The sequence below is a fragment of the Paraburkholderia sp. BR10872 genome (assembly GCF_040965835.1).
Lineage (GTDB): Bacteria > Pseudomonadota > Gammaproteobacteria > Burkholderiales > Burkholderiaceae > Paraburkholderia > Paraburkholderia nodosa_A.
Window position 1 is genome coordinate 1 of the sequence record NZ_JBFRCN010000031.1, and the last position, 100,250, is coordinate 100,250.

The following is a 100,250-nucleotide window of genomic DNA, read 5'->3' on the forward strand; positions in this document are numbered from 1 at the left end:
GCCGAACAAGGTTGTTCTGGTTGCCTGCATGAGAAAGCTGCTGACTATCCTCAACGCCATCGCAAAAACAGGAAAGCCGTGGGATGAATCCATCCACACGGCTTGACAGGTAAGACAGTTGCTCATTACCGCCTCGCGAGGAGGCGGTTCTTTGCGCCGGCAAGCAGGCAGAAGCGTGTCGCTCAGATGGGCTGATCGGTCGACGGCTTCTCCCACAGGTTCACGCCGCCTTCGGTCGCATAGCGGTCGATCTCCGCGAGTTCTTCCTTCGAGAACTCGAGGTTCTTCAACGCCGCGACGTTCTCGCGCACCTGCTCCGCGCGGCTCGCGCCGATCAGCGCCGAGGTCACGCGGCCGCCGCGCAGCGTCCAGGCGATCGCCATCTGCGCGAGGCTCTGGCCGCGGCGCAGCGCGAGGTCGTTGAGCTTGCGCACGTGCTCGATGTTCTGCTCGCTCAGGTGCTCGCTCTTGAGCGAACCGCCGCCCGGACGGTTCACGCGCGCGTCTTCGGGCACACCGTTCAGGTACTTGTTCGTGAGCACGCCCTGCGCGAGCGGCGTGAACGCGATGCTGCCCGTACCCAGGTCCTCGAGCGTGTCGAGCAGTTCTTCCTCGACCCAGCGGTTGAGCATGTTGTACGACGGCTGGTGAATGAGCAGCGGCACCTTGTATTCGGCGAGCAGTCGCGCCATTTCGCGCGTCTTCGCGGGCGAATACGACGAGATGCCGACATAGAGCGCCTTGCCCTGCTGCACGGCCGTTGCCAGCGCGCCCGCCGTCTCTTCGAGCGGCGTTTCCACGTCGAAGCGGTGCGAATAGAAGATGTCGACGTAGTCGAGGCCCATGCGCTGCAGGCTCTGATCGAGGCTCGCGAGCACGTACTTGCGCGAGCCGCCGCCCTGGCCGTACGGGCCCGGCCACATGTCCCAACCCGCCTTCGACGAGATCAGCAGTTCGTCGCGGTAAGGACGGAAATCGTCCTTGAAAATGCGGCCGAAGTTGGTTTCGGCACTGCCGTACGGCGGCCCGTAGTTGTTCGCGAGGTCGAAGTGCGTGATGCCGAGATCGAACGCGGTGCGCAGAATGTCGCGCTGGGTCGAGATCGGCGTGGTGTCGCCGAAGTTGTGCCACAGACCGAGCGACAGCGCGGGCAGCTTGAGCCCCGACTTGCCGCAAAAGCGGTACTGCATGTCCGAATAGCGTTCTGAGGCTGCTTCGTAAGCCATGATCTGAATCCTCGGCGAAAACGGGAAGTGAGCGAAGGGATGGGCGCGACGTGCCGTGGGGCGCGACGCTCGCGTGAGGCAGCTATGTTAGCCAATCCGCCCAAGCCGTGCAGATGCCCACTATGCGGGAAAGGCGATGGAGAGCGCGTGTCAGCCCGGTGGAAAAACCGCACCCTGGACGCGCCGCGGCCGCTCACCTACACTGCGGCGTCCATCCTTTGCGAGAGGTTGTCCATGGCCAAAGCGATTTCGATCGCGCTCATCGCCTGTGGCGTCGTCCTGTTGTACTTCGGCGGCCAGTCGCTCCATTCGTTCGCGAACGACATGTCGCGCCTCTTTACCGGCGCGCCCACCAACCGCACGATCCTCCTGATTGGGGGCGGCATCGCCGCGACGCTCGCGGGCATCACCGGGCTCGCGATGTCGGGGCGTCGGCGCTAACGAAGAGCACGGCTGCGTCGCCTCAGAACCTCACCTCGGGCTTCGACGCCGAGCGCGTGCCCGGCAGCGGCACGTTGCTCGCGCCGTGATAGGTGTACACGAGCGAAAACTTCACCTGATCGCTCTGGTTCTGGCCCGCCGAATGCAGCGTGTTGCAGTGGAAGAAGACCACATCGCCGGCGGCGAGCGTCGGGGCGATGGCGCGATCGATCCACGCCTTGTTCTCCGGCAGGTCGGCGCGGAAGAATTTCGCGGTGTCGAACCTGTCCGAAGTGAACGGCGCGTCGTGCGAGCCCGGCACGAACCACAGGCCGCCGTTTTCCATCTTCTCCGGCCCGAGCGCAAGCCAGACCGACACGAGGTCGTCGCGCTCGAACGACCAGTAGCGCACGTCGCGGTGCCAGCCCGTCAGGCTGCCGTAGTGCGGGTGCTTCGTCATCATGCAGTTGTGATGCGCACGCGAGAGGACCGGCTCCTCGCCGAAATACAGCTCCATCCACCCCGCGATTTCCGGCGACGTGGCCCACTCGCGATACAGCGCGTGGCGCGAGTAGGCGTCGAGCAGGCGCCGCACCGTGTGGCCGCCGGGCGCGGCCTTCGATTCGGGCGCGCCGGGATAGCGCAAATCGGCTTCGAATTCGAGCGGCGCCGCAGCCGCCTGCAACTGCTCCTGCGCAACCCGCTTGATCGCCTCGCAGCGCTCGGGCGAAACGAGCCCTGGCACGACCACGAAGCCGCGCTCGCGCAGCGCCTGCACCTGTTCTTTCTTTGAATGGACTGACATGGGACTTCCGTTATGCGATCTCGATGCGAGCAAGGGCCGCAGCCTGCGTTCGTCGCTTCGTCAAACGATAAGGCTGAGGCGTCGGCGCGCGCCGACTCATCGATTGTAAAGCGTGCCGGCACGGCGGGAAGGACCACGCGCTCACACGAAGTGGCTCCATGCGCGCCTCGGATCGAGCCGCACGCGAATGGCGCACGCGCACCGCGATGAAGACAAAGGGCGGGATCGTGTGCATCAAAGACGCGCAGGGCCGGGTATTAACCGACTTTTTGCGGTCACGATTCGCGTGTAGCCTGTCGCGATGTTGTTCGACTTCGCCGAATTCTCATCGCACGGACGGATCGCCGTGAACGCCTTGCCACACAAGGTGCTCCAACAGAAGAATCCGTCGCGTCGCGTCCTACGCCGCGCCATGCGGCCCGTCTCCCGTCCACCGACATCGTGACGCCCTGAAAGACAGGCACGTTTGCTGCTCGATGCAAAGCGTCGCGCAAGGCGCACCTCGAACCCGATTGCTCAACCGCCATGCATACCCTCTTCGATACTCAACGCATGACCCACGCCGCCCACACTGCCCTGAAAGCGGCACGCCCAGCCCGCCGTCACCTCGTGCGCGCACTGCGACACCACGCCGCCCGCACCCGCGCGCTCACGCAACAAGTGCGCGAAGCGAAGCCCGTCGACGGCATGCGCACCTGGTTCCACTCGTTCTTCGCCGTGCTGCGCATGCGCTCGGGCTCGCGTCACTTCTCGCTGCGCACGCTGCTGTATCGTCCGAATGCACCGCTGCGCACGCTCGCCGCGCCTTCCACGGTTCATGTGGCGCGCAGCACGCGCAAGCCGCGCCGGATGGCCGCGAGCAGCGAAGGCTGGTTCGGCTTCGCGATGCGCTGAGTCCGCGCGCGAGCCACGCCGCGCGATCCGCAGAAAACAAAAACCCCGCACGGGCTTGCGCCCTGCGGGGTTTTTCTTCGCTTTCTTCACTTGAGCCGGCGCGAGGCCGGCTTATGCGAATGCTTACGCGACGGCTGCGCTCACCGGCTCCGTGCCGGCGGCTTCGGCCAGAGTCAGCGCCTTGTCGGTCGCTTCCCACGAGAATTCCGGCTCTTCACGGCCGAAGTGGCCATAAGCGGCGGTCTTTTCGTAGATCGGGCGCAGCAGGTCGAGCATCTGGATGATGCCCTTCGGACGCAGGTCGAAGTGTTCGCGCACGAGCTTCGTGATCGTCGCGTCCGAAACCTTGCCGGTGCCGAACGTGTTGACCATGACCGAGGTCGGCTCGGCCACGCCGATGGCGTACGACACCTGAATCAGGCAGCGCGACGCGAGGCCGGCGGCCACGATGTTCTTCGCGACATAACGGCCGGCGTAGGCTGCCGAGCGGTCCACCTTCGACGGATCCTTGCCCGAGAATGCACCGCCGCCGTGCGGGGCTGCGCCGCCGTACGTATCGACGATGATCTTGCGGCCCGTGAGACCGCAATCGCCCTGCGGGCCGCCGATCACGAAGCGACCGGTCGGGTTCACGAGGAACTTGATGTCGCCCTTGATGAGGTCGGCCGGCAGCACCGGCTTGATGACTTCCTCGATCACGGCTTCGCGCAGCGTGCCGAGGTCGATGTCCGGCGAGTGCTGGGTGGAGAGCACGACGGTGTCGATGGCGTGCGGCCGGCCGTCGACGTAGCGGATCGTGACCTGCGACTTCGCGTCCGGTCGCAGCCACGGCAGACGGCCGTCGCGGCGCAGGTTCGACTGGCGCTCGACCAGACGGTGCGACAGGTGGATCGGCAGCGGCATCAGCTCGGGCGTTTCGTCGCACGCATAGCCGAACATCAGGCCCTGGTCGCCGGCGCCCTGGTCGAGGTTGTTGTCGTGCGCGCGGTCCACGCCCTGGGCGATGTCCGGCGACTGCTTGTCGTAAGCGACGAGCACCGCGCAGCCGCGGTAGTCGATGCCGTAGTCGGTGTTGTCGTAGCCGATGCGCTTGATGGTGTCGCGCGCGACCTGGATGTAGTCGACGTTGGCCGTCGTGGTGATTTCACCGGCCAGCACGACGAGACCCGTGTTGCACAGCGTTTCCGCTGCAACGCGCGAATACTTGTCTTGCGTGAGGATGGCGTCGAGGATCGCGTCCGAGATCTGGTCGGCGACCTTGTCCGGATGGCCTTCGGAGACGGATTCGGAGGTGAAGAAATAGTCGTTTGCCACGTGTCTAGCTCCTTGTAGCTGGTGACGGTTGAGTTCACGTAGCCAGCTTCGGGAGCTTTGAAGCGGCGACGCTTTAGCGGAATTGCTGCCCGGTTGCCATGATTCGCGTTCGATTACGCGCAGTTCACAGCCCACCGGCTTCGCCCCGCAAGTTGTCTATTAACTCGGCGAAGCCCTTATTATAGCGACTTCCTTAAATTGTCGCAGAGTCTCTCCCGCGTGCCGCTCATCGCCCCCTTCACAGTTCGCAAGCCCTGCAGCGGAGTTGCCGCATGATAGGCAAACTCGGCTCCCGTTTCGCCATCGGCCTGCTCAAGCTGTTCGCGATCCTGCCCTATGGCTTCGTCGCGCGTCTAGGCGACGGCCTCGGCTGGCTGCTCTACAAGATCCCGAGCCGGCGCAAGCGCGTCGTTCATACGAATCTGCGCCTGTGCTTCCCCGAATGGAGCGACGAAAAGCGCGAGGAAGTGGCGGGGCTGCACTTTCGCCACGCCATTCGCAGCTACATGGAGCGCAGCGTGCAATGGTTCGCCTCGGCGAAGAAGCTCGAAAAGATCGTCGAACTCGACAGCGAGATCGATCTCACCGATCCGAACCTGCCGCCGACGCTCTTTCTCGGCCTGCATTTTGTGGGCATCGAGGCGGGCTCCATGTTTCTGAACTATTCGCTGCACCGGCCGTGCGGCTCGCTCTACCAGCCGTTCTCGAACCCGGAATTCGAAGCCGCGGCCAAGGCGGGACGCAGCCGGTTCGGCGCGGAAATGGTGAGCCGCGCGGACAGCGCGCGCGCCGTGCTGCGCTGGCTGCGCGACAAGAAGCCCGTGATGCTCGGCGCCGACATGGACTACGGCATGCGCAATTCCACGTTCGTGCCCTTCTTCGGTGTGCCGGCGTGCACGCTGACTGCGGTGGGACGTCTGGCGAAGGTGGGTCATGCGCAGGTCGTACCGTTCATCGGCGAGGTGTTGCCCAATTACAAGGGTTATCGGCTGAAAGTGTTCAAACCTTGGGAAAATTATCCAACCGGCGACGACGATCTCGACGCGCGCCGCATGAACGCTTTCCTCGAAGAACAGATTCCGCACATTCCCGAGCAGTACTACTGGGTCCACAAGCGCTTCAAGACGCGGCCGCCAGGCGAGCCGAGCGTCTATCACTGAGCGTTGCGCACACGACCCGGGCCCGGGTTTTCGCCCGGGCCTCGCTTACAATACCGGCATGAAACTCAAATTCACCAAGATGCACGGCGCGGGCAACGACTTCGTCGTGCTCGACGGCTACAGCCAGGACCTCGCGCTCACGCCCGAGCGTGTGCGCGCGCTTGCCGATCGCCATTTCGGCATCGGCGCGGACCAGTTGCTGCTGGTCGAGAAGCCGACCGTGGAAGGCGTCGACTTCCGCTATCGCATCTTCAATTGCGACGGCGGCGAGGTGGAGCACTGCGGCAACGGCGCGCGCTGCTTCGTGAAATTTGTGCGCGACCGCAAGCTCACCGATTCGAATCGCGTGCGCGTGCAGGTGCAGAAGGGCACGATCACGCTCGTCGTGCAGGAAAACGGTGAAGTCGTCGTCGACATGGACCGCCCGGAGTTCGAGCCGGCGCACGTGCCGTTCAACGCGAACGGCCTGGAAGGCCGCCGCGAAGGCAACGACACGCTCTGGCCGCTCGACGTGAACGGCGCCCGGCGCTGGGTGTCGGTCGTCTCGATGGGCAATCCGCACGCGGTGCAGGTCGTCGACGACGTCGAGGCGTACCCGGTGAAAGCCGAAGGCGCGGTCATCGAAACGCATGCGCGCTTCCCGAACAAGGTGAATGCCGGTTTCATGCAGATCGTTTCGCGCCACGAAGTGAAGCTGCGCGTATTCGAGCGCGGCGCCGGCGAAACGCTCGCGTGCGGCACGGGCGCGTGCGCGGCCGTGGCGGCGGGCATTCGCCGCGGGCTGCTCGACACGCCCGTGAAGGTGCATACCCACGGCGGCCTGCTGACCATCGCCTGGGACGGCGCGCGCGACGAATCCGCCGCGCTCACCATGGCAGGCCCGGCCGCCACGGTGTTCGAAGGCGAGATCGAGCTGGCCGACTGACACGCAACATCGGCCTCGTACGGCGCGCGCAACGAGAGAACGTCGCGCCGCACGACTACTCGAAAACAATCAACCGCATGACAGACTGCGCGCCGCCGTGCGCGCCTCACAACTACAACGCGTCCACAACATGAACGATCGTGAAGTTGCCGACTATCTGCTCGCCCACCCCGATTTTTTCGTTGAGCACGCCGAACTGCTCGCGACGATCAAGCTAGGCAATCCGCACGGCAAGGCTGCCGTCTCGCTGCAGGAGCGCCAGATGGAAATGCTGCGCGAGAAGAACAAGCATCTCGAGCGGCGTCTTTCTGAGCTGCTGCGCTACGGCCACGAGAACGATTCGATCGCCGCGAAGTTCAACCGTTGGACCACGCGCATGATCGCCGAGCGCGACCCGTACGCGCTGCCGCGCTCGATCACGCAGAACCTGCGCGACGTGTTCGACATGCCGCAAGCCGCGCTGCGCGTCTGGGACGTTGCCGAGTCCTACAGCCAGGCCGATTTCGCGCGCCATACCGGCGAGGAAGTGCGTATCTTCGCGAACAGTCTCGACACGCCGTATTGCGGCGCGAACACCGGCTTCGAGGCCGCGCAATGGCTCGACTCGAGTGAAGGCGCCGCCGAATCGGTCGCGATCATCGCGCTGCGCGCCCCCGCTGTGGCCTCGAACGACGCGCCAGGGGGCGAAGCCTTCGGCCTGCTGGTGATGGGCTCGCCCGACCCGCGCCGCTTCCATGAAGGCATGGCCACCGACTTTCTCACGCAGATCGGTGCACTGGCGAGCGCGGCGCTCTCGCGCCTGCTGCCGCACTGACGCACACCGAAACCGCCCAACGTGAACCCAACCGATCCGATCGCCGACTATCTCGCGATGCTCGAACACGAGCGGCGGCTCTCGGAGCACACGCTGCGCGGCTACGCGCATGAACTCGACGAGCTGAAGAAGCTCGCGAGCGACAAGCCGCTCGAAACGGTCACCGCCGCGCAAGTGCGCGGCGCGGTGGCGCGCGCGCACGCGGGCGGCCTCTCGGCGCGCTCGATCGCGCACCGGCTGTCGGCCTGGCGCGCCTTCTATCGCTGGCTCGCGGGGCGCATCGAAATGGACGCGAATCCCGTGGCCGCCGTGCGTGCGCCCAAGCGCGCCAAAACGCTGCCGAAGGCGCTTTCCGTCGACGACGCCGCGCATCTCATGGAAGCGCCTGCCGTCGCCGGCACAGAGGAAGGCGGCCCCGAGGCGTTGCGCGACCGCGCGATGCTCGAGCTGTTCTACTCGTCGGGGCTGCGGCTCGCCGAACTCGTGGGACTCGACGTGCGTTACGTCAAGCGTGACGGCTACGAATCGGCGGGCTGGCTCAAGCGCGACGCCGCCGAAGTCGAGGTCTTGGGCAAGGGCAACCGTCACCGCATGGTGCCGGTCGGGCGCAAGGCGCTCGACGCGCTCGACGCCTGGCTCGCCGCCCGCAGCGCCTTCGTGAAGCACGACGACGCCCCGCTTTTTCTCTCCGTGCGCGGCAACCGCATGGCGCCCGGCGTGGTGCGCGAGCGCGTGAAGCGCGCCGCCATCGCGGCGGGCATTCCCGCGAACGTGCACCCGCACGTGCTGCGGCACTCGTTCGCCACCCACCTGCTGCAGTCGAGCGGCGACCTGCGCGCCGTGCAGGAACTGCTCGGCCACGCGAGCATCTCGGCCACGCAGGTCTACACGTCGCTCGACTTTCAGCATCTCGCGAAGGTCTACGACACCGCGCATCCACGCGCCAAGAAGCGCGATTGATACGCCACGGCGCTCGTGCAACGCTGCGCGACACGAGTGCCGTTACCCAGCATCGAAGCCATCATGAATATCGTCACCCTCAAGCCGTCCAAAGAAAAATCCCTGCTGCGCCGCCATCCGTGGGTCTATGCGAACGCGATCGACCGCGTGGAAGGCAAGCCCGCGCCAGGCGCGACCGTGATCGTGCGCTCGGCCGACGGCCGCTTCCTCGGGCGCGCCGCCTACAGCCCGCATTCGCAGATTCGCGCACGCGTGTGGAGCTTCGACGAAAACGAGCCCATCGACCACGCGTTCTTCAAGCGACGCGTGCAGCGCGCCGTGGCCGACCGCCGCGCGATGGTGAGCGGCACGGGCGCGGTGCGCCTGATCTTCGGCGAGGCCGACGGCCTGCCTGGCCTGATCGTCGATTACTACATCGAAGACGGCGGTGATGTTGCACAAAGCGGCCGCGGCCAGCTCGTGTGCCAGTTCATGGCGGCGGGCGTCGAGGCGTGGAAGGAGGCGATCGTCGCCGCGCTCACGTCGGCCACGGGCTGCCCGAACGTCTACGAGCGCTCGGACGTGTCGATCCGCGAGAAGGAAGGGCTCGAACAGATCACCGGCCTGCTCGCAGGCGACGAACCGCCGGCCACGATCATCACGAGCGAGAACGGCGTGCGCTATCACGTGGACGTGCGCAACGGGCACAAGACCGGCTTCTACGTGGATCAGCGCGACAACCGCGCGCTCGTGCAGACGTACGCGCGCGAGCGCGAGGTGCTCAACTGCTTCTGCTACACCGGCGGCTTCTCGCTCGCGGCCATGAAGGGCGGTGCGAAACGGGTGGTGTCGATCGATTCCTCGGGCGAAGCACTCGCCACCGCGCAGAAAAACGTCGAGGCGAACGGCTTCGACGCCGCGCGCGCCGCCTGGCTCGACGCCGATGCCTTCAAGACGCTGCGCCGCCTCTACGACGATGGCGAGCGCTTCGATCTCGTGGTGCTCGATCCGCCGAAGTTCGCGGCCTCGCGCGAACACGTGGACCGCGCCGCGCGCGCCTACAAGGACATCAACCTCACGGGTTTCAAGCTGCTGCGTCCGGGCGGTCTGCTGTTCACGTACTCGTGCTCGGGTGCGATCGATTCGGCGCTGTTCCAGAAGATCGTGGCGGGCGCCGCCGCCGACGCCAGGGTGGACGCGCGTATCCTCAAGCGCCTTGGCGCCGGTGTGGATCATCCGCTGCTCACGGCATTTCCGGAAGGCGAATATCTGAAAGGCCTGCTGTTGCAAATCGCCTGAGACGGCCTTACTTGAGGCTTTTCGGCGCCGCGCCGGAACGCCTTTCGGGCCGCCTGTTCGCGCCCCGATTGGGTCTCACGCCCGGCCGCCGCATGCGGGCGCGGCGCAGATATGTTTCAATAGGAAGTTATGTTGTAACACTCGAAGGCAGCGACAGCACGAAGCGGCGCGCCTGAACGTACCCCTCGAACACCTACCAGGCAGACAGCATGGCAACCAGCATGATTCCCGTCACCATCCTGACCGGCTTTCTCGGCAGCGGTAAAACCACGCTGCTCAAGCGCATCCTGAACGAGAAGCACGGCATGAAGATCGCCGTGATCGAGAACGAGTTCGGCGAAGAGAACATCGACAACGAAATCCTCGTGCAGGACAGCACCGAGCAGATCATCCAGATGAGCAACGGCTGCATCTGCTGCACGATTCGCGGCGACCTCGCGCGCGTGCTCGGCGATCTCGCGCAGCAAAAGCGCGACGGCAAGCTGGACTTCGACCGCGTGGTGATCGAAACCACCGGCCTCGCCAATCCGGGCCCGGTCGCGCAGACGTTCTTCATGGATAACGAGATCGCCGACGAATTCCTGCTCGACGCGATCATCACGCTCGTGGACGCCAAGCACGGCAACCATCAGCTCGACGAGCACGAAGTGGTGCAGCGCCAGGTCGGTTTCGCCGACCGCCTCTTCATCACGAAGGCCGACCTCGTCGACGAGAATGAACTCGCCGATCTGCGCCATCGCGTGCTGCACATGAATCCGAAGGCGCAGATCCGCCAGGTCAATTTCGGCGAGGCCGACATCAAGGAAGTGTTCGACCTGCGCGGCTTCAACCTGAACGCGAAGCTCGAAATCGACCCCGACTTCCTCGCCGAAGACGATCACGCTCATGCGCATCACGATCATGACCATGACCACGCGCATGACCACGATCACGCTGATTGCGACCACGATCACGGCCAGTGCGACCACGAAGGCCACGATCACGCCCACCACCATCACGCACACCACGACGACAAGATCAAGTCGTTCGTCTACCGCAGCGACCGTCCGTTCGATCCGAACCGCCTGGAAGACTTCCTCGGCGGCATTCTGCAGATCTACGGCGAGCGCCTGTTGCGCTACAAGGGCGTGCTCTACATGAAGGGCGTGGACCGCAAGGTGGTGTTCCAGGGCGTGCACCAGATGATGGGCAGCGACCTGGCCGCCAAGTGGCTGCCGATCGAGAAGAAGGGCAGCAAGATGGTGTTCATCGGCATCGAACTGCCGCAGGACCTCATCACCGACGGGCTCGACGCCTGCCTCGCCTGAGCGGCTCCCCCGCTTTTCCCGATACGCCCGGCCCGCTGCCGGGCGTTTTCGTCTGGAGTTTGCACTGCGACGCAGCGCCGGCGCCAGGTTTGCGGCCGGCGCAAAGCATTCCTTCCGGTTCTGTGCGTCAAATAACGTACCCGACCATCGCTTTTTCACGATTGGCGCGTTATATTTTCTGGATATCGGCCGGTGCGTAAACGGCCTGGCGACAGGCGGGTCACAGCAGGGATTTCCCGCTTGCGGCGCGAGTTTGCGGTTCGGTTACAATACGGCCCCACTGGAAGAGAGGTGCCCCGGAATTCCCGAGGGACGCCCCGCCGGCAGCGCATCGCGTCGCAGCGCGCAGTCGGTACGATATATGCCTCACAAGCATCTGATGACCGGTTTCCAGAGGAGTTCGGCCCCGCAGCGGCGCTTCGGGCGTCACGACAGTTCATCGTCCGTGCCCGCCAGCGCGCATATAACGGCGCGGTAACTGCGCCTGGCAAAGTGGTAAAGGTTGGTAACGGCCACCGCGGCCACTGCGGGCAACACAAAAGTGCAGGCAAGATGTGCCAGTTTTGCCTCACTCATTGAAGAAGCAAGCCAGATGACGACGAAACGACTCTTGACCGAAGCCGAAATCCTGAAGATGAGCGACAAGGATTACATGAACGAGGATCAGCTCGCCTTCTTCAAGAACCGGCTCGAACAGCTGCAGGCGGAAATCCTCCGCAATGCGGGCCAGACCACCGAGAATCTGCGCGAAACCGTGATCGTTCCCGATCCGGCCGACCGCGCGACGATCGAAGAAGAGCATGCGCTCGAGCTGCGTACGCGCGACCGCGAACGCAAGCTGCTCAAGAAGGTGCAGCAATCGCTCGCGCGCATCGATTCTGGCGACTACGGCTGGTGTGAAGAAACGGGCGAGCCGATCGGCATCCCGCGTCTGCTCGCGCGCCCGACCGCCACGCTCTCGCTCGAAGCCCAAGAGCGACGCGAACTGCGCCAGAAGCTGTTCGGCGATTGAGCTTTATTCTGGCCGCGAAGCCCTGCTTGCGCGGCTAGCGACTTGCCTTCCCTGTCGAAGCGCACGGAGCCCCGTGCGCTTTTTTCTTTTGCGCGTGGCCGCGGCGCCACCGAGCCGCCGTGCCGTTTTCTGCGCCCGCGGCCCTTGATATGCCCATCGCCGCCCTAAACTCCAGGTGATATGCGCTCGCGGCGCGCGAGAAGCGCGCGCGACGCACCCGAATTCAGGGCGGCCGCGCCCGCAGCGTGCACGGCGCGCGAGCACCGCGGCGCCCACCCGAAAGCGGCGGCACACCACCTTCGCATCCAACCCGGCATCAACGGTAAAAAGGAACGCACATGGAGCAATTTCACGGCACGACGATCGTATCCGTGCGGCGCGGCGACAAGGTCGCGCTCGGCGGCGACGGCCAGGTCACCCTCGGCAACATCGTCATGAAGGGTGGCGCGAAGAAGGTCCGGCGCATTTACGGCGGCAAGGTCATGGTCGGCTTCGCCGGCGGCACCGCCGACGCGTTCTCGCTGCTCGACCGCTTCGAAGCCAAGCTCGAAAAGCATCAGGGCAACCTCACGCGCGCCGCCGTCGAACTCGCCAAGGACTGGCGCACCGACCGCATGCTGCGCCGCCTCGAAGCCATGCTGATCGCCGCCGACGCGACCACCACGCTCGTGATCACCGGCAACGGCGACGTGCTCGATCCCGAAGAAGGCATCTGCGCGATCGGTTCGGGCGGCGCGTATGCGCAGGCCGCGGCTCGCGCGCTCATGGAGAACACCGAACTCTCGCCGCGCGAGATCGTCGAAAAATCGCTCGAGATCGCGGGCGACATGTGTATCTACACGAATCACAACCGCGTGATCGAAACCATCGAATAACTCGCCAACCGACCGTACCGACGAGAAGGAATCAGGATGAGCACCATGACCCCCGCCGAGATCGTCTCGGAACTCGACAAGCACATCATCGGCCAGGCGAACGCGAAGAAGGCCGTGGCCGTCGCGCTGCGCAACCGCTGGCGCCGCCAGCAGGTCGCCGAGCCGCTGCGCCAGGAAATCACGCCGAAGAACATCCTTATGATCGGGCCGACGGGTGTCGGCAAGACCGAAATCGCGCGTCGTCTCGCGAAGCTCGCGGATGCGCCGTTCATCAAGATCGAAGCGACCAAGTTCACCGAAGTGGGCTACGTGGGCCGCGACGTGGATAGCATCGTGCGCGACCTCATCGAAATCTCGGTGAAGCAGACGCGCGAAACGGAAATGCGCAAGGTGCGCAGCAAGGCCACGGATCAGGCCGAAGACCGCATTCTCGACATCCTGCTGCCGACGGCACGCCCGGTAGGTTTCGGTTCGTCCGATGCGGCGAGCCACGCCGAAAGCGGCGACAACACGACACGCCAGACCTTCCGCAAGCGCCTGCGCGAAGGCCAGCTCGACGACAAGGAAATCGAGCTGGACGTCGAGCAGCCGCAAGTGGGCATGGACATCATGGGCCCGCCGGGCATGGAAGACATGACCGAGCAGATCCGCTCGATGTTCGCCAATCTCGGCGGCGGCAAGAAAACGCGCCGCAAAGTGAAGGTCAAGGAAGCGCTCAAGCTGCTGACCGACGAGGAAGCCGGCAAGATGCTCAACGACGAAGAGGTCAAGCAAAAGGCCGTGCAGAACGTCGAGCAGAACGGCATCGTGTTCCTCGACGAAATCGACAAGATCGCCTCGCGCAACAACGAAGGCAGCGGTGGCGAAGTTTCGCGTCAGGGCGTGCAGCGCGATCTGCTGCCGCTCGTGGAAGGCACGACCATCAACACGAAATACGGGATGGTGAAGACCGATCACGTTCTGTTCATCGCGAGCGGCGCGTTCCATCTTTCGAAGCCGAGCGATCTGATTCCCGAACTGCAGGGCCGTTTCCCGATTCGTGTGGAACTCGACTCGCTCTCCGTGAAGGACTTCGAAGCGATTCTGGTCGCGACCGACGCGAGCCTCGTGAAGCAGTATCAGGCGCTGCTTGCCACCGAGGACGTGCAGCTCGATTTCGCCGAAGACGGGATTCGCCGCCTCGCGGAAATCGCCTTCTCCGTGAACGAGAAGACCGAGAACATCGGCGCGCGCCGTCTGTACACGGTGATCGAGAAGCTGCTGGAAGATGTCTCGTTCGCGGCCGGCAATCACGCGGGCAAGAGCGTGACCATCGACGCCGCCTACGTCGACCGCGCGCTCGGCGAAGTGGCGCAGGACGAAGACCTGTCGCGTTACGTGCTCTAAACGTTACGCATGACGCATGAAAAAGGGACCCCGTGGGGTCCCTTTTCTTTTACCGCTCCGGACTGTGCTTACTGGCGCACCGGGCGCTTCGCGAGCTTGCGCTGCAGCGTGCGGCGGTGCATGTTGAGCGCGCGCGCCGTGGCCGAAATGTTGCCGTTGTGCTCGGCCAGCACGCGCTGGATGTGCTCCCATTCGAGGCGCGCGACCGAGAGCGGCGCCGGGTGCTCGATGGCCTCTTCGGCCTGCACGGCGCTCGCATCGCTTTGGAGTGCCGAGAGAATCATCTCGACGTTGGCGGGCTTGGCCAGATAGTTGTCCGCGCCGTCCTTCACGGCCTGCACCGCTGTGGCGATGCTTGCGTAGCCCGTGAGCACGAGCATGCGTGCGTCCGGCTGCAGTTCGCGCAGCGGCGCGATGAGCGACAGGCCCGAGTCGTTGCCGAGATGCAGGTCCACGGTGATCTGCGAGAACTTCTGCTGATTGGCGAAGCGAATCGCCTCTTCCGCATTGTGTGCCTGCTTCACCTCGAAGCCGCGCCGCGTGAGGCCGCGCGTGAGGATGTCGGAGAACACTTCGTCGTCGTCGATGACCAGAAAACTCATATCGCTCATGCCTGATTCTCCGTGTTGTTACGCGGCGTCGGACCGGGTCGGCCCCTCGCCTGATCCAATCTCCGAACCCGCGGGCGCTGCGCCTTCGCGCGCCGCCGCGGGGTTCGCCTGACCCGCCTTGACCTGCTTCGCCGGCAAGCGCAGCACCGCACGGGTGCCGCGTGGACGGCGCGTGCGCGTGCCGCTGCCGGTTACGGCGCCGGTCGACGTCTCGTCATCCGCGCCGCTCACTTCGCCCGACGCGCTGCCGGGCGGCGTGACGTCGTTGAGTTCGATCGAGCCGCCAAGCCGCGCCGCCGACGAAAACGCCAGATACAGCCCGACGCCGTGACCGCCCTGGGTGCTGTCCACGGGCGCGGCGCCCAGCGAGGCGCGCAGCGAGGACGGAATGCCGGGCCCGGCATCGCAAACTTCGAAATCGATGTAGCCGGCCCGCGCGGCCGCATAGGCGCGCAGCGTCACGAAATCGCGGCTGGCGCGCGCGGCGTTGTCGAGCAGGATGGTGAGGATCTGGCCCACGGCGACGGTGTCGTCGAGGGCGAAGTCGTTCAGTCCATTGTCGAGGAGTTCGAACTTCACGTGCGGATGGCGCAGGCGCCATTGCTCGACGAACGGCCCGAGCCATTCGCTCACGAGCTGGCGCGCGCCGGTGGATGAGGCGCGGCTTCTGAGTCGTGCGAGCGCCGAGGTGCAAAGCGAGATCTGCTTGTCGAGCAGTTCGAGGTCGGGGGCATACGGTTCGAGGCCCTTGTCCGTGCGCGCGACGTCGCGCAGCTCCTCGGTGAGCATGGCGATGGTCGAGAGCGGCGTGCCGATCTCGTGCGCCACGGTGGCGGCCTGCACGCCCAGCGCCACGGCACGCTCGTCGCGCAACAGGCGCTGCTGCGCGTCGCCGAGCGCGGTGTCGCGCTGGCGCAGCGCACGCGACATGCGCGCGACGAACCACACGATCAGGCAGACGCTCACCATGAAGTTCACCCACATGCCCGCACGATAGTAGTCGAACAGGTTGGCGGGATTGTCGAGATTGAGCGGAACGTTATCGAAGCCGAGCAGCACGTAACAGGCCACTGCGAAGGCCGCGAGCCAGGCGGTGAGATACCACGGCAACACGGCGGCCGCGATGGCGAGCGAGGGCAGGTACAGCGAGACGAACGGATTGGTCGTACCGCCGGAGAGAAAGAGCAGCGCGGAAAGCGCGCCGAGATCGACCCAGAGCTGGCCGAACAGTTCGAGATTCGACTCGGGACGATCCTGCGTGACGCGCAGCCAGGTCACGCCGTTGAACGCCACTTCCATGGCGATCACGAACAGCATGGCGGGCAACGGCAACTGCACGCCGATGAAGAGTTGCACGAACGCGATCGTGCAGAGCTGGCCGATGATGGCGAGACTGCGCAGCCAGAACAGATGGCTGAGATTGACGCGAGCACTGACGGTTATGCGATGCATGCTGTCAGTTTACCGGTTAAGACTTATCTGATTCATCATCTTGAAAGGGTTTGCTTCAATCCATGTCATCCGCCGACCACTTTTGCTTCGGCGCTTTCTGACAAGCAAGACGGAACAATGCAAGCCTCGCCCCCTGACGTACTCCACGCTGTGCGCAATCTCTTTCTCGATTTCATCGACGCTGCCACCGCCAGTGGGACCGACGAGGCGACCGATGCGTCCGCACACGAATTGCTGGCCGCCACGCGCGCCGAGCTGCGCGGCCTGGACGACGACACGCTCGTCCTCATCGCCGCTCGCGCACAGGATAGCGCGCTGGCGCAAGAAGCCATACGCCTGAGCGCCGCGCTTGCCCGGCTCGCACCGGAGCGGGCCGCCGCGTGGTTCGCAGCGGGCCTCGCGCTGCAGTTTGCAAACCGTCACGCCGAAGCGGTAGAACCTTACCGCCACGCGCTGGGAATCGCGCGTACGTTTCCAAATCTGCGCAACAATCTTGCAACAGCTTTGATGCAGATCAATTTTGGAGACCGCGAGATTCTGCAGCTGCTCGAAGAAACGGTCGCCGAAGAGCCCGACAACGTCAACGCCTGGATCAACCTGGCGCGCGTGTTGCCAACCGATACCGACGCGGCGCGATCACTCCACGCCAGCCGCCGCGCGCTCGAACTCGCGCCGCAAAGCCCACTCGCTCTGAACAACCATGCGATGGCCTGCAAGGAAACGCAGCAGTGGGACGAGGTCGAACGCGCCGCGCGCGCCGCCTGCCAGTATGCGCCCAACGACGCATCGCTACGTTCGAACCTGTCGATGATCCAGCTTCTGCGCGGCAACTATGCCGAAGGCTGGCCCGGACACGAGCTGCGCTGGCAGGGCTCCAGTGAACTGGCCATGGGCCGCCCGGTGTTCCCGAAGCCCGAGTGGCGAGGCGAGCCGCTCGCGGGCCGCACATTGCTGGTGTGGGGCGAACAGGGCATGGGCGACCTGCTGCAATTCTGCCGCTACGTGCCCATGCTCGCGGCACGCGTGCATCGCGAAGGCGGCCGGCTCGTCTGGAATACGTTTCCGCAGATGGGCGCGCTGCTCGCGCGTAGCCTGGGCCGCCATTGCGACCTGTACTGCGCGGGCGGCCCCGTCGAAAACCTGCCGCCCTACGATTGCGAAGTCTCGCTGTTGAGCCTGCCGCTGATATTCGGTACTGAAGAAGCGACTGTCCCGGGCCCCACCGGTTATCTCAAGGCCGATCCCGAGGCGGCGGCGCGCTGGCGCGAGCGCCTGGCGGTCGAACAGCGTCTGAAGGTCGGGGTCGCGTGGACGGGCAGCCTCACGCACAAGCGCAATCCGTTTCGTCGCGTCGGACTCGAGCGGTATGCCCGGCATTTCGGCGGCATCGAGGGCGTGGCGTTCTATTCGCTGCAGCCCGGCGCACAGCAGGACATCGCCGCGGCGCACGAAGCGGGCTTCGAGGTGACCGACTTCAGCGCCCAGTGGAAGACCTTCGACGACACCGCCGCGTTCGTCGACGCGCTCGACCTGGTGATTTCCGTGTGCACGTCGAGCGCACACCTTGCGGGCGCGCTCGGCAAGCGCGCCTGGGTGCTGCTGGACGTGAATCCGCATTGGGTCTGGCTGCTGGATCGACGCGAAAGTCCGTGGTATCCGAATACCCGGCTGTACCGTCAGCAGGCGTTCAGACAGTGGGAACCGGTGCTCGACGAAGTGAGCGCCGATCTCGCGGCGCTCGCGCACGCTGCGCAACGCAGCACGCCCTTCACGGCATAGCGCTCCTGCCCTTCGGTGCGTCGCTCGCTGCCGGCGCCGCCGCCGCCGCGAGACATTGGGGGCAGAGGCAGCGCCCGCGCGGGTCCAGCTCGCTCGCGGGCAAGGCGGGCAGCGACTTGCACCAGCAATCGAAGGGTTCGGTGTTCCTGCCGCAATCGAAGCTGTTGCCGCAGCGGGGGCAGCGGGCGCTTTTCATGCCGGTGGCGGGCACGGCGGAGGCGGTCATGGCGCGCACTCCTCTCGAAGCCATGGGTTGGCGACAGGAAGATGATGCCACAGCCCGCGCGCACGTCTTGCACCTCGCTTTTCACGCCCGCCTTTCCCAGCCGATTTCGCCCCGTTTTGCGGCGCGCCGATGCGCTCGCGCCCGTGTTGCGCATGTGCCTCGCGAAGCGTCCGGTGCCCGTCGTTTTCCCCGCCGTTTTCCCTGCTGCACCGCGCCAGTCCTGTACAATCCGCCCTGTTTCGACCGTTTTGCGGCCGCGTTCTTCGTCCGCGGATCTTCGTCCGCGAGTTTCGTCTGTTTTTCGTCCAAGTCTCCGCCGCCATGTCCGAGCCCATCGACCTTTCGCAGATCGCCCCCACCCTGAAAGCCGAAATTCTGGCCGAAGCGCTGCCTTACATTCGCCAGTATCACGGCAAGACCGTCGTCATCAAGTACGGCGGCAACGCCATGACCGAAGAGCGGCTCAAGCAGGGCTTCGCGCGCGACGTCATCCTGCTCAAGCTCGTGGGCATCAATCCGGTCATCGTGCACGGCGGCGGCCCGCAAATCGATACGGCGCTCAAGAAGATCGGCAAGCAAGGCACGTTCATCCAGGGCATGCGCGTGACCGACGAAGAAACCATGGAAGTCGTCGAGTGGGTGCTCGGCGGCGAGGTGCAGCAGGACATCGTCACGCTGATCAACCACTTCGGCGGCCACGCGGTCGGCCTGACCGGCAAGGACGGCGGCCTGATCCACGCGCGCAAGCTGATGATGCCGGACCGCGACAAACCCGGTCAGTACATCGACATCGGCCAGGTGGGCGAAGTCGAGGCCATCAACCCGGCGGTCGTGAAGGCGCTCCAGGACGACGCGTTCATTCCGGTGATCTCGCCGATCGGCTTCGGCGAAGACGGCCTCTCGTACAACATCAACGCGGACCTCGTGGCGGGCAAGCTCGCCGTCGTGCTCAACGCCGAAAAGCTCGTGATGATGACGAACATCCCGGGCGTGATGGACAAGGCGGGCAATCTGCTCACCGACCTCTCGGCGCGCGAGATCGACGCGCTCTTCGAAGACGGCACGATCTCGGGCGGCATGCTGCCGAAGATCTCGTCGGCGCTCGACGCAGCCAAGAGCGGCGTGCGCTCGGTGCACATCATCGACGGCCGCATCGAGCACTCCGTGCTGCTGGAAATCCTGACCGAACAGCCGTTCGGCACGATGATCCGCTCGCACTAAGCGCCTTCCTCCCAGCGGCGGCGCCGTGCCGCCGCCGCGTCTCACGTCCGCGATGACCGACTCCAGCCTTCATGCCAGGCGTGCCCGGCGCCGGCCGCGCCGCGTCGCCCGCAAAGTGGGCACTCCCGTCTGGCTCTTCGACCTCGACAACACGCTGCACAATGCGTCGCGCGCAATCTTCCCGGCCATCAACGCCGGCATGACGCAGTACATCATCGACGCGCTCGGCGTGAGCCGCGACGAAGCCAATCACCTGCGCACGAGCTACACGCGCCGCTACGGCGCGACGCTGCTCGGCCTCACGCGCCATCATCCGATCGACCCGCACGACTTTCTCAAGGTCGTGCACACCTTCGACGACCTGCACGGCATGCTGCACGCCGAGCGCGGCCTCGCCCGCACGCTCGCCGCGCTGCCCGGGCGCAAGATCGTGCTCACCAACGGCCCCGAGGACTACGCGCACGCGGTGCTCGCGGCGCTCGGCATCGAGGGGCTGTTCGAGCGCGTGATCGCCATCGAAGGCATGCGCTCGCGCAGCTACTGGCGCGCCAAGCCCGATTGCGCGATGCTGCGCGGCACGCTGCGCCGGGCCGGCGTGGCGCTCGCCGATGCGATCCTGATCGAAGACACGCGCAGCCATCTCAAGCGTTACCGGCGCCTCGGCATCCGCACCGTCTGGATCACCGGGCATTTGCCGGCGCATCTGCCGGGCACCGGCAGACCGCACTATGTCGATCGTCGCATTCGTTCGCTAAAATCCCTGAAACCAGGCCTGCAGTCGGGACGCTCGAAGTAAAACGGGGGAGCGCCAACCCAGAGGCCAACGCCAGGGACGATATCCATGCAGCCGACACAAACGCGTGAAGCAGTCGAAGCAGCAGATTCGCCGGGCGCGGCCCGCCGCGCCCCCCGCCCGAAACCGGGCGAACGCCGTATCCACATTCTCCAGACGCTCGCCACCATGCTCGAGGCGCCGCGCGGCGAGAAGATCACCACCGCGGCGCTGGCCGCGCGCCTGGGCGTTTCCGAGGCCGCGCTGTATCGCCATTTCGCGAGCAAGGCCCAGATGTACGAGGGCCTCATCGATTTCATCGAGCAGACGCTCTTCGGGCTCATCAACCAGATCGTCGAAAAAGAGCCGAGCGGCGTCCTGCAGGCGCGTGCGATCGCCCTCATGCTCGTGAACTTTTCCACACGCAACGCCGGCATGACCCGCGTACTGACCTGCGAAGCCCTCGTGGGCGAACATGAGCGCCTCGCCGAGCGCGTGAACCAGATGCTCGATCGCGTCGAGGCGTCGCTGCGCCAGTGTCTGCGCGTCGACCTCGCCCAGGAGGCCGAGCGCAAGGCAATTTCGGGGTCTGACCATGTCAACGCGAAGCCGGCCGCCAAGGGATACGATCCAACGGTCCGGGCGAATCTGGTCGTGCGCTATGTGATTGGTTGCTGGCATCGCTACGCGCAAAGCGGCTTCACGCGTTCACCGAGCGAGCACGCCGACGAGCAGATCCGCATCATTCTTCAATAGCGCGGCCGCGGCAGCGTTGTTCCGTGGCGGCTGCTCGCGTCGCTAACAGGAAGGAGAACCGTCGCATGAACCGTCCCGTTCCTCCCCTCGGCCTGCCGCCCATCCTGATGGGCCTCTCCGCCCACTGGGGCTGGCTCATTGCGCGAGGCATTGCCGCCATCGTGTTCGGCGTGCTCGCCTTCTCGCTGCCCGGCCTCACCGTGCTCACGCTCGCCATCGTCTGGGGCGCCTACGCCCTCGTCGACGGCGCATTCGCGCTCATCTACGGCGCGCGCGGCGGCGGCACGCGGCGCTGGACCTACATCGTCATCGGCCTGATCGGCGTGATCGCGGGCCTCGTGGCGTTCTTCTGGCCCGGCGAGACCGCCATCGTTCTCGTCATGATCATCGGCGTCTGGGCGTTCTTCACGGGCATTTTCGAGATCGTCTACGCGATCCAGTACCGGCACGCCATCGCGCATCCGTGGGCGGTCGGGATTTCGGGGCTGCTCTCGGCCACGGTGGGCTTTTTCTTCGCGATGTTCCCAGGTGCTGGCGCGCTCTCGCTGATCTGGGTGATCGCCGCCTATGCGGTCCTCTACGGCCTCCTGATGATCATCGCGGCCTTGCAGCTGCGGCGCTGGCGCAACGCGAATCCGTCCGCGCCCGGCAAGTGATAAGACTTCGCGGCCTCGCGCGGTGCGCGGGCACGTGAAGGGACGGTGCAAAAGCGCCGGGGCGGCAGCGCGCCGCCCGGGCCGCCTTTCCCGTGCGCCGCGTCGCTTTGCACTTTTTCCGATATACTCTGCGTTCCTTTTGCAATACCCACGCGCCGATTTGCTGACTCGATTGCGGGCGCGTGAACTCTCAAGGCCTGGGCCCGGGAGTTCGATATAAATGCGGCTAAAGAGGTCGTCAGCTGCGCCAACCCTTTCGCACTCCGCGCCCGCCGACACCGTTTAGCCGCCCGAAAAACCAAGGCGGAACGAATGGAATCGATCGGCATCGTCGCTCCTCAAACACTGCATTTCGACGAGCCTCTGCAACTGCAGAACGGCACGGCGCTGGCCGGGTACGACCTCGTGGTCGAAACCTACGGCACGCTCAACGCCGCGCGCAGCAACGCGGTGCTCGTCTGTCACGCGCTCAATGCGTCGCACCACGTGGCGGGTGTCTACGCGGACGACCCCAAAAACGTGGGCTGGTGGGACAACATGGTGGGCCCGGGCAAGCCGCTCGACACCAACCGCTTCTTCGTGATCGGCGTGAACAATCTCGGCTCGTGCTTCGGCTCGACCGGCCCCATGAGCCTCGACGCGGCCACCGGCCAGCCCTATGGCGCGAAGTTTCCGGTCGTGACCGTCGAGGACTGGGTGGACGCCCAGGCGCGCGTGGCCGATCGCTTCGGCATCGAGAAGTTCGCCGCGGTGATGGGCGGCAGCCTTGGCGGCATGCAAGCGCTTGCATGGAGCCTGCGCTATCCGGATCGTCTCGGCCACTGCATCGTGGTCGCCTCCACGCCCAAGCTCTCGGCGCAGAACATCGCGTTCAACGAAGTCGCGCGCTCGGCCATCCTCTCGGACCCCGACTTCCATGGCGGCGACTACTACGCCCACCACGTGAAGCCGCGCCGCGGCCTGCGCGTGGCGCGCATGATCGGCCACATCACCTATCTGTCCGACGACGACATGGCCGAGAAATTCGGCCGGGCGCTGCGCCGCGCGGAAGGCGCGGAGAACGCCTACAACTTCAACTTCGACGTGGAATTCGAAGTGGAGTCATACCTGCGCTATCAAGGCGACAAGTTCGCCGACTACTTCGACGCCAACACCTACCTGCTGATCACGCGCGCGCTCGATTACTTCGATCCCGCGAAGGCGTATGACGGCGACCTCACGCGCGCGCTCGCGCACACGAAGGCGAAATACCTCGTGGCGAGCTTTGCGACCGACTGGCGTTTCGCGCCCGCACGCTCGCGCGAACTCGTGAAGGCGCTGCTCGATCACAAGCGCCAGGTGACCTACGCGGAAATCGACGCGCCGCATGGCCACGACGCCTTCCTGCTCGACGACGCGCGCTATCACAATGTGGTGCGCGCTTACTACGAACGTATTGCTGCTGAGGTGGGCGCATGAATCAGAGCGCTTTCGACAGTCTTTCCGCCCGTCCCGACTTTCGCACCATCGCGCGCTGGATCGAACCGCGCGCGAAGGTGCTCGACCTCGGCTGCGGCGACGGCTCGCTGCTCTCGCTGCTCACCGAGGAACTGGAGTGCACGGGCTACGGCATCGAGATCAACGACGCGGGCGTGCTCGCTTCGGTGAAGAACGGCATCAACGTGATCCAGCAGAATCTGGAAGACGGCCTGCGCCTGTTCGAGGACGCGAGCTTCGACTTCGCGATCCTCTCGCAAACGCTGCAGACCATTCACCAAACGGCCGCCATCCTGCGCGAGACGGCGCGCGTGGGCAAGGAGTGCATCGTCTCGTTCCCGAACTTCGGCTACTGGCCGCACCGGCTTTCGGTCATGCGCGGACGCATGCCGGTTTCGAAGTCGCTGCCCTACCAGTGGCATAACACGCCGAACGTGCGTGTTCTCACGGTGAAGGACTTCGAGGCGCTCGCGCCCGAGGTGGGCATCGAAATTCTCGACCGCGCCGTGCTCCATGGGGGTCAGACCGTTCGTTGGGGTGTGAACTGGCGTGGTAGTCTTGCGGTCTATCGCGTGAGAAAAAAATGACGCCGTGCGCGGCGTCGCGTGTTTTTCTGCCCGACCAGTTCACCTGGAACCGCACCCAACACCGCCGCCGCTAACGACGACATGCAGAATCCGCCCCACGAGGCACCCGCTCTTACCGCTCACGAATCCCACCCCGGCTGGCGTGCGTATCTGAATACGCACATGCTGATCTGCGTGTTCCTCGGCTTTACCTCCGGGCTGCCGCTCTTCACGCTCGTCTATCTGGTGCAGGCGTGGCTGCGCTCGGAGGGCGTCAATCTCAAGGAGATCGGCCTCTTCGCGCTGATCCAGTTCCCCTACACCTGGAAGTTCGTCTGGGCGCCGCTCATGGACCGCTACGTGCCGCGTCTGCCCGGCTGGCGCCCGGGGCGGCGGCGCGGCTGGATGCTCGTCACGCAGATTCTCGTGGCGCTCGCCATCGGCACGCTCGGCTACGTTTCGCCGAAAGATTCGATCTGGACGGTTGCCGCGCTCACCGCGCTGGTGGCGTTCTTCGGCGCGAGCCAGGACATCTCCATCGACGCCTACCGGCGCGAACTGCTCACTGATACGCAGCAGGGCCTCGGCAACGCCGTGCACGTGAATGCCTACAAGATCGCGGCACTCGTGCCGGGCTCGCTCGCGCTGATCCTCTCCGATCATCTGCCGTGGAGCACCGTATTCGTCGTGACGGCGGCGTTCCTGATTCCCGGCATGATCATGACGCTCGTCGTGAAAGAGCCCGAAGTGCACGGCGCGCCGCCGAAGAACCTGCGCGAAGCGATCGTGCAGCCGTTCGCCGAATTCGTGCGCCGCGACGGTCTCGCCGCGGCACTCTTTGTGCTCGCGTTTATCTTCCTCTACAAACTCGGCGATACGATGGCGACGACCCTGTCCACATCGTTCTTCCTCGACATCGGCTATTCGCGCACGGAGATCGGCGTGATCGCCAAGATGACGGCGTTCGGCGCGAGCCTCGCGGGCGGCATTATCGGCGGCGTGGCGCTCGTGAAGATCGGCATTGGGCGCGGGCTGTGGATCTTCGGCTTCCTGCAAATGATTTCCACTCTGGGTTTCGCATGGCTCGCGCAGCTCGGCGCAGGCTCGCCCTCGCTCGCCGCCATCTACGATGCCGTGCTCGCCGTGAGCCACGCGGTTTCGTGGGCCGCAGGTCTCTTCGGCGCAACCGTGCAGTTCACGCTCGATCCGCGCGCCGTTGCGCTCGCGCTCGTGTACGGCTTCGAGACCTTCGCAACGGGACTCACGCTCGCTGCGTTCACTGCCTATATTGCAAGCACGACCGATCCGCGTTACACCGCCACGCAGTTCGCACTCTTCACGAGCCTCGCCTCCGTGCCGCGCACGCTGGCCTCCGCCGCGAGCGGCTACGTGGTGGCGAAGATCGGCTGGTTCGACTATTTCATCGTCTGCACGGTGCTCGCGGTACCGGGTATGCTCCTGCTCATTCGTATTGCCCCGTGGAGAGTCCGGTCGTGAGCACGCATGAGACCGTCGCGCAAAGCCCGCGTGCGCTGCAGCGCAGCGGCGCGCGCGCGCGTGCGCTCGTGCTGGCGCTCGCCACCGCCTGGCCGGCGCTTGGCGCATGGAATGCGTGGGCTGCCGAGAACCCCGCCGCGACGAACGCCCCCGCCGCCGTGCCAGGCAATCCTGCACTGCCGCCAGCCGGCAATGGCGCGACCAACCCGGCGAATAACACGAACGGCGCAGCAAACATCGGCGCAAACGCGAGCGCTACGCCGGGCAGCGTCGCCCCCGGCGCGCCGAACACGGGCCGCGTGGTGCGCTTTGGCAACGCCGCCGTGTACCGCAACCTGATTCCCTCGCCGATGCTCGAAGCGCAGGCCACTGCCGAGTTCAACGAGATCGTGCGCGGCGCGGCCCATTCGAACCGCCTCTATGCCGAAAGCGATCCGCACGTGCAGCGCGTGCGGGCGTTCGTCGACCGGCTCGCGCCTTACTCGCTGAAGTGGGGCGATCGCGTCAAGAACTGGAAGTGGGAAGTGGCGGTGATCCGCTCGAACGACATCCGCATGTACGCGCTGCCGGGCGGCAAGATCGTCGTGTATGGCGGCCTGCTCGATCGCGTGAAGCTCAACGACAACGAGTTCGGCATGCTGCTTGGCCACGAGATCGCGCATGCAGTGCGCGAGCACGTGCGCGAGCGCCTGGGCGAACAACAGGCCGCGCAGATCGAATCGGGCTCTGTGCCGCAGCTATTCGGGCTCGCGGACCTCGGCGTGTTTCCGCTCGGTATCGGCTCGCAACTCGTGGAAATGCACTACGGCCGCGCCGACGAAACCGAAGCCGACGTGATCGGCAGCGATATCGCCTCGCGCGCGGGATTCGATCCGCGCGCGGCGCTCACGCTGTGGGACAAGCTCGCGGTGGCGACGCGCGCCGACCGCGACCAGGGATTCATCTACGTGCATCCGTACACGCCGGCGCGACGCGCCGATATCGCCAAGCGCCTCGCCGACATGATGCCGCTCTACGCAAAGGCCATGGGCAAGCCGCTCGCCGAGTTGCCCGACTACGAGGGCATCCCGGCCGTGCAAAAGCGCAAGGTGGTCTCGGCGCCCTGAAAGCGGTTTCACAGCGCGCCGCGGTGAGCGTCAGCTCTTGACCTTGTGGTCGTAGTCGATGGTCAGCGGCGCGTGGTCGCTGAACTTGATGTCCTTGAAGATCGAGGTCTTTTTCGCCTTGTGCGCAATGCCGGGCGTCGCGATCTGATAGTCGATACGCCACCCCACGTTCTTCGTATACGCCTGGCCGCGGTTGCTCCACCACGTGTATTGCTCGGGGCGCGGGTCGAGCGTGCGGAACACGTCCACGTAGCCCACGTCGTCGAAGAGGCTCGTGAGCCATGCGCGCTCTTCGGGCAGGCAGCCGGAGTTCTTCTGGTTGCCCTTCCAGTTCTTGATGTCGATTTCCTTGTGGACGATGTTCACGTCGCCGCACAGGATCACTTCGCGCTCACGCTTGAGTTCCGCGAGATGCGGCATGAATTCGTCCATGAAGCGGTACTTCGCGGCCTGCCGTTCGTCGCCGCTCGAGCCCGAAGGCACGTACACGGAGATCACCGAAAGCTTGCCGAAGCGCGTTTCCACATAGCGCCCTTCCGGGTCGAACTCCTCGCTGCCAAAGCCGATGATCACCTCGTCGGGCTCGTGGCGCGAATAGACGCCCGCGCCGCTATAGCCCTTCTTGACCGCATGCTGGAAGTAGCCCGTGAAGTCGTGCGGGGCGAGGAATTCCGGGGTCATGTCGTCCTGCGAGCACTTGATTTCCTGCACGCAGAGCACGTCGGCCTTCTGTTCGCCGAACCATTCGAAAAAGCCTTTCTTCGCCGCCGAGCGGATGCCGTTCAGATTCGCGGTGATCACACGCAACATGTCTTCTTTCCTCTTGATTGTGCGTTGCCTCGCACGGCGCGCCGAAGCGGAACTGCACCGCGCCGCGCGAGGGAATACGGTCGGTCTCAGTCGATCCTGAGACCCTTGAGTTCGGCCTTGGCCGGCGGAAATTCGAGTTTCAGACTGTCCATCAGGCGCAGCAGCAGTTCGGCCACCATGAGGTTGCGATGCGACTTCGAGTTCGCGGGAATCACGTACCACGGCGCGTATTCCGTGGAGGTAGCCGCGAGCGCGTCGTGGTACGCTGCCTGATAGGCGTCCCAATGCCTGCGCGCTTCGAGATCGGAGACGTCGAATTTCCAGTGCTTGGTGGGGTCGTCGATGCGCGCCTGGATGCGACTGCGCTGCTCGTCCTTCGAGATGTGCAGCATGCACTTGATGATCGACGTGCCGCTCTCGGCGAGCAGCGCCTCGAAATGGCGAATCTGCCGGTAGCGGCGCTCGCACTCGGCCGAATCGATCTGGCCAATCACGCGCGGCACGAGCACGTCTTCGTAGTGGCTGCGGTTGAAGATCGCCAGCTCGCCGGCCGCGGGCACTTGCAGGTGCACGCGCCAGAGAAAGTCGCGCGCGGCTTCGATGGGCGTCGGCGCGCGAAACGGCACGATGCGCAGGCCGAGCGGATCGACCTCGTGAAACACGCCGCGGATCGTGCCGTCCTTGCCGCTCGTGTCCATGCCCTGCAACACGAGCAGCACGCGCTGATGGCGCTGCGAATGCAGACGCTCCTGCAATATGTCGAGCTGGTTGCCGATCTCGGCGAGCCGGTCGCGGTCACCGTCCTTGCTGCCGGTCGAGAACGGTTTCGCGGCGGGGTCGAGCGCGCTGAGCGAGAACGTCTCCGTCTTCTTGTCGCTGAAGTACGGCACGCGGTAATTGTCGAGACTCGGGATGTGGGACATGCGTTGTTCTCCTCTCTCTCGTGAATATGACGGCGCCAGCACTGCTGCCCGCCTGAAGCGGCAAGGCGGCGCCGCGCTGCTACGCACGACGCCGCCTCGCTAGCATGCCCGAATCAGGGCAGCACGCTACTCAAACCCGCCCAAACTCAGCCCAGCTTCTTCTTCAGCAGCTCGTTGACCTGCTGCGGGTTCGCCTTGCCCTTGGTGGCCTTCATCGCCTGGCCGATCAGCGCGTTGAACGCCTTTTCCTTGCCGGCGCGGAATTCTTCCACCGACTTCTGGTTCGCGGCGAGCACCTCGTCGATGATCGCTTCGAGCGCGCCGGTGTCCGAGATCTGCTTGAGGCCCTTCGCTTCGATGATGCGATCGGCAGCGGCTTCGTCGGCAGCCTTCTCGTCCCACATCGCCAGGAACACTTCCTTGGCGATCTTGTTCGAGATCGTGCCGTCGGCGATGCGCGCGAGCAGCACGGCGAACTGCGCGGCCGAGACCGGCGAAGCGGCGATGTCGAGGCCTTCGCGGTTGAGCTGCGACGAGACTTCGCCCATCAGCCAGTTGGCGGCGGTCTTGGCTTGCGCCGCGCCCGCCTTCGCCACCACGGCTTCGAAGTAAGCCGCCATTGCCTTGCTCGACGTGAGCACGTTCGCGTCATACGGCGTCACGCCGTACTGCTCGACAAAGCGCGTTTGCATCGTCGCGGGCAGCTCGGGCAGCTCGCCCTTCACGCGCTCGACCCACGCGGCATCGATCACGAGCGGCATGAGGTCGGGGTCGGGGAAATAGCGGTAATCGTGCGCGTCTTCCTTGCTGCGCATCGAACGCGTCTCGCGCTTGTCGGGGTCGTAGAGGCGCGTTTCCTGCACCACCGTGCCGCCGTCTTCGATCAGCTCGATCTGGCGGCGCACTTCGTACTGGATCGCCTCTTCGAGGAAGCGGAACGAGTTCAGGTTCTTGATCTCGGCGCGCGTGCCGAACTCCTTCTGGCCGACCGGACGCACGGAGACGTTCGCGTCGCAGCGGAACGAGCCTTCCTGCATGTTGCCGTCGCAAATGCCGAGCCACACGACGAGCGTGTGCAGCGACTTCGCGTACGCAACCGCTTCGGCGGCACTGCGCATTTCGGGTTCCGTGACGATTTCGAGCAGCGGCGTGCCGGCGCGGTTCAGGTCGATGCCCGTCATGCCCGCGAAGTCTTCGTGCAGCGACTTGCCCGCGTCTTCTTCGAGGTGCGCGCGCGTCAGGTTGACGGTCTTCTCGTAGGCTTCCTTGCCGGCCTTTTCGTTGGCCGGGACCTGGATCGTGATCTGCCCGCCCTGCACGACCGGAATCTCGTACTGGCTGATCTGATAGCCCTTGGGCAGGTCCGGATAGAAGTAGTTCTTGCGCGCGAAAATGCTGCGCGGCGCAATCGTCGCGTTGATCGCGAGGCCGAACTGGATCGCGCGCTCCACGGCGCCGCGGTTCATCACCGGCAGCACGCCCGGCAGCGCGAGATCGACGGGGCAGGCCTGCGAGTTGGGCGCGGCGCCGAACTGCGTCGATGCGCCCGAGAAGATCTTCGACGCCGTCGACAATTGCGCGTGCGTCTCCAGACCGATCACCACTTCCCACTGTGTTGCCATGTTCATACCCCTGCCGGCGCCTTGCGATGCCAGTCGGTCGCGCGCTGGAAGGCGTCGGCGACCTGCAGCATGCGGGCCTCGTTGAAATAGTTGCCGACGATCTGCAGACCGACGGGTCGCTGCGCGTTCGCACCCGCGCCGAAGCCGCACGGCACGCTCATGCCGGGCAGGCCCGCGAGGCTCGTGGAAAGCGTGTAGATGTCCGCGAGGTACATCTGCAGCGGATCGTCGCCCTTGGCGCCCAGGTCCCATGCCACGCTCGGCGCGACCGGTCCCATGATGACGTCGCACTGTTTGAACGCTTCCTGGAAGTCTTGCGCAATGATGCGGCGAATCTTCTGCGCCTGCAGGTAGTACGCATCGTAGTAGCCGTGCGAGAGCACGTAGGTGCCCACCAGAATGCGGCGCTTCACCTCGGGGCCGAAGCCCTCGGCACGCGACTTCTTGTACATGTCGAGCAGATCGCGGTATTCGGCGGCGCGGTGGCCGAAGCGCACGCCGTCGAAGCGCGAGAGGTTCGACGAGGCTTCCGCCGGGGCGATCACGTAGTACACGGGAATCGACAGCTCGGTTTTCGGCAGCGTGACTTCCACGAGCGTGGCGCCGAGCGATTCGTACGTCTTCAGCGCGGCGTCGATGGCGGCGCGCACGTCGTCGGCGAGACCCGCGCCGAAGTATTCCTTCGGCAGGCCGATGCGCAGGCCCGCGAGCGGCTTGTCGGCGCTGGCGTCCTGGCTCCAAGTCTGGCCGACGAAGCGCGTGTAGTCCTCGTGCTCGTGCGTGAGGCTCGTCGAGTCGCGCTCGTCGAAGCCGCCCATGGCGTTCAGAAGCAGCGCGCAATCGCCGGCGCTGTGCGCGAACGGGCCGCCCTGGTCGAGCGACGAGGCGAACGCGATCATGCCGTAGCGCGAGACGCGGCCGTAGGTGGGCTTGATGCCCGTCACGCCCGTGAACGACGCCGGCTGGCGAATCGAGCCGCCGGTGTCGGTGCCGGTCGCGGCGGGCGCGAGGCGCGCGGCGACGGCCGCGGCGGAACCGCCCGACGAGCCGCCCGGCACGGCCTTCGTGTCCCACGGGTTCTTCACGGCGCCGAAATGCGAGTTCTCGTTGGACGAGCCCATCGCGAATTCGTCCATGTTGGTCTTGCCGAGGCAGACCATACCCGCGCGTTCGAGCCGCTCGACCACGGTCGCGTCGAACGGGCTCACGTAGTTTGCAAGCATCTTCGAGCCGGCGGTCGAGCGCCAGCCGCGCGTGACGAACACGTCCTTGTGCGCGAGCGGAATGCCCGCGAGCGGGCCCGCGTGGCCCGAGTGCAGGAGCGCGTCGGCGGCCTTCGCCTGGGCGAGCGTCAATTCGGGATTGACGTCGAGGAAGGCGTTCAGGTCTTGATGCGCTTCAATCCGGCCCAGAAAGTGCTGGGCCAGCTCGACTGCGGAGCACTCCTTCGCAGCCAGCGCGGCGCGCAGTTCGGTCAAGCTTTTGTCATGCATTGCGTGATTCCTGGAAGAACGTCACGGCGTGGTCGAAATCCGATCGTTGCGCCGTCCGGGAGCCGCTCGACCGACGTTGGCAAACGTGTGGGCCGCTACCCGGAAAACCCCGGAAAATTCGGGAGTCCGTGCCGTTTCGAACTGTTCCGACGACTCGAAAGATTTCGAAATGGCGAAAAAATGCTGCGCGCTTACTCAATCACGCGCGGTACGAGGTAAAGTCCGTCCTGCACCGCGGGCGCGGGACGCTGCAGCGCTTCGCGGTCCACGATTTCGGTCACGGCGTCCTCGCGCAGACGCAACGCGACGTCCTCGATCTGCTCGATCGGGTGGGCGAGCGGGGCGATGCCGGTCGTGTCCACGGCCTGCATCTGCTCGACGAGGCCGAAGAAGCCGTTCAGGCGTTCGAGCGTATTGCCGGCTTCGGCGTCGGCCAGTTCGAGGCGCGCAAGATGCGCGATGCGCTTCACATCGTTCAGGGTCAGGGCCATGCGGTCACCGGAAAAAGGGGCTGCGGCAGTGCGGAAATCGGTGCTGCAACAGCGGTTTATCGCGCCGGATCCGGCTCGGGAGGAAAGCTTCGATGAGGTCAAAAACTGCCTTCCGGATCCTGCAAAACAGGCAAAATTATAAGGTATCATTACGCGTTCGACCCAAACCCGGACCGCCTTGCATCCGCCTTTCAGGTCTGTACGCAACTCAATGCGGCCAGACAAGATCAAACGGGCGGCGCAGCCAGGCTGCCTCCGGTAACTATCCCCGCAGTCTCAGGCCCCTCGTGGCGCCCCTTGCGACGCCCTCCGCCGTGATTTCGGAGTGCTCTCGTGGTGGAGCATATCGCCCTGAGGCTGTGAATTTTTCCGCTGCCGCCCTCGCCCACCAAGCTGGAAGGACGGCCACAAGCGAGACAGGATTTTTGAATGTTCGGTTTTCTGCGTAGCTACTTCTCCAACGACCTGGCGATCGACCTCGGCACCGCCAACACCCTGATCTACATGCGCGGCAAGGGCATCGTCCTCGACGAACCCTCGGTCGTCTCCATTCGCCAGGAAGGCGGCCCGAACGGCAAGAAAACGATTCAGGCAGTCGGCAAGGAAGCCAAGCAGATGCTCGGCAAGGTCCCGGGCAACATCGAAGCCATCCGCCCGATGAAGGACGGCGTGATCGCCGACTTCACCGTCACCGAGCAGATGATCAAGCAGTTCATCAAGACGGCGCACGAGTCGCGCATGTTCTCGCCGTCGCCGCGCATCATCATCTGCGTGCCGTGCGGTTCGACCCAGGTCGAGCGCCGCGCGATCAAGGAAGCCGCGCACGGCGCGGGCGCCTCGCAGGTGTACCTCATCGAAGAGCCGATGGCCGCCGCGATCGGCGCGGGCCTGCCGGTTTCGGAAGCCACGGGCTCGATGGTCGTCGACATCGGCGGCGGCACGACCGAAGTGGGCGTGATCTCGCTCGGCGGCATCGTCTACAAGGGCTCGGTGCGCGTGGGCGGCGACAAGTTCGACGAAGCGATCGTCAACTACATCCGCCGCAACTACGGCATGCTGATCGGCGAACAAACCGCCGAAGCCATCAAGAAGGAAATCGGTTCGGCCTTCCCGGGTTCCGAAGTCAAGGAAATGGAAGTGAAGGGCCGCAACCTGTCGGAAGGCATTCCGCGCAGCTTCACCATTTCGAGCAACGAAATTCTCGAAGCGCTCACCGACCCGCTGAACCAGATCGTCTCGTCGGTGAAGATCGCGCTCGAACAAACGCCGCCGGAACTGGGCGCCGACATCGCCGAACGCGGCATGATGCTCACGGGCGGCGGCGCGCTGCTGCGCGACCTGGACCGCCTGCTCGCCGAAGAAACCGGTCTGCCGGTGCTCGTGGCCGAAGACCCGCTCACCTGCGTGGTGCGCGGCTCGGGCATGGCGCTCGAGCGCATGGACAAGCTTGGCAGCATCTTCTCGTACGAGTAAGCGCGCCGCGCACCGCTGCGCTCGCCCGCGGCGCGGTTTCGGCGTCGTCGCGCCACTGATGGCGTGGCGGCGCGCGCGCCGTTACGGCGCCCGCAACGGGACGTCCTGCGGGGCGCCGAAGATTCACACTTCGTTGTGCCCTCCGTTACACCCTCTGTTTCACCGAACCGCACACGCCCCCGGCGCCGACCATGGAATACAGTCCGCCGCCCCTCTTTAAACAGGGCCCATCGGCACTCGCACGGCTGATTTTCTTCGTCGTGCTGTCGCTCGCGCTCCTCGTCTCCGACGCGCGTTTCAAGACGCTCGAGATCGTGCGCGGCGTGCTCGGCGCGGGTCTCTACCCGCTGCAACGCGCGGCCCTCGTGCCGCGTGACTTCTTTATGGGCGCCGCCGATCTGGCCGTGACGAGTTCCACGCTGCGCACCGAAAACACCCAGCTGCACGTGCGCAATCTCCAGCTTTCGCAGCAGGCCAACGCGGCCGCTTCGCTCGCCGCCGAAAACGCGCACCTGCGCGCGCTTTTGCAGCTCTCGCAGCGCATCGGCGCACAAACCACGCCTGCAGAGATCCAGTACGACACGCGCGACCCGTTCACGCAAAAGGTCGTGATCGGCGGCGGCTCGCAGCAGGGCGTGCAGAACGGCTCACCGGTATTGAGCGAAGACGGCGTGATCGGCCAGGTCACACGCGTGTTCCCCATGCAGTCCGAAGTCACGCTCGTCACCGACAAGGACCAGGCCGTGCCGGTCGAAGTCGTGCGCACGGGCCTGCGCAGTGTGATCTACGGCACGGCGAAGGGCGACCTGCTCGATCTGCGCTTCGTGCCGATCAGCGCCGATCTGCAAGTGGGCGACGAACTCGTGACGAGCGGACTCGACGGCATCTATCCGCAAGGGCTGCCGGTCGCGAAGGTATTGCGCGTCGACAAGCAGGCCGATACCGCGTTCGCACGCGTGGTCTGCCTGCCGCTCGCCGCCGTTCGTGGGGCGCGCCAGGTGCTCGTGCTGCACTATGTGCCGCAGGTGCCGCCCAACCCGATCGCCGCCGAGGAAGCCGCAGCGGCCGCCGAGGCGAAGGACGCGAAGAAGAAGGCCGCCAAGGCCGCGGACAAAAAAGCTGACAAAAAGGCCGATGACGCGAAGGCGAAGCCCGCCGCCGCCGCATCGGGCGCGGCCCCGGCGCAGCAGGCCAAGCCGGCAGCGAACGCCACAGCAGCAGACACGAAGCCGGCGGAGAAAAAGCGGCCCAGGGAAAGCCTGCGCGAAGAGGCAGCGAAGGCCGTCGAGAAAGGGGGCCATTGATGCCGCGTCCGCAATACATTCTGCAGCCGGTCAATCCGTACTTCATCGTTTTCAGCCTCGCGGCGGCGTTCCTGCTGAACCTGCTGCCCTGGGGCAAGCTGCCCGGCGTGCCCGACTTCGTCGCGCTCGTGCTGCTGTTCTGGAACATTCACCAGCCGCGCAAAGTCGGCATGGGCGTCGCGTTCTTCCTCGGGCTCCTCATGGACGTCCACAACGCGAATCTGCTCGGCGAGCACGCGCTCGCGTACACGCTGCTTTCCTATGGCGCGATCACCATTCACCGCCGCGTGCTGTGGATGTCGATCGGCCTGCAGATGTTCGCCGTCACGCCCATGCTGGTCGGCGCGCAGGTCGTGCCGTTCGTGATCCGCCTGCTGATGGGCGCATCGTTTCCTGGCTGGGGTTACCTCATCAGCGGCTTCATCGAGGCGATCCTCTGGCCGATCGCGAGCGTGCTGCTGCTCCTGCCGCAGCGCCGCCCCGTCGATCCCGACGACACCCGGCCCATTTGAGCGGCACGCCGCCCGCCGCTGGAAGACTCGCTTGACTACCTCTTACGCACCCCGGCCCGCCGTTCCTCGCGATTGGAACCGCGGCGCCTGGGTCTGACAGCATGACCGAATTCAAGGACACCCAGCAGCAGCTCACGAAGTTCCGCCTGCGCGTCGCGGCGGCGGGGCTGTTCGTGTTCGTCTGCTTCGGGCTGATCGCGTTCCGCTTCCTCTATCTGCAGGTCTGGAACCACAGCAAGTATTCGCTGCAGGCCGACGAAAACCGCATTTCCGTCGCGCCGATCGTGCCGAACCGCGGCATCATCACCGACCGCAACGGCGTCGTGCTCGCGAAGAACTACTCGGCGTACACGCTCGAAATCACACCCTCGAAGCTCGCCGACACGCTCGACAACACGATCGACGAGCTCTCGACCGTGATTCCGATCGATGCGCGCGACCGCCGCCGCTTCAAGAAGCTGCTCGAAGACTCGAAGAACTTCGAGAGCCTGCCGATCCGCACGCGCCTCACCGACGACGAAGTCGCGCGCTTCACCGCCCAGCGTTTCCGCTTCCCCGGCGTGGAAGTGCGCGCGCGCCTGTTCCGCCAATATCCGCTCGGGCCCACGGCCGCGCACGTGATCGGCTATATCGGCCGGATTTCGCAGCGCGACCAGGAGCGCATCGACGACCTCTCCGACAAGAACGACAGCGATCCCGAGCACTACGATCCGCGTCTGGACGCGAACAACTACAACGGCACCGACTACATCGGCAAAATCGGCGTCGAGCAAAGCTACGAAACCGAGCTGCACGGCCTGACCGGCTTCGAGGAAGTGGAAGTGACGGCGGGCGGGCGCCCCGTGCGCACGCTCTCGCGCACCCAGGCCACGCCCGGCAACAACCTCGTGCTGTCGATCGACATCGGTCTGCAGCAGGTGGCCGAGCAGGCCTTCGCGGGCAAGCGCGGCGCGCTTGTGGCCATCGAGCCGTCCACGGGCGACATTCTCGCGTTCGTCTCGGCACCGAGCTTCGACCCGAACTCGTTCGTAGACGGCATCGACCAGCAGACCTGGGACGAGCTCAACAACTCGCCCGATCACCCGCTCCTGAACCGTCCGCTGCACGGCACCTACCCGCCGGGCTCGACCTACAAGCCGTTCATGGCGCTCGCCGCGCTCACGCTGCACAAGCGCACGCCGCAGTGGGGCTTTTCCGACCCCGGCTACTACATGTTCGGCGGCCACCGCTTCAACAACGACGTGCGCTCGGGCCAGGGCTGGATCGACATGAACCGCGCGATCATGGTGTCGAACGACACCTACTTCTTCATGCTCGCGCACGACCTGGGCGTGGACAACATCGCCAACTTCATGAAGCCGCTCGGCTTCGGCCAGCTCACCGGCATCGACATCGCGGGCGAGGCGCGCGGCATCCTGCCCTCCACCGAATGGAAGCGCAAGGCGTACCGCAAGCCCGAGCAGCAGCGCTGGTACGAGGGCGAGACGATCAGCCTCGGGATCGGCCAGGGCTACAACTCGTTCACGATCCTGCAACTCGCGCATGCCACGGCCACGCTCGCCGACAACGGCATTCTGATGAAGCCCCACCTCGTGAAGGAGATCGAGAATCCGATCACGAAGCAGGAGCGCCTCACGGTGCCGAGCGAAAGCGGGCGCCTGAACGTGAGCCAGACCGATATCGACGTGGTCAAGCGCGGCATGGAAAACGTGACGATGAATCCGTCGGGCACGGCCTACCAGGTGTTCCGCAACGCGCCGTACACCTCGGCGGGCAAGACCGGCACGGCGCAGGTCTTCTCGCTGCAGGGCGGCAAGTACAAGGCGCATGCGCTCGCCGAAAATCTGCGCGACCACGCGCTCTTCATCACGTTCGCGCCAGCCGAGAAGCCGCAGATCGCCGTCGCGCTGATCGTCGAAAACGGCGGCTGGGGCGCACAGGCCGCAGGTCCGATCGCCCGCCGCGTGCTCGATTACTGGCTCGTCGACCGGCTCAAGCCCGGCGTCGAGCAGGCGGCCGTGAGCGCGGCGGCTTCGGCCACGGAGGACGCGTCCGCGCCCGTGATCGGCGCGCCGCCTGAGGCGGCATCGGCGGCTTCAGCAGCCACGGGGGCCTCGGGCGTTGCCCCGGCCACACCGGCCACACCGGCCGCACAGCCGGTGCGGGTCGCAGCCGGCTTCACGCCGCTGCCGATTCCCGGCGCGGCATCTGCGGCTGCGGCTGCTTCGGCTGCTGCTGCGGCGGCTTCGGAAGCCTCGGGCGCGGCCGCTGCTGCGCCTGCCTCCGCTGCGCCTGCGGCCCCCGGCGCGGCGGCGCGGGCTACGCCCGCAAGCAGCGCCGCCGGCAAGACTCGCCAGCCACGCCAGAACGTTAGCCCCGATGCGCCCGCCACAACCGACGCCGTGAACGGCGGCACCGGCGGCACGAACGGCACGGCGGACACGGGTGCCGCCCGCCCCGCGCCCGCCTCCGTGCCCCGCCACTTCGGCCCTGGCCCCCATCGCCCGCACCGCCCCGCCAGCGCGAGCGACGCGGCTACGCTCGCACCGCCGCCCAAGCCCGCAACGGGCGGCATCGACGAGTAAGGAACCACCATGCCTTTCCTTCAGTTCGACAAGATCGACAAGCGCGCGGTGCTCGACACGCTGCGCAAGATGTTCCTCGGCTTCGACCGACCGCTCGCGCTCACCGTGTTCCTGCTGCTGTGCGTGGGCATCGTCACGCTGTACAGCGCGAGCCTCGACGTGCCGGGCCGCGTGGAAGACCAGCTGCGCAACATCATGCTCACCTTCGTGCTGATGTGGGCGCTCGCCAATGTGCCGCCCAACACGCTCATGCGCTTCGCGGTGCCGATCTATACCTTCGGCATCGCGCTGCTCATCGCCGTGGCGCTATTCGGCCTCACGCGCAAGGGCGCAAAGCGCTGGATCAACGTCGGCGTCGTGATTCAGCCCTCGGAAATCCTCAAGATCGCCACGCCGCTCATGCTCGCCTGGTACTACCAGCGCCGCGAAGGCGTGATGCGCTGGTACGACTTCGTCGTCGGCTTCGTGATTCTGCTCGTGCCGGTGGGGCTCATCGCCAAGCAGCCGGACCTGGGCACCGCGGTGCTCGTGTTCGCGTCGGGCCTCTTCGTCATCTATTTCGCGGGGCTCTCGTTCAAGCTGATCGTGCCGGTGCTGATCGCAGGCGTGATCGCGGTGGCCTCGATCGCGGCGTTCCAGGACAAGATCTGCCAGCCGCAGGTGAACTGGCCGCTCATGCACGACTACCAGAAGCACCGCATCTGCACGCTGCTCGACCCGACCTCCGATCCGCTCGGCAAGGGCTTCCACACCATCCAGGCCGTGATCGCGATCGGCTCGGGCGGCCCGCTCGGCAAGGGCTGGTTGAAGGGCACACAGTCGCACCTGGAGTTCATTCCCGAAAAGCACACCGACTTCATCTTCGCGGTGTTCTCCGAAGAGTTCGGCCTCGCGGGCGGCCTCGTGCTGCTCACGCTCTATATGTGTCTGATCGCGCGCGGGCTCTATATCGCCGCGAACGGCTCGACGCTCTTTGGGCGATTACTGGCCGGCTCGCTCACGATGGCGTTCTTTACCTATGCGTTCGTCAACATCGGCATGGTGAGCGGCATCCTGCCCGTGGTGGGCGTGCCGCTGCCGTTCATGAGTTATGGCGGCACGGCACTCACCACGCTCGGCGTGGCGATCGGGCTCATCATGAGCGTGGGACGCCAGAAGCGGTTGATGCAGAGTTGAAGGCGCGGCGGGCAGCTATGCCCGCCCGATCGCAGAGATCGAAGCAACCAAAAAAAACGCGCCGACATTGAACGGCGCGTTTTCGTTTCGCGGTCGCTTGCTGGCGCTTACTGGGTGGGCGCCGACTTCATCAGCTGCGCGCTCAACTGCTGGTACTTCAAACGCGCCACGGGATCGCCCTGCGCCGCCGCGGCGGCATAGTACGCGCGCGCGACGTTGAGGTTCTTCGGCACGCCGTCGCCGCCGCGCTCGTAGAACGAGCCGGTCACGTATTGCGCGGTCATGTCGCCGCCCTCGGCGGCCTTCTTGTACCAGTAGAACGCCTGCTTGTTGTCGCGCGTGGTGCCGCGCCCGTCGAGGTACTGGTTCGCGAGCGCCAGCTCCGCCTGCACGTGACCCTGCTTCGCCGCCTTGAGAAACCACTGGTGCGCCTGCACGGGATCGCGCTCGACGAAGTCGCCGTCGTCGTACATCTTGCCGTACACGTACTGCGCGTGCGACATGTTCGCGTCCGCCGCCTTGCGCAGCCACTTGCGGCCCTCGCCCACGTCGGCGGCCCCGCCTTCGCCGTTCACGAGCATCATCGCGTAGTTGAACTCCGCCAGCCGGTTGCCGCGCTCGGCCGCCGCCAGGAACTCGGCGCGCGCCGCGCTGAGGTTGCCCGCGTTGTAGTCGGCAACGGCGTTGGCCGTTTGCGGATCGGACTCCGCGCCCGCGGTGGCGCTCGCGGCGTCGGCGGCTGCCGTCACTCCGCTCACACCGAGCGCAGCAGCCGCGAGACAGCCGATGGCGAGCGCGCGCGCACGCCCGAAAAGCGCTTTCGGACGCTTCATGATCTCGCCTCCTGCAGCGCCTGGCGTGTCGCGCGCACGAGCCATATCACGTCGGCGGCCAGGGCGATGAAGCTGAAACCCATCTCGCGATACTGCCTGGCGGCGGCCGCATCCATGGCGAAGATGCCTGCCGCGACGCCCGCCTCGCGCGCGGCCGCGACGATGCGCTGCACGGCGGCGACGACGTCCGGATGCTTCGAGTCGCCGAGATGGCCGAGGCTCGCGGCCAGATCGGCGGGACCCACGAACAGGCAGTCGACGCCCGGCACCTTCGCGATCTTCTCGACTTCGGCCAGTGCCGCCGCCGACTCGATCTGCACGATCGTCGCGATCTGCGCGTTCGCGCCCTGAAGGTAATCGCGCCGCATGCCGTAGGCCGCCGCGCGCACCACGCCCGCCACGCCGCGCTGGCCGCCGGGCGTGCGCGCGTCGGGGTACTGCGTGAGGCTCACAGCGCGTGCGGCCTCTTCAGCCGAGGCCACGTTGGGGAACATCACCGTGCGCGCGCCCGCGTCGAGCACATGCTTCACGAGCCACGGCTCGCTGTCCGGCAGACGCACCACGGGCTCGGTGGGCAGATGCGCGGCCGCGATGGCGCGCAGTTGCGCGATGGTGTCGGCGCTGTCGTTGGGCGTGTGCTCCATGTCGATCAACAGCCAGTCGAAGCCGGCGTGCGCGAGCGCCTCGGCGGCGGTCTCGCTGCCCATCGAAAGCCATAAGCCGAATAGCGCGTCCGCCTCCTTGAGGCGTTCCTTGAGGGGATTGGTGAAGGTGCTCATCGCCGTGCTCCCGGCGAGGCCGCGGGGCGCACGCGCCAGGCGCGGGCGGTGTCGCCCGGCAGCGCGGCAGCCGGCAGGTCTCGCTCCGTTATGTGTTTGTCGGGCCGCGCGCGGGGATGCGCAGGCCTTGCGGCAATGATCATACCGCGACAAAAACCTGGCGGTCGGCACGGAAAACCCGCCTTGCGCGGGTCGTCGGAGCGAGGGTGAAGCGGCGGGTGAAACGACTGAGGCGGGGTCCTGCTCGCGTCAGTCGCGCGTGACTTCGGCCCAGCAGTTCGGCGTCTCGTACAGGCGCAGCTTGTGCAGGCGCAGATTCACGCCATAGTGCGCGTCGTACACGTTCGCGAGAATGTCGAATGCGATGGCCGCGAGGTTTTCCACGGTCGGAATGCGGTCGATCACGACTGTCTTGTGGCCCGGCAGCGTTTCGAGGAAGCCGCGCACCTGCGTATCGCCCGCGAAGACGAGGAACGCGTGATCCCACAGATCGACGAGATGCTGGTTCGCGAGCGACTTCACGTCGGCGAAGTCCATCACCATGCCGCGGTCGGGCGCGCCCTCGGTTTCGACGAGGTCGCCTTCCAGCGTGATTTCGAGCACGTAGCGATGGCCGTGCAGATTACGGCACTGGCTGCGGTGGTCGGGAATGCGGTGGCCCGCGTCGAATTCGAGTTTTCGGGTGATCGTCAGCACGGCGCTTCTTCAGGTAAATTCGCGTGAATCAGGGAATGTTCAGGTATTTGTGGGTCTGCATCGACAGGCGCCACTGCGGATGGCGCTTGCACCAGTCGATGGCGAGCTTCGTGTTCAGGTCGCGCGACGGGCCGTCCATGGGCTGCACGAGAAAATACTCGAAATCGAGCTTCGCGTACTCTGCCAGGCGCTGGTTTTCCTGCGGCACGACAACCTTCAACTCGTTGCCCTTCGTGACGACGAGCGGCGCGTCGGCCTTCGGGCTCACGCAGATCCAGTCGATCGTTTCCAGCACCGGCAGCGAGCCGTTCGTTTCGATCGCGATCTCGAAACCGGCGGCGTGCAGCGCGTCGACGAACGGCTGGTCGATCTGCAGCATCGGCTCGCCGCCCGTGCAGACCACGAAGCGGTTGCCCTCGCCTTCGGGCCACAGCGAGGCGATCTGCGCGACGAGTTCTTCCGGCGTGCGGAATTTGCCGCCGTTCTCGCCATCGGTGCCGACAAAGTCGGTGTCGCAGAAGCGGCAAACGGCCCGCTCGCGATCTTCCTCGCGGCCCGACCAGAGATTGCAGCCGGCGAACCGGCAGAACACGGCCGGACGCCCGGCGTTCGCGCCCTCGCCCTGCAATGTGTAGAAAATTTCCTTTACCGCGTAAGTCATCGTGCAGCCTGGTTCTGGCTCATGCGCGCAAGGCGCGTGCAAAGCCGGTTGGTCTCGGGCGCGAAATCATCGTGTCGGCGGGGGGGGCGCGCCGCCCGTGCGCGGCCCTGGCCGTATTCATTCACCGCGAAAGTGACGCGCGCGGCCCGAGGCTAACACTCAGGCCGGGGCTTCCGTCACGTTCTCGCCGGCGAGATACGCTTCATACCCGCGCTTGCGCAACTTGCACGCCGGGCACTCGCCGCAGCCGAACCCCCACGCGTGAAGCTCCGCGCGCTCGCCCAGGTAGCAGGTGTGCGTTTCCACGCGGACCATATCCACCAGCGCTTCGCCGCCCAGCTTTTCGGCGAGGCGCCATGTATCGGCCTTGTCGAGCCACATGAGCGGCGTTTCCAGCACGAAGCGCGTGTCCATGCCGAGATTGAGCACGACCTGCAGCGCCTTCATCGTGTCGTCGCGGCAGTCGGGATAGCCCGAGAAGTCGGTTTCGCACATCCCGCCCACGAGCACCGTGAGCCCGCGACGATAAGCGATCGCCGCGGCGATCTGCATGAACATCAGGTTGCGGCCAGGCACGAAGGTGTTCGGCAAGCCGCTCGCGGCGGTTTCGATCTCGATCTCGCGCGTCATGGCCGTGTCGCTGATCGAGCCGAGCACCGAGAGGTCGATCATGTGATCGTCGCCGAGACGCTCGCCCCACTCGGGGAACGTGCTGGCGATCGCCGCGCGAAAACCCTCGCGGCATTCCAGTTCGACGCGATGACGCTGGCCGTAATCGAAGCCGAGCGTTTCGACGCTCTGGTAGCGGTCGAGCGCCCATGCGAGGCACGTGGCCGAATCCTGGCCGCCGGAAAACAGGACGAGCGCGCCTTTGGCTTCTGTTCGAGTCACCGTGAAACTCCGTGTATGAGGTTCCGCGCGAATGCTTTCGTTGCTGGCGCTTTGCTGGTTTCCTTGCCCGCTTTTGTCGCCTGGCGCCCGGCGGGCCGGCAGGGACAACCCCCGCGCCGGCTCATGCAGTATAGGCCGGGGCCCTTCTACGGGCATCGGCGCACCCTTATACCCCGGATACCGTCGATGTCTGGAGCTCAAGCCGCAGGACAACGCGCACAACGAAAAAGCCCCAGGAATCGAACGATCTCCTGGGGCTGCATTCTGGTGGCCTGGGACGGAATCGAACCATCGACACGCGGATTTTCAATCCGCTGCTCTACCAACTGAGCTACCGGGCCAACGAAGAAAGAAGATTATAGCGGTGAAATCAGCGCTTGCCAAGTGGCTTTCGCAAAATTGACGCGCCTGTCCGCGCCGCTCACTTGCACGCGTTCATTCGCCCTTGCTCTTGCCGAGGTCCACGCCGAGCTGCTTGAGCTTGCGATACAGGTGCGTACGCTCAAGCCCCGTTTTTTCGGCCACGCGCGTCATGCTGCCGTTCTCGCGCGCGAGGTGGTACTCGAAGTAGGCACGCTCGAACGCGTCGCGCGCATCGCGCAGCGGGATATCGAACGAGATCGATGCCGTTTGCGTGGCCGCCGCCTGCATGCCATGCACGCCGTCGGCGCCCAGTACCGGCAGCGCCGCCGCGGATGCCACGACCGCGGGTCCACCCGCCGCCGTCTTCCCCGCTGCCGCCGCTGTGGCCGGCGCGACCGGCGCGGCCGTGCCGCGCGCGAGCCCCTGCTCGACCGCCTTCAACAGCTTTTGCAGCGCGATCGGTTTTTCGAGGAAGTTGAGCGCGCCGATCTTCGTCGCCTCGACGGCGGTGTCGATGGTCGCGTGCCCCGACATCATGATGACCGGCATGGTGAGATGGCCCTGCGCGGCCCATTCCTTGAGCAGCGTCACGCCATCGGTGTCCGGCATCCAGATATCGAGCAGCACGAGATCCGGCACGTGGCGCTGCCGGAAGTCGCGCGCCTGCTGCGCATCTTCCGCGAGCTCCACGACGTGTCCTTCGTCGCTGAGGATCTCCGAGAGCAATTCCCGGATGCCCATTTCATCGTCTACCACCAGGATGGTTGCCATTTACGCTGCCCTTGTCTGCACTGTTGCTTTTGATCCTTGCTCCGCTTCGGCACGCGCCTGCCCCTCCCCGGATCGGCCGGGTCCGGGCGTGGCGGCATCGTCTGCCAACTGGAGAAAGAGAATCGAGATCTGCGCGCCTTCGATCACATCGCCCGCTCTCATTCGATTGCGGATGTCGATGCGCGCGCCGTGCTCGTCGACGATCTTCTTGACCATCGCAAGCCCGAGTCCTGTTCCTTTGGCCTTGGTCGTCACATAGGGTTCGAACGCACGCGTGAGAATGCGCGCCGGGAAACCCGGGCCGTTGTCCGATACCGTGAGACGAACCGCCACGCGCGTGCGTCCTTGCGCGTCGGGGTCTCCGTATTCTACGGCGCGGGTCTCGAGCGTCACGCGAGGATTCTGCGTGTCGGCCACCGCGTCCTGCGCGTTTTGCAGCAGGTTGTGGATCACCTGACGCAATTGTGTCGCGTCGCCGCGTATCACGGGCAATTCGGAGAGCTCGACCTTGATCGCGCTCTTGCCTTCTTCCGCGCCGTAGAGCGTGAGCACTTCGCTCACGAGTTCATTGAGCTGCAGGTTCGCGAGCACCGCCGGCGGCGTGCGCGCGTAATCACGGAAGTCGTCGACCATCTGCTTCATCGCCGCGACCTGATTGACGATGGTGGTCGCGCCGCGCCTGAGCACTTCGGCGTCGGTGGGCGCGAGCTTGTCGGTGAGCTTCATCTGCAGGCGTTCGGCCGAGAGCTGGATCGGCGTGAGCGGATTCTTGATCTCGTGCGCGAGACGCCGCGCGACTTCGCCCCACGCCACCGAGCGCTGCGCCGAGATCACGTCGGAGATGTCGTCGAACACCACGACGTAGCCCGAGGTCTGCATGTCGCCCGCGTCGCGGCCCGTGTCGGATACGAGGCGCGCGCCGCGCACGAGCAGCGTGAGCGGATCGGTCTCGCCCGGAATCGGCACGGAGAACTGCTGCTGCCAATGGCCGCGCTCTTGATCGCCATCGCCGCGCGAAGCTTCCTGGTCGGCGAAGGCCTTGCGCACCATCGCGCCGAACTCCGTGAGCGCGCCGATGTGATCGAGCGCGACGCCGAGCTGCGTCTGGAACGGCTGACGGAAAATGCGCTCCGCGCCGGGGTTCGCCGTCGTGAGGCGGAACTGCCGGTCGAACACGAACACGCCCGCCGTGAGGTTCGCGAGAATGCTCTCGAGGTACGCCTTCGAATGCTCGAGCGCGACGCGGTTCTTCTCCACGGCCTGGCGCGCTTCGGAAAGCTGGCGCGTCATCGCGTTGAACGACTGCGTGAGGAAGCCCAGCTCGTCGCGCGACTTGATTTCGCGCTTGGGCGTGTAGTCGCCCTCGGTCACTTCCTTCGTGCCCTGCGCGAGCAGGAAGAGCGGCCTCGCGAGCTGGTTGCCGAGGGCGAGCGCGAGCATCATCGCGACGAAAGTGGCGAGGAAAAGCGCGAGCGTGAGCGTGCCGATATACATCTTGCGCAGGCCCGTGCGGCCGAGCGCCTTCTCCTGGTACTCGCGATACGCGCGCTGCACCGCGTCGGCGTTGCGCGCGAGCGCGGCCGGCACCGGCTGCTCGAGCTGCAGGAAACGCTCGACCGGCTGCAGATCCGTTGTGTTCGCATCGGGAATGCGGGTGACCACCCGCAATCGAAGCGCGCCCTTCGAGCCAAGCTGATGCGGGTCGCCGTCCACTTCGCCTTCGATCGCCGCATAGCCGCGCCCGCGCGCCTGATCGATCATGAGCGCCGTGGGCATGTCGGCGGGCATGAGCGACGAGAAGTTGCTCGACGCCTGCGCCACCACGTGCATGTCGGGCGCCGCGCCCGACATGCTGCGCACCGGCTCGACGATCATCGCGTCCTGCACGCCGAACTGGTCGCGCGCGCGCAGCAGCGTGAGCGTCGTGCCTGCCGAATCGCCGTTCGCGATCTGCTCCGCCATCAGACGGCCCTTGGTTTGCAGGTCGGAGAGCGAGGCGTCGAGCATGCCGCGGCCGAGATTCAGGCCGGCGGTGAGCGCGGTTTCCACGTTCACGTCGAACCACGACTCGATCGAGCGCGAGACGAACTGATAGGAAACGATATAGATGATGCCGCCCGGCACCACGCCCACGAGCGCGAAGAAGAACGCGAGCTTTGCGAGCAGCCGCGTGCCGAACTTGCCGCGCCTCAAGCGCACGACGATCACGATCATGAGCGCCGTGACCACCGACAGGAAGATCAGCGCGACGACGATATTGGCCGCGTAGAGCCAGCCGTAGTAGCGGTCGAAGAACTCGGTGTTCGCGCTCGCCGCGGCGAGCAGGACGAGCAGCAGCGTCGCGGTGAACGCGACGGTGGAGACGAGCAGCTTGACGACGACGCTGCTGAAGCTGGTGGCGCGGCGTACTTTATTTAGCACGTTCGGTCACCGTGAAGTTGAAGCGCTTCCAGTCGGAAGCGAGGTTCCAGTCGCGGTTGTTCACGGCGTCGATCTGGAACGGCTTGGGCATCAGCGCGACGTCGAGCTGCATGCGCACCGAGGCCGTGTACGTTTCGCCGGCGTGCACGTCGTTGCGATCGATCACGTGCCACGAGGTGACGTGCTTGATGACCGCGAGCGCTTCTGCGAGCGTCGAGAAGCCGAGCTGCAGACCGCCGCTCGAGACGCGGTACTCGCGCGTGAGCGGCTGGAACGACAGGCGAATGCTTTGCGAAACGCTCACCGGCTGTTCGTCGAACCAGTACCAGCGCGCGCGCGTGAGCTCGAAGTCGGTGGTGAAGTAGAGCGGAATGCCCTTGTTGACCGCGTCTTCCAGGCTGCTGTTGAGGTCGAAGTCGAAACGGGCGTCGAGGCTCCAGCCGTTGCTGTCGGCCTGGAGCGACGCGCGCTGCACCGAGATCGAGTCGGCGCGCGCCGGCGCGGCGGCCACGAAGCCGACGACGGCAAGCACCAGCCAGATCAGGGCCGCGAACCGCAGCGGGAAGAAGCGTTTGATGGTCACCGTTTCTGAAAGCGCGCGTAGAAGAATCCGTCGTGATCTGCGGTGCGATCGGGAACGGGAAAGACCGTCGTCGTCACTTCGGCCTTTGCAGCAGCATCGTGCCGCGCTTCGCCGGCTGCGCCGTCTTCTGGCCCCCGGGCCGGCGCGCCGAATGCCTCGGGCAGCAGTTGCCCCGGGGCGTCCAATCGTACCGCATCCGCATGGGTGCTTTCAAACCAGCGCGCCTGCGCCTCGCCTTCCTCGGGGAAGATCGAACAGGTCACGTACAGCAGTTCGCCGCCCGGCTTCACGAGCGGCCACAGCGCATCGACGATGCGGCGCTGCTCGGCGGCAAGCGCCGGGATGTCGCTCTCGCGGCGCAGCCAGCGAATGTCCGGATGACGGCGCACGATGCCCGAGGCCGAGCATGGCACGTCGGCGAGGATGCGATCGAAGCCTTCGCCGTCATGCCACGCGGCAGGATTGCCCGCGTCGCCGACCACGATCGATGCGCGCCGCATGGGGTGCGCGGGATCGTCTTGCGCGAAACCGAGGCGCGCGAAGTTTTCGCCGATGCGCGCAGCGCGCGTGGCGTCGCTTTCGAGCGCAACCAGATCGATGTCGGCAAGCTCGAGCAGATGGCCGCTCTTGCCGCCGGGCGCCGCGCACGCGTCGAGCACACGCATGCCGTCACGCACGCCGAGGATTTGTGCGGCCACTTGCGCGCCGGCGTCCTGCACGGACACGTCGCCCGCGAGGAACCCGGGGATGCGATCCACCGGCAACGCGGCGGCCAGACGCACGGCGTGTTCGCCGATCTGCGTGGCGGCGATGTTTTCGGCGGCGAGCCGCTGGACGTAATCGGCGGCGCTCGTGCGGCGCGCATTCACGCGCAGCGTGAGCGGGCCTTGCGTGTTGCCCGCGGCGAGAATCGCCTGCCACTGCGTGGGCCACGCGGCGCGGACCGCGTCGATCCACCAGCGCGGATAGTTCCAGTGGGCGGTTTCATCGGCCTGGGCGGCGGCAAGCGCGGTGTCGCGCTCGCGCAAAAATCCGCGCAGTACCGCATTGACGAGCCCCTTCGCGAAGGCGATCTCGCGGCGCGCGCCCCCGGCGCGCACGACCTGATCGACGACCGTAAACGGCGTGTAGGCGGCGCTCGCCTCGTCCTCGGCGAGCAACGCCAGCGCGCAGGCGAGCAGGTTCGCGACGAGCGGCGGCGGCGCCTTGCTCACGCGCTGCCGGATCAGCCAGTCGACCGTGCCGAGCCGCCGCATGGTGCGATAGGCGATGTCCTGCACAGCGCCGCGAGCCTGCGGCGCGACGTCGGCGGGCAAGGCGGCGAAGGCGCTCGCGAGCGCGGCGGGCAAGGCGGCGAAGGCGCTCGCGAGCGCGGCGGGCAAGGCCGAACCGGCGCGCACCGCGCCGACCGCATGAGCGGCCTGGTCGAGCGCAAAGCCCAGCGAATCGGGGGCCAGGTGCACGGCGTGGCTGCGCGCCGGCGCCGCGCCCTGCTGGCGCGCGGGCGATGCGGAACTCTTTTTGCCTTGAGACGGCTTGCCGGGTCGCCGGGATGGGCTGGATGTCATGAAGAAACCGGATGCGGGCCGCTGTGAGTCGCGGCGTCAGTAATGCACAAGCGAGCCATTGTAGCGTGGCGAGCGCGCAACACTGCGAGCCGGCGCGATTCCCGTTGACGGCACCGCGCCAGCGCGCGGATAGCAAGGCAAGCGCAGGGATACATATTGGCGGATACCGACTAACCGCTCGCCTCATGATGGCGACAGAAAACGCCCCTCCTCCCTGCGACGTAGCGGCCATCATGAAACGACTCGGGAAGAAACAAGACTTCGCGTTCCTCGCCTTCGTTGCTCTCTTTTCTGTGTACCAGCAGGGACGGGGAAAGCTGTTCTCGCCTTTCTGGGACTACAAGGTGTACGCGTACGCGCTCGATCAATTCAAGCGCGGCGCGAATCCGTATATTCCGCACGGATTCCCCTTCATCTATCCGCCCATCTTCCTGAATCTGTTCTCGCGCGTGCCGTTTCACTGGCTCTATCTGGCATTCGTTGTCGCGTCGCTGATCTATCTGGCCTACAGCATCAGGCATGCGGATTTCATCGTCGCTGGCGCGCTTGGGTTTCTGACCGGCGGCGCGGGCGTGGGAGGCATCCTCACGGGCAATTTTGCGATCTTCGGCCACCTGCTGATCATTGCGCTTTTTTATGCGGCTTCGGCTTCGCACGACAGCCGTGGCGCGACGGCAAAGTATTGCGCGCTGGCTTTTTTCATCGCCCTGTTTGCCTCCATCAAGATCTATTTCCTGACCTACGCCGTCGTGTTCTTTTTTATCCCCAAAGGCATGCGCTATTTCATCGCCGTGCCCTTGTGCGTTGCGCTGGCAACCATCGCGCAGCTCGCGCTGGAACCGCGCCTGTGGACCGACTTCGAAACCCTGCTGCGCTGGCAGATGCTCGCCCAGAACGATTCCGGACTCGTGCTGTTCGGGATACTCGAACAACACGTGCGTGCGCTGTCGACCCTGGACGACGTACTGCTCTACGAGCTGGTGGTCGTGGCGCTATTCATGTACGCGGTCAATCCATTGCGCGGGCGGCGGCTCATGGTTGCTGAAAACGCAAGCGTGCCTGGCAGGCTGTTCTATGCGCTCGCGTTCTGTCTCGCGCTGAATCCGAGAATGAAGGAATACGACATCGCGCCGTTTTTTGCGTGCTGCTACGTTTCGCTCTTCCAGAGCAGCAAAGAAGACAACCGGATGGATCGCGTGTTTTTCTACGCCGTACCGTTGGCGTTCATCGCCGCGTGGATCGTCGTCAAGTTCGGGCACGTCTACTACGCGCTCGACGTGTCCTGGTTCATCGGCGTTTATTTCGTATTCTTCGTGGTGTCGCTGCGTCAACGGGCGTTGCGGGTTTCGGCGCGAGCGGGCGCCCGACATATGGACGGCGACGCCGCGGCGACGGGCTGAATAAAAAACGCCTCCGAGGAGGCGTTTTTTTCGTCACCGGCTACCGGTCGTCGCTTTAGCGTTGGCCACCTGCAGCCATTTCCATCAAGCGGCGGATGCGCTCTTCCGTGGACGGGTGCGTGCTGAAGAGGTTCTGCAACCCGCCGCCCGACAGCGGATTCATGATCATCATCTGCGCCGTGGCCGGATGCTCTTCGGCCGCCGGGAACGGAATGCCCTGCGCGTAGCGGTGGATCTTGTCGAGCGCCGAAGCGAGCGCCTGCGGATCGCCGGAAATCTCGGCGCCGCCGCGGTCCGCCTCGAATTCGCGCGCACGCGAAATCGCCATCTGGATCAGCGCGCCCGCGATCGGTGCGAGCAGCGCCACGGCGATGCTCGCGATGGGGTTCGCGGGACGGCCGTTCTCGTCGCGGCCGCCGAAGATCATCGCGAAGTTGGCGAGCGCCGAGATCGCGCCGGCCATGGTGGCCGAGATGGTCGAGATCAGAATGTCGCGGTGCTTCACGTGCGCCAGCTCGTGCGCCATGACGCCGCGCATTTCACGTTCGGACAGCACGCGCAGGATGCCCGTGGTCGCCGCGACCGCTGCGTGCTCGGGATTGCGGCCGGTGGCGAAGGCGTTGGGCGCATCTTCGTTGATGAGGTAGACGCGCGGCATCGGCAGGCCCGCCCGCGTGGACAAATCGCGGACCATGCGATAGAACTGCGGCGCCGTGGTCTCGTCGACCTCCTGCGCGTTGTACATGCGCAGGACCATCTTGTCCGAATACCAGTACGAGAAGAAGTTCATGGCGAGCGCGAAGAACAGCGCCAGCACCATCCCGCGATGCCCGCCGATCAGCCCGCCAATCACGATGAAAAGGGCCGTAATCGCGGCCATCAACATCGCGGTTTTGACCCAGTTGAACATGTGCTGTGCTCCTTCACCCACCAGGGGATCAAATCGATCGTTGAACGCCCGCCGCCAGCCGGTCAGCTAGCTTTGAGCGAGCGCATTGTAAGCGATTTGTTATATATGGGCAGATGCGAAAAATTCAATCTCATCGCGTGGCGGTCGCGAGCTTCAGGCCCAGCCCGACAAACGCCGAGCCGACCGTGCGATCGAGCCACTTCTTGACGCCCGGCTTGCCCGAGAAGCGCTGCGTGACGCTGCCCGCCACCCACGCGACGAAGCTGTTCCAGACCGTGCTCATCAGCATGAACACGGCGCCGAGTGTGAGGAAAGCGAGGGCCTTGTGCTCCGTCCCCGTGGTCACGAACTGCGGGAAAAACGAAACGAAGAACAGCACCACCTTCGGGTTGAGCACGTTGGTGCAGAAACCCGAAACGAACAGTTGGCGGAGCGGGCGCGGGGCGGCGGCAGGGGCCGTGGCCTGCGGGGCGCCTTCGGCGGGCCTGGCTTCGTGCTTCGTGAGAACGAGGCGCACGCCGAGATACACGAGATAGATCGCGCCCACGATCTTGATGACCGTGAACGCCGTGGCCGACGCCGCGAGCAGCGCGGTCAGACCGAACGCGCAGGCGAGCGTGTGCACACAGCAGCCCGCCGAGATACCCAGTGCGGAAACGAGCCCCGCACCGCGGCCCTGCGCGACGCTGCGGCCGACGATATAGGCCGTGTCGGGCCCCGGCGTCACGTTCAGGAGAAATACGGCGACGAGAAAGAAACCGAAATGGGTAATGCCGAGCATGCCAACCTCAAAATCGAAAAACGCGCTTCAAACGCCATTGATTCTAGCGCGCCGGGAGCCGCGCAGCACTTGGCCTGGCGGCGCGTTTTCAGGCGCTGGCGCGAGCCCGGGTTCAGGCCGCCGGGGTCTCCGGCAGCTGGAACCGCTGCCCCGCCGCCAGCGGCATACCGGCCAGGAATTCGCGCGCGGGCAGCCGCTTGCCGCCCGGCTTTTGCAGTTGCGTGAGGCGCAGCGCGCCCTCGCCGCAGGCCACCACCACGCCCGCCGGGCTGACTTCGAGAATCTCACCCGGCTCGCCGGCGGCGGTCGACGTACGCTCGACCGGCTCGGCGGCCCACAGCTTGAGCTGCGCGCCGTCCAGCGTGGCCGCGCCGCCCGGGAACGGGTCGAACGCGCGAATCTGCCGCGCGAGCGCCACCGCCGGCCGGCGCCAGTCGAGCGCGGCTTCCTGCTTGCCGATCTTCTCGGCGTAAGTCGCGCCTTCGGCCGGCTGCGGCGTGGCGGGCAGCGCACCGTCGCGCTCGAGCGCGGCGAGCCCGTCCACGATCAGCTGCGCGCCGAGTTGCGCCAGGCGGTCGTGCAGCGTCGCTGTGGTGTCGCCCGGCGCGATCGGCGTGCGCACCTCGGAGATCATCGGGCCGGTGTCGAGCCCCGCGTCCATCTGCATGAGCGTGATGCCGGTTTCGGTGTCGCCAGCTTCGATCGCGCGATGAATCGGCGCCGCACCGCGCCAGCGCGGCAGGATGGACCCATGAATGTTGATGCAGCCGCGCGGCGGGATATCCAGCACTTCCTGCGGCAGCAACAGCCCGTAGGCTGCGACCACCATCACGTCGTGCGGCGTGGCGCGCAGCAGGTCCAGCGCCGCGGCGGCTTCCTGCGGATACTTGCCGGTCCGGCGCAGCGACGGCGGCTGGGCGACGGCCATGCCGTGCTCCTGCGCATAGCGCTTGACCGGGCTTGCCTGGAGTTTCATGCCGCGGCCTGCCGGGCGGTCCGGCTGGGTCAGGACGAGCGGCACGGCAAAGCCCGCTTCGTGAATCGCCGCGAGCGCCGCGGCGGCGAATTCCGGCGTGCCGGCGAAGATGACGCGAAGGGTGTGGCTCATGGGCGCTCGGTGCGTGGCGGCGGGTTGATGAAGAAAGAGACGGTCAGATCGCGATTACATCGCGCGTTCGAGCTTCTTCATCTTGCTGCGGATGCGCGTCTGCTTGAGCGACGACAGGTATTCGACGAACACCTTGCCCATCAGGTGATCCATTTCGTGCTGGATGCACACGGCGAGCAGCCCTTCGCAGTCCACCTCGTAGGTCTCGCCCTTTTCGTTCATCGCGCGCACGCGCACCTTTTCCGCGCGCTCGACTTCATCGTAGATGCCCGGCACGGAAAGACAGCCTTCCTCGTGCACTTCGCGCTCGTCGCTCGACCAGATGATTTCCGGGTTGATGAACACGCGCAGTTCGTCGTGCGCGTCGGACACGTCGATCACCACGACGCGCTCATGCACGTCGACCTGGGTGGCCGCGAGACCGACGCCCGGCGCGGCGTACATGGTTTCGGCCATGTCGGCGACCAGTTTGCGGATGCGGTCGTTGACCGCCTCGACCGGCTTTGCGACCTTGTGCAGACGCTTGTCCGGGTAATGAAGAATGTTCAGTAGAGCCATGATTTGACGGGTTTCTCGTTGGGCGCCTGAAAGAGCCTGGCACAGGGAACGATGCGCGGCCTGGCCATTCGGCCAGCTTGCGGGTCCCAGGCCGGATAGGGAGGATATCTCCTCATATTCGGACGAAAGGGCCGCAATTCAACGTTGAACGCGCGTGTCGCCCGTGCGGACGCGCTGCGCGCGAAGGCGTGCGCGCAATGCCACGGGTAAGGACGCCACGGTGTATTTCGGATGGTGAAAATTTTATCACGAGGTGCGGCAAACCGTCCGCGCCCGGGGAACGCAATGCCGACGACCTTGCCGCTGTCTGCCGAAGAACTGGCCGCCTGGCTGCGCCTCGCCCTCGCGCGCGGCCTGAGGCCCGCTGCGCTGCGTGCGCTGCTCGGCGCGTTCGGCCTGCCCCAACACGTGCTGGCCCAGCCGTTCGCCGCACTCGCCGCGGTGGCGGGTGCGCAAGCCGCCCATGCCGCCCTGGCCGAGCCCCGGCCGGACTTCGCGGCACGACTCGATGCCCTGCAGGCGTGGCGCGCGGCGCCCGGCAACGCGCTCATCACGCTTGCCGACCCGGCCTATCCGGGCCGCCTGCTCGACATGCCCGATCCACCGCCGCTGCTCTACGCAAAGGGCCGGCTCGAGTTGCTGCACGCACGCGCGGTGGCCATCGTGGGCAGCCGCAACGCCACGCCGCAGGCCGTCGAGGACGCCGCGCGTTTCGCACGCACTCTCGCCGCGTCGGGTCTCACCGTCGTGTCGGGGCTCGCGCTCGGCGTGGACGGCGCCGCCCATCGCGGCGCACTCCACGAGCAGGGCGGCACCGTCGCCGTGACCGGCACCGGCGCGGATCTCGTCTATCCGCCGGCCCATCATCCGCTCGCCGTGGAGATCGCCGCACACGGCGCGCTCGTCTCCGAATGGCCGCTCGGCACCCCGGCGCGCTCCGCGAACTTTCCGCAGCGCAACCGCGTGATTGCCGCGCTCGTCGAAGGCGTGGTGGTGGTCGAGGCCGCACAACGTTCCGGTTCGCTCATCACGGCACGGCTCGCCAACGAAATGGGACGCGACGTTTTCGCGCTGCCCGGCTCGATTCACGCGCCGCTCACGCGCGGCTGCCACGGGCTCATCAAGCAGGGGGCGCAGCTGGTCGAATCGCCCGAAGAGGTACTCGATGCGCTCGATGTCGGGCAACCCTCGAGTGCAGGCCGCACGCCTGTGTCGCCGCGGGAACAGCGCCGCGAGAAGATCTCCGTTCCGTTCGATCGCATACCGCGCGACGACGCAAACGAGACGCCACAGCTGGCGCTCGAATTCCCCCGTCCCGAGCCGCCGCCTGCGCATCGCGCTGAAGCACGAAAATCGCCCGCCAGCCTTGGCGCTGAAGCCCGGCGCCTCCTCGAAGCGCTCGGTCACGCGCCCGCCACGGTTGAAATCCTCGCGCAGCGCACCGACATGGCCGAAGCGGTGCTGCAAGGCACGCTGCTGCAACTCGAGCTCGCGGGACACCTCGACGCCCTGCCCGGCGGCTGGTTCGTGCGGGCCTCGCGCGGCTGATGCCGCGGATTGGGGGAGCATCACCGCTCCCGCGTCGCCGTGATACATTCGCGCCAAATACCCCGCTCTATATATAAGAGAACGCAAGGAACGACCATGCCCGCGCTAGACCTCGACACCGACGCCGACCAGATCGCCGAGCGCGTCAGCAATCAGGACACGCTGTTCGTCGCGTGCCTGTGCGCGCAATGGTGCGGGACGTGCCGCGACTACCGTGCCACGTTCGACCGCATCGCCGAGGCGCATCCCGATGTCTGCTTTGCGTACATCGACATCGAAACCCATGCCGACCGCTTCGACGATCTCGATGTCGAGAACTTCCCGACCATCCTGATCGAGGACGGTCACGCCACGCGCTTTTTCGGCACGGTCCTGCCGCACGCCGCCGTAGTCGAGCGCATGCTTTCGGACCTCACGGCGCTACCGGGCGTGTCCGACGCGCCCAAGCTGCGCCCCGTCCTGAGCGCGGTTTGAGCGCACCCAGCATCTGACCCCGATCAGGCACACTGCTTGCCGCGCGGCCTGGCGCCCCCTTATGATTGGGCGCCCTGGCGGGTGCGCGGGTGTCGTCATGAGATGACGCAAAAATCGACGCCGACGCGCCATGTGCTATAAAGCGGTCGAGAACGGCCCCCCGAGCGGGGCAGCAACGCCGGGCATCGCGCCCAAGCGCCCATTCAGGCGGCATCGGCCCCGGGGGCGCCAACCGGAACACCCACAAGCAACCAGTCATGTCCAAAGCTCTGATCATCGCCGAGAAGCCGTCCGTCGCGAACGACATCGCGCGCGCGCTGGGCGGTTTTACCAAGCATGACGAGTACTACGAGAGCGACGACTACGTACTCTCGTCGGCAGTCGGCCATCTGCTGGAAATCGCAGCGCCGGAAGAATACGAGGTCAAGCGCGGCAAGTGGAGCTTCGCTCACCTGCCCGTGATCCCGCCGCACTTCGACCTGAACCCGATCGCCAAGAGCGAATCGCGGCTCAAGGTGCTCAACAAGCTGATGAAGCGCAAGGACGTCACGCAACTCATCAACGCCTGCGACGCGGGGCGCGAGGGCGAGCTGATCTTCCGCCTGATCGCGCAGCACGCGAAGGCGAAGCAGCCGGTCCAGCGCCTGTGGCTTCAGTCGATGACGCCGCAGGCGATCCGCGACGGCTTCGCGAACCTGCGCAGCGACCACGACATGCAGCCGCTCGCCGACGCCGCCCGCTGCCGCTCGGAAGCCGACTGGCTCGTCGGCATCAACGGCACGCGCGCGATGACCGCCTTCAACAGCAAGGGCGGCGGCTTCTTCCTCACGACGGTTGGGCGCGTTCAGACGCCGACCTTGTCGATCGTCGTCGAACGCGAAGAGAAAATCCGCCGCTTCATCCCGCGCGACTATTGGGAAGTGCGTGCGGAGTTCGTCTGCGCGAGCGGCTTCTATGAAGGCCGCTGGTACGACCCGAAATTCAAGAGGGACGAGTTCGATCCGGAAAAGCGCGATTCGCGCCTCTGGAGCCTGCCGGCCGCCGAGACCATCGTTGCGGCCTGCCATGGCCGCGAAGGCACGGTCAGCGAGGAATCGAAGCCGTCCACCCAGCTCTCGCCCGCGCTCTTCGACCTGACGAGCCTGCAGCGTGAAGCGAACGGCCGCTTTGGCTTTTCTGCCAAGAACACGCTCGGCCTCGCTCAGGCGCTGTACGAAAAGCACAAGGTGCTCACCTACCCGCGTACCGACTCGCGCGCGCTGCCCGAGGATTACATGGGCACGGTGAAAGAGACGCTCGAGATGCTCAAGGAGAGCAACAACTACCTGCCGCACGCCAAGCAGGTGCTCGACAAGGGCTGGGTGAAGCCGAACAAGCGCATCTTCGACAACTCGAAGATCAGCGACCACTTCGCCATCATCCCCACGCTGCAGGCGCCGAAGTCGCTCTCGGAGCCCGAGCAGAAGCTGTACGACCTCGTCGTGAAGCGCTTCCTCGCCGTGTTCTTCCCGGCGGCGGAATATCGCGTCACCACGCGTATCACCGAAGTCGCAGGGCATCACTTCAAGACCGAAGGCAAGGTGCTGGTCGAGCCGGGCTGGCTGCAGGTCTATGGCCGCGACGCGGGCGGCGACGACGCCAATCTCGTGCCGGTGAAGAAGGACGAGAAGGTCAAGACCGACAAGATCGCGGCGCACCAACTCGTGACCAAGCCGCCTGCGCGCTACAACGAAGCGACGCTGCTCTCGGCCATGGAAGGCGCGGGCAAGCTCGTGGACGACGAAGAGCTGCGCGAGGCCATGGCCGCCAAGGGCCTGGGTACGCCGGCCACGCGCGCGGCGATCATCGAAGGTCTGCTCGGCGAAAAGTATCTCGTGCGCGAAGGCCGCGAACTGATCCCGACGGCCAAGGCGTTCCAGCTCATGACGCTGTTGCGCGGTCTCGGCGTGAAAGAACTGACCGCGCCGGAACTCACCGGCGAATGGGAGTACAAGCTTTCGCAGATGGAGCGCGGCAAACTCCCGCGTGACGCGTTCATGCAGGAAATCGCCCGCATGACGCAGACCATCGTGAAGCGCGCGAAGGAATACGACTCGGACACGATCCCCGGCGACTACGCGACGCTGCAAACGCCGTGTCCGAATTGCGGCGGCCAGGTGAAGGAAAACTATCGCCGCTTCGCCTGCACGAAGTGCGAGTTCTCGATCTCGAAGATTCCGGGCGGCCGCCAGTTCGAAATCCCCGAAGTGGAAGAACTGCTGCAGAACAAGACGATCGGCCCGCTCTCGGGCTTCCGCAGCAAGATGGGCCGGCCGTTCTCTGCCATCCTCAAGCTCTCGTTCGACGACGAAATCAAGAACTACAAGCTCGAGTTCGACTTCGGCCAGGACTCCGGCGCCGAAGACGGCGAAGCGCCCGACTTCTCGCAGCAGGAGCCGGTGGGCGCGTGCCCGAAGTGCAAGGCACGCGTGTACGAGCACGGCATGAGCTACGTGTGCGAGCACTCGGTCGCGAATCCGAAGACCTGCGACTTCCGCTCGGGCAAGGTGATCCTGCAGCAGGAGATCGCGCGCGACCAGATGGCCAAGCTGCTTGCCGAAGGCCGCACCGACTTGCTGACCAACTTCAAGTCGTCGCGTACGGGCCGCAACTTCAAGGCTTTCCTCGTCAAACAGCCGGACGGCAAGATCGGCTTCGAGTTCGAGAAGAAGGAGCCGAGCGCGAAGACGGCGGCCAAGACGGCCGCGAAGAAGTCGGCTGCCTCGGCTGAGGCGACGAACGATGCCGCGAACGACGCGGCGGATTCGGCCGAAGAAGGCAAGGCGAAGCCCGCGCGCAAGACGGCGGCCGCCAAAGCCGCACCGGCGCGCAAGACTGCCGCCCGCAAGACGCCGGCGCGCAAGACAGGGTCGTAAAGCCGTCCCTTCCCGGGCCGTCGCCGGCCCGCTCGCAACAGGCAAAAAGGCGCAGCTTCTCTCGAAGCTGCGCCTTTTTTATCGACCGATGAACGGCGATATCGGGCTTATAGCGGCGAGATCGCCGAAGTCCGGGTACGCGCTGCCGAAGCGCGCGCCGCCTTCGGCGCGCGTTCGCCGTCCGTGCCGTTGTGCTCGCTGTCGTGCAGGCTACCGCCCGGCGCTGGCTGCACGCCATCGTAGTCGTCGCCCGCAACGCCGTTGCGAGCCGTCACTGCCGGACGTGCAAGACCGTCCTTGACCCACTGCTCGCCAAGCTGGCTGTTCGGCGTCTGGCTGAAATGCTCGACGAGATGGTCGATGAACGTGCGCACCTTGGCCGGCAGGTGACGCCGGCTCGGATACGCGACGTTGATCTCCACCTGCGGCAGACGATAGTCGCCAAGCAGCCGCACGAGGCGCCCGCGCGTCATGTCGCGACCGATCAGGTAGCTCGGCAGGATCGCGATGCCCATGCCGAGCAGCGCGAACTGGCGCAGCATCTCGGTGTTGTTCGCCACGATCACATTGGTCGGACGCACGCGGATTTCGCCGTCCGGACCCGTGAAGACGCGCTCGTCCCCCCAGTATTCGGAGGGCAGCGAGAGGCTCGGGTGCTCCATGAGATGCTCGGGGCGCGTGGGCGTGCCGTGCTTTTCGAGGTACGCGGGCGTGGCGCACACCGTCATGCAACCCGTGGTGAGGCGGCGCGTGACGATGCTGGCGCTGCGCATCTGGCGTGCGGTCACGACGCCCAGATCGAAGCCCTCTTCGACGAGATCGACCTGACGGTCCACCAGCGTGACGTCGGGAATGACCTGCGGATAGCGCTGCGTGTAGGTCTGCAGCACCGGAGCGAGGTTGTGGAGCCCGAACACGACCGGCGCGACGATGCGCAGCGTGCCGACAGGTTCGTGATTGCGCGCGACGACCATCTGTTCGACATCCTCGAGCTCATCGAGGATCTGGCGGGCGCGCTCGAGATAGACCTGACCCGATTCGGTCAGGGAGAGACTGCGGGTCGTGCGGTTGAGCAACCGCGTGCCGAGTCGACCTTCCAGGTCGGCAACGTGCCGCGTCGCAACTGCGTTGGAGATATCCATCGCGGAAGCGGCCCGGGCGAAACTGCCGAGGTCGGCCACTTTGACGAATACTCGCATCGACTGCAAATGATCCATGAGACAACTCCTGCCTGTTACTACCCCGCTGTTAATCAGCGGAGGAAACCGCGAATTCTCCTACGACAGCAGAAATCGTGCAGAAGTTGCCTCCGAAGCCCTTATTTTCTTTACGATTTCTTCGACTGCACCCCAAAATGCATTAACAGAGGTCCGATTATTACTTCGAACGAAACAATTTTGCGCGTTGCAGCGAAATAGTCGCTCTAACGCCGAACAGACGTGCCTCTGCACCGCACCAATGCATTCGACCCCGGAAATAAAAATGGCCGCCCTCGGGCGGCCATCCAGATAGTGAGCGCTCACATTACATGATTAGAGACGCGTTTCCAGCGTCTTGCGAGCATCCTTCAACACTTGCGGCAACCCATGAGCGAGCTTGTCGAACAGCTCGGCGTGCAGCGCGAGTTCGGCGCGCCAGGCGTCGGCGTCCACTGAAATCACCTGTTCGAACTGCTCCTGCGTAAAGTTCAGGCCGCTCCAGTCGAGGTCGCCGTAGCGCGGCGACACGCCGAATGCATGCTCGTCGCCTATGGCCTTGCCCTCGATACGGCGCACCATCCACTCGAGCACGCGCATGTTCTCGCCGAAGCCCGGCCACACGAACTTGCCATCCGGCCCCTTGCGGAACCAGTTCACGCAGAAGATGCGCGGCACCGTCGCACCGGCCTTGGCGAGGCGCTCGCCCACGTCGAGCCAATGCCCGAAGTAGTCGGCCATGTTGTAGCCGCAGAACGGCAGCATCGCGAACGGATCGCGCCGCACCACGCCCTGCTGCCCCGCGGCCGCGGCTGTGGTCTCCGAGCCCATGGTCGCGGCCATGTAGACGCCCTCGGTCCAGTCGCGCGCCTCGGTCACGAGCGGCACCGTGGTCGAACGGCGGCCGCCGAAGATGAACGCATCGATGGCCACGCCCTTCGGGTTCTCCCACTCGGGATCGATCGACGGGCACTGCGACGCGGGCGCCGTGAAGCGCGCGTTCGGATGCGCGGCCTTGCGGCCCGTTTCCTTGCCGATGGCGGGCGTCCAGTCGTTGCCGAGCCAGTCGATCGCGTGCGTGGGCGGTTCGTCGGTCATGCCTTCCCACCAGACGTCGCCGTCGTCGGTGAGCGCGACGTTCGTGAAGATCACGTTCTCCTTGAGCGTCGCCATGGCGTTGAAATTGGTCTTCTCACCAGTGCCCGGCGCCACGCCGAAGTAGCCGGCCTCGGGGTTGATGGCGTAGAGACGGCCATCGCCGCCGGGCTTGATCCACGCAATATCGTCGCCGATCGTGGTGATTTCCCAGCCATTCATGGCAGGCGGCGGAATCAGCATGGCGAAGTTGGTCTTGCCGCACGCCGACGGGAACGCCGCCGCGACGTGGTACTTGCGGCCTTCCGGCGAACGCACGCCGAGAATCAGCATGTGTTCGGCGAGCCAGCCTTCGTCGCGGCCCATGGTCGAAGCGATGCGCAGCGCGAAGCACTTCTTGCCGAGCAGCGCATTGCCGCCGTAGCCCGAGCCGTAGCTCCAGATCTCACGCGTTTCCGGGAAGTGGACGATGTACTTCGTCTTGTTGCACGGCCACGGCACGTCCTGCTCGCCCGCTGCGAGCGGCGCGCCCACGCTGTGCACGCACGGCACGAATGCGCCGTCTTCGCCGAGCACGTCGTACACGGCGCGGCCCATGCGCGTCATGATGCGCATGTTCACGGCCACGTAGGGGCTATCGGAAAGCTCCACGCCGATATGCGCGATGGGCGAGCCGAGCGGGCCCATCGAGAACGGCACGACATACATCGTGCGGCCGCGCATCGAGCCTGCGAACAGGCCGTCGAGCGTCGCGCGCATTTCGGCGGGCGCGACCCAGTTGTTGGTGGGGCCGGCATTTTCCTTGGTGGGCGAGCAGATGAAGGTGCGATCTTCCACGCGCGCGACGTCCGAGGGGTCGGAGCAGGCGAGATACGAATTCGGACGCTTCTGCGGATTAAGGCGGCGCATCGTGCCGGCCTCGACCATCTGCGCACACAGGCGGTCGTATTCTTCCTGGGAGCCATCGCACCAGACGATGCGATCGGGCTGCGTATGCGCTGCGATTTTATGCACCCAGTCGACCAGTTTCCGGTGCCGGACCCAGGCGGGCACCTGTGCGGCGGCCTGGGCTTGGTAATCGGGATGGTTCATCGAGCTGTCTCCATTTTTAGGGCTGTAAAAAGAGAATCGGCCCTTTTCAACGCTGCACGCGAGAGGCGCAACTCATTGCGAACCGGATGTCGATGGCAGATCAACATGCGAATCGGTTCGCGCAGTTGGGCAGGTCGTCAAGGTCCTCTAGCCTGGGGTTCGAAACCGTCTGTAAAGCGGCTTGCATCGGAGCCCGACAAGCTGTTAAAAGTTGCGAATTCGCGGCTGATTGCCGCGTCAAAAACCTGCGTGCGTAGCCTCGGGCTTGCGCAATTGCAATGCCTGCTGCTGCACGCGGCGAGCGACGTGAAGGCTCCCTATATTCATACCAGCCTTCCCGGCGCTGCATAGTGGGATAACCACCAGATGAACACCGAAGTCGCGCTACGAAAGGCGCGATGCAAAACACGCAAAACAACCCGCCGCCATGAAAATTGCCATCCTTGACGACTACCAGGACGCCGTCCGCAAGCTCGACTGCTTTCAACTGCTCGCCGACCACGAGGTCAAGGTTTTCAACAACACGGTCCGCGGCCTCGGCCAACTCGCCAGCCGCCTCGCCGAAGTCGACGCGCTCGTCCTGATTCGCGAACGCACCCGCATCACCTCGCAACTGCTCGACAAGCTCCCCCATCTGCGCATGATCAGCCAGACGGGCAAGGCCGGTCCGCACATCGACATCGAAGCCTGTACCGAGCGCGGCATCGCCGTGCTCGAAGGCACTGGTTCGCCCGTCGCGCCCGCCGAACTCACGTGGGCGCTCATCATGGCCGCGCAGCGCCGCATTCCGCAGTACGTCGCCAACCTCAAGCAGGGCGCGTGGCAGCAGTCGGGCCTCAAGACCTCGGCGATGCCGCCCAACTTCGGCCTCGGCCAGGTGATGCGCGGGCAAACGCTCGGCATCTGGGGCTACGGCAAGATCGGCCGGCTCGTGGCCGGCTACGGCAAGGCCTTTGGCATGCGCGTGCTGGTATGGGGCCGCGAGCATTCGCTCGAAGCGGCGCGCGCCGACGGCTACGAAGCCGCCGCAAGCCGCGAGGCGCTGTTCGAAGAGAGCGACGTCTTGTCGCTACATCTACGCCTGCACGATGACACTCGCGGGATCGTCAAGCAGGAAGACCTGCTGCGCATGAAGCCCACGTCGCTGCTCGTCAACACGAGCCGCGCGGAGCTGATGGAAGAAAATGCGCTGCTCGGCGCGCTCGCGCACAACCGGCCGGGCATGGTCGCGATCGACGTGTACGAGAGCGAGCCGATCCTGCAGGGCTACAGCCTGCTGCGCATGGAAAACGTGATCTGCACGCCGCACATCGGCTATGTGGAGCGCGAGAGCTACGAGCTGTACTTCGGCGGGGCGTTCCGCAATATCCTCGCGTTCGACGCGGGCGATCACGTGAGCGTCGCGAACCCCGAAGCGCTGCAGGGCGGCCGCCGCAAGTAAGCGGGGCGGCGCGCGCCGCTCTTCGTGCGTCTTTCCGTCTGATTTCGATGCGGCCGCGTGCGCTCAGGCGTTAGCGGCCGCTTCCATGACCTCGGGCAAACGCGCGAGGAACCGCTCGCCGTCCACGCGGCCGAGGTTGTAGGCGTGCTGCATCTGCTGCGGGCTCGTGTAGTCCCAGCTCGAGATCGGCACCCTGGCCGACGGCTGCACGTAAAGGCGCTGCTGCACGCCCTGCGTTGCCTGATGCCGCACCACGAACATCTGCGGACGCGGATAGAGCCGCGTCACCATCACCAGCACACGGCCGGGCGTGTCGTCGAGCGCGCCGACCGGCACGTTGTCGACCATCCCGCCATCGAGCACCGGTCGGCCGTCACGCCGCAGCACCGGCGTGAACGGCGGCGTGCATGACGACTGCAGGATGAGATCGGCCAGATCCTCCACGCTCGCGCATTCCTGCGCCGTCACGAATTCCGGATGAAACCCGAGCCTGCGCCCGAGCGTCGGGTGCAGCGTCTTGCGGATATGTTTTTCGATGTTGTACGCGATGAGACCCGCCGCCACGGCGCTGCGCGCGCCAAGCCAACGCGGCACATGCGACACGCCGATGCGGATCTCAGGCGCGTCCTGAAGCTGCGTGAACGGCTCGCCGTAGATGTCGAGCAACGCCTGGCGATAGATGCGGTAATGCGGAAACACCGACTCGCCGCGCAGCAGATTGCCCCAGTAGGCGTTGCGCTTGTTGTGGCGCAGCGCTTCCTCGTAATAACGCATGACCCAGTCGGCGTCGCGCGTGTAGAGCATGCACGCGGTGGCCGCGCCCGCCGAGATGCCCGTAATGACGCGCGGGCGAATGCGCAGCTCGGGCTGGACGATGTCCCAGAACCCCGCCTGCCACCAGCAGCGATTGCCGCCGCCGGCGAAAACCACCTGATCGAACATGCCTTCTACGTCCTTCGAAGCGACCGAAACCGATCGGAAGCGCCAAGCTTAATCGAGCAGCGCGTAGGTCGAGGTCGCGTGCACGGCCATCCGGCCGTCTTCGTCGTAGAGTTCTATTTCACCGAACACCAGATTGCGGCCCATGCGCAGCACGCGCGCCGTCACGACCACGTCGCCCTTGCGCACCGCGCGCATGAAATTGGTGTTCAGCGCAACAGTCGTCATGGGCTTGAAGCCGCCGAGCGCGGCCGTGATCGCGACGATCATGGCCGTATCCGCCGCCGCCATGAACACCTGGCCGCAGATCACGCCGCCCGAATGGCGCAGCTCGCCGGAAAACGGCAGGCGCAAGGTGGCGCTGTCTTCCGAGACCTCGACGGGCTTCATCCCGAGCGCGCGCACCCAAGGGGCCAGCACGCGCTCCAGCAGCGCGTCGATTGCGTTGTCGTCCATCGTTTGCCTTTGTGGATTGCCGTGCGACGATTCCAGCCGATCACAGCCGACCTTGGCGAACCGGCGGTGCACAGCGACTAGCTCGAAACCTGGTTTGACCCAAGCGTGGCGACATCATACCGGGACGGCACGGCGCCCGTGGTGAAGGCACAAACGCCCGCGTATATACGGAGCCTGCACCGCATCGACAAACTATTTTCAGATAATTTGCAGAAGGGGCTTGCCAAGCCCGGAAAAGTCCTGCATAATCTTTCTTCTGTTGGGGGCGTTAGCTCAGTTGGTAGAGCAGCGGACTCTTAATCCGTAGGTCGAGTGTTCGAGTCACTCACGCCCCACCAGCGAATTCAGCCAAAAAGCCCGATCCTTGCGATCGGGCTTTTTGCATTTCTCCGCGGCCACGGGCCTGAACTACTTCACGCGCCTCACATGACGCGACGCCCGCTTCGGACGCGGCAGCCAGCGGCCGAGCGCCTCGAAGCCGTCGAGCTGGCGCAGCAGCGTGTCGACGGTCGAAAGCTGAACGTGGGTTAGATGGTTTTGCTTGAGAAGCGCGTGCAAGCGCTTGCGCCAGTACGCGACACCCATCACCGGCATTTCGAAATCGCCAGCCAGCGACGGTGGCATCACGCGCGCGATGTGCGCGATTTCCTGTTCGACGAATGTCATGGCCTTCCCCGTTGTCCTGCCGTGGTTTCTTATCGTATGAAGTACTGTAGGACGCTCCGGGGCGCTCGCCAGCCTACCCGTATAGATAGGTAACCAATAGTCCGACTAAATTGGGGATGGACGCCGCTGAAAGCGGCGCCTAGCTGCCCGACGCTTGCGCTTCGCCGGTCACCGGCAAGCCGGTCTTTCACTTTCCACGCTTGCCAGGTCCGAGACGCCATGGATGGCGAAAAACTTCGGAATCCGGACCATCGAAGTCCGCTCCGCATGCTTCGCTTTTCGGACTCTCTTCGGCATCACGCTCGCTATCCAGATCGTCCAGCCGCCAGCGCTCAGAGGAACGGCTTGCCGTCCACCTGTTCATAGACGACGTTGCCGTCGTCGTCTTCGAACTGCTCCAGATAGTTACGGGCGCCACACAGCGGACACCGGAACAAGGGCCCCTGCCCTTCGTTCTTGATCACGACCTCGCTCTGTTCCCACGGGGTGCCGCACGACTGGTTGCGGCAAACGAATGTACTCGACATGCAAACTCTCCTGACTGTTACGGGTGCAAAGCCTACCGCAAGTGCGGCCCGCGCGCCGCAAATCTCCGACTCCCGCCGCAATTACGCTCCCAGGCTGTTCACTTCCTGAGCAGTTGGCCGCCCTTCTGTTCCGGCCTGACGCAATCCTTTCTCCGACCTGAAGGCTCGCGCGCAGCGCATTCGCGCGGCATGACGCGCTGGGCCTCGACCGCCCGGCAAAGCGCCGCTGCGCCGCCGCGCTGGCATGGTTCTCGCGTTAGCGTGCCGCGGTAGCGCGGCCTCGCCGCGTCCATCCATATCGAGATCGAGAACACAGAGGAGCACGCAGATGAATCACGCGGACATGCAATTCCTGACTACCGAATTCCCGTACAAGAAGCAGTATGGCAACTTCATCGGCGGCGAATGGGTCGCGCCGCTCGGCGGCGAGTATTTCGACGATATTTCGCCGATCACCGGTCACGCGTTCACGTCCATCCCGCGCTCGCGCGAAGCCGACATCGAACTCGCGCTCGACGCCGCACACAAGGCCAAAGCCGCCTGGGGCAAGACTTCGCCCACCGAGCGCGCGAATATCCTCAACCGCATTGCCGATCGCATCGAGCAGAACCTCCACAAGCTCGCCGTGGCCGAGACCATCGACAACGGCAAGCCGCTGCGCGAAACGCTCGCCGCCGACATCCCGCTTGCCGCCGACCACTTCCGCTATTTCGCGGGCTGCGTGCGCGCACAGGAAGGCGGCATCTCGGAGATCGATCACGATACGGTCGCGTATCACTTCCATGAGCCGCTGGGCGTGGTCGGCCAGATCATTCCGTGGAACTTCCCGATTCTCATGGCCGCGTGGAAGCTCGCGCCCGCGCTCGCGGCCGGTAACTGCGTCGTGCTCAAGCCCGCCGAGCAGACGCCCGCATCGTTCCTCGTGCTCACCGAGCTGATTCAGGACCTGCTGCCGGCCGGCGTGCTCAACGTGGTGAACGGCTTCGGCCTCGAAGCCGGCAAGCCGCTCGCCTCGAACAAGCGCATCGCCAAGATCGCCTTCACGGGCGAAACCACCACGGGCCGTCTCATCATGCAGTATGCGAGCCAGAACATCATTCCCGTGACGCTGGAGCTCGGCGGCAAGAGCCCGAACATCTTCTTCGCCGACGTGCTCGACCATGACGACAGCTATTTCGACAAGGCGCTCGAAGGCTTCGCGATGTTCGCGCTCAACCAGGGCGAGGTGTGCACGTGCCCGTCGCGTGTGCTCATCGACGAGAAGATCTATGACCGCTTCATGGAGCGCGCGCTCAAGCGCGTCGCGGCGATCCAGCAAGGCCACCCGCTCGACACGAAGACGATGATCGGCGCGCAGGCCTCGCAGGAGCAGCTCGAGAAAATCCTCTCGTATATCGACCTCGGCAAGCAGGAAGGCGCGCAGTGCCTGATTGGCGGCGAGCGCAACAGCCTCGCCGGCGAACTCGGCGAGGGCTATTACGTCAAGCCCACTGTCTTCCGCGGCCACAACAAGATGCGCATCTTCCAGGAAGAGATTTTCGGACCCGTGGTGTCCGTCACCACCTTCAAGACCGAAGAGGAAGCACTGGAAATCGCCAACGACACGCTCTACGGCCTCGGCGCAGGCGTGTGGACGCGCGACGGCACGCGTGCCTACCGCTTCGGGCGCGCGATCCAGGCGGGGCGCGTGTGGACCAACTGCTACCACGCATACCCGGCGCACGCGGCGTTCGGCGGCTACAAACAGTCGGGCATCGGGCGCGAGAACCATAAGATGATGCTCGACCACTACCAGCAGACGAAGAACCTGCTCGTGAGCTATAGCGAGCAGCCGCTCGGGTTCTTCTGAACGCACTGCGTGCCCTGAGCGTCGCGCGCGTTGGTTGGCGGTCGAGAGGCCGCAATTGCGCGCGACGCCCCCTTCGTAGCCTCTCGAGAGGAGCGTCACGACATGGTCGAACGCGTTACCGCCACGCCGGCCGCGCTCGCGCTGATCGAGCAGTTGGCGCGCGAGCACGGGTCCCTGCTCTTTCACCAGTCGGGCGGCTGCTGCGACGGCAGCGCGCCCATGTGCTTTCCCGTCGGCGAGTTCATGGTCGGCAATGCCGACGTGCAGTTGGGAGAAATCGGCGGGATGCCGTTCTATATGACCCAGGCGCAGTTTGAATACTGGCAGCACACCCAGCTCATCATCGACGCCGTGCCAGGCAACGGCGGCATGTTTTCGCTCGAACGACCCACGGGCCTGCGCTTTCTCACGCGCTCGCGGCTCTACGACGACGAAGAGAACGCGTGGCTCGAGGCGCATCCGGTGACACGCGTGAGTTTGTGACGCTCGAGCGCCCGGCACGCCAGGGGCGTCGCACCGGGCGTGGTGCTATCTTGGTTCGCAGGCGCTGCGCCATCGCGCGGCCATCGCACCAGGAGACGCCATGATGCAAAACCACGACGTGAAACTACTCACCCTCGAGCCGATGGACCTGCTCGCCGTCAGCCACGTGGGTCCGTACATGAAGATCGGCGACGCGTTCTACACGCTCGCGCAATGGCTCGGCGAGCGCAACGTGCGCACGTCCGGCTCGAAGATGGTCGGCATCTATTACGACGATCCCAATACGGTCGAAGAGTCGAAGCTGCGCTCGAAAGCGGCGCTGCATCTGGGGCACGAAACCGACGTGGAGATCGTGGCGCCCGTTGAGAAGTTCCAGCTGCGTGGCGGCGAGCACGCGATGATGCTGCACAAGGGGCCGCATCAGGCGCTAGGCCAGGCTTGGATCTGGTTTTACAACGAAGGGCTCAATAAGCTCGGACGCACGCCGGACTTTTCGGCGCCTTCGTTCGAGGTTTATCTGAATACGCCCGATGAGGCGGCGCCGGACGATTTGAAGACGGAGCTTTATATCCCGCTCGCATAAGGCAGGCGATTCGCACACTTCGAACGATGCCGCCGGGACGTTTACGGCGGCATCTTCGTTTCCGATGCGAGGGTTCTAAGGTTTTAATAACGTATGTATACGTAAACGTAGTAATAGTTAACAAGCCCCTGGGTATTCTGTGGATAACCCCGGAAAACCATTGAGTAAACAAGGCTGTGGAAAAACCATAACCTTGCGGGCGTTAACGGGACAACACGAGGCAGCTGCTGGCAACTTTTCCACAGTTTGCGTGCAGACGAAGTTATCCCCGATTCATGCACAGTGATTTCCAGGGGTTTTCCGGCAGTTATCCGCCGGGGGCTGTGGATAGTGCAGAGCGCGAATTGCCGCTGTCTTCCACACAAAAAAATGGCGCCCTCAAGGGCGCTTTTTCGCTGCTGTAAATCGCGATGTTGAATCGGACCTCGCAATCTCGAATTTACGGTCTATAACTTCTGCGAGTGGGCCAGTGGTGACTATTGATCAAATTGCGCCATGGTCCGGGTGTCGCTCGAAAACGTGAAACAGTGAGAATCGCGAAGGCCATCGAGGCCTGCTCCGTCACTCATGGAGGCGCCGGATGAAACGCCGTGAACTGCTGGCCGCGCTGGCTGCGGGCGCAATGACCCAGGTTTCCACCAGCCAGGCGCAGGAGAGCCCGGCGAAGTACACCAATGAGATCGCACTGCCCAAGCCCAAAGTCTCCGGCACGGTCTCTCTCGAGGATGCCATCCAGCGGCGCAGGTCCGTACGCAGGTTCCGGTCCGACGCGTTGCCTGTCGAGACCATCGGCCAGCTGCTGTGGGCCGGCCAGGGCGTGACCAGCCCGGACGGCAAGCGCGCGGCGCCTTCGGCCGGCGCTTTGTTTGCGCTTGAACTCTACATGGTGACCGCCGCAGAGGTGATGCACTACGTGCCTCAAGGCCACCGCGCGCAGACGCGAGCGACGCCCGACATGCGCCCCAAGCTGCAAGCGCTTGCACTCAACCAGGCGTCTGTCGGGGCGGCGCCGGCCTTGATCGTGGTGGCTGCCGATCCCGGCCGGCTCAAGCAGCGGTATGGGGGGAGAGCCGGCGTGTATAGCGATCTGGAGGCCGGGCACGCCGCCCAGAACATGCTGCTGCAGGCCGTTGCGCTCGGGCTCGTCGCCGTGCCCGTGGGAGCGGTCGATGGGCCGCAGGCAGCGCACGCGCTCGGTTTGCCTGCCGGGCAGAGCGTCGTCTATGTCATCCCGGTGGGTTTCGCGGCTTGAGTTGCGGCGTGAGGCCGTACAAAAAACAAACGCCCGGGAAACCGGGCGTTTGTTGTTCAATGCAGGCGTAGACGATCAAACGTCGATATTCCCCGCCCGCAGCGCATTGCTTTCGATAAACGCGCGACGCGGCTCGACGTCGTCGCCCATGAGCGTCGTGAAGATGCCGTCGGCAGCGATCGCGTCTTCGATCTGCACGCGCAGCAGACGCCGCACCGTCGGGTCCATCGTCGTTTCCCACAGCTGCCCGGGGTTCATTTCGCCAAGCCCCTTATAGCGCTGCTTCGACACGTTGCGCTCGGCGTCGGCGATCAGCCACTTCATCGCGCTCTTGAAGTCGTTCACGGCCATGCTGCGCTCGCCGCGCTTGATCACGGCGTTCTTGCCGATCAAACCCTTGAAGGTATTGGCCGTGTTCACGAGCTGCTGATAGTCGGCGGTGAGCTGGAACTCCTCGTCGATCACCGAGACCTTCACGTTGCCGTGATGGCGGCGCTCCACGCGCAGCGAACGTTGCTCGCGCACCTGGTCGTACATCGGCACGACGCTCACTTCAGGCTTGAGCGGATCGTCGCGCAGCTGCGCTTCGAGTGCACGCGCCGAAGCCTCGGTCGAGGCTTCGCTCGACAGGTCGATCGCCACGCCGTCCATGATCGCTTCGAGCGCACGCTCGTCGTACAGACGCGAGAGACGATCCACCACGCCGCGCGCAAGCTGGTACGAGCGCGCGAGTTCGCCGAGCGCGTCGCCGGAGATCGGCGTCGCGCCTTCGCTCGGCACGAGCTCCGAGCCTTGCAGCGCGAGACGCAGCATATGCGCGTTGAGCTCCGAATCGTCCTTGAGATAACGCTCGTCCTTGCCCGCCTTGAGCTTGTACAGCGGCGGCTGCGCGATATACACGTAGCCGCGCTCGATCATCTCCGGCATCTGGCGATAGAAGAACGTGAGCAGCAGCGTGCGGATGTGCGCGCCGTCCACGTCCGCGTCGGTCATGATGATGATGCGGTGATAGCGCAGCTTGTCGAGGTTGTAGTCGTCCTTGCCGATGCCGCAGCCGAGCGCGGTGATCAGCGTGACGATCTGCTCGGAAGACAGCAGCTTGTCGTAGCGAGCCTTTTCGACGTTCAGCACCTTGCCGCGCAGCGGCAGGATCGCCTGGAACTTGCGATCGCGGCCTTGCTTGGCCGAGCCGCCTGCCGAATCGCCCTCGACGATATAGACCTCCGACTTCGCCGGATCCTTTTCCTGGCAGTCGGCGAGCTTGCCAGGCAGGCCCACGCCGTCGAGCACGCCCTTGCGGCGCGTCATTTCGCGCGCCTTGCGCGCGGCGTCACGCGCGCGCGCGGCGTCGACGATCTTGCCGCAAATGGTCTTCGCGTCGTTCGGCGTTTCGAGCAGGAACTCTTCGAGCGCCTTCGCCACGACGTCTTCGACCGGCGCGCGCACTTCCGAGGAAACCAGCTTGTCCTTCGTCTGCGAGCTGAACTTCGGCTCCGGCACCTTCACCGAAAGCACGCACGACAAACCTTCGCGCATGTCGTCGCCCGAGGTTTCCACCTTGGCCTTCTTGGCGATTTCGTTGTCGGCGATGTACTTGTTGATCACGCGCGTCATCGCCGCGCGCAGACCGGTCAAGTGCGTGCCGCCGTCGCGCTGCGGGATGTTGTTCGTGAAGCACAGTACGCTTTCGTTGTAGCTGTCGTTCCACTGCATCGCCACTTCGACGCCCACGCCGTCCTTCTCGCCCGAGATGTAGAAGATGTTCGGGTGCAGGACCTGCTTGGCCTTGTTGATGTACTCGACAAAGCCCTTCACGCCGCCCGCGAAAGCGAAATCGTCTTCCTTGCCCGTGCGCTGGTCGGTCAGGCGGATGCGCACGCCGTTGTTCAGGAACGAGAGCTCGCGAATACGCTTGGCGAGAATGTCGTAGTGGTACTCCACGCTGCCGAAGATGGTTTCGTCGGCCATGAAGTGCACTTCGGTGCCGCGATTTTCGGTGTCGCCGAGCAGTTGCATGGGCGAGACCGTGTGGCCGTCGCGCTCTTCGAGCACACGGTTCTGCGGCACGCCACGGTGAAATTCCATGAAGTGCTTCTTGCCGTTGCGGCGCACCGTGAGACGCAGGAAGCTCGAAAGCGCGTTTACACACGACACGCCCACGCCGTGCAGGCCGCCCGAGACCTTGTAGCTGTTCTGATCGAACTTGCCGCCCGCGTGCAGCTCGGTCATGACGATTTCGGCGGCGCTGCGCTTCGGATCGTGCTTGTCGTCCATCTTCACGTCCGTGGGAATGCCGCGGCCGTTGTCGGTGATCGAGATGGAGTTGTCCGCGTGGATCACCACGCGGATGTCGTTACAGTAGCCGGCGAGGGCTTCGTCGATCGAGTTGTCCAGCACTTCGAAGACGAGATGGTGCAGACCGGTGCCGTCCGACGTGTCGCCGATGTACATCCCGGGCCGCTTGCGCACTGCCTCCAGACCTTCGAGGATCTGGATCGACGAGGCGCCATAGCTGCTGTTGTCGGGTTGCGAGTTGTTCGTATCAGTCATGGAATTTTCCGGTTCTGCGTACTGCCTGTGTTACTGCTCGAGACTTTTTCAAAAAGCCATAAAAACGCCAAAGGGGCGCAGCGCCCCCTGGTGTTCTTCTTCTGTCGCGCTTTTTAGATGCGCATCGGCATCACCACGTACTTGAATTCCTCGTTCTCGGGAATCGTGATGAGTGCGCTGGAGCTGGCGTCGCCGAGGCTCACTTCCAGCGTGTCGACCTTCAGGTTCGCGAGTACGTCGAGCAGATACGTGACGTTGAACCCGATGTCGATGGTGTCGCCCTGGTAGGCGATTTCCAGCTCTTCCTGCGCCTCTTCCTGGTCGGCGTTGGTCGACATGATCTTGAGCTGGCCCGGCTCGATGATGCAGCGCACGCCCTTGAACTTGTCGGACGTGAGAATCGCCGCGCGCTGGAGCGAGCGTTGCAGTTCTTCGCGGCCGATCTGGAAGGTGTTCTTGTGCGCCTTCGGGATCACGCGCTGGAAGTCGGGGAACTTGCCTTCCACGAGCTTCGAGACGAGCTCGACCTGGCCGAACGTGAACTTGACCTGGGTCGAACCGATGTCGATCTTCAGCACGTCGTCGATGTCTTCGAGCAGGCGCTGGAGTTCGAGAATGGTCTTGCGCGGGATGATGACTTCCTGGCGCGCGAACGAGCCTTCGATCTTCATCGAGGAGAACGCGAGGCGATGGCCGTCGGTGGCGACTGCCATGAGCTGGTCGCCGTCCACGACGAGCAGCATGCCGTTCAGGTAGTAACGGATGTCCTGCTGCGCCATGGCGAAATACACCATGCCGAGCAACTGGCGGAACGTCTTCTGCGGCACCGCGAGGTTCGCGCCGAAGTCCTTGGCCTGCGCCACCGTGGGGAACTCGTCCGCGGCGAGCGTTTGCAGGGCGAAGCGGCTCTTGCCCGACTGCACCGTGAGGCGCTTGTCCGCGAGCGTGAGCGTGACCTGGCCGTCGGGCATCGCGCGCAGGATGTCGAGCAGCTTGCGTGCGGCGACGGTCGTGGCCACCTGGTCGTTGCCGACGCCGAAGTCGGCGGTCGTGGTGATCTGCAACTCGAGGTCGGTCGACAGGAACGAGACGTCGGAACCGGTTTTGGTGATCAGCAGATTGGCGAGGATCGGCAACGTATGGCGGCGTTCGACAATGCCGCTCACCGTTTGCAGCGGCCTCAGCAGGTTATCGCGTTCGGTCTTGACCAGTTGCATAGAGTTCCTTCGTTGATGTGACGGACTGCGCGCCCGCCTGGCGCCGGTTTTGCCGACGTGACCCCACGAAAGTCACGCGGCTTTGGCGCCGCTCAGGCGGTTAATGCGGCACAGGCCGCGGCGGTGGTTCCCGCCCCGGACCGCCGGGCGGTTAAACCCATATTGTGCCTGAAAACGGACCACTTCCCTAAATTGGGGGCGATCCGCGAAATAAACAGGGCAAACCTTTCGGGATCGACGTCCGCCCGGCCATTGCGCTGCCGCCTGATGCGTCTTACCCCTTCAGCGTCTGCTCGAGCACGTGCAGCTCGTGATTGAGCTGGGCGTCCTTGGTGCGTTCGTCGGCGATCTTGCGCACGGCGTGCAGCACCGTGGTGTGGTCGCGGCCGCCGAACAACTCGCCGATTTCCGGCAGGCTCTTCTGCGTGAGCTCCTTGGCCAGATACATGGCGATCTGGCGCGGGCGCGCGATGTTCGCCGGGCGCTTCTTCGAATACATGTCGGCGACCTTGATGCTGTAGAAGTCCGCCACCGTCTTCTGGATGTTTTCGACCGAAATCTGGCGGTTCTGCACCGTCAGCAGGTCCTTGAGCGCTTCCTTGGTCAGCTCGATCGAGATCTCGCGGCCGTGGAACTTCGAATACGCGAGGATCTTGCGCAGCGCGCCTTCGAGTTCGCGCACGTTCGAGCGCAGGTGCTTCGCGACGAAGAACGCCACGTCCTCGTTCAGGCTCACGCCTTCCGATTGCGCCTTGCGCATCAGAATGGCCACCCGCATTTCGAGCTCCGGCGGCTCGATCGCCACGGTCAGGCCCGAGTCGAAGCGCGAGATCAGACGGTCGTCGATACCCGAGATTTCCTTCGGATACGTATCGCTCGTGATGATCACCTGCGCCTTGTTGGCCACGAGCGCCTCGAACGCATAGAAGAACTCTTCCTGCGTGCGCGACTTGCCCGAGAAGAACTGAATATCGTCGATCAGCAGCAGGTCGAGCGAGTGGTAGTAACGCTTGAAGTCGTCGAATGCCTTGCGCTGGTAGGCCTTCACCACGTCGGACACATACTGTTCTGCGTGGATGTAGCGGATACGCGCGCCCGGCTTGTCGAGCAGGAGCTGGTTGCCGATCGCGTGGATCAAGTGGGTCTTGCCAAGGCCCACGCCGCCGTAGAGGAACAGCGGGTTATACGAGATCCCGGGGTTGTCGGCGACCTGGATGGCGGCCGCGCGCGCGAGCTGGTTCGCCTTGCCCGTCACGAAGTTGTCGAACGTGAGCACCGGGTTGAGCTTCGAGCGCTCGTAGGTCGGGTCCGGCTCGCCGCTCGAAGCGGCCGCAGCCGCGCCCTGGCCCGGACGCCATGTGCGGCGGCCGGCGGCGGCTTCGTTGGCGTCGAGGCTGGGCAGATCGAGGTCGGCGGCGTCATCGGCCGTGGCCTGCGCGGCGGCGGCCGACGCGGCATGCACCATGCCCGCGAGTCCCGTCCCGCCCGTCACGGCGGCCGGCTGCGGCGCGGCGGCTGCGCTCATGACCGATGCGGACGCCGGCGCGGTAGCCAGCGGCGCGCGCGACGCGGCGGCGGGCGCCGGTGCGACGTGAGGCGCGCGCATGCCCGCCTTCGGGTCGAGGACGAACTGCACGTCGACGGGGGTCTGCCAGAAGTCGCGCGCCAGATCGGTGATCCGGCCCGAGAACTGGCTCTTGACCCAGTCGAGCTTGAAACGGTTGGGAGCGGCTATCTGCAGCGTGTTCGCCGCAGCATCGAAGGCAACCGGGGCCAACGGTTTAATCCACGTCACGTACTGCTGGGGCGTTAGCTCACGCTCCAGTAGTGCGGAACAGTGTTGCCAGAATTCGTTCATCGAGTTGCTGTGGTCGTTTTGTTTGCATGCGTTGCGGTCGCCCCGCTCTTGTCGCACGGATGCGACGAGGCCCTGACGAGGCGACGGCAATGGCTCCGGAAGCCCGCGCGGCAAAGGTCTTGCGGCAAGCAGGCGGGCCGGAGCGGCATGCAGGATTCTTGGGATAGGCGAGATTCTAACGCCGAAATCCCCTCACCAGGAAGTTATCCACAGGGACGGATCAACGCACGCTCGTTCGTGCCCTCACCACGGCCGATGCAGGCGCTGCGCTGCCGTTCGAGAAGGTTCGATCGCCTAAGCTATTGACGGCCAACGAAAAACCGGCTTAAATAGCGGGTTCCTCGAAAACCAATCCCTAGTACCACCGGCCATTGCCTTTTTCCGCGATGCTCGCCGCGGTCATAACTCAACAGTGAGAGCAACATGAAACGTACTTTCCAACCTTCCGTTACCCGTCGCAAGCGTACCCACGGTTTCCGCGTGCGCATGAAGACCGCTGGTGGCCGCAAAGTGATCAACGCACGCCGTGCGAAGGGTCGCAAGCGCCTCGCCGTCTAAGTCGGGCAGCATCGCTATCAGCGAAATCACGGGTAGCGGCCCGCTCGCGAGCACGGCGAACAGGACGAACCTGGTAACTGATCGGGGCGTCATGCCGTCGCGAACGCAAGCCGCTTTTCCGAAAGCCGCAAGGCTACTGAAAACGGATGAGTTCTCATCCGTTTTTCGTTTGCGCCCCTGGCGCCGCACCGAGCACTTCGTCGTGTACGGCCGGCCCACCGGCAACGAGGCGCGGCTCGGGCTCGTGATCGGCAAGAAGTACGCACCGCGCGCGGTCACGCGCAACCTGGTGCGCCGCATTGCCCGTGAAGCGTTTCGTGTGCGCCGGGCGCAGTTCGAAGGGTTCGACCTGCTGCTGCGCCTGCATACGAAGTTCGACCGCAAGGCGCTGCCGGGCGCGTCTTCGCCGGGGCTCAAAGCTTTGTGCCGCGGCGAGATCGAAACGCTGCTCGAAAAGGCCGCGCGCGAAGTCACGCGGCGTGGCGGCGCTGCGCCTGCGACATCTGCGCGCACCCCTTGCGCAACGCAGGCTGCGGCACCAAGTGAGCAGGCAGCCGGGGAACCGGCGCAGGCCCAGGCCGGTAAAGATTTGCCGCCGGACGAGAGCAAGACCCGCGCATCATGAGCGGGGCGCGCGAGTCCGGCATATCCGACGTAGCCGCCGCGCAAGCGGCACGTGGTTCGTCATCGAACGCGGCGCAGCCAGGCCGCAACGCCATGCAAACGGTATTGATCGCACTGCTGCGTTTCTACAAGCTTGCCGTGAGTCCCCTCCTCGGCAGCCGGTGCCGTTTTTATCCTTCCTGTTCGGATTACGCACGCGAGGCAATCCAGTATCATGGCGCCGCGCGTGGGACTTACCTCGCCGCGCGGCGACTGTGCCGCTGCCATCCGTTTTCGGCGGGCGGCGTCGATCTCGTCCCGCCTGCATCTCCGAAAAAGCGCTGACGCGCCATTCCATCGACACTGAGACAACGCATGGATATCAAACGCACCGTCCTATGGGTCATCTTCTTCATGTCAGCTGTCATGCTGTACGACAACTGGCAGCGCGACCATGGACGCCAGTCGATGTTCTTCCCGAACGCGACGCAAACGCAGACGCAATCCGCCTCGAGCGGCCCTGCGCCGGCTAGCGCCGCCAACGGCGCGTCCGACCTGCCGACGGCCGCTGCCGCCGCGGGCCAGGCGCCGACGAACACCGCCCAGCCGGCTGCAGCCGCAGCACAGCTCGTTCACTTTCGCACCGACGTCTACGACGGCGTGATCGACACGCGCGGCGGCACGCTCGTGAAGCTTTCGCTCGTGAAGGAAAGCGCCGACGGCAAGGGTCCCGACCAGTACATCACGTTGTTCGACCACACGAACGACCACACGTACCTCGCGCGCACCGGCCTGCTCGGCGGCGACTTCCCGAACCACAACGACGTGTTCACGGCAGCCGAAGGCCCGCGCGAGCTGACCGGCGACGCCAACTCCTTCCAGATCGCGCTGCAGTCGCCCGAGAAAGGCGGCGTGAAGGTCACCAAGACCTACACGTTCACGCGCGGCAGCTACGTGATCGGCGTGGACTGGAAGGTGCAGAACGTCAGCGGCGCGCCGGTTTCGCCCACGCTCTACATGGAAATCGTGCGTGACAGCCAGCCGGTCGAAACGCCGCGCTTCTCGCACACCTTCATCGGGCCGGCGGTGTACTCGAACGAGCATCACTTCCAGAAGATCACGTTCGGCGACATCGACAAGAACAAGGCCGACTTCGTGACCCAGGCCGATAACGGCTGGATCGCGATGGTGCAGCACTACTTCGCGACCGCGTGGATTCCGCAGCAAGGCGTCAAGCGCAGCATCTACGTCGAGAAGTTCGACAACTCGCTCTATCGCGTGGGCATGAAGCAGCCGCTCGGCACGATCGCACCCGGTGCGACGAATACCGTGCAGGCACGCCTCTTCGCAGGTCCCCAGGAAGAGCGCATGCTCGAAGGCGTCGCGCCGGGCCTGGAGCTCGTGAAAGACTACGGCTGGGTGACGATCATCGCCAAGCCGCTCTTCTGGCTGCTCGAGAAGATCCACGGTTACGTGGGCAACTGGGGCTGGTCGATCGTGCTGCTCACGCTGCTCATCAAGGCCGTGTTCTTCCCGCTCTCCGCCGCCAGCTACAAGTCGATGGCGCGCATGAAGGAAATCACGCCGCGCATGCAGGCGCTGCGCGAGCGCTTCAAGAGCGACCCGCAGAAGATGAACGCGGCGCTCATGGAGCTCTACAAGACGGAGAAGGTGAATCCGTTCGGCGGCTGCCTGCCGGTGGTGATCCAGATCCCGGTGTTCATTTCGCTGTACTGGGTGCTGCTCTCGTCGGTGGAAATGCGTGGTGCGCCGTGGATTCTCTGGATTCACGACCTCTCGCAGCAGGACCCGTTCTTCATCCTGCCGGTGCTGATGGCCGTCTCGATGTTCGTGCAGACCAAGCTCAACCCGACGCCGCCGGACCCCGTCCAGGCGAAGATGATGATGTTCATGCCGATCGCGTTCTCGGTCATGTTCTTCTTCTTCCCGGCCGGCCTCGTGCTGTACTACGTCGTGAACAACGTGCTGTCGATCGCGCAGCAGTACTACATCACGCGCATGATGGGTAAGGGCAAGAAGAAGCCCGCCTGAGTGCCGGGGCGGCAGTGATGCCGCCGCCTGAATCCAGGCTCGAAAAAAAGCCGTCCGGTGCGAACCGGACGGCTTTTTGCGTTATCGGACCGCCATTTCCTTGACGGCGCAGAGCGCAGCGTTCGTGTGTGCGCGTTAGTTCTTCTCGGCGTCGCCGTAGAATTGGGCGACCAGTTCTTGCACGAGATAGCGGTGATGGGCGCTGAGCGATTCGATCTTCGAGGCCAGTTCGAGCGTTTCCTCGGAAACCGGATATTTGCCGTCAGGCTTGCGCGGCCTCGGCACGCCAGAGCCGGCATTGCCCGGAGGCCCGTAGTGCAGCCAGTGGATGTCCACGTCGAACCATTTCGCCAGCGTCTCCAGCTTGTCCTGCGTGGGAATGGTGCGACCGCTCAGCCACTTGTGAGCGGTTTGCGGCGAAACCGGATGCTCGCCGTGATGGCGCAGATTGAACCGGTTCGCCAGGTCGGTGCTGCCGCGTAGCTTTTCGGGCGCGCGCTTCATGGCGAATCTGAGACGTTCGGCAAAAGCGGCTTTTTCGTTGGTGGTCGGCATGGGCCAGATTGTGCAACCAGAAATTGCCGAAGATGACAACCAGTTAGGCTACATTTAACGTATAAAAGCAATAATTCACCTGCTTCTGGTTGCCGTATGACTTCGGTCGAGATCTCCCATGAATTCCCGTGTGGCACGATGTTGGCGAGATCCAGCGCCTGAATTATCTGAAATCCGACAGAATTCCTTAAAGACTAATCTTAGCTAAATTAAGATAAAACGAGACGGCTCTTAGCTGGGTGTCCAGTCGAAAACGCTCTGTCCGGCGCGTTACAATGCCTCGCGTTTTGCGAGTGCTTGCAAGACCGCAGTGAGTCCCCGCACTCCATCCCGATTCCAGTCCTGCCCTACGGTCCACGCCCATCATGCTCGCCACCGATTCCGATCCCATCGTCGCCATTGCTACCGCGCCCGGACGCGGCGGGATTGGTGTCGTGCGCGTGTCGGCCGGCCGCGCCGGCGCGGGGGCGACCGCTGCGTTGATGCAGGCCCTCACGGGCCAGGACCTGGTTGCGCGCCACGCGAGCTATGTGCCGTTCCTCGACGGCGCCGGCACGGTGCTCGATCGCGGTATCGCGCTGTCGTTCCCCGCGCCGCATTCGTACACCGGCGAGCACGTGCTCGAACTGCAGGGCCACGGCGGCCCGATCGTGCTGCAACTCGTTTTGCAGCGCTGCATCGAGGCCGGCCGCGAGTTCGGGCTACGCCTCGCGGAACCTGGCGAATTTACGCGACGCGCGTTCCTCAACGACAAACTCGATCTGGCCCAGGCGGAAGCCGTGGCCGACCTGATCGAGGCGAGCACCGAGGCGGCGGCGCGTTCGGCGGGCCGCTCGCTCGACGGCGCGTTCTCGCGCGACATCCACGCGCTCGTGGACGACGTCGTGACGCTGCGCATGCTCGTGGAGGCGACGCTTGATTTCCCCGAGGAAGAGATCGACTTCCTCGAGGCCGCGGACGCCCGCGGCAAGCTCGCACGCATTCGCGCGCAACTCGACCACGTGCTCTCCGAAGCGCGCCAGGGCGCGCTGCTGCGCGAGGGCCTTTCGGTCGTGCTCGCGGGACAACCCAACGTGGGCAAGTCGTCGCTGCTGAACGCGCTGGCAGGCGCGGAGCTCGCGATCGTGACACCCGTTGCCGGCACCACGCGCGACAAGATTTCCCAGACCATCCAGGTCGAGGGCATTCCGCTGCATGTGATCGACACGGCAGGTTTGCGCGACACCGAGGACGAGGTCGAAAAGATCGGCATCGAGCGCACGTGGAGCGAGATCGGCCGCGCAGACGTGGTGCTGCATCTGCTCGATGCGCGCACGGGCATGAACGCCGAAGACGAGGTGATCGCCGCGCGCTTTCCCGCCGGTGTGCCGGTCGTGCGCGTGCTCAACAAGACCGACCTGACCGGCGTGCCGCCAGAAGTGGCGCAGCGTCGTGCCGGCAACGGCAGCGAAGTGTGCGAGTTGCGTCTTTCGGCGAAACAGGGCGACGGTGTTGGGCTGCTGCGCGCCGAGTTGCTGCGCATTGCGGGCTGGCAGGCGGATGCGCAGAGCGTCTATCTCGCGCGCGAGCGGCATCTCATCGCGCTGCGCGCGGCGCGCGAGCATCTCGCGCAGGCGGCAGCGCACGCCGACCAGAATTCGCAATTGCTCGATCTGTTCGCCGAAGAGCTGCGGCTCGCGCAGGAATCGCTGAATTCGATCACCGGCGAATTCACGTCCGATGACCTGCTGGGCGTGATTTTCAGCCGGTTTTGTATCGGGAAGTAACCCGCAAGCGCGCCCAGCCCCGCCCCATTCTTCTCCAGCCTGGAACAATCCCTTCGAAGGCCGAGGGTTAACCCTCGGCGGCAATCCTCCTAGACTTTCGCTCATCGGATGCAGACACGTTGTCGCACCGAATCAAAAGCCAAAGGAGGTAGTTAGCATGAAGTCCCTGATCCAGACCGTAGCCGTAGCCGTTGCACTCGTGGTGCCAATGGCATCGTTCGCGCAATCGAATGCGCCCGTCACGCGCGCCCAGGTGCGCGCCGAGCTCGAACAGCTCGCGAAGGCGGGTTGGCATCCGGGCGCAGGAGCGGACCCGCACTACCCCGACGATCTTCTCGCAGCCGAAGCCAAGGTAGCCGCCGCGAACGGCGCAACGAGCGGCTATGGCGGCGTGGCAGCGGGCAACTCGGATGCAGGCCGCCCGGCGGTGCCGAAGGCCGACTGGAACGCGATGTATAACCATCCGTAACAAGGCGATACTGCTAAAACACCCGCGATGATCCCGCGCAGGCGTTTCGCATAGCTAAACGAATACCTCCGCCGTCGTTGACGCGACGGCTTCGCTCGGGCCTTCGGGCCTGGGCGCTTTTTCCAGCGACCGTCGATCAAACTGGCGACGCTGTTCAAAAGCGAAGCTTGTTCAGCCTCATCTCTGCGCACTACGAGTTAACTGCCGGGTCTTTAATTCGTAGTGCGATCAATAAAGAATCCCACTAGCGGGCGATTGTTTTGTGCTGGCTTCAACGCTTGTGCTCGCTAACGCGCCCTTCTCTGCCTCCACGAACGCCCAGCGCCCGCTGCGTGCGGCTGTAATTTGTGGACACACATCGTTGCTTTTCCAAACCCTTGCCGCATCGTGGCTCGTCGACAATCAGTGGCATAGGAGAACGACGATGAAAACACTCTTCTGCATTATTGCTCTGGCTGGCTTGTCGGCCGGCCTCACGGGTTGTGTGGTGGCGCCGCCTTACGCGTACGCGCCTGCGCCGGCCTACGGCTACGCGCCGGGCTACTATGCGGCGCCTTCGGTGGATATCGGGGTTGGCGTGGGCGGCTATTACGGCCGCGGCTGGCGACGTTAAGGGGACCGTAACAAGCCGTCTGAAAGGTTGACGTCCGACCTTTGAGCTTGACCTATCCGATGTGATAGCTGGACACGCGCCGCCGCCGAACTAAAGTGGCGAGACACGTCTTCACAAGACAACGAGGCGTTGGACCAGCGCACGGGGGCACTCATGAGATTCATCGACGAAGAGATCGCGCATATCATGCGCGCGACGGCTCCCTCGTTATCCGCCGGCACGACGCCGGCCGTCTTTTCATTCGATTACTGGTACAAGCGCCTTTGCACGCTGCTCGACCTCGCCCAGATTACGCCGTCCCAGTTCCGCACGGTCGACGCGCTCATGGTCGAGCTCGAAGCGCGTCGGGCCGCGACCGGCGCGGCGGTGCGCGAGGCGCTGGCCGCCTGACTCCCGAGTTTGCTTCGCGAGCGCCCGGCGCCGCGAATTCCCGCTTAACCTCGCCATGTCACCCGAGCATGGATTAGCCCGCGCGAGCGGGCTTTTTTCTTTTGCGAAGCGCTCGCCAGCGGGCTGGCAGCCGCAGTCAAGAGCTTGACGATTCGGCCGGCCCGGCGCCCGCTCTTGAAAACGTCGCGCGCCCCCTGCATGTAGAGCCCACTTTTTCGGAGATTCAGATCGTGGGCAGACGACCTTCCTTCATTGACGATCTGGCTCGCGGCGTCCCTTCCGACGGCGCGGGCCAGCGCCCGGGCTTCGATGACGACGTGCTCCTCGACGCCTATTCGCGGACCGTGATCGGCGCGCTGGAGCGCGTGCAGCCCGCCGTCGCGCATATTGCCGTCGAGCGCCGCGCATCGGGCCAGGCGCCTGCGCGCGGCGGTAGCGGCTCGGGCTTCCTGTTCACGCCGGACGGCTATTTGCTGACGAACAGCCACGTCGTGCATGGCGCAAGCAAGCTGAGCGTGACGCTCGCGGACGGCACGACACAAAGCGCCGACCTTGTCGGCGACGACCCGAGCACGGATCTCGCCGTGCTGCGTATCGGCGCGGCGGAGGCGCTGCCGCACGCGCAGCTCGGCGACTCGGCGGGCCTGCGCGTCGGGCAGATCGCCATCGCCGTAGGCGGCCCGCTCGGCCTCGCGCAAACGGTGACGACGGGCGTGGTGTCTGCGCTCGGGCGCTCGCTGCGTTCGGAATCCGGCCGCATGATCTACGACGTGATCCAGACCGACGCCGCGCTCAATCCGGGCAACTCGGGCGGTCCGCTCATCAATTCGGCGGGTCAGGTGATCGGCGTGAATACCGCAATCATTCCGGGCGCGCAGGCCATCTGCTTCGCCACGGCCATCGACACGGCAAAGTGGGTCATCACGCAGCTCTTCGCACACGGCCGGGTGCGGCGCGCCTATATCGGCATTGCCGGCACCACGGTGCCGATCGCACGCAAGGTGCAGCGCTACTTCAGCCTGAGCGCGACGACCGGCGTGCGGGTGATGGAGATCGTCAAGGGCAGTCCCGCTGCGCTCGGCGGCCTGCGCGTGGACGACACGATCGTGACGATCGACGGCGTGCCGGTCGACGGTATCGACACGCTGCAGCGTCTCTTCGACGTTTCGCGCATTGATCGCACAGTGGAAATCGGTGTGATCCGCTTGACGCAGCGGCTCAACCTGAGCGTGACGCCCGTCGAGCAGACGAGCTAGACGCGGGGAACCACCGAAGTGATGGGCGGCGCGCCGTGGCGTGCGCCGCTTCAAGCATTACCAGCCGCTGCCAGGCTGAGCATAAACCGGCTGTTGTCCGTAGCCGGGTTGCGCGTAGCCGTCGTCATATTGCGGCGGAGGCGGCGCGGGCTGGGCTGGCGCGCAGGGCACGTAGCGGCCCGAATACTGGTCGTAACACGCCGCGCCGGCCGGAGAGGCGGCATAGACCGGCGCCGGCTCGGCATACACGGGCGCAGGCTGCACATAGGCCGGCTGAGCCGGGTAGGCCACCGCCGGGCCGCTGTTGAGCACGGCGCCCACTGCGGCGCCAATCAACGCGCCGCCAACCAGCGCACCCACGACGTCACCGCCATGATCGTGCGCGCTCGCGGGGCCGGCCGCCACCGCACACCCCCCCAGCACCAAAACGGCTGCCATCTTTCGCATGTCGTTCTCCCTGAGAACCTTTGAAAACATGCGAGCGATTGTCAGCCTGATTGCTGGATACAGGTGCTGCAAGTGGTAACGCTGAATTACGGAGGTGTGGCTTGCCAGCGCGCGCTGGCCGGGAGTGATTCCCGTCAGCGTGCGTGCTCGCCGTGCGCGTCTGCCTCGTGCGTGTGCGGCGTGCTACCGCGCTGCCCGGCAGACGGACAGAGAAGGGTGAGCGCGACGGACAGCACCATCAGCACGAACAAGGCGACGAAGTACGATCCAGGAGAACTCGAAATCCACGAGTGCCACCCATGTGTGCTTCGGCGTGTTCATCCGCGCGATGCGTGCTCCCGCTCAGTGATGCAGAAGGCTGCGTAGCGGATGACGCCAGTCCATATGATGTCCGTCTCCCGCTTCTACGCGCTGTCGATGCTCCTCGAGGATTTCGTCGGAAAACAGGAAGACGACAATGACAAGGGGAATCACCAGAAACGCGCCCAGTATTACGTGCTCGATCACGATTACCTCCTGGTTGTCAAGCGGTTTGCAATTGCATTGTAGCCAAGACGCGACAGTTTGCACATTGGGCGCGCACCGAAGCTTGAAAACAATGTTCGCCAACCATCACAACCCGCGCTGAGCAGCCTGCGTGCCCGTTCACAGCCCGATTCGCGGGGCTCGGGGTGGGCCCCGCATCCCGGTCGCCGTCGATCCGCATGCGCCGCTTATGCCGCCGCCTTTTTCCACGCGGCGGCAAAGAGCCCGGCGCCGATGAGCAGCGTGCCGCCCGTACGATTGACGACGCGCTGCACGCGCGGGCTGCGCACGACCTTGCGCGCGGCCGCTGCGAGCAGCGCATAGACGAGCGCGTTGAGCGTCGCGAGCACGAGGAAGGTGGCTTCGAACACGACGATCTGCGATGTCATGGCCGCATGCGGATCGATGAACTGCGGCACGAAGGCGACGAAGAAAATGATGCTCTTCGGGTTGAGCGCGGTAACCGCGTAGGCATGCGCGAAGATGCGGCCGGTGCGCGTCTCGGAGGTGTCCGGTGCGTCGCCAACGCCGACGGGCGCGCGCCAGAGCTTCACGCCCAGATAGATCAGATAGGCGGCGCCAATCCATTTGAGCACCGAGAACAGCGTGGCGGATGCCGCGAGGATCACGCCGAGTCCGAGCATGGAAGCGGTCATCGCCGTGAAGTCGCCGAGCGCGACGCCGGCCGTGGTTGCGAGCGCGTAACGGCGGCCGTGGCCAAGCGCGTAGGAAACGACCAGCAGCACGGTGGGGCCGGGAATCGCAACGAGAATGGCCGACGCGATCGCGAACGGTAGCCAGTGAGCGAAAGTCATGGGGTTCCTCCATTGGGAAGCCCGATTTATCCACGAACTTTTGCCGTATGCAAGCGCGGCGCGCGGCTTCGTTTCGCGAGCCTCATGGAGCGCCTGGCATCCTTTTTATTCTGTCGCCAATCCATTAATGAGCGCGCGCCCGATGGGCGCTCGCGCGACTTTAGGTGCAATGCGTCATGGGCGCGCGGCGATCTATTAAATCGTTTAAATCAAAAGCGGATTCGATTTTCGTATCCTGGCTATAACCGCCCGCGCCTTGTTGGATAAGGCGCAGGACGATGTAATCGATGCTTCGAAGTGCTGCTGGACGCCCCTCAGCGCCAGGCTCGATGGGAAAGCGGTGCTCGACGTCATGCTGCAAGCCTCCACGGCTGTTGCGAGCGCACACAAGTCGGGCTTGCAGTCTTTCGGCAGTTTTCTATGTTTAAAGACGCGGGTGAGGCATGAGAGTTAAATACATAGCTAACCTGAGTAGAGACCCGCAGGAGGCAATCATGAAAAGGCTATCCGGTATCGTCGTCGCGGCTGCCAGCCTGGCTTGCGTCGTCGCGGTTCAGGCTCAGGATGTGAGCGTCAAGCCGCAGCAAACGGTGCAGCTCAAGCCGGGCTCCTATGGGTGCCTCACGAAAGACAAGCTCGACGCCGTCGCGCTTCACGAGCAGGCCGGCGAGCATCAGCAGATGCAGGAATACTTCACGGGATTCCAGTGTCTGTCCACACCCGACAACCAGTCGTTCCGCGTCGTACAGGTGGTGGGCCACGACGTCGAATTCGTCAACGCGGCGAATGGCGACCAGCAAGGCCTCTGGACCACGGACCGCTTCATCAAGCAGTAAGGCCGTCTCTCCCAACGCGCCGCTCGACACGGCCCGACGCACGCGCGTCGCGCGCCGCTGTCAAATCCCCGTCACTTTCTCGTCAGACCATCCGCATTGCGTCGCGCGACGCCTCGACGCGCGCTGCGCGTCCACTCGACCGGCACATGGCTTGCTAGAAACTTCGCTATCATGTGCGGCTTTCGCGCGACCGGAATTCGGTATGGCACTCAAATCGACCATTTACAAGGCAGAACTGCAGATCGCGGACATGGACCGGCACTATTACGCCGACCATGCGCTCACGATCGCGCGCCATCCGTCCGAAACCGACGACCGCATGATGGTCCGCATCGCGGCGTTCGCGCTGTTTGCGGGCGAGCGGCTCGAATTCTGCAAGGGACTCTCCGATACGGACGAGCCCGATCTCTGGCGCAAGGACTATACGGGCGCGATCGAAACGTGGATCGAGGTCGGGCAGCCCGACGAGCGCCGCATTGCCAAGGCGAGCGGGCGTGCAGGCGAGGTCATCGTGATCGCCTACGGCGGGCGCACCTCCGACATCTGGTGGCAAGGCGTGCGCAACAAGGTCGAACGCCTGCGCAACGTGACGGTCTGGTCGTTGGGCGAGGGCGTTGCCGCGTCGCTCGGCGCGCTGGCCGAGCGCACCATGCGCCTGCAATGCACGGTGCAGGACGGCGCGGCGTGGATCGGCAATTCGAGTGCTGAGCCAGTGGCTGTCGAATGGAGCGTGTTCAAGGCGCCCGAGAACGTCTGAAAGCAGGCTGCGCGCCCTTAAGCGTGCGGCGGCCCCTTGAGTTCCACCATGTTGCCTTCCGGGTCGAAAAGATACAGCGACGGCCCCAAACCCTCCGCCCCATAGCGCTCGACGGCATGGCCGGGACGCGCGCCATGCTGCGTCAGATGCGACGTGAGCGCCTCGGCGTCGAACGGCTCCACGCGCAGACAAAGATGATCCATGTTGCCGGTCGCGCCGGCAGGCGCTGCGCCGGAACCCCGGTCGAGCGGGCCGCCGATCGTCACGAGATCGATCAGCGAGCGTCCCGCGCGCAACTGCACGAGGCCGAGATCGCGCTGTTCACGCTCCGGCTCGCAACCGAGTACTTCGCAATAGAAACGCGTCATGGCGGCCATGTCGGCGGCCTGGATAACGACGTGATCGATCTCGCGAATCTGGATCCGCATGGCGTCCTCAAGGTCGTGCTGGGATTCTCATGATGAACCTGTGGACGCGGGGCTGCGCAGAAGGCGCGCATTTCACCGAGCCGCGCCAACCGGAATCGGCCGCAGCAGGGCGGCAGCAGAACAGTGGGAACCGGCGGAAAATAGCTTTGGGCGCTGCGGCCGGGGAAACGCGGGACGAAAAAAAGCCCGCTGCAGTGAGCGGGCTTAATCCATATCAGGAGGAGACATGGAGGAGACAGGAACGACTATACCGAGTCGGCTGTCGCGACGCAACAACTTTTTAAGGGAAAACCCGCAAAGTTGTCATTTTGTCGCACGGGAATCGGCGAGACGCCACCAGGGATTCACCGAAGGCCATAAAAGTACGCGATCAGGCGCGCCTTCACGGCCCATGTCGACCGCAATGAAAGCGCAAGATCCGGCGCGCCGTCGTCCGTACGCGAAGTTAGAGTAAGGGCATACAGACAGGCACTTCGAGGAGCCTCAAATGAGCGCCGTCCCTGCAATGAAACCAGCGATGAAACCCGCCAAACCGAGCCAGACGCCAGACAGCGAGTGGACGAACGACGCCGACCGCTGGCAAGCCGTCACGTCGCGCGACGCCCGCGCCGACGGCGCGTTCTTCTACGCCGTGCGCACTACCGGCGTGTTCTGCCGCCCGTCGTGCGCGTCGCGGCTGCCGCGGCGCGAGAACATCGAATTCTTTGCCGAGGCCGACGACGCGCGCGCCGCCGGCTATCGCGAATGCAAGCGCTGCCGCCCGGGCGGCCTGCCGCGCGAGCTGGAAATCGTGCGGCGCGCCTGTGCGGCGCTGGACGCCGACCCGCAAGAGCGGCTCACGCTCGCGCAGCTCGGCGAAGCCGTGCACCTGAGCCCGTTTCACCTGCAACGGCTCTTCAAGCGCGTACTGGGCGTCTCGCCACGCCAATACCAGGCGGCGCGGCGCGGGGCCGTGCTGCGCGACGCGCTCGGCGAGGGCGCCGACGTCACGCGCGCAAGCGCCGACGCCGGTTTCGGTTCGTCGTCGCGGCTCTATCACAGCGTGCCGGGCGAGCTCGGCATGGCGCCTTCCGCCTATCGCCGCAAGGGCGCGGGGCTGACGATCCACTACGCCGCCACGCCCACGCCGATCGGCTTCGTGCTCATCGCGGCAACAGAAAAGGGCATTTGCCGGATCGCGTTCGGCGACGATGCCGCGACACTCACCGCCGCACTCACGGCCGATTTCGCGAACGCGCAGTGCATCGAGGACAAGGCCGCGATCGCGCCGTTTGCCGCGCAGATCGACGCGTATCTGCACGGCCGGCGCGAGCGTTTCGATCTGCCGCTCGACATTGCCGCGACGGCGTTCCAGCAGCGCGTCTGGGACGCACTCCAGCGCATTCCCTACGGCGAGACGCGCAGCTACTCGCAGATCGCCGAAACGCTCGGCGCGCCGCGCGCGGTGCGGGCCGTGGCGAGTGCGTGCGCGTCGAATCCGGTGGCGCTGGCGATTCCGTGCCATCGCGTCGTGCAGAAGGGCGGCTCGCTCGCCGGTTATCGCTGGGGGCTCGAGCGCAAGGCGGCGCTGCTCGACAGCGAAGCACGCGCATCGCAAGGTGCGCAAAACGGTGCGAAAAACCCGAAAAGCAGCCGTTCGGCCCCGAACCGCGCCGACGCGCCGGAGACCGCCACTTGAGCGCCATCGCCTCGCAAACCGAAGCACAAACCAGCGCGCCGACGCACAGCGCCACACTCGAGCTGCCGTTTCGCGCGCCCTACGACTGGCCCCGCGTGCTGCGCTTCTTCAGCGGGCGCGCCACACCGGGCGTCGAAGCGGTGGAGGACGGCGCGTGGCTGCGCGCGATCGATTTCAATGGCGCGAGCGGCACGCTCGCCGTGCGCCGTCACGCGCGCAAGCATTGCCTCGTCGTGCAGATCGACGGACCCGTGAGCGCGCATGCGGCGGCGCTCGCCGCGCCGCTCTCGCGCATGTTCGACCTGCAGGCCGATCCCGCCGCCGTCGCCGCGCATCTGCGCAGCGACCCGTGGCTCGCGCCGCTCGTCACAGCCGTGCCGGGGCTGCGCGTACCGGGCGCGTGGTCTGGCTTCGAGCTCGTGGTGCGCGCGATCGTCGGCCAGCAGGTCAGCGTGAAAGCGGCGACGACGATCATCGGGCGCCTCGTCGAACGCGTGGGCAAGCGCATCGACGACCATGCGCACGCGCGCACTGCGTGGCGCTTTCCCACGCCCGCCGCGCTCGCCGCCGCCGATCTCGCGGGCATCGGCATGCCGGGCAAGCGCGTCGCCGCGCTGCAGGGCTTCGCGCAGGCCGTGGCGAGCGGCGCGGTGATCATCGAACGCGACTACGCGCAGAACGATCAGGAGAAGCCGCGCGGCACGCGTCAAAGCAGACAAATCGACGCGATCGCACCGGAACCCGCCGATCTCGACACCATGCGCGCGGGACTGCTCGCGTTGCCCGGCATCGGACCGTGGACCGTGGAATACGTCGCGATGCGCGCGTGGCGCGATGCGAACGCGTGGCCCGCGACCGATCTCGTGCTGATGCAGGCCATCGCGGCGCGTGACCCGGCGCTCGTGCGCGCGACCCAACAGCGCGCCCGCACTGACACATGGAGCCCCTGGCGCGCATACGCGGCCATGCATTTGTGGAACGAAATTGCCGATCGCGCGGGCGCGGCGCGCGGCGGCTAGGGCAGCGCCGGAAAGGCGCGCCATCACCGCGAGAAGCGCGCGCCGACGGGCCAAAACCCCGCCCGAGGCAGGCCCAAGCAGGTCTTTCGGCGAGATGTTAAAGTGCCCGCTACCGAAAAGAATCCCGGCCGGCGAGCGCGCGCCGCACAGCACTGCGCCGCCGGCCCGAGCCCGACTTGCCTCAATGTCAGACACGACCTCTACACGCACGAACGACGTTCTCGCACAGCGCCTTTCCGTGCTGGGCGACGGGCCACATCGCGGCGCGCTCACGCGCGGCCTGCGCGGCATCGAGAAGGAGAGCCTGCGCGTGACGCGCGACGGCCGTCTCGCCATGACGCCGCACGCGGCAGCGCTCGGTTCGGCGCTCACGCATCCGTCGCTGACCACCGACTATTCGGAAGCGCTGATCGAGATCATCACGCCTGCCGAGCCCGATGCCTCGATCACGCTCGCGCAACTCGACGAGCTGCACCGCTACGTCTATGCGGTACTCGCGCGTGACGGCGAGATGCTCTGGAACGAATCGATGCCGGGCCTCCTGCCCGACACCGACGACGGCATCCCCATCGCGCGCTATGGCAACTCGAATATCGGCCGCCTCAAGTACGTGTACCGCATGGGCCTCGCGCTGCGCTACGGCCGCACGATGCAGTGCATTGCCGGCATCCACTACAACTACTCGCTGAGCGACGAGGTGTGGCGCGTGCTGCATGCGCATCATCAGTCCACGGCCTCGCTCACTGACTATCAATCGGAGCGCTACCTCGCGCTGATCCGCAATTTTCGCCGCACGAACTGGCTGCTCATGTACCTGTTCGGCGCCTCGCCCGCGCTCGACGCGCGCTTCCTGCGCGGCCGCGAGCACAAGCTCGAAACGTTCGACGCCGACACGCTCTATCTACCGTATGCGACGAGCCTGCGCATGAGCGATCTCGGCTACTCGAACACGACGGGCCAGTCCGCCTTGCGCGCCGACTACGACACGCTGGCAGGCTATCTCGACGCGCTCGCGCAGGCCGTGAGCCAGCCGTATCCGCCCTACGAGGCGATCGGCACGCATCGCGACGGCGAGTGGGTGCAGATCAACACGAACGTGCTGCAGATCGAGAACGAGTTCTACTCAACGATCCGCCCCAAGCGCGTGACGCATCCGGGCGAGCGGCCTCTGCATGCCCTTGCCGCGCGCGGCGTGCAGTACGTCGAGGTGCGCTGCATGGACATCGACCCGTTCGAGCCAACCGGCATTTCGCTCGAGACCGCACGGTTTCTCGACGCCTACCTGCTCGCCTGCGCGCTCGATGAAAGCCCTTTCCTGCCTGCCGACGCCTATGCCGAATCGAATGAAAACTTTGGCCTGGTGACGAAGGAAGGGCGCCGCCCGGGTCTCGCGCTCAAGCGCGACGGCAAGGACGTGCCGATGCACGAGTGGGCCGAAGCGCTGTTCGAGAAGATCGGCCACGCAGCCGCCGTACTCGACGCGGCGCACGGCAGCGACGAACACACGCGATCGCTCGCGACACAGCGCGCGAAGCTGGCCGACCCGTCGCTCACGCCATCGGCGCGCGTGCTGCAAGCCATGCGCGATAACAAGCAGTCCTTCCTGCAATTTGCACGCGCACAAAGCGAGCGCCACGCAGCGCAATTCCTCGCGCGTCCGCTCGACGCCGAGGCCACGGCGGAGTTCGAAACGCTCGCGCGCGAGTCACTCGCGGAGCAGGCGCAACTCGAGCGCGACGAAGTCGGCTCGTTCGACGCGTTCGTCGCCGCCTATCGCGCGTATACGCTCAATCGCTTCAGCGTCTGAGCCGCCGCCGGTGCGCCGCTGCGGCGCGCACTCATCCCATCGAGATTTGTCCCGGGCACCGCATTTGCTCGCAACACCAGCGTGCAGATGCGGTCCAACCAGGGTAGGCGCCGCGTTACCGAAGCGCGCGGATGACGGGCGCGCCGGACGAACGAAGCTGAAAACACCAAAAATGCACGGGCCGCGCGCAATGCGGCTCACTCTGGGAGGAATCCACGCGATGAAACGAATTCTTGCGATCCTGCTGTGCGCGACGGCTGCGGCCTGCGCGTCGCGCGGGCAGGTCAATCCTGATGTCATGCAGATCGCGACCGCACCGCTCACGTGTTCGGACAAGACGGAATGCGATCTCTGGTGGCAACGCGCCCAGGACTGGGTGCGCAGTCATTCGAAGTACGAAGTGCAGACCGTGACCGACACGCTGATCCAGACGTCGGGCCCGGGCGGCGGCCGGCGTCTGCTCGCCTATGAAATCACGAAGCAGGCCAACGCCGACGGCACGGCCACGATCGGCTTCGCCGCGCATTGCGACAGTTCGCTCGGCTGCAAGCCCAACCCGTGGTCGGCAGGCGCGGCGTTCAAGCAGTACGTGCGAACCGGCGTCGATGCGCCGATTCCCGGCGATACGACCACAGGCGCAGGTGGCGACACCGCCGGCGTGAGCGGCGCGGCCGTGGCGGAGCCGGCTTCGAGCGCGCATTGATCGGCGCATGCCGATTTGGGCATTGTCTGATTGAGGGAGGGGTTGAGGAACCCGTATCTTGGGCTGGTTTCGGCCCGTGTGGTCTGGGCCGTTCATCCTCAACCACCACTCGAATCGACAATGAAACTGCGCTTTCTGTCTGCCAGTGCCGCGGCTGCCGTCATCGCCGCCGCCGCTGGCTGCACTACCGCCTCAGGCCCTACCCACAATCTCGACATCGTCACGCTCGCTAACGGCTCGCAAGCGTATCGCGTGCAATGTCTCGGCCTGTTCGAAAGCTCCAAAACCTGTATGGCCAGGATGAACGAGACCTGCGGCAGCAAGACGCCGCTACGCGTCTCGTCGGTGGATCGCGCCGTTGCCGGCTTCAAACCGGAAGACGACCCGCGTGAAATCACGTTCATCTGCCAGCCGCCGCAGTCGCCGGCACCGGCGCCGGCACCGATCGGCGAGACGCCGCCCCAGGTTCAGCCGCGCACGATCACGCTGAACGCCGACGCCAACTTCGCGTTCGACAAGGCCGATCTGCTGCCCGACGGCAAGCGCAGGCTCGACCGGTTCGTCACGGAAAGCAACGATGTGAACATCGGTACGGTCGTGATCGACGGCCACACCGACTCGGTCGGCTCAAAGGCCTATAACGATCGCCTCTCGGTGCGCCGCGCCGAGTCCGTTCGCCGCTATCTCCAGTCGCGTGGCCTCCACGCCGGCCAGTACGAAGTGCACGGTTATGCCTTCTCGAGGCCGCTTGCGTCGAATGCCACAGCTGAAGGCCGCGCGAAGAACCGTCGCGTCGAGATCCAGACGAGCGGCATCACACAGCGCTAGCAACGCAGCGCATCGCGCACCCGGTCGCCCGCGGCTTCGAGCGGGCGGCTCTTTCGCGGGACCGTCAATGACCCATTGCCGGTCCCGCGCCTTTTTTCGGCTTCGTCACCCACACCAGCAGAGCCAGCACGACAAACATCGCGCAGGAAATGCGGAAGAAGTCGTTGGTGGCCATCATGTAGCCTTGCGTCGTCACGACGTCGTTGAGCTGGGCGGTCAGGCTTTGCCCCGCGAAACCGAGGTTCGCGAGCGCGTCCTTGTAGGCGACGGTGTTCGGCGAAGACTGGGTCACCGATTCCGACAGCACGGCATGGTGATAGATGGCGGCGTCTTCCCAGAACGTCGTACTCGCCGCCGTGCCGATCGCGCCCGAGAGCGTGCGCAGAAAATTCGAGAGGCCCGCGGCGCTCGCGAGCCGCTCGTCGGGAATGCTGGAGAGCGTGATGGTCGTCATCGGCACGAAGAAGCACGCCACGCCGATGCCCTGTACGAGGCGCGGCAGGATCACGTGGTCGAACGGCACGTCGAGTGTGAACGTCGAGTTCCAGAGCGAGACGAGCGCGAACACGATAAAGGCGAAGCTCGCGACCATGCGCAGATCGAGCCGGTGCATGTTGCGTCCGATGAGCGGCGAGAGCACGAGCGCGAGCAGGCCCACCGGCGCGGTAGCCAGACCCGCGAGGCCCGCCGTGTAGCCCATGACAGTCTGCAGCCAGAGCGGGAAGATCACCACCGAACCGAAGAAAGCCATGAAGCCGAACGAGATGATCATCGCGCCGAGCGCGAAATTGCGGTCGCGAAAGAGCGAGAGATCGACCACGGGCTCCTTTTCCGTCGCCTCCCACACGAGCATGAACGCGAGCGCGACCACCGCGATGATGGCGAGCGTGACGATGAACGTCGAGTTGAACCAGTCGCGGTCCTTGCCGAGGTCGAGCACCATCTGCAGGCACGACACGCCGATCACGAGGAGCGCGAGGCCCACGGCGTCGATGCGCTGCTTCGTCGTTTTCGTCTCGCGGCCGCGCAGCAGCAGGTACGCGCAGATGCCCGAGAAGAGGCCGATCGGCACGTTGATATAGAAGATCCACGGCCACGTGTAATTGTCCGTGATCCAGCCGCCCATCACCGGTCCGAAGATGGGCGCGACGATCACGGTCATCGCCCAGAGGCCGAGCGCGAGGCCGCGTTTGGCGGGCGGGTAGGAGCGCATGAGGATGGTCTGCGAAAGCGGGACCATCGGCCCGGAAACGAGCCCTTGCACGAGACGGAATGCGATGAGCGTCTCGAAGTTCGTGGCGAAGCCGCAGGCGGCCGAGGCCAGCGTGAACAGCAGCACGGAGAGCGTGAAGAGGCGCACTTCGCCCACGCGGCGCGCGAGCCATCCGGTGAGCGGCACGGCGATCGCCGAGGCGACCGAGTACGACGAGATGACCCACGTGCCTTCGCTGTTGGCGACACCGAGGTTACCCGAGATGGTTGGCACCGCTACATTGGCGATCGAGGTGTCGAGCACTTCCATGAAGGTCCCGAGCGCGAGCCCGACTGTGAGGAGCGCGAGCGTGCCGCCGGAAAACGGTGCGGGTTCGGCCTGCGCGGGCACCGCGGTAGAAGCTGCCATGTTCCGTGTCCTTGGTGAGTCGGCCGTTGCTGCCGCTCCACGGGAGCAGCGCACGCCAGCTTGTTATTGCGTGTCTGTGCATTTTCTGCCCAGACAGTGATTGGATCAAACTACGCCAGGTGTTGCGCTGCCGCGCACCGTGCGCCGTTGCTAGCCGCCGTCTTCCTGCGCCGGCGCTTCTGCGTCCTTGCCGGCGCCGATCATCGATCCGCACAGCGGTGTGGTCGAGCCGTCATTGGCGATGAAGCGTTGCAGCAAATGAATCAGCGTCGCGACTTCTTCGGGCGAGAAGCCGCGTAACTGCTCGGACATCTCCGCGGCAATCAGGTCGGGCAATTGCTGCGCCGCCGCGCGCCCCTGGTCCGTCAATGCGAGTTCCACGACCCGGCGGTCCGCCTGGCTGCGCTGCCGCTCGAGAAAACCCTTTTTCTCCAGCCGGTCGAGCATGCGCGTCATGGAGCCGGTGTCGTACGAGAGCGCGCGTGACATCTCGTTGGGCGTGCTGGCGCGCTCGAACCACAATAAAAGGATCACACCAATTTGCGAGGATGTGAGTCCAAGCGGTGCGACCGCACGGTCGATGCGTCCGGCCAGCACGTTGCGCGCGGTAGAGAGGAAATAGCCGAGACTTGGCTCGACGCCCAGACTCGCCGGGACGAAAGGTCCGTCGCTCATGGCAGTTCGCTTTCCAGCATCTCAAAAAACGAGCGGATTATAACGGGTTACTTCGCTGCTCAGGCAGATAAATCAGCTAGCAGGTCGCGGTCGCCTCTGTCGCCGCGATCGGCGCATAAAAACAACAGTCGCATTGATGCGCTGCAAAGTATGTTGTGATTTGATTGCATAGTCAATATTATGACAGGCAACCAGTTTCGTTCTTCTACGTCCACCCGTTTCCGCACCATGCTTTTTCTCATCAACGCGCTTGGCGGCCTTGGCCGCTCCGTCACCGACACCGCCCGCCTCGCTTTCGCCAAGGCCGGTGAGTCGTCGCGCTGGCGCAAGCTCGCGTTGTATGCGGCCATGTTCGCGCTGCCGGGCGGCTCGATCGCGGTGGTGGCCGTGGTGTGGGCGCAGCGCCGGCGCGCGCAGCCCGAACCCGCCGCCGCAAGCGCTGTCATGGCGGCCACGTCCGCGGCCGCAACCGCAGCAATACCGGCAGCGGATGCACCCGCGTGCGGTGGCGGCCAGCTCGCCTGCCGCGCACCGAAGCGCCGCCGTAACGACGCGTAACCTGTGCGTCTCACGCCGTAACACCCGCGAACCCTTCCAACGCGTAAGCTTTCGGATTCCGTGCAGTGACTAGCGTGTGCGCTACCATTGCCGCAACGCGACAACCCCGTGCGCGACCGGCCGCCCGAGCGCGCGCCGGTTGCATCGACAGGAATCCTTGCATGCCTTGCCGTTTCGTCCGCTCCGGCGCGACCACTGGACCCGCCGGGTCTGTGGCGCGCCGCGCGCCCAAGCCGCTTTCCATCCTGACGCTGTGCGCGGCCGCTGCGCTCACCTTCCAGTTGACCGGCTGCGCCGTCGGCCCCGACTATCACCGGCCCAGCGCTGCCGTGCCCGCTTCGTTCAAGGAAGCGCCCGAGGGCTGGAAGGTCGCGCAACCCGCCGATACCACCGACCGCGGCGCCTGGTGGCTGATCTACGACGACGCGCAGCTCAATGCGCTGATGGACCAGCTCAACACCAGCAACCAGACGGTCGCGCAATCTGCCGCCGCCTACCGCCAGGCGCGTGCGCTCGTGGGCGAGGCGCGGGCGGCGTACTTCCCCGTGATCAGCGGCTCGTTCGCCGGCACGCGCTCGTACACGCCCACGCGCGTGGCCAACTCGAGCCGTGGATTGTCGAGCGGCAGCATCAACAACAACGTCAACCTCGGGCTCGACGCCACCTGGGAACCCGATCTCTGGGGCAAGGTGAGCCGTACGGTCAGCTCGCAGGAGGCGAGCCAGCAGGGCGCCGCCGCCGATCTCGCGAACGCGCGCCTGTCGGCCCAGGCCACGCTCGCGCAAACCTACTTCACGTTGCGCTCGCTCGACGCGCAGCAGAAGCTGCTCGACGATACGGTCGTCGCGTACCAGAAGTCGCTGCAGCTCACGCAGAATCAGTACGCCCAGGGCGTGGCGGGCCGCGCCGACGTGATCCAGGCGCAAACCCAGCTGCAATCTGCGCAGGCTTCTGCGATCGACAACGGTGTGGCGCGCGCCCAGGACGAGCATGCGATCGCCGTGCTGGTCGGCCAGCCGGCCTCCACGTTCTCGATCCCGCCGTCGCCGCTCGCCGCCACGCCGCCCACGGTACCGCTCGCCATGCCTTCGGCGCTGCTCGAGCGCCGGCCCGACATCGCCTCGGCCGAGCGCAAGGCGGCCTCCGCCAACGAGCAGATCGGCGTCGCCATCGCGGCGTACTTCCCTACGCTCACGCTGTCCGCGAGCGGCGGCTTCGAAAGCTCGGTGATGTCGCAGCTGCTGCAGCTGCCTTCGCGCTTCTGGACGCTCGGGCCGTCGCTTGCCGGCACGATCTTCGACGCCGGGCTGCGCAAGGCCCAGACCGAGGCCGCGCGCGCCGCCTACGACCAGCAGGTGGCCGCGTACCGGCAAACCGTGCTGGCCGCGTTCCAGGACGTGGAGGACAACCTCGCTTCGCAGCGCATCCTCGGGCAAGAGGTCGGCGTGCAGCAGCAGGCGGTGGAGTCGGCGCAGCATGCGCTCGCGATCGTGACGAACGAGTACAAGGCGGGCACGACCGATTTCCAGAACGTGCTTTCCGCGCAGGCCACAGCCTTTACCGCGCAGCAGAAGCTCGTGAGCATCGGCGGGCAGCGCATGGTGTCGTCGGTGGGGCTCGTGAAGGCGCTGGGCGGCGGCTGGGATGCCTCGCAGATGGATCGCGAGACCGGCAGCGTCGCCGCGCCGGCAGTGGTTTCGGCCGCTTCGGCCCCAGCGGCAGCGACGACGGCTACGGCGGCCGCCCAGCCGCAGTAAGGCGTATGCACCCGCGCAGGCGGGCGCACGCTCAGACCACGAACCTCAGCGCATGAACGTCAGCGCGACGGTGCCCGGCCCGACCGGCCGGCCCAGCAGGTTCAGCAGGCCCGCCAGGTTGTCGCGCTGATCCGGCGCCGCGCTCGCGGTGCCCTGAAACGATGCCGAAGCCCGCGAGAACGAGCCGCGCCCCTCGAGCATCAGCGGTCCTTTTTGCGTCGAGAGCTCGAGCGTCGACGTCGCCCCTTGCGCCTGCAGCACCACCTGATACGTGCCGAGCGGCTTCACGAGCGAAACGCGCGAGCTCATGTCGGCGAGCGAGACAGTCAGTCGTCCGAATGCATCCGTGCCGAACACGCGCCACGGGCTCCACGCGAGCCGCACCTTGCCGTCCAGATCGAGCGTGTTGAAGGGCGCGCCGAGACCCGCGAGCAGCGACGCCGGCACCGCGATCGTGCCCGCGCTCACGTTCGCGCCGCGCAACGACGCATCCACCGTGACCGGGTCGGGCATCGCCTCGGTCTGCAGCATGTCCATGCGTACGCGCGCGACGAACAGCGGCCAGAACGCCGTACGCCAGACGATGCGCCCCGGCAGCAGCGTTGCGCCGCGTGCGTCCTGGCCCGCAGCGAGCATCAGCGTGGCGGAGCCGTGCCAGAGCGAGCCTTCCGGGTCGATCAGATTCACGTGCCCCTGAGTCGCGCGCGCGAACTGCGGCGCGATCCAGGCCGCGGGCAAGCGGGCGAGCAGCACGACAGCGCTCGACAGCAGGCCCACGATCAGCCAGGGCAACGCGGCGCGCAGGCGCCGCATCCAGTAACTCATTGCGTATTTCTCCGGCGATTCTCATTGCGCGCTTTTCGATGCGCGCTTTTTCTTCTTAGTGCGTATTCGCCGGTTGCAGCGAGGCCGTCAAGTCGACCTGGCCATCGGCCTTCAGCGCGGTGATGTGCGCCTCGACCACCTGCACCTTGAACTGCTTGCGCACGTCGTCGAGCCACGCGGTCCACGCCGGAAACGACACGTTCTTCATCTGCACCTGCACAGTCGTGCCGATCAGCTGAATCTGCGCGCCCGTGAGCGAGTGATCGGCGAGCGAGGCGGTGACTGCGTCCTTGAGCGCCTGGCCGCCCGGCGCCACGCTGGCCGCCGCGCCAGCCAGCGAGCGCGCCTCGTCGGCCTCGGCCGTCATCTGCGCGAGTTCACGCTGCATGCCGGGCAGGCTCTGACGCAGGCGCGCGCGGCCGTCGGCGGCGGGCTGCCACAGCACCGACCACCCGATCGCCAGCGCAAGCACCGCGCCGCCCCACGTGAGCAGCGTCTTTTCGCGCGTCGAGCGCGCCTCCCAGAAGTTCGTCCAGGCCTCGGCCCACGCGCCGCTCATAGCCGTTGTTTTCACGATGCGCTCCTGATGGTCCATTTGCCCGTGCTGGCATCCACCGTGCCCGCCAGGCCGTTGCCCGCGAGGCGTTTCGCGAGATCGGCGTCGACGTTGACGCCTGGCTTGAAGGTCACGTCCAGACGCCGGTCGTGATAGTCGAGGGCCGCGATGCCGTTCGCGGGCACCGGACCGAGCGAGCGCGCGAGCCCGTCGGAGAGCGCGAGGAAGTCGTCAGGCGAGGGCTCGCCCGCGGCCAGGCGCAACTGCTGCAACTGGCGCGCCATCTGCCCGGCGGGATCGAGCACGACGGTCGTCTTCGGGAACGCGTTGAGGAGCAGCTCGGTCATCTGCGCGCTGATCGCGTCGCGCTGGCGCGCCATCATGAGCCACTGGATATTCGCGCCGACGACCGCCACGACGAGCGACGCCGCCACGAGCACGATCGGCACGCGCAGACGGCGCAGCGTCGCGCGGTCGAGCCGCCACGGCTGCGAGGCGAACTCGAACTGGCAGAGGTCGAAGCGGCAGGCAAGCGCGCGGCGCGCGAGCGCCTCGAACGTGAGCGGCTGCGCACCCGGCAACGCGGCGGCCAGCGACGCGCGCGCGGCGGCGCTCACGGGCTCGCCCGGCAGATGGGTGAGGACGTAGCCCGAAACCGGCGCGCCGCCGGCGAGCGCCGTGACGGTAGCGGCGACGCTCGCGGCAGGCACCGCGAAGCCCTCGGCGAGCGCGCCGCGCACGATCGCGAGTTCGAGCGCCGCTTGCGCCGTAGCGGCCGCCGGCTCGGGCGCGACGCCGGGCAGCAG

The 100,250-nt window shown here is 65.3% G+C and carries 94 protein-coding genes, 2 tRNA genes and 2 pseudogenes; 54 read left to right on the forward strand and 44 right to left on the reverse strand.

Annotated features, from left to right (window positions below; all coding sequences use genetic code 11):
• A pseudogene (locus AB4Y43_RS22930) lies at positions 1-106 on the forward strand (IS110 family transposase); the annotation flags it as partial.
• Between the two features lie 76 nt (positions 107-182).
• Here AB4Y43_RS22930 and mgrA read toward each other — a convergent pair.
• On the reverse strand, positions 183-1,226 hold the full coding sequence (gene mgrA, locus AB4Y43_RS22935) for an L-glyceraldehyde 3-phosphate reductase (protein ID WP_342949109.1): 1,044 nt from the start codon (positions 1,224-1,226) through the stop codon (positions 183-185).
• A 234-nt stretch (positions 1,227-1,460) separates the two neighbouring features.
• Between mgrA and AB4Y43_RS22940 the strand changes: the two genes are divergently transcribed.
• On the forward strand, positions 1,461-1,667 hold the full coding sequence (locus AB4Y43_RS22940; protein WP_069264683.1) for a DUF3185 family protein: 207 nt from the start codon (positions 1,461-1,463) through the stop codon (positions 1,665-1,667).
• Between the two features lie 22 nt (positions 1,668-1,689).
• Here AB4Y43_RS22940 and AB4Y43_RS22945 read toward each other — a convergent pair whose 3' ends face one another.
• Positions 1,690-2,451 (reverse strand): phytanoyl-CoA dioxygenase family protein, encoded by a 762-nt coding sequence (locus tag AB4Y43_RS22945; RefSeq protein ID WP_368728866.1) that lies wholly within the window; start codon positions 2,449-2,451, stop codon positions 1,690-1,692.
• 525 nt (positions 2,452-2,976) lie between these two features.
• Here AB4Y43_RS22945 and AB4Y43_RS22950 point away from each other — a divergent pair.
• Positions 2,977-3,345, forward strand: coding sequence for a hypothetical protein (locus tag AB4Y43_RS22950; protein WP_368728867.1), 369 nt, complete (start codon positions 2,977-2,979; stop codon positions 3,343-3,345).
• 123 nt (positions 3,346-3,468) lie between these two features.
• Here AB4Y43_RS22950 and metK read toward each other — a convergent pair whose 3' ends face one another.
• Positions 3,469-4,659, reverse strand: a complete 1,191-nt coding sequence (gene metK, locus AB4Y43_RS22955; RefSeq protein ID WP_368728868.1) for a methionine adenosyltransferase — start codon at positions 4,657-4,659, stop codon at positions 3,469-3,471.
• A 272-nt stretch (positions 4,660-4,931) separates the two neighbouring features.
• Between metK and AB4Y43_RS22960 the strand changes: the two genes are divergently transcribed.
• The 9 genes from AB4Y43_RS22960 (at position 4,932) to hslU (ending at position 14,376) form a co-directional block, all read left to right on the forward strand.
• The gene (locus AB4Y43_RS22960) at positions 4,932-5,819 is read left to right on the forward strand and encodes a lipid A biosynthesis lauroyl acyltransferase (RefSeq protein ID WP_069264677.1); all 888 of its coding nucleotides are present in this window, start codon (positions 4,932-4,934) and stop codon (positions 5,817-5,819) included.
• A gap of 58 nt (positions 5,820-5,877) precedes the next feature.
• Positions 5,878-6,744: a diaminopimelate epimerase gene (dapF, locus tag AB4Y43_RS22965; protein ID WP_069264675.1), complete on the forward strand. Its 867-nt coding sequence runs from the start codon at positions 5,878-5,880 to the stop codon at positions 6,742-6,744.
• A gap of 130 nt (positions 6,745-6,874) precedes the next feature.
• Positions 6,875-7,558 (forward strand): DUF484 family protein, encoded by a 684-nt coding sequence (locus AB4Y43_RS22970; protein ID WP_069264673.1) that lies wholly within the window; start codon positions 6,875-6,877, stop codon positions 7,556-7,558.
• Positions 7,559-7,615: 57 nt separating this feature from the next.
• Complete coding sequence (gene xerC, locus AB4Y43_RS22975; RefSeq protein WP_368603814.1) at positions 7,616-8,518, forward strand: tyrosine recombinase XerC; 903 nt, start codon at positions 7,616-7,618, stop codon at positions 8,516-8,518.
• 63 nt (positions 8,519-8,581) lie between these two features.
• The gene (locus AB4Y43_RS22980) at positions 8,582-9,796 is read left to right on the forward strand and encodes a class I SAM-dependent rRNA methyltransferase (protein WP_342949113.1); all 1,215 of its coding nucleotides are present in this window, start codon (positions 8,582-8,584) and stop codon (positions 9,794-9,796) included.
• A 221-nt stretch (positions 9,797-10,017) separates the two neighbouring features.
• Positions 10,018-11,103, forward strand: coding sequence for a GTP-binding protein (locus AB4Y43_RS22985; RefSeq protein WP_342949247.1), 1,086 nt, complete (start codon positions 10,018-10,020; stop codon positions 11,101-11,103).
• A gap of 592 nt (positions 11,104-11,695) precedes the next feature.
• Entirely contained in the window at positions 11,696-12,115 is a 420-nt protein-coding gene (dksA, locus tag AB4Y43_RS22990; RefSeq protein WP_028203189.1) for an RNA polymerase-binding protein DksA, read from the forward strand.
• A 338-nt stretch (positions 12,116-12,453) separates the two neighbouring features.
• Entirely contained in the window at positions 12,454-12,990 is a 537-nt protein-coding gene (gene hslV / locus AB4Y43_RS22995) for an ATP-dependent protease subunit HslV (RefSeq protein ID WP_133188293.1), read from the forward strand.
• Positions 12,991-13,026: 36 nt separating this feature from the next.
• A complete protein-coding gene (hslU, locus tag AB4Y43_RS23000) occupies positions 13,027-14,376 on the forward strand; it encodes an ATP-dependent protease ATPase subunit HslU (protein ID WP_368728869.1) in 1,350 nt (449 codons plus the stop codon).
• A gap of 68 nt (positions 14,377-14,444) precedes the next feature.
• Here hslU and AB4Y43_RS23005 read toward each other — a convergent pair whose 3' ends face one another.
• Both AB4Y43_RS23005 and AB4Y43_RS23010 read right to left on the reverse strand, forming a co-directional pair.
• Positions 14,445-14,987, reverse strand: a complete 543-nt coding sequence (locus tag AB4Y43_RS23005) for a response regulator transcription factor (protein ID WP_069264661.1) — start codon at positions 14,985-14,987, stop codon at positions 14,445-14,447.
• An 18-nt stretch (positions 14,988-15,005) separates the two neighbouring features.
• Entirely contained in the window at positions 15,006-16,439 is a 1,434-nt protein-coding gene (locus AB4Y43_RS23010; RefSeq protein ID WP_368728870.1) for an ATP-binding protein, read from the reverse strand.
• 117 nt (positions 16,440-16,556) lie between these two features.
• On the opposite strand from AB4Y43_RS23010, the gene AB4Y43_RS23015 reads away from it, so the two are divergent.
• Positions 16,557-18,218, forward strand: coding sequence for a hypothetical protein (locus AB4Y43_RS23015; protein WP_368728871.1), 1,662 nt, complete (start codon positions 16,557-16,559; stop codon positions 18,216-18,218).
• On the opposite strand, the gene AB4Y43_RS23020 is transcribed toward AB4Y43_RS23015, so the two are convergent.
• Complete coding sequence (locus tag AB4Y43_RS23020) at positions 18,208-18,444, reverse strand: cysteine-rich CWC family protein (protein ID WP_069264653.1); 237 nt, start codon at positions 18,442-18,444, stop codon at positions 18,208-18,210. The two genes, AB4Y43_RS23015 and AB4Y43_RS23020, sit on opposite strands and share 11 nt — an antisense overlap.
• 321 nt (positions 18,445-18,765) lie before the next feature.
• Here AB4Y43_RS23020 and argB point away from each other — a divergent pair, with 321 nt between their 5' ends.
• The 8 genes from argB to AB4Y43_RS23060 all read left to right on the forward strand — a co-directional run bounded on the left by argB (position 18,766) and on the right by AB4Y43_RS23060 (position 26,494).
• The gene (gene argB, locus AB4Y43_RS23025; protein ID WP_069264651.1) at positions 18,766-19,665 is read left to right on the forward strand and encodes an acetylglutamate kinase; all 900 of its coding nucleotides are present in this window, start codon (positions 18,766-18,768) and stop codon (positions 19,663-19,665) included.
• Between the two features lie 52 nt (positions 19,666-19,717).
• Positions 19,718-20,461 carry a pyrimidine 5'-nucleotidase gene (locus tag AB4Y43_RS23030; RefSeq protein WP_069264776.1) on the forward strand — a complete coding sequence of 248 codons (744 nt, stop codon included), beginning with the start codon at positions 19,718-19,720 and terminating at the stop codon, positions 20,459-20,461.
• A 45-nt stretch (positions 20,462-20,506) separates the two neighbouring features.
• Positions 20,507-21,193 carry a nucleoid occlusion factor SlmA gene (slmA, locus tag AB4Y43_RS23035; protein WP_342949116.1) on the forward strand — a complete coding sequence of 229 codons (687 nt, stop codon included), beginning with the start codon at positions 20,507-20,509 and terminating at the stop codon, positions 21,191-21,193.
• Between the two features lie 65 nt (positions 21,194-21,258).
• Positions 21,259-21,849, forward strand: coding sequence for an HdeD family acid-resistance protein (locus AB4Y43_RS23040; protein ID WP_069264647.1), 591 nt, complete (start codon positions 21,259-21,261; stop codon positions 21,847-21,849).
• Between the two features lie 312 nt (positions 21,850-22,161).
• The gene (locus tag AB4Y43_RS23045; protein WP_069264645.1) at positions 22,162-23,307 is read left to right on the forward strand and encodes a homoserine O-acetyltransferase; all 1,146 of its coding nucleotides are present in this window, start codon (positions 22,162-22,164) and stop codon (positions 23,305-23,307) included.
• The gene (gene metW, locus AB4Y43_RS23050; RefSeq protein ID WP_069264642.1) at positions 23,304-23,912 is read left to right on the forward strand and encodes a methionine biosynthesis protein MetW; all 609 of its coding nucleotides are present in this window, start codon (positions 23,304-23,306) and stop codon (positions 23,910-23,912) included. The genes AB4Y43_RS23045 and metW overlap by 4 nt, the downstream gene beginning before the upstream one ends.
• A gap of 81 nt (positions 23,913-23,993) precedes the next feature.
• Complete coding sequence (locus AB4Y43_RS23055) at positions 23,994-25,388, forward strand: AmpG family muropeptide MFS transporter (protein ID WP_368728872.1); 1,395 nt, start codon at positions 23,994-23,996, stop codon at positions 25,386-25,388.
• The gene (locus AB4Y43_RS23060) at positions 25,385-26,494 is read left to right on the forward strand and encodes a M48 family metallopeptidase (protein WP_256094708.1); all 1,110 of its coding nucleotides are present in this window, start codon (positions 25,385-25,387) and stop codon (positions 26,492-26,494) included. The genes AB4Y43_RS23055 and AB4Y43_RS23060 overlap by 4 nt, the downstream gene beginning before the upstream one ends.
• 30 nt (positions 26,495-26,524) lie before the next feature.
• On the opposite strand, the gene AB4Y43_RS23065 is transcribed toward AB4Y43_RS23060, so the two are convergent.
• From AB4Y43_RS23065 to gatC, 5 genes are all read right to left on the reverse strand, one after another.
• Complete coding sequence (locus AB4Y43_RS23065) at positions 26,525-27,304, reverse strand: exodeoxyribonuclease III (RefSeq protein ID WP_368728873.1); 780 nt, start codon at positions 27,302-27,304, stop codon at positions 26,525-26,527.
• Positions 27,305-27,390: 86 nt separating this feature from the next.
• A complete protein-coding gene (locus AB4Y43_RS23070) occupies positions 27,391-28,227 on the reverse strand; it encodes a PPK2 family polyphosphate kinase (protein ID WP_368728874.1) in 837 nt (278 codons plus the stop codon).
• A gap of 146 nt (positions 28,228-28,373) precedes the next feature.
• Positions 28,374-29,849, reverse strand: coding sequence for an Asp-tRNA(Asn)/Glu-tRNA(Gln) amidotransferase subunit GatB (gatB, locus tag AB4Y43_RS23075; RefSeq protein ID WP_368728875.1), 1,476 nt, complete (start codon positions 29,847-29,849; stop codon positions 28,374-28,376).
• A gap of 2 nt (positions 29,850-29,851) precedes the next feature.
• Positions 29,852-31,342 (reverse strand): Asp-tRNA(Asn)/Glu-tRNA(Gln) amidotransferase subunit GatA, encoded by a 1,491-nt coding sequence (gene gatA / locus AB4Y43_RS23080; RefSeq protein ID WP_368728876.1) that lies wholly within the window; start codon positions 31,340-31,342, stop codon positions 29,852-29,854.
• Between the two features lie 191 nt (positions 31,343-31,533).
• A complete protein-coding gene (gene gatC / locus AB4Y43_RS23085; protein ID WP_028211911.1) occupies positions 31,534-31,833 on the reverse strand; it encodes an Asp-tRNA(Asn)/Glu-tRNA(Gln) amidotransferase subunit GatC in 300 nt (99 codons plus the stop codon).
• Positions 31,834-32,262: 429 nt separating this feature from the next.
• Here gatC and AB4Y43_RS23090 point away from each other — a divergent pair, with 429 nt between their 5' ends.
• The 5 genes from AB4Y43_RS23090 (at position 32,263) to rodA (ending at position 38,883) form a co-directional block, all read left to right on the forward strand.
• Positions 32,263-33,306, forward strand: a complete 1,044-nt coding sequence (locus AB4Y43_RS23090) for a rod shape-determining protein (protein ID WP_004189550.1) — start codon at positions 32,263-32,265, stop codon at positions 33,304-33,306.
• 191 nt (positions 33,307-33,497) lie between these two features.
• On the forward strand, positions 33,498-34,610 hold the full coding sequence (gene mreC, locus AB4Y43_RS23095) for a rod shape-determining protein MreC (protein ID WP_368682677.1): 1,113 nt from the start codon (positions 33,498-33,500) through the stop codon (positions 34,608-34,610).
• A complete protein-coding gene (gene mreD / locus AB4Y43_RS23100; RefSeq protein WP_368728877.1) occupies positions 34,610-35,122 on the forward strand; it encodes a rod shape-determining protein MreD in 513 nt (170 codons plus the stop codon). The genes mreC and mreD overlap by 1 nt, the downstream gene beginning before the upstream one ends.
• 101 nt (positions 35,123-35,223) lie before the next feature.
• A complete protein-coding gene (gene mrdA / locus AB4Y43_RS23105; protein WP_368728878.1) occupies positions 35,224-37,707 on the forward strand; it encodes a penicillin-binding protein 2 in 2,484 nt (827 codons plus the stop codon).
• A 9-nt stretch (positions 37,708-37,716) separates the two neighbouring features.
• Positions 37,717-38,883, forward strand: coding sequence for a rod shape-determining protein RodA (rodA, locus tag AB4Y43_RS23110; RefSeq protein WP_133183262.1), 1,167 nt, complete (start codon positions 37,717-37,719; stop codon positions 38,881-38,883).
• A gap of 107 nt (positions 38,884-38,990) precedes the next feature.
• On the opposite strand, the gene AB4Y43_RS23115 is transcribed toward rodA, so the two are convergent.
• The 10 genes from AB4Y43_RS23115 to rsmB all read right to left on the reverse strand — a co-directional run bounded on the left by AB4Y43_RS23115 (position 38,991) and on the right by rsmB (position 48,449).
• Positions 38,991-39,716: a tetratricopeptide repeat protein gene (locus AB4Y43_RS23115; RefSeq protein WP_083245245.1), complete on the reverse strand. Its 726-nt coding sequence runs from the start codon at positions 39,714-39,716 to the stop codon at positions 38,991-38,993.
• Complete coding sequence (locus AB4Y43_RS23120; RefSeq protein WP_069264618.1) at positions 39,713-40,495, reverse strand: HpcH/HpaI aldolase/citrate lyase family protein; 783 nt, start codon at positions 40,493-40,495, stop codon at positions 39,713-39,715. The genes AB4Y43_RS23115 and AB4Y43_RS23120 overlap by 4 nt, the downstream gene beginning before the upstream one ends.
• A gap of 249 nt (positions 40,496-40,744) precedes the next feature.
• A complete protein-coding gene (gene queD, locus AB4Y43_RS23125; RefSeq protein ID WP_028203213.1) occupies positions 40,745-41,188 on the reverse strand; it encodes a 6-carboxytetrahydropterin synthase QueD in 444 nt (147 codons plus the stop codon).
• Between the two features lie 31 nt (positions 41,189-41,219).
• Complete coding sequence (gene queE / locus AB4Y43_RS23130; RefSeq protein ID WP_368728879.1) at positions 41,220-41,852, reverse strand: 7-carboxy-7-deazaguanine synthase; 633 nt, start codon at positions 41,850-41,852, stop codon at positions 41,220-41,222.
• Positions 41,853-42,011: 159 nt separating this feature from the next.
• The gene (gene queC / locus AB4Y43_RS23135) at positions 42,012-42,743 is read right to left on the reverse strand and encodes a 7-cyano-7-deazaguanine synthase QueC (RefSeq protein WP_368728880.1); all 732 of its coding nucleotides are present in this window, start codon (positions 42,741-42,743) and stop codon (positions 42,012-42,014) included.
• A 265-nt stretch (positions 42,744-43,008) separates the two neighbouring features.
• A tRNA-Phe gene (locus AB4Y43_RS23140) sits at positions 43,009-43,084 on the reverse strand.
• Positions 43,085-43,178: 94 nt separating this feature from the next.
• Entirely contained in the window at positions 43,179-43,877 is a 699-nt protein-coding gene (esaR, locus tag AB4Y43_RS23145) for a response regulator transcription factor EsaR (protein ID WP_069264609.1), read from the reverse strand.
• On the reverse strand, positions 43,878-46,298 hold the full coding sequence (locus AB4Y43_RS23150) for a PAS domain-containing sensor histidine kinase (protein WP_069264607.1): 2,421 nt from the start codon (positions 46,296-46,298) through the stop codon (positions 43,878-43,880).
• Positions 46,288-46,881: a DUF4390 domain-containing protein gene (locus AB4Y43_RS23155; RefSeq protein WP_069264766.1), complete on the reverse strand. Its 594-nt coding sequence runs from the start codon at positions 46,879-46,881 to the stop codon at positions 46,288-46,290. Before AB4Y43_RS23155 ends, AB4Y43_RS23150 begins: the two co-directional genes overlap by 11 nt.
• Positions 46,878-48,449: a 16S rRNA (cytosine(967)-C(5))-methyltransferase RsmB gene (gene rsmB / locus AB4Y43_RS23160; RefSeq protein ID WP_368728881.1), complete on the reverse strand. Its 1,572-nt coding sequence runs from the start codon at positions 48,447-48,449 to the stop codon at positions 46,878-46,880. Before rsmB ends, AB4Y43_RS23155 begins: the two co-directional genes overlap by 4 nt.
• Positions 48,450-48,460: 11 nt before the next feature.
• Between rsmB and AB4Y43_RS23165 the strand changes: the two genes are divergently transcribed.
• Positions 48,461-49,849: a hypothetical protein gene (locus tag AB4Y43_RS23165; RefSeq protein WP_368728882.1), complete on the forward strand. Its 1,389-nt coding sequence runs from the start codon at positions 48,461-48,463 to the stop codon at positions 49,847-49,849.
• A gap of 55 nt (positions 49,850-49,904) precedes the next feature.
• Here AB4Y43_RS23165 and htpX read toward each other — a convergent pair whose 3' ends face one another.
• The 4 genes from htpX to def all read right to left on the reverse strand — a co-directional run bounded on the left by htpX (position 49,905) and on the right by def (position 53,206).
• Positions 49,905-50,759 (reverse strand): zinc metalloprotease HtpX, encoded by an 855-nt coding sequence (htpX, locus tag AB4Y43_RS23170; protein WP_069264601.1) that lies wholly within the window; start codon positions 50,757-50,759, stop codon positions 49,905-49,907.
• A gap of 130 nt (positions 50,760-50,889) precedes the next feature.
• Entirely contained in the window at positions 50,890-51,540 is a 651-nt protein-coding gene (locus AB4Y43_RS23175; protein ID WP_342949126.1) for a LysE family translocator, read from the reverse strand.
• Positions 51,541-51,652: 112 nt separating this feature from the next.
• Positions 51,653-52,648, reverse strand: coding sequence for a methionyl-tRNA formyltransferase (gene fmt, locus AB4Y43_RS23180; protein ID WP_368728883.1), 996 nt, complete (start codon positions 52,646-52,648; stop codon positions 51,653-51,655).
• A 54-nt stretch (positions 52,649-52,702) separates the two neighbouring features.
• Positions 52,703-53,206: a peptide deformylase gene (gene def, locus AB4Y43_RS23185; RefSeq protein ID WP_322031547.1), complete on the reverse strand. Its 504-nt coding sequence runs from the start codon at positions 53,204-53,206 to the stop codon at positions 52,703-52,705.
• Positions 53,207-53,491: 285 nt separating this feature from the next.
• Between def and dprA the strand changes: the two genes are divergently transcribed.
• The 3 genes from dprA (at position 53,492) to AB4Y43_RS23200 (ending at position 58,143) form a co-directional block, all read left to right on the forward strand.
• Complete coding sequence (dprA, locus tag AB4Y43_RS23190) at positions 53,492-54,754, forward strand: DNA-processing protein DprA (protein WP_368728884.1); 1,263 nt, start codon at positions 53,492-53,494, stop codon at positions 54,752-54,754.
• 96 nt (positions 54,755-54,850) lie between these two features.
• Positions 54,851-55,228 (forward strand): thioredoxin family protein, encoded by a 378-nt coding sequence (locus AB4Y43_RS23195; protein WP_342949129.1) that lies wholly within the window; start codon positions 54,851-54,853, stop codon positions 55,226-55,228.
• Positions 55,229-55,485: 257 nt separating this feature from the next.
• Positions 55,486-58,143 carry a DNA topoisomerase III gene (locus AB4Y43_RS23200; RefSeq protein WP_069264587.1) on the forward strand — a complete coding sequence of 886 codons (2,658 nt, stop codon included), beginning with the start codon at positions 55,486-55,488 and terminating at the stop codon, positions 58,141-58,143.
• A 107-nt stretch (positions 58,144-58,250) separates the two neighbouring features.
• Here AB4Y43_RS23200 and AB4Y43_RS23205 read toward each other — a convergent pair whose 3' ends face one another.
• The gene (locus AB4Y43_RS23205; protein ID WP_368603758.1) at positions 58,251-59,360 is read right to left on the reverse strand and encodes a LysR family transcriptional regulator; all 1,110 of its coding nucleotides are present in this window, start codon (positions 59,358-59,360) and stop codon (positions 58,251-58,253) included.
• Positions 59,361-59,675: 315 nt separating this feature from the next.
• Positions 59,676-61,526 carry a phosphoenolpyruvate carboxykinase (GTP) gene (locus AB4Y43_RS23210; RefSeq protein WP_368728885.1) on the reverse strand — a complete coding sequence of 617 codons (1,851 nt, stop codon included), beginning with the start codon at positions 61,524-61,526 and terminating at the stop codon, positions 59,676-59,678.
• 427 nt (positions 61,527-61,953) lie between these two features.
• Between AB4Y43_RS23210 and AB4Y43_RS23215 the strand changes: the two genes are divergently transcribed.
• Entirely contained in the window at positions 61,954-62,967 is a 1,014-nt protein-coding gene (locus AB4Y43_RS23215; RefSeq protein ID WP_069264581.1) for a D-2-hydroxyacid dehydrogenase family protein, read from the forward strand.
• 63 nt (positions 62,968-63,030) lie between these two features.
• Here the strand turns inward: AB4Y43_RS23215 and AB4Y43_RS23220 are convergent, their stop codons facing one another.
• Both AB4Y43_RS23220 and AB4Y43_RS23225 read right to left on the reverse strand, forming a co-directional pair.
• On the reverse strand, positions 63,031-63,909 hold the full coding sequence (locus tag AB4Y43_RS23220; RefSeq protein ID WP_342949131.1) for a patatin-like phospholipase family protein: 879 nt from the start codon (positions 63,907-63,909) through the stop codon (positions 63,031-63,033).
• A gap of 48 nt (positions 63,910-63,957) precedes the next feature.
• Positions 63,958-64,362 (reverse strand): PaaI family thioesterase, encoded by a 405-nt coding sequence (locus AB4Y43_RS23225; RefSeq protein WP_368728886.1) that lies wholly within the window; start codon positions 64,360-64,362, stop codon positions 63,958-63,960.
• Between the two features lie 262 nt (positions 64,363-64,624).
• Between AB4Y43_RS23225 and AB4Y43_RS23230 the strand changes: the two genes are divergently transcribed.
• Positions 64,625-64,700: transfer RNA gene (locus AB4Y43_RS23230), tRNA-Lys, on the forward strand.
• A 70-nt stretch (positions 64,701-64,770) separates the two neighbouring features.
• On the opposite strand, the gene AB4Y43_RS23235 is transcribed toward AB4Y43_RS23230, so the two are convergent.
• Together AB4Y43_RS23235 and AB4Y43_RS23240 are read right to left on the reverse strand one after the other, a co-directional pair.
• Complete coding sequence (locus AB4Y43_RS23235) at positions 64,771-65,028, reverse strand: hypothetical protein (protein WP_342949132.1); 258 nt, start codon at positions 65,026-65,028, stop codon at positions 64,771-64,773.
• Positions 65,029-65,360: 332 nt separating this feature from the next.
• Positions 65,361-65,555, reverse strand: coding sequence for a hypothetical protein (locus AB4Y43_RS23240; RefSeq protein WP_069264575.1), 195 nt, complete (start codon positions 65,553-65,555; stop codon positions 65,361-65,363).
• Positions 65,556-65,883: 328 nt separating this feature from the next.
• On the opposite strand from AB4Y43_RS23240, the gene adh reads away from it, so the two are divergent.
• From adh to AB4Y43_RS23260, 4 genes are all read left to right on the forward strand, one after another.
• Entirely contained in the window at positions 65,884-67,404 is a 1,521-nt protein-coding gene (gene adh / locus AB4Y43_RS23245) for an aldehyde dehydrogenase (protein WP_368682668.1), read from the forward strand.
• Between the two features lie 102 nt (positions 67,405-67,506).
• On the forward strand, positions 67,507-67,887 hold the full coding sequence (locus AB4Y43_RS23250; protein WP_368704020.1) for a DUF779 domain-containing protein: 381 nt from the start codon (positions 67,507-67,509) through the stop codon (positions 67,885-67,887).
• 100 nt (positions 67,888-67,987) lie between these two features.
• Positions 67,988-68,470, forward strand: coding sequence for a GyrI-like domain-containing protein (locus tag AB4Y43_RS23255; protein ID WP_368728887.1), 483 nt, complete (start codon positions 67,988-67,990; stop codon positions 68,468-68,470).
• 580 nt (positions 68,471-69,050) lie between these two features.
• On the forward strand, positions 69,051-69,722 hold the full coding sequence (locus AB4Y43_RS23260) for a SagB/ThcOx family dehydrogenase (protein WP_069264568.1): 672 nt from the start codon (positions 69,051-69,053) through the stop codon (positions 69,720-69,722).
• 75 nt (positions 69,723-69,797) lie between these two features.
• On the opposite strand, the gene gyrB is transcribed toward AB4Y43_RS23260, so the two are convergent.
• The 3 genes from gyrB to dnaA form a co-directional block, all read right to left on the reverse strand.
• Positions 69,798-72,272 carry a DNA topoisomerase (ATP-hydrolyzing) subunit B gene (gene gyrB / locus AB4Y43_RS23265; protein ID WP_368728888.1) on the reverse strand — a complete coding sequence of 825 codons (2,475 nt, stop codon included), beginning with the start codon at positions 72,270-72,272 and terminating at the stop codon, positions 69,798-69,800.
• A 113-nt stretch (positions 72,273-72,385) separates the two neighbouring features.
• A complete protein-coding gene (gene dnaN, locus AB4Y43_RS23270; RefSeq protein WP_028203240.1) occupies positions 72,386-73,489 on the reverse strand; it encodes a DNA polymerase III subunit beta in 1,104 nt (367 codons plus the stop codon).
• Between the two features lie 274 nt (positions 73,490-73,763).
• Complete coding sequence (gene dnaA, locus AB4Y43_RS23275) at positions 73,764-75,347, reverse strand: chromosomal replication initiator protein DnaA (protein ID WP_342949137.1); 1,584 nt, start codon at positions 75,345-75,347, stop codon at positions 73,764-73,766.
• A 423-nt stretch (positions 75,348-75,770) separates the two neighbouring features.
• Here dnaA and rpmH point away from each other — a divergent pair, with 423 nt between their 5' ends.
• From rpmH to yidC, 4 genes and pseudogenes are all read left to right on the forward strand, one after another.
• Complete coding sequence (rpmH, locus tag AB4Y43_RS23280; protein ID WP_026120950.1) at positions 75,771-75,905, forward strand: 50S ribosomal protein L34; 135 nt, start codon at positions 75,771-75,773, stop codon at positions 75,903-75,905.
• A gap of 91 nt (positions 75,906-75,996) precedes the next feature.
• A pseudogene (gene rnpA, locus AB4Y43_RS23285) lies at positions 75,997-76,419 on the forward strand (ribonuclease P protein component); the annotation flags it as partial.
• 203 nt (positions 76,420-76,622) lie between these two features.
• Positions 76,623-76,853: a membrane protein insertion efficiency factor YidD gene (gene yidD, locus AB4Y43_RS23290; protein ID WP_028203242.1), complete on the forward strand. Its 231-nt coding sequence runs from the start codon at positions 76,623-76,625 to the stop codon at positions 76,851-76,853.
• Between the two features lie 30 nt (positions 76,854-76,883).
• Positions 76,884-78,560, forward strand: coding sequence for a membrane protein insertase YidC (yidC, locus tag AB4Y43_RS23295; protein WP_368728889.1), 1,677 nt, complete (start codon positions 76,884-76,886; stop codon positions 78,558-78,560).
• 135 nt (positions 78,561-78,695) lie between these two features.
• Here yidC and AB4Y43_RS23300 read toward each other — a convergent pair whose 3' ends face one another.
• Positions 78,696-79,115, reverse strand: coding sequence for a helix-turn-helix transcriptional regulator (locus AB4Y43_RS23300; RefSeq protein ID WP_069264560.1), 420 nt, complete (start codon positions 79,113-79,115; stop codon positions 78,696-78,698).
• 365 nt (positions 79,116-79,480) lie between these two features.
• Here AB4Y43_RS23300 and mnmE point away from each other — a divergent pair, with 365 nt between their 5' ends.
• The 5 genes from mnmE (at position 79,481) to AB4Y43_RS23325 (ending at position 83,609) form a co-directional block, all read left to right on the forward strand.
• Positions 79,481-80,881, forward strand: a complete 1,401-nt coding sequence (mnmE, locus tag AB4Y43_RS23305; RefSeq protein WP_368728890.1) for a tRNA uridine-5-carboxymethylaminomethyl(34) synthesis GTPase MnmE — start codon at positions 79,481-79,483, stop codon at positions 80,879-80,881.
• 157 nt (positions 80,882-81,038) lie between these two features.
• Positions 81,039-81,350, forward strand: a complete 312-nt coding sequence (locus AB4Y43_RS23310; protein ID WP_069264556.1) for a DUF4148 domain-containing protein — start codon at positions 81,039-81,041, stop codon at positions 81,348-81,350.
• A 424-nt stretch (positions 81,351-81,774) separates the two neighbouring features.
• Positions 81,775-81,963, forward strand: coding sequence for a hypothetical protein (locus tag AB4Y43_RS23315; RefSeq protein WP_368728891.1), 189 nt, complete (start codon positions 81,775-81,777; stop codon positions 81,961-81,963).
• A 153-nt stretch (positions 81,964-82,116) separates the two neighbouring features.
• A complete protein-coding gene (locus tag AB4Y43_RS23320; RefSeq protein WP_069264550.1) occupies positions 82,117-82,353 on the forward strand; it encodes a hypothetical protein in 237 nt (78 codons plus the stop codon).
• Between the two features lie 251 nt (positions 82,354-82,604).
• Complete coding sequence (locus AB4Y43_RS23325; RefSeq protein ID WP_368728895.1) at positions 82,605-83,609, forward strand: S1C family serine protease; 1,005 nt, start codon at positions 82,605-82,607, stop codon at positions 83,607-83,609.
• Positions 83,610-83,666: 57 nt separating this feature from the next.
• On the opposite strand, the gene AB4Y43_RS23330 is transcribed toward AB4Y43_RS23325, so the two are convergent.
• The 3 genes from AB4Y43_RS23330 to AB4Y43_RS23340 form a co-directional block, all read right to left on the reverse strand.
• Positions 83,667-84,047: an ecotin precursor gene (locus AB4Y43_RS23330; RefSeq protein ID WP_368618571.1), complete on the reverse strand. Its 381-nt coding sequence runs from the start codon at positions 84,045-84,047 to the stop codon at positions 83,667-83,669.
• A gap of 351 nt (positions 84,048-84,398) precedes the next feature.
• Positions 84,399-84,563 carry a hypothetical protein gene (locus AB4Y43_RS23335; RefSeq protein ID WP_176732878.1) on the reverse strand — a complete coding sequence of 55 codons (165 nt, stop codon included), beginning with the start codon at positions 84,561-84,563 and terminating at the stop codon, positions 84,399-84,401.
• Between the two features lie 206 nt (positions 84,564-84,769).
• Entirely contained in the window at positions 84,770-85,396 is a 627-nt protein-coding gene (locus AB4Y43_RS23340) for a LysE family translocator (RefSeq protein ID WP_342949142.1), read from the reverse strand.
• A gap of 494 nt (positions 85,397-85,890) precedes the next feature.
• Between AB4Y43_RS23340 and sap1 the strand changes: the two genes are divergently transcribed.
• Together sap1 and AB4Y43_RS23350 are read left to right on the forward strand one after the other, a co-directional pair.
• Positions 85,891-86,232: a surface attachment protein Sap1 gene (gene sap1 / locus AB4Y43_RS23345; RefSeq protein WP_368603750.1), complete on the forward strand. Its 342-nt coding sequence runs from the start codon at positions 85,891-85,893 to the stop codon at positions 86,230-86,232.
• A 202-nt stretch (positions 86,233-86,434) separates the two neighbouring features.
• Positions 86,435-86,989 carry a YaeQ family protein gene (locus AB4Y43_RS23350; RefSeq protein WP_069264536.1) on the forward strand — a complete coding sequence of 185 codons (555 nt, stop codon included), beginning with the start codon at positions 86,435-86,437 and terminating at the stop codon, positions 86,987-86,989.
• 17 nt (positions 86,990-87,006) lie between these two features.
• Here the strand turns inward: AB4Y43_RS23350 and AB4Y43_RS23355 are convergent, their stop codons facing one another.
• Positions 87,007-87,417 (reverse strand): VOC family protein, encoded by a 411-nt coding sequence (locus tag AB4Y43_RS23355; protein WP_368728892.1) that lies wholly within the window; start codon positions 87,415-87,417, stop codon positions 87,007-87,009.
• Positions 87,418-87,934: 517 nt separating this feature from the next.
• On the opposite strand from AB4Y43_RS23355, the gene ada reads away from it, so the two are divergent.
• The 5 genes from ada to AB4Y43_RS23380 all read left to right on the forward strand — a co-directional run bounded on the left by ada (position 87,935) and on the right by AB4Y43_RS23380 (position 93,452).
• Positions 87,935-89,095, forward strand: coding sequence for a bifunctional DNA-binding transcriptional regulator/O6-methylguanine-DNA methyltransferase Ada (gene ada / locus AB4Y43_RS23360; protein WP_368728893.1), 1,161 nt, complete (start codon positions 87,935-87,937; stop codon positions 89,093-89,095).
• Between the two features lie 5 nt (positions 89,096-89,100).
• Positions 89,101-90,114, forward strand: a complete 1,014-nt coding sequence (locus tag AB4Y43_RS23365) for a DNA-3-methyladenine glycosylase (protein WP_368728896.1) — start codon at positions 89,101-89,103, stop codon at positions 90,112-90,114.
• Positions 90,115-90,298: 184 nt separating this feature from the next.
• The gene (gene gshA, locus AB4Y43_RS23370) at positions 90,299-91,921 is read left to right on the forward strand and encodes a glutamate--cysteine ligase (protein ID WP_342949145.1); all 1,623 of its coding nucleotides are present in this window, start codon (positions 90,299-90,301) and stop codon (positions 91,919-91,921) included.
• A 220-nt stretch (positions 91,922-92,141) separates the two neighbouring features.
• Positions 92,142-92,624 carry a hypothetical protein gene (locus AB4Y43_RS23375; protein ID WP_069264528.1) on the forward strand — a complete coding sequence of 161 codons (483 nt, stop codon included), beginning with the start codon at positions 92,142-92,144 and terminating at the stop codon, positions 92,622-92,624.
• A 120-nt stretch (positions 92,625-92,744) separates the two neighbouring features.
• A complete protein-coding gene (locus AB4Y43_RS23380; protein WP_069264526.1) occupies positions 92,745-93,452 on the forward strand; it encodes an OmpA family protein in 708 nt (235 codons plus the stop codon).
• Positions 93,453-93,516: 64 nt separating this feature from the next.
• On the opposite strand, the gene AB4Y43_RS23385 is transcribed toward AB4Y43_RS23380, so the two are convergent.
• The gene (locus AB4Y43_RS23385; protein WP_069264522.1) at positions 93,517-95,073 is read right to left on the reverse strand and encodes a DHA2 family efflux MFS transporter permease subunit; all 1,557 of its coding nucleotides are present in this window, start codon (positions 95,071-95,073) and stop codon (positions 93,517-93,519) included.
• A gap of 150 nt (positions 95,074-95,223) precedes the next feature.
• Entirely contained in the window at positions 95,224-95,748 is a 525-nt protein-coding gene (locus tag AB4Y43_RS23390) for a MarR family transcriptional regulator (RefSeq protein WP_342949148.1), read from the reverse strand.
• Between the two features lie 228 nt (positions 95,749-95,976).
• Here AB4Y43_RS23390 and AB4Y43_RS23395 point away from each other — a divergent pair, with 228 nt between their 5' ends.
• Both AB4Y43_RS23395 and AB4Y43_RS23400 read left to right on the forward strand, forming a co-directional pair.
• Positions 95,977-96,306 carry a hypothetical protein gene (locus AB4Y43_RS23395; protein WP_342949149.1) on the forward strand — a complete coding sequence of 110 codons (330 nt, stop codon included), beginning with the start codon at positions 95,977-95,979 and terminating at the stop codon, positions 96,304-96,306.
• Between the two features lie 161 nt (positions 96,307-96,467).
• Positions 96,468-98,063: an efflux transporter outer membrane subunit gene (locus AB4Y43_RS23400; RefSeq protein ID WP_342949150.1), complete on the forward strand. Its 1,596-nt coding sequence runs from the start codon at positions 96,468-96,470 to the stop codon at positions 98,061-98,063.
• A 45-nt stretch (positions 98,064-98,108) separates the two neighbouring features.
• Here AB4Y43_RS23400 and AB4Y43_RS23405 read toward each other — a convergent pair whose 3' ends face one another.
• The 3 genes from AB4Y43_RS23405 to gspL all read right to left on the reverse strand — a co-directional run.
• A complete protein-coding gene (locus AB4Y43_RS23405; protein WP_342949151.1) occupies positions 98,109-98,888 on the reverse strand; it encodes a type II secretion system protein N in 780 nt (259 codons plus the stop codon).
• 55 nt (positions 98,889-98,943) lie between these two features.
• Positions 98,944-99,447 carry a type II secretion system protein M gene (locus AB4Y43_RS23410; protein WP_342949249.1) on the reverse strand — a complete coding sequence of 168 codons (504 nt, stop codon included), beginning with the start codon at positions 99,445-99,447 and terminating at the stop codon, positions 98,944-98,946.
• Positions 99,448-99,458: 11 nt separating this feature from the next.
• Positions 99,459-100,250 (reverse strand): type II secretion system protein GspL (gene gspL, locus AB4Y43_RS23415; protein ID WP_368728894.1); only part of this gene is annotated, 792 nt, incomplete at its 5' end.

What these genes read in the sequence shown, in the direction of transcription:
- slmA (WP_342949116.1), top strand. Translation starts at nt 20,507, where the DNA reads ATGCAGCCGACACAAACGCGTGAAGCAGTCGAAGCAGCAGATTCGCCG.
- AB4Y43_RS22970 (WP_069264673.1), top strand. Translation starts at nt 6,875, where the DNA reads ATGAACGATCGTGAAGTTGCCGACTATCTGCTCGCCCACCCCGATTTT.
- AB4Y43_RS23020 (WP_069264653.1), bottom strand. Translation starts at nt 18,444, where the DNA reads ATGACCGCCTCCGCCGTGCCCGCCACCGGCATGAAAAGCGCCCGCTGC.
- AB4Y43_RS23375 (WP_069264528.1), top strand. Translation starts at nt 92,142, where the DNA reads ATGAAACGAATTCTTGCGATCCTGCTGTGCGCGACGGCTGCGGCCTGC.
- AB4Y43_RS22945 (WP_368728866.1), bottom strand. Translation starts at nt 2,451, where the DNA reads ATGTCAGTCCATTCAAAGAAAGAACAGGTGCAGGCGCTGCGCGAGCGC.
- AB4Y43_RS23340 (WP_342949142.1), bottom strand. Translation starts at nt 85,396, where the DNA reads ATGACTTTCGCTCACTGGCTACCGTTCGCGATCGCGTCGGCCATTCTC.
- AB4Y43_RS23070 (WP_368728874.1), bottom strand. Translation starts at nt 28,227, where the DNA reads ATGTCCCACATCCCGAGTCTCGACAATTACCGCGTGCCGTACTTCAGC.
- AB4Y43_RS23120 (WP_069264618.1), bottom strand. Translation starts at nt 40,495, where the DNA reads ATGAGCACCTTCACCAATCCCCTCAAGGAACGCCTCAAGGAGGCGGAC.
- AB4Y43_RS23090 (WP_004189550.1), top strand. Translation starts at nt 32,263, where the DNA reads ATGTTCGGTTTTCTGCGTAGCTACTTCTCCAACGACCTGGCGATCGAC.
- gatA (WP_368728876.1), bottom strand. Translation starts at nt 31,342, where the DNA reads ATGCATGACAAAAGCTTGACCGAACTGCGCGCCGCGCTGGCTGCGAAG.
- AB4Y43_RS23165 (WP_368728882.1), top strand. Translation starts at nt 48,461, where the DNA reads ATGCGGGCCGCTGTGAGTCGCGGCGTCAGTAATGCACAAGCGAGCCAT.
- hslV (WP_133188293.1), top strand. Translation starts at nt 12,454, where the DNA reads ATGGAGCAATTTCACGGCACGACGATCGTATCCGTGCGGCGCGGCGAC.
- AB4Y43_RS23030 (WP_069264776.1), top strand. Translation starts at nt 19,718, where the DNA reads ATGACCGACTCCAGCCTTCATGCCAGGCGTGCCCGGCGCCGGCCGCGC.
- AB4Y43_RS23255 (WP_368728887.1), top strand. Translation starts at nt 67,988, where the DNA reads ATGATGCAAAACCACGACGTGAAACTACTCACCCTCGAGCCGATGGAC.
- AB4Y43_RS23380 (WP_069264526.1), top strand. Translation starts at nt 92,745, where the DNA reads ATGAAACTGCGCTTTCTGTCTGCCAGTGCCGCGGCTGCCGTCATCGCC.
- AB4Y43_RS23040 (WP_069264647.1), top strand. Translation starts at nt 21,259, where the DNA reads ATGAACCGTCCCGTTCCTCCCCTCGGCCTGCCGCCCATCCTGATGGGC.
- AB4Y43_RS23205 (WP_368603758.1), bottom strand. Translation starts at nt 59,360, where the DNA reads ATGGATCATTTGCAGTCGATGCGAGTATTCGTCAAAGTGGCCGACCTC.
- fmt (WP_368728883.1), bottom strand. Translation starts at nt 52,648, where the DNA reads ATGAGCCACACCCTTCGCGTCATCTTCGCCGGCACGCCGGAATTCGCC.
- AB4Y43_RS23320 (WP_069264550.1), top strand. Translation starts at nt 82,117, where the DNA reads ATGAGATTCATCGACGAAGAGATCGCGCATATCATGCGCGCGACGGCT.
- AB4Y43_RS22950 (WP_368728867.1), top strand. Translation starts at nt 2,977, where the DNA reads ATGCATACCCTCTTCGATACTCAACGCATGACCCACGCCGCCCACACT.
- AB4Y43_RS23385 (WP_069264522.1), bottom strand. Translation starts at nt 95,073, where the DNA reads ATGGCAGCTTCTACCGCGGTGCCCGCGCAGGCCGAACCCGCACCGTTT.
- rpmH (WP_026120950.1), top strand. Translation starts at nt 75,771, where the DNA reads ATGAAACGTACTTTCCAACCTTCCGTTACCCGTCGCAAGCGTACCCAC.
- AB4Y43_RS23005 (WP_069264661.1), bottom strand. Translation starts at nt 14,987, where the DNA reads ATGAGCGATATGAGTTTTCTGGTCATCGACGACGACGAAGTGTTCTCC.
- AB4Y43_RS23215 (WP_069264581.1), top strand. Translation starts at nt 61,954, where the DNA reads ATGAAAATTGCCATCCTTGACGACTACCAGGACGCCGTCCGCAAGCTC.
- xerC (WP_368603814.1), top strand. Translation starts at nt 7,616, where the DNA reads ATGCTCGAACACGAGCGGCGGCTCTCGGAGCACACGCTGCGCGGCTAC.
- dnaN (WP_028203240.1), bottom strand. Translation starts at nt 73,489, where the DNA reads ATGCAACTGGTCAAGACCGAACGCGATAACCTGCTGAGGCCGCTGCAA.
- gatB (WP_368728875.1), bottom strand. Translation starts at nt 29,849, where the DNA reads ATGGCAACACAGTGGGAAGTGGTGATCGGTCTGGAGACGCACGCGCAA.
- AB4Y43_RS23055 (WP_368728872.1), top strand. Translation starts at nt 23,994, where the DNA reads ATGCAGAATCCGCCCCACGAGGCACCCGCTCTTACCGCTCACGAATCC.
- rodA (WP_133183262.1), top strand. Translation starts at nt 37,717, where the DNA reads ATGCCTTTCCTTCAGTTCGACAAGATCGACAAGCGCGCGGTGCTCGAC.
- AB4Y43_RS23315 (WP_368728891.1), top strand. Translation starts at nt 81,775, where the DNA reads ATGAAAACACTCTTCTGCATTATTGCTCTGGCTGGCTTGTCGGCCGGC.
- mnmE (WP_368728890.1), top strand. Translation starts at nt 79,481, where the DNA reads ATGCTCGCCACCGATTCCGATCCCATCGTCGCCATTGCTACCGCGCCC.
- dnaA (WP_342949137.1), bottom strand. Translation starts at nt 75,347, where the DNA reads ATGAACGAATTCTGGCAACACTGTTCCGCACTACTGGAGCGTGAGCTA.
- AB4Y43_RS23065 (WP_368728873.1), bottom strand. Translation starts at nt 27,304, where the DNA reads ATGTTGCGTGTGATCACCGCGAATCTGAACGGCATCCGCTCGGCGGCG.
- AB4Y43_RS23235 (WP_342949132.1), bottom strand. Translation starts at nt 65,028, where the DNA reads ATGACATTCGTCGAACAGGAAATCGCGCACATCGCGCGCGTGATGCCA.
- rsmB (WP_368728881.1), bottom strand. Translation starts at nt 48,449, where the DNA reads ATGACATCCAGCCCATCCCGGCGACCCGGCAAGCCGTCTCAAGGCAAA.
- dksA (WP_028203189.1), top strand. Translation starts at nt 11,696, where the DNA reads ATGACGACGAAACGACTCTTGACCGAAGCCGAAATCCTGAAGATGAGC.
- ada (WP_368728893.1), top strand. Translation starts at nt 87,935, where the DNA reads ATGAAACCCGCCAAACCGAGCCAGACGCCAGACAGCGAGTGGACGAAC.
- def (WP_322031547.1), bottom strand. Translation starts at nt 53,206, where the DNA reads ATGGCTCTACTGAACATTCTTCATTACCCGGACAAGCGTCTGCACAAG.
- gshA (WP_342949145.1), top strand. Translation starts at nt 90,299, where the DNA reads ATGTCAGACACGACCTCTACACGCACGAACGACGTTCTCGCACAGCGC.
- gyrB (WP_368728888.1), bottom strand. Translation starts at nt 72,272, where the DNA reads ATGACTGATACGAACAACTCGCAACCCGACAACAGCAGCTATGGCGCC.
- AB4Y43_RS23210 (WP_368728885.1), bottom strand. Translation starts at nt 61,526, where the DNA reads ATGAACCATCCCGATTACCAAGCCCAGGCCGCCGCACAGGTGCCCGCC.
- AB4Y43_RS23195 (WP_342949129.1), top strand. Translation starts at nt 54,851, where the DNA reads ATGCCCGCGCTAGACCTCGACACCGACGCCGACCAGATCGCCGAGCGC.
- AB4Y43_RS23115 (WP_083245245.1), bottom strand. Translation starts at nt 39,716, where the DNA reads ATGAAGCGTCCGAAAGCGCTTTTCGGGCGTGCGCGCGCGCTCGCCATC.
- dapF (WP_069264675.1), top strand. Translation starts at nt 5,878, where the DNA reads ATGAAACTCAAATTCACCAAGATGCACGGCGCGGGCAACGACTTCGTC.
- AB4Y43_RS23405 (WP_342949151.1), bottom strand. Translation starts at nt 98,888, where the DNA reads ATGAGTTACTGGATGCGGCGCCTGCGCGCCGCGTTGCCCTGGCTGATC.
- AB4Y43_RS23410 (WP_342949249.1), bottom strand. Translation starts at nt 99,447, where the DNA reads ATGAGCGGCGCGTGGGCCGAGGCCTGGACGAACTTCTGGGAGGCGCGC.
- metW (WP_069264642.1), top strand. Translation starts at nt 23,304, where the DNA reads ATGAATCAGAGCGCTTTCGACAGTCTTTCCGCCCGTCCCGACTTTCGC.
- yidC (WP_368728889.1), top strand. Translation starts at nt 76,884, where the DNA reads ATGGATATCAAACGCACCGTCCTATGGGTCATCTTCTTCATGTCAGCT.
- mreD (WP_368728877.1), top strand. Translation starts at nt 34,610, where the DNA reads ATGCCGCGTCCGCAATACATTCTGCAGCCGGTCAATCCGTACTTCATC.
- dprA (WP_368728884.1), top strand. Translation starts at nt 53,492, where the DNA reads ATGCCGACGACCTTGCCGCTGTCTGCCGAAGAACTGGCCGCCTGGCTG.
- mgrA (WP_342949109.1), bottom strand. Translation starts at nt 1,226, where the DNA reads ATGGCTTACGAAGCAGCCTCAGAACGCTATTCGGACATGCAGTACCGC.
- htpX (WP_069264601.1), bottom strand. Translation starts at nt 50,759, where the DNA reads ATGTTCAACTGGGTCAAAACCGCGATGTTGATGGCCGCGATTACGGCC.
- AB4Y43_RS22985 (WP_342949247.1), top strand. Translation starts at nt 10,018, where the DNA reads ATGATTCCCGTCACCATCCTGACCGGCTTTCTCGGCAGCGGTAAAACC.
- AB4Y43_RS23200 (WP_069264587.1), top strand. Translation starts at nt 55,486, where the DNA reads ATGTCCAAAGCTCTGATCATCGCCGAGAAGCCGTCCGTCGCGAACGAC.
- argB (WP_069264651.1), top strand. Translation starts at nt 18,766, where the DNA reads ATGTCCGAGCCCATCGACCTTTCGCAGATCGCCCCCACCCTGAAAGCC.
- AB4Y43_RS23400 (WP_342949150.1), top strand. Translation starts at nt 96,468, where the DNA reads ATGCCTTGCCGTTTCGTCCGCTCCGGCGCGACCACTGGACCCGCCGGG.
- AB4Y43_RS23310 (WP_069264556.1), top strand. Translation starts at nt 81,039, where the DNA reads ATGAAGTCCCTGATCCAGACCGTAGCCGTAGCCGTTGCACTCGTGGTG.
- sap1 (WP_368603750.1), top strand. Translation starts at nt 85,891, where the DNA reads ATGAAAAGGCTATCCGGTATCGTCGTCGCGGCTGCCAGCCTGGCTTGC.
- queE (WP_368728879.1), bottom strand. Translation starts at nt 41,852, where the DNA reads ATGACTTACGCGGTAAAGGAAATTTTCTACACATTGCAGGGCGAGGGC.
- yidD (WP_028203242.1), top strand. Translation starts at nt 76,623, where the DNA reads ATGCAAACGGTATTGATCGCACTGCTGCGTTTCTACAAGCTTGCCGTG.
- AB4Y43_RS23300 (WP_069264560.1), bottom strand. Translation starts at nt 79,115, where the DNA reads ATGCCGACCACCAACGAAAAAGCCGCTTTTGCCGAACGTCTCAGATTC.
- AB4Y43_RS23390 (WP_342949148.1), bottom strand. Translation starts at nt 95,748, where the DNA reads ATGAGCGACGGACCTTTCGTCCCGGCGAGTCTGGGCGTCGAGCCAAGT.
- AB4Y43_RS23175 (WP_342949126.1), bottom strand. Translation starts at nt 51,540, where the DNA reads ATGCTCGGCATTACCCATTTCGGTTTCTTTCTCGTCGCCGTATTTCTC.
- AB4Y43_RS23260 (WP_069264568.1), top strand. Translation starts at nt 69,051, where the DNA reads ATGAAACGCCGTGAACTGCTGGCCGCGCTGGCTGCGGGCGCAATGACC.
- AB4Y43_RS23250 (WP_368704020.1), top strand. Translation starts at nt 67,507, where the DNA reads ATGGTCGAACGCGTTACCGCCACGCCGGCCGCGCTCGCGCTGATCGAG.
- AB4Y43_RS22980 (WP_342949113.1), top strand. Translation starts at nt 8,582, where the DNA reads ATGAATATCGTCACCCTCAAGCCGTCCAAAGAAAAATCCCTGCTGCGC.
- AB4Y43_RS23010 (WP_368728870.1), bottom strand. Translation starts at nt 16,439, where the DNA reads ATGCATCGCATAACCGTCAGTGCTCGCGTCAATCTCAGCCATCTGTTC.
- hslU (WP_368728869.1), top strand. Translation starts at nt 13,027, where the DNA reads ATGAGCACCATGACCCCCGCCGAGATCGTCTCGGAACTCGACAAGCAC.
- esaR (WP_069264609.1), bottom strand. Translation starts at nt 43,877, where the DNA reads ATGGCAACCATCCTGGTGGTAGACGATGAAATGGGCATCCGGGAATTG.
- adh (WP_368682668.1), top strand. Translation starts at nt 65,884, where the DNA reads ATGAATCACGCGGACATGCAATTCCTGACTACCGAATTCCCGTACAAG.
- mrdA (WP_368728878.1), top strand. Translation starts at nt 35,224, where the DNA reads ATGACCGAATTCAAGGACACCCAGCAGCAGCTCACGAAGTTCCGCCTG.
- AB4Y43_RS23240 (WP_069264575.1), bottom strand. Translation starts at nt 65,555, where the DNA reads ATGTCGAGTACATTCGTTTGCCGCAACCAGTCGTGCGGCACCCCGTGG.
- AB4Y43_RS23330 (WP_368618571.1), bottom strand. Translation starts at nt 84,047, where the DNA reads ATGGCAGCCGTTTTGGTGCTGGGGGGGTGTGCGGTGGCGGCCGGCCCC.
- gatC (WP_028211911.1), bottom strand. Translation starts at nt 31,833, where the DNA reads ATGGCCCTGACCCTGAACGATGTGAAGCGCATCGCGCATCTTGCGCGC.
- mreC (WP_368682677.1), top strand. Translation starts at nt 33,498, where the DNA reads ATGGAATACAGTCCGCCGCCCCTCTTTAAACAGGGCCCATCGGCACTC.
- AB4Y43_RS23220 (WP_342949131.1), bottom strand. Translation starts at nt 63,909, where the DNA reads ATGTTCGATCAGGTGGTTTTCGCCGGCGGCGGCAATCGCTGCTGGTGG.
- AB4Y43_RS22960 (WP_069264677.1), top strand. Translation starts at nt 4,932, where the DNA reads ATGATAGGCAAACTCGGCTCCCGTTTCGCCATCGGCCTGCTCAAGCTG.
- AB4Y43_RS22940 (WP_069264683.1), top strand. Translation starts at nt 1,461, where the DNA reads ATGGCCAAAGCGATTTCGATCGCGCTCATCGCCTGTGGCGTCGTCCTG.
- AB4Y43_RS23225 (WP_368728886.1), bottom strand. Translation starts at nt 64,362, where the DNA reads ATGGACGACAACGCAATCGACGCGCTGCTGGAGCGCGTGCTGGCCCCT.
- AB4Y43_RS23350 (WP_069264536.1), top strand. Translation starts at nt 86,435, where the DNA reads ATGGCACTCAAATCGACCATTTACAAGGCAGAACTGCAGATCGCGGAC.
- AB4Y43_RS23045 (WP_069264645.1), top strand. Translation starts at nt 22,162, where the DNA reads ATGGAATCGATCGGCATCGTCGCTCCTCAAACACTGCATTTCGACGAG.
- AB4Y43_RS23395 (WP_342949149.1), top strand. Translation starts at nt 95,977, where the DNA reads ATGCTTTTTCTCATCAACGCGCTTGGCGGCCTTGGCCGCTCCGTCACC.
- AB4Y43_RS23015 (WP_368728871.1), top strand. Translation starts at nt 16,557, where the DNA reads ATGCAAGCCTCGCCCCCTGACGTACTCCACGCTGTGCGCAATCTCTTT.
- AB4Y43_RS23355 (WP_368728892.1), bottom strand. Translation starts at nt 87,417, where the DNA reads ATGCGGATCCAGATTCGCGAGATCGATCACGTCGTTATCCAGGCCGCC.